Source organism: Rubripirellula amarantea, assembly GCF_007859865.1.
In the GTDB taxonomy this organism is placed as follows: Bacteria; Planctomycetota; Planctomycetia; order Pirellulales; family Pirellulaceae; genus Rubripirellula; species Rubripirellula amarantea.
In genome coordinates, this window is record NZ_SJPI01000004.1 from 173,015 (window position 1) to 253,869 (window position 80,855).

General features: G+C 53.2%; 55 protein-coding genes and 1 pseudogene (1 of these 56 cut by a window edge). 31 read left to right on the forward strand and 25 right to left on the reverse strand.

Going from position 1 to position 80,855, the window contains the following annotated elements; translation table 11 throughout:
- On the forward strand, positions 1-826 hold the 3' portion of the coding sequence (locus tag Pla22_RS24565) for a DUF4832 domain-containing protein (protein ID WP_165440819.1). It extends 554 nt beyond the left edge of the window; 826 of the gene's 1,380 nt are visible here — the last part of the coding sequence; its start codon lies beyond the left edge, outside the window; its stop codon occupies positions 824-826.
- 261 nt (positions 827-1,087) lie between these two features.
- On the opposite strand, the gene Pla22_RS24570 is transcribed toward Pla22_RS24565, so the two are convergent.
- A complete protein-coding gene (locus Pla22_RS24570; RefSeq protein WP_146517544.1) occupies positions 1,088-2,140 on the reverse strand; it encodes a hypothetical protein in 1,053 nt (350 codons plus the stop codon).
- A gap of 292 nt (positions 2,141-2,432) precedes the next feature.
- Here Pla22_RS24570 and Pla22_RS24575 point away from each other — a divergent pair, with 292 nt between their 5' ends.
- Positions 2,433-4,514 carry an ATP-dependent DNA helicase gene (locus Pla22_RS24575; RefSeq protein WP_390620304.1) on the forward strand — a complete coding sequence of 694 codons (2,082 nt, stop codon included), beginning with the start codon at positions 2,433-2,435 and terminating at the stop codon, positions 4,512-4,514.
- A gap of 33 nt (positions 4,515-4,547) precedes the next feature.
- On the opposite strand, the gene Pla22_RS24580 is transcribed toward Pla22_RS24575, so the two are convergent.
- Positions 4,548-5,954 carry a DUF1501 domain-containing protein gene (locus Pla22_RS24580; protein ID WP_146517545.1) on the reverse strand — a complete coding sequence of 469 codons (1,407 nt, stop codon included), beginning with the start codon at positions 5,952-5,954 and terminating at the stop codon, positions 4,548-4,550.
- A gap of 2 nt (positions 5,955-5,956) precedes the next feature.
- Positions 5,957-8,650: a PSD1 and planctomycete cytochrome C domain-containing protein gene (locus Pla22_RS24585; protein ID WP_242632320.1), complete on the reverse strand. Its 2,694-nt coding sequence runs from the start codon at positions 8,648-8,650 to the stop codon at positions 5,957-5,959.
- Between the two features lie 331 nt (positions 8,651-8,981).
- On the opposite strand from Pla22_RS24585, the gene Pla22_RS24590 reads away from it, so the two are divergent.
- Complete coding sequence (locus tag Pla22_RS24590) at positions 8,982-9,767, forward strand: CpsB/CapC family capsule biosynthesis tyrosine phosphatase (RefSeq protein ID WP_146517546.1); 786 nt, start codon at positions 8,982-8,984, stop codon at positions 9,765-9,767.
- A gap of 131 nt (positions 9,768-9,898) precedes the next feature.
- Here the strand turns inward: Pla22_RS24590 and Pla22_RS24595 are convergent, their stop codons facing one another.
- From Pla22_RS24595 to Pla22_RS24605, 3 genes are all read right to left on the reverse strand, one after another.
- A complete protein-coding gene (locus Pla22_RS24595; RefSeq protein WP_146517547.1) occupies positions 9,899-11,014 on the reverse strand; it encodes a ferrochelatase in 1,116 nt (371 codons plus the stop codon).
- 296 nt (positions 11,015-11,310) lie between these two features.
- Positions 11,311-12,867 (reverse strand): prenyltransferase/squalene oxidase repeat-containing protein, encoded by a 1,557-nt coding sequence (locus tag Pla22_RS24600; RefSeq protein ID WP_242632321.1) that lies wholly within the window; start codon positions 12,865-12,867, stop codon positions 11,311-11,313.
- A gap of 185 nt (positions 12,868-13,052) precedes the next feature.
- Positions 13,053-13,679, reverse strand: a complete 627-nt coding sequence (locus Pla22_RS24605; RefSeq protein ID WP_242632322.1) for a hypothetical protein — start codon at positions 13,677-13,679, stop codon at positions 13,053-13,055.
- 121 nt (positions 13,680-13,800) lie between these two features.
- Between Pla22_RS24605 and aroB the strand changes: the two genes are divergently transcribed.
- The 6 genes from aroB (at position 13,801) to Pla22_RS24635 (ending at position 20,241) form a co-directional block, all read left to right on the forward strand.
- On the forward strand, positions 13,801-14,910 hold the full coding sequence (aroB, locus tag Pla22_RS24610) for a 3-dehydroquinate synthase (protein WP_146517548.1): 1,110 nt from the start codon (positions 13,801-13,803) through the stop codon (positions 14,908-14,910).
- 56 nt (positions 14,911-14,966) lie between these two features.
- Complete coding sequence (locus Pla22_RS24615; RefSeq protein WP_146517549.1) at positions 14,967-16,100, forward strand: M24 family metallopeptidase; 1,134 nt, start codon at positions 14,967-14,969, stop codon at positions 16,098-16,100.
- A gap of 118 nt (positions 16,101-16,218) precedes the next feature.
- Positions 16,219-16,695 carry an acetyl-CoA carboxylase biotin carboxyl carrier protein gene (gene accB, locus Pla22_RS24620; protein ID WP_146517550.1) on the forward strand — a complete coding sequence of 159 codons (477 nt, stop codon included), beginning with the start codon at positions 16,219-16,221 and terminating at the stop codon, positions 16,693-16,695.
- A 3-nt stretch (positions 16,696-16,698) separates the two neighbouring features.
- Positions 16,699-18,042, forward strand: a complete 1,344-nt coding sequence (accC, locus tag Pla22_RS24625; RefSeq protein ID WP_146517551.1) for an acetyl-CoA carboxylase biotin carboxylase subunit — start codon at positions 16,699-16,701, stop codon at positions 18,040-18,042.
- 24 nt (positions 18,043-18,066) lie between these two features.
- Complete coding sequence (locus Pla22_RS24630; protein ID WP_146517552.1) at positions 18,067-18,741, forward strand: hypothetical protein; 675 nt, start codon at positions 18,067-18,069, stop codon at positions 18,739-18,741.
- A gap of 264 nt (positions 18,742-19,005) precedes the next feature.
- Positions 19,006-20,241, forward strand: coding sequence for an NAD(P)/FAD-dependent oxidoreductase (locus tag Pla22_RS24635; RefSeq protein ID WP_146517553.1), 1,236 nt, complete (start codon positions 19,006-19,008; stop codon positions 20,239-20,241).
- 258 nt (positions 20,242-20,499) lie between these two features.
- On the opposite strand, the gene Pla22_RS24640 is transcribed toward Pla22_RS24635, so the two are convergent.
- The 5 genes from Pla22_RS24640 to Pla22_RS24660 all read right to left on the reverse strand — a co-directional run bounded on the left by Pla22_RS24640 (position 20,500) and on the right by Pla22_RS24660 (position 29,512).
- On the reverse strand, positions 20,500-21,921 hold the full coding sequence (locus Pla22_RS24640; protein WP_146517554.1) for a DUF1501 domain-containing protein: 1,422 nt from the start codon (positions 21,919-21,921) through the stop codon (positions 20,500-20,502).
- Positions 21,922-21,923: 2 nt separating this feature from the next.
- Positions 21,924-24,881 (reverse strand): PSD1 and planctomycete cytochrome C domain-containing protein, encoded by a 2,958-nt coding sequence (locus Pla22_RS24645; RefSeq protein ID WP_146517555.1) that lies wholly within the window; start codon positions 24,879-24,881, stop codon positions 21,924-21,926.
- A gap of 120 nt (positions 24,882-25,001) precedes the next feature.
- Positions 25,002-26,939, reverse strand: coding sequence for a sulfatase-like hydrolase/transferase (locus Pla22_RS24650; protein WP_146517556.1), 1,938 nt, complete (start codon positions 26,937-26,939; stop codon positions 25,002-25,004).
- Positions 26,940-27,005: 66 nt separating this feature from the next.
- Positions 27,006-29,159 (reverse strand): glucans biosynthesis glucosyltransferase MdoH, encoded by a 2,154-nt coding sequence (gene mdoH / locus Pla22_RS24655; protein WP_146517557.1) that lies wholly within the window; start codon positions 29,157-29,159, stop codon positions 27,006-27,008.
- Between the two features lie 8 nt (positions 29,160-29,167).
- Positions 29,168-29,512, reverse strand: coding sequence for a hypothetical protein (locus tag Pla22_RS24660; RefSeq protein WP_146517558.1), 345 nt, complete (start codon positions 29,510-29,512; stop codon positions 29,168-29,170).
- Between the two features lie 627 nt (positions 29,513-30,139).
- Between Pla22_RS24660 and Pla22_RS24665 the strand changes: the two genes are divergently transcribed.
- From Pla22_RS24665 to Pla22_RS24685, 5 genes are all read left to right on the forward strand, one after another.
- Positions 30,140-31,363 (forward strand): glucoamylase family protein, encoded by a 1,224-nt coding sequence (locus tag Pla22_RS24665; RefSeq protein ID WP_242632323.1) that lies wholly within the window; start codon positions 30,140-30,142, stop codon positions 31,361-31,363.
- 247 nt (positions 31,364-31,610) lie between these two features.
- Complete coding sequence (locus Pla22_RS24670; RefSeq protein WP_146517560.1) at positions 31,611-34,052, forward strand: GumC family protein; 2,442 nt, start codon at positions 31,611-31,613, stop codon at positions 34,050-34,052.
- Positions 34,053-34,195: 143 nt separating this feature from the next.
- The gene (locus tag Pla22_RS24675) at positions 34,196-36,913 is read left to right on the forward strand and encodes an O-antigen ligase family protein (protein ID WP_146517561.1); all 2,718 of its coding nucleotides are present in this window, start codon (positions 34,196-34,198) and stop codon (positions 36,911-36,913) included.
- Positions 36,914-36,948: 35 nt separating this feature from the next.
- Positions 36,949-38,103: a glycosyltransferase gene (locus Pla22_RS24680; RefSeq protein ID WP_146517562.1), complete on the forward strand. Its 1,155-nt coding sequence runs from the start codon at positions 36,949-36,951 to the stop codon at positions 38,101-38,103.
- Entirely contained in the window at positions 38,100-39,236 is a 1,137-nt protein-coding gene (locus Pla22_RS24685; RefSeq protein ID WP_146517563.1) for a glycosyltransferase family 4 protein, read from the forward strand. The genes Pla22_RS24680 and Pla22_RS24685 overlap by 4 nt, the downstream gene beginning before the upstream one ends.
- Before the next feature lie 5 nt (positions 39,237-39,241).
- Here the strand turns inward: Pla22_RS24685 and Pla22_RS24690 are convergent, their stop codons facing one another.
- On the reverse strand, positions 39,242-40,366 hold the full coding sequence (locus Pla22_RS24690) for a glycosyltransferase family 4 protein (RefSeq protein ID WP_146517564.1): 1,125 nt from the start codon (positions 40,364-40,366) through the stop codon (positions 39,242-39,244).
- A 273-nt stretch (positions 40,367-40,639) separates the two neighbouring features.
- On the opposite strand from Pla22_RS24690, the gene Pla22_RS24695 reads away from it, so the two are divergent.
- The 3 genes from Pla22_RS24695 (at position 40,640) to Pla22_RS24705 (ending at position 43,979) form a co-directional block, all read left to right on the forward strand.
- Positions 40,640-41,476 (forward strand): class I SAM-dependent methyltransferase, encoded by an 837-nt coding sequence (locus Pla22_RS24695; RefSeq protein ID WP_146517565.1) that lies wholly within the window; start codon positions 40,640-40,642, stop codon positions 41,474-41,476.
- Positions 41,477-41,725: 249 nt separating this feature from the next.
- Positions 41,726-43,027, forward strand: coding sequence for an MATE family efflux transporter (locus tag Pla22_RS24700; RefSeq protein WP_146517566.1), 1,302 nt, complete (start codon positions 41,726-41,728; stop codon positions 43,025-43,027).
- A gap of 13 nt (positions 43,028-43,040) precedes the next feature.
- Positions 43,041-43,979 carry a sulfotransferase domain-containing protein gene (locus Pla22_RS24705; RefSeq protein ID WP_146517567.1) on the forward strand — a complete coding sequence of 313 codons (939 nt, stop codon included), beginning with the start codon at positions 43,041-43,043 and terminating at the stop codon, positions 43,977-43,979.
- Here the strand turns inward: Pla22_RS24705 and Pla22_RS24710 are convergent.
- The 4 genes from Pla22_RS24710 to Pla22_RS24725 all read right to left on the reverse strand — a co-directional run bounded on the left by Pla22_RS24710 (position 43,960) and on the right by Pla22_RS24725 (position 47,359).
- Positions 43,960-45,234, reverse strand: coding sequence for a hypothetical protein (locus tag Pla22_RS24710; RefSeq protein ID WP_146517568.1), 1,275 nt, complete (start codon positions 45,232-45,234; stop codon positions 43,960-43,962). The genes Pla22_RS24705 and Pla22_RS24710 overlap by 20 nt on opposite strands.
- A 214-nt stretch (positions 45,235-45,448) precedes the next feature.
- Positions 45,449-46,222 (reverse strand): FkbM family methyltransferase, encoded by a 774-nt coding sequence (locus tag Pla22_RS24715; RefSeq protein WP_146517569.1) that lies wholly within the window; start codon positions 46,220-46,222, stop codon positions 45,449-45,451.
- 143 nt (positions 46,223-46,365) lie between these two features.
- On the reverse strand, positions 46,366-46,623 hold the full coding sequence (locus Pla22_RS24720; protein WP_146517570.1) for a DUF4404 family protein: 258 nt from the start codon (positions 46,621-46,623) through the stop codon (positions 46,366-46,368).
- Positions 46,624-47,035: 412 nt separating this feature from the next.
- Positions 47,036-47,359, reverse strand: a complete 324-nt coding sequence (locus Pla22_RS24725; RefSeq protein WP_146517571.1) for a hypothetical protein — start codon at positions 47,357-47,359, stop codon at positions 47,036-47,038.
- Between the two features lie 117 nt (positions 47,360-47,476).
- Between Pla22_RS24725 and Pla22_RS24730 the strand changes: the two genes are divergently transcribed.
- From Pla22_RS24730 to Pla22_RS24760, 7 genes are all read left to right on the forward strand, one after another.
- Positions 47,477-48,250, forward strand: a complete 774-nt coding sequence (locus tag Pla22_RS24730; RefSeq protein ID WP_146517572.1) for a PIG-L deacetylase family protein — start codon at positions 47,477-47,479, stop codon at positions 48,248-48,250.
- Between the two features lie 471 nt (positions 48,251-48,721).
- On the forward strand, positions 48,722-50,209 hold the full coding sequence (locus tag Pla22_RS24735; protein ID WP_390620305.1) for an ammonium transporter: 1,488 nt from the start codon (positions 48,722-48,724) through the stop codon (positions 50,207-50,209).
- A 151-nt stretch (positions 50,210-50,360) separates the two neighbouring features.
- Positions 50,361-51,248 carry a glycoside hydrolase family 18 protein gene (locus tag Pla22_RS24740; RefSeq protein ID WP_146517574.1) on the forward strand — a complete coding sequence of 296 codons (888 nt, stop codon included), beginning with the start codon at positions 50,361-50,363 and terminating at the stop codon, positions 51,246-51,248.
- Positions 51,249-51,501: 253 nt separating this feature from the next.
- Positions 51,502-52,575, forward strand: a complete 1,074-nt coding sequence (locus Pla22_RS24745) for a KpsF/GutQ family sugar-phosphate isomerase (protein WP_242632325.1) — start codon at positions 51,502-51,504, stop codon at positions 52,573-52,575.
- 57 nt (positions 52,576-52,632) lie between these two features.
- Positions 52,633-53,148, forward strand: a complete 516-nt coding sequence (locus Pla22_RS24750; protein WP_315854262.1) for a KdsC family phosphatase — start codon at positions 52,633-52,635, stop codon at positions 53,146-53,148.
- A 42-nt stretch (positions 53,149-53,190) separates the two neighbouring features.
- Positions 53,191-56,223 carry a hypothetical protein gene (locus tag Pla22_RS24755; RefSeq protein WP_146517577.1) on the forward strand — a complete coding sequence of 1,011 codons (3,033 nt, stop codon included), beginning with the start codon at positions 53,191-53,193 and terminating at the stop codon, positions 56,221-56,223.
- A 167-nt stretch (positions 56,224-56,390) separates the two neighbouring features.
- Positions 56,391-57,077: a response regulator transcription factor gene (locus Pla22_RS24760; RefSeq protein ID WP_146517578.1), complete on the forward strand. Its 687-nt coding sequence runs from the start codon at positions 56,391-56,393 to the stop codon at positions 57,075-57,077.
- A 71-nt stretch (positions 57,078-57,148) separates the two neighbouring features.
- Here Pla22_RS24760 and Pla22_RS24765 read toward each other — a convergent pair whose 3' ends face one another.
- From Pla22_RS24765 to Pla22_RS24780, 4 genes are all read right to left on the reverse strand, one after another.
- A complete protein-coding gene (locus Pla22_RS24765; protein WP_146517579.1) occupies positions 57,149-58,018 on the reverse strand; it encodes an alpha/beta hydrolase in 870 nt (289 codons plus the stop codon).
- Positions 58,019-58,108: 90 nt separating this feature from the next.
- Positions 58,109-60,166 carry a M3 family metallopeptidase gene (locus Pla22_RS24770; protein ID WP_242632327.1) on the reverse strand — a complete coding sequence of 686 codons (2,058 nt, stop codon included), beginning with the start codon at positions 60,164-60,166 and terminating at the stop codon, positions 58,109-58,111.
- Positions 60,167-60,374: 208 nt separating this feature from the next.
- Positions 60,375-60,821: a hypothetical protein gene (locus Pla22_RS24775; RefSeq protein ID WP_146517580.1), complete on the reverse strand. Its 447-nt coding sequence runs from the start codon at positions 60,819-60,821 to the stop codon at positions 60,375-60,377.
- Positions 60,818-62,221, reverse strand: coding sequence for a TIGR01777 family oxidoreductase (locus tag Pla22_RS24780; RefSeq protein WP_146517581.1), 1,404 nt, complete (start codon positions 62,219-62,221; stop codon positions 60,818-60,820). The genes Pla22_RS24775 and Pla22_RS24780 overlap by 4 nt, the downstream gene beginning before the upstream one ends.
- Before the next feature lie 128 nt (positions 62,222-62,349).
- Here Pla22_RS24780 and Pla22_RS24785 point away from each other — a divergent pair, with 128 nt between their 5' ends.
- The 7 genes from Pla22_RS24785 to Pla22_RS24815 all read left to right on the forward strand — a co-directional run bounded on the left by Pla22_RS24785 (position 62,350) and on the right by Pla22_RS24815 (position 74,244).
- Positions 62,350-63,081, forward strand: a complete 732-nt coding sequence (locus tag Pla22_RS24785) for a carboxylesterase family protein (RefSeq protein ID WP_207310479.1) — start codon at positions 62,350-62,352, stop codon at positions 63,079-63,081.
- A gap of 68 nt (positions 63,082-63,149) precedes the next feature.
- Positions 63,150-64,166, forward strand: coding sequence for an AAA family ATPase (locus Pla22_RS24790; RefSeq protein WP_146517582.1), 1,017 nt, complete (start codon positions 63,150-63,152; stop codon positions 64,164-64,166).
- Positions 64,167-64,168: 2 nt separating this feature from the next.
- The gene (locus Pla22_RS24795) at positions 64,169-65,155 is read left to right on the forward strand and encodes a DUF58 domain-containing protein (RefSeq protein WP_146517583.1); all 987 of its coding nucleotides are present in this window, start codon (positions 64,169-64,171) and stop codon (positions 65,153-65,155) included.
- Complete coding sequence (locus tag Pla22_RS24800) at positions 65,152-67,182, forward strand: BatA domain-containing protein (RefSeq protein ID WP_146517584.1); 2,031 nt, start codon at positions 65,152-65,154, stop codon at positions 67,180-67,182. The genes Pla22_RS24795 and Pla22_RS24800 overlap by 4 nt, the downstream gene beginning before the upstream one ends.
- Positions 67,179-70,784, forward strand: coding sequence for a proline-rich domain-containing protein (locus Pla22_RS24805; protein WP_146517585.1), 3,606 nt, complete (start codon positions 67,179-67,181; stop codon positions 70,782-70,784). Before Pla22_RS24800 ends, Pla22_RS24805 begins: the two co-directional genes overlap by 4 nt.
- On the forward strand, positions 70,781-73,168 hold the full coding sequence (locus tag Pla22_RS24810; protein WP_146517586.1) for a hypothetical protein: 2,388 nt from the start codon (positions 70,781-70,783) through the stop codon (positions 73,166-73,168). Before Pla22_RS24805 ends, Pla22_RS24810 begins: the two co-directional genes overlap by 4 nt.
- Positions 73,165-74,244, forward strand: a complete 1,080-nt coding sequence (locus tag Pla22_RS24815; RefSeq protein WP_146517587.1) for a hypothetical protein — start codon at positions 73,165-73,167, stop codon at positions 74,242-74,244. Before Pla22_RS24810 ends, Pla22_RS24815 begins: the two co-directional genes overlap by 4 nt.
- A 40-nt stretch (positions 74,245-74,284) precedes the next feature.
- Here Pla22_RS24815 and Pla22_RS24820 read toward each other — a convergent pair whose 3' ends face one another.
- From Pla22_RS24820 to Pla22_RS25440, 5 genes and pseudogenes are all read right to left on the reverse strand, one after another.
- Entirely contained in the window at positions 74,285-74,899 is a 615-nt protein-coding gene (locus Pla22_RS24820; RefSeq protein ID WP_146517588.1) for a hypothetical protein, read from the reverse strand.
- Entirely contained in the window at positions 74,896-75,150 is a 255-nt protein-coding gene (locus Pla22_RS24825; protein ID WP_146517589.1) for an RNA 2'-phosphotransferase, read from the reverse strand. Before Pla22_RS24825 ends, Pla22_RS24820 begins: the two co-directional genes overlap by 4 nt.
- 48 nt (positions 75,151-75,198) lie before the next feature.
- Positions 75,199-76,431: an HD domain-containing phosphohydrolase gene (locus Pla22_RS24830; RefSeq protein ID WP_146517590.1), complete on the reverse strand. Its 1,233-nt coding sequence runs from the start codon at positions 76,429-76,431 to the stop codon at positions 75,199-75,201.
- 192 nt (positions 76,432-76,623) lie between these two features.
- Positions 76,624-79,458, reverse strand: coding sequence for a sensor histidine kinase (locus tag Pla22_RS24835; RefSeq protein ID WP_146517591.1), 2,835 nt, complete (start codon positions 79,456-79,458; stop codon positions 76,624-76,626).
- A pseudogene (locus tag Pla22_RS25440) lies at positions 79,455-80,855 on the reverse strand (hypothetical protein); the annotation flags it as partial. The pseudogene Pla22_RS25440 and the gene Pla22_RS24835, both read right to left, overlap by 4 nt.

Sequence of the window (80,855 nt, forward strand, 5' to 3'; positions counted from 1 at the left end):
CAACGATCTGTGGGCTAGCAAAACGACCCAAGAAGTTGTTTTGGATGCCTACGAAAAAGCTTTCCAGCAAACACCGGTGTTGTTGCGTTACCCGGCGGGCCCCGACCATGGTTATCAAGCCAACAACGCTTCCCGACCGTTTGGCTATCATGATGATTCGTTTGCTTGGGCAACCTTAGACACCGGTAAACCTCAAGACAATTGGTACTACATGCCAGCCCTGATTGCTGCGGGCGAGTCAGCGAGGAACAAATGGCAAACCCAACCCATTGGCGGTGAAATTCGACCTGAAGTTTGGGGCAAGGTCTTTGATGAACCAACTCAGTGGGTGCCAGGGACGCAAGATTTCCATGAATGTGTCACGCAAACCCATGCAACTTGGTTGATGGACACAGGAATGTTTCGCGAAGTGCCCTCGCCGGAGAGACGACGGCGAGCTGAAGATGAAGTTCGACGCATGGGGTATGACTTCTATGTTCGCCAGGCAAATTTTGAACCGTCTGGATCGGCATTCAAGATGACCCTAGAACTGGTTAACCAAGGCGTCGCACCGTTCTACATGAACTGGCCGACCGAAGTTGCGATGGTTCAGGACGGCAAGATCGTTCACCAGAGCGTTGCCGAAAACCTTTCCATGAAAGGACGTTTACCGGGCCAACATACTCTCGTCGAAAACGTCGACACGAATGAATTACGGGGCAAACATACCGTCCTAATTCGAGTTGCCAATCCGCTTGCCAATGGCAAATCGCTGGGGTTTGCCAACGCCAATCAAGACACCACGCAAGCAGGCTGGCTCACGCTAGGCGAAGTCGAACTGAACTAGCTTGGTGTTGAACTCGTTAGATTCTGAACTGGCTCGTTGCTGAACTGGCTCGTTGCTGAACTGGCTCGTTGCTGAACTGGCTCGTTGCTGAACTGGCTCGTTGCTGAACTGGCTCGTTGCTGAACTGGCTCGACGCTGAACCGGCTCGATTCTGAACTGGCCACATCAATTAGCAAAGACGTTGCTCGACTGCCCCTCGTCCACCGACGACTCGCGTCTTTCGATTCACGTCTTTCGACTCACGTGACTTTGTCAGTCTTTCTACATTCTTGGCGGTGATTGATACGAAGGTAACATTGGAACCGCTACCGGTTGGTTCGTCATCATCAAATATCCGACGGTAAACAACATCCAGCTCATTGGGATCGTGATGAACAAGCCGACGTAGCACATCATCAAGCCCGCGACCGCCAATGCCGTCCCAAGCACCAAGAGCAACAGCGATGTTACTTTGTTCCGCATCGTGATCGAGTATGACAAACCAACCGCTTCAGTAAACGTCGTTCGGTTCTCTGCTGTGACCATGATGAACGACCAAAACAGCCACGTTCCCAAAAGGACTAAAACAACCACCATTAATCCGATAACGATAGCCAAGATCGGGAACAGACCATCGTTCCCTGCGGCCGCTGCAACGCCGTAGGCACCTCCAAACATAATCGCTGCGATCAACCCAATGACCGCTAGGAAAGCAATCACACCGACAATGTAGCGAACAAACGCCATCACTGGCGGAAAGATGTATGACAGAGGTGACGGTTGGTTCCGTGCCGCTGCTAAGCAAACTCGGGTGCAACCAAAGCTAAAGTATTGACTCACCAACTGGGTCAATACCGAGAGAATCATTATCAGCACCGCACCCGCGTTCTTGTTGCCGCCGGCAACGATCGATCCTAACACTTGCACGATGGTACTAGCTATTATTCCGCCAATCGTCACCAGCGCGAAAGCACCGATGACAGGCCCCATCCTTTCTTTGAAGATCGGCCATCCCGCTGACCACACCTCGTCAAATGACACATCGCGCACGTTCATCGCGGCAGGTTCCGCTGTGTAAGTGCTATTAGATGGTTGGTAAGGATTAACATTGTGCTGGGTCGCCGAACCCATGGGATTGGCATACGGATTAGCTGCCGGGTCCGACGGGCTGCCCGAACCTGAACCGGAACCCGAACCTGAACCCGAGACCACGTTGGGTCCGGTCGCCTCGAACACCGACTGGCAAGCGGGACACCTCGCTTGTTTACCGATCGCGTTATAGGGCAACTCAAGCATGCGATTGCAGGACGGACAGGTTTGCTGAAAGGTGTTCACGTGAAGTCTTTTCAGGAATGAGAACGACGTGTGCGGCAATACGACTCGGCATCGCTCACCAATCGAGCAACGCACCGGTACCATGGGCATGATGGATGCGAAGCCGATGGAAGAAACTGGCAAATCGTAACACGTTGCGTGCCTCAGTGACCATGTGATCCACCCTTGCGCATGATGTGCCAGCAATTTATAACGTCTCTTGAATGGATTGACCTTTGCAATACCACGGCGCATGGCCGGCAATCAAGTGGACTGCTATGGTGAATGAACATTCGCCCACTCACAGCAGACCATGGAACAAGCCTCAGTGCCTGACGATTTAAGTGTCGATTCGATCCTCGGCAAAGACGGGCGGATCGCTGCGCGGCTGAAAGGCTACGAAGTCCGCGAGCAACAACTCGAAATGGCTCGCAAGGTTGCTGAAGCGTTGGCAACTGACCAGCATCTGATTGCCGAAGCTGGCACTGGAACCGGCAAGAGCTTTGCCTATCTTGTTCCCGCCATTTTGCACGCTACCGAAAACCAAGCCTGCCTCGGTGACGCTAGCGAAAGCAATGAAATCACCGAGAAGGATGAAGACGGCGAAGAAAAGCCGCGGCAACGTCGGGTGCTGATTTCGACCCACACCATCGCACTTCAAGAACAATTGGTTTCCAAAGACGTCCCACTGCTCAACAGCGTCATCCCTCGCGAATTTTCAGCAGTCCTGGTCAAAGGCCGATCGAACTACGTTTCGTTGCGTCGGCTTGATCGCGCCATCGCGAAGTCGACGTCGCTGATGACTTCCGACGAACAACACTCACAATTGCGGACCATCAAATCATGGTCGGGCGATACTGCCGACGGGTCCAAGTCGACGCTTCCGATGCGACCCGATCCCGTTGTCTGGGACGAAGTCGCAAGCGACACGAGCAATTGCTTGCGGCGTGCATGCAAGCACTTTCAACAATGCTACTACTTTCGTGCGCGCCGAAGAGTTCAAAACGCGCAAATCATGATCGTTAATCATGCGATGTTCTTCAGCGATCTGGCGTTGCGCCGACAAGGGGTATCGCTATTGCCCGACTACGACGCGGTTATTCTTGACGAATGCCACACGATCGAGGCTGTTGCTGGCGACCACTTGGGAATCCGTCTGACGAGCGGCCAATTCGACTACCTGTTCAATCGCCTCTACAACGATGTCACCCAAAAAGGGTTGCTCGTCGATAAGAATCTGACAACCCTTCAACAAATGGTCGACCGCTGTCGCTATGCCGCATCTTCTCTGTTTGCTGATCTATTGGATTGGTGGGAACAATCCAATACTCGCAACGGCCGAGTCAACAACCCTGATATCGTCAACAATGAACTCAGCGAAATCATGGAGCAACTCGCCGCTGGACTTCGCAAACAAGCCGATGCTCAAAAATCAGAATCCGACAAGAAGGATTTCGAATCAGCACATGACCGAACGCTCTCGCTTGCCGGTGGCCTGCGTTCATGGGTTCGTCAGGAAATCGAACACTCGGTCTATTGGATGGAACGAACCGGGTCCCGTCGTGGTATGGATCGGGTTAGTTTGTTCGCGTCGCCGATCAATGTTGGCGAAACGTTGCGTAAGGAACTCTATCAAAGCAAAACTATTCGCAGTGTCGTGATGACCAGCGCGACGCTGGCAACAGCCGATGACAACTTCAAGTTCTTTCGTTCACGGATTGGCTTAACGGGTGGCTTATCGGTGCGTGTGGGAAGTCCCTTCAACTACCAAGAACAGGCCAAATTGGTGGTGGTAAAGGACTTGCCCGATCCGTCGAAAGAGCGATCGGCATTTGAACAAGCGATTCCCGAACAAATCAAGCGATTCGTGGGGCATACCGATGGGCATGCTTTTGTCTTGTTCACCAGCTACGGGTTGCTCAAATCGTGTGCGGAAGCAATCACGTCCTGGTGCATCGATCGTGAAATGACATTGTACTCGCAGGCGGGCTCTCAATCGCGAACGCAATTGCTCGATGCATTTCGCCGCAGCAAACGAGGTGTGCTATTTGGAACGGATAGTTTTTGGCAAGGTGTTGACGTTCCCGGTGATGCGTTGACCAACGTTGTAATCACCAAACTACCCTTCGCAGTCCCCGATCACCCACTTCTGGAGGCACGTCTTGAAGCGATCAAAGCCGGTGGCGGAAACCCATTCTCGCAGTACCAATTGCCGGAAGCCGTAATTAAATTTCGCCAAGGATTTGGTCGTCTGATTCGCACCCGCGACGACAAGGGAATGGTGGTCGTGCTCGACCCACGAATTCACTCGAAACCTTACGGACGCTTGTTCATCGAATCGCTGCCTGAAATGAAGGTGCACTACGTTTCCGCCAAACGACGCAAACCGAACTGATCCGTTGACGAACTTTTCGGGCCGCAATCACGATCATGCGAGAACTTCATCGACGACGCGCCCGTGCACGTCCGTCAGCCGAAAGTCTCGACCGGCATAGCGGTAAGTAAGCCGTTTGTGATCGTAGCCCATCAACCGCATGATCGTTGCATGAAGGTCGTGGACGTGAACTCGGTTCTCGACTGCCTTAAATCCAATCTCGTCGGTCGCACCTATCGCTTGCCCACCCTTCACACCACCGCCAGCTAACCACGTGGTGAAGCCGTAGTGATTGTGGTCGCGTCCGTTCATCTTGCCTTGATTGCTACCTTCCTTTGGCATTTCAACAACCGGAGTTCTGCCAAACTCACCACCCCATATGACCAAAGTTTCGTCAAGCAGGCCCAATCGTTTCAAATCGGCTAGCAATGCCCCGATAGCCTGATCAACTCCCTTGGCGACTCGCCGGTGCCCGGATTCTAAATCATCGTGGTTATCCCAAGGCTGGCCGGCGCCCGTGTAGAGCTGAACAAATCGCACGCCACGTTCAACTAACCGACGAGCGATTAAGGCCTGTCTAGCAAACGGCCCTTTTCCATAGGCTTTCAAAACATCTTTCGTTTCACGATCGACATCAAACGCCTCGGATGCATCGCCTTGCATACGATAGGCAAGTTCAAACGATTCGATTCGAGATTCCAGCCGTGCATCGTTTCGAGCATTCGCATGGGCAGCGTTGAGTTCCTTTAGAAGGTCTAGCTGGCCGCGTTGGTCTTCAGCAGCCACCGAGTTCCCGCGAATGTGATCAATCAACTGTTCAATCTTCGTACCACTAGAGTCCACGTAGGTGGCCTGGTACTTACCCGGAAGAAACGCGTTTTGCCAGTTTTGCGACTCTTTGATCGGATAACCATTGGGACACATGGCGACGAATGCCGGCAGGTTTTCGTTCTCGCTACCTAACCCATAAGTCAGCCACGAACCCATGCTAGGTCTGACCAACCGCGACTCGCCCGTGTTCATCAACATCAACGAAGGTTCGTGGTTGGGAACATCGGCGTGCATGCTGCGAATCACGCACAAGTCGTCCGCGTGAGCCGCGGTGTGTTCAAACAGCTCACTAATCGGTAAACCCGACTCACCCCGATTCTTAAACTCAAAGGGCGACTTCATCACGGTACCGGTCGGTCGTTCGGTCTTCAGTTCGGGACCGGGTGCAGTCTTGCCGTCGAACTTAGCAAGTGCCGGTTTGGGGTCGAACGAATCGACGTGACTCGGTCCACCGTTCATGAATAGATGAATGACATACTTGGCCTTCGCAGGGTAATGCGGTGCCACTTCCCCGCGATGTTGAGTCGCGGCAGAGTCTTCTCCGCGAGCGATCATGTCCGCTAACGCGACACCGCCCAGACCGGCGCCGCACTGATGCAATAGTTGTCGACGTGTGAGAGGAATATTCATTGTTAGTCCACAAATGCAAATTCGTTACTGATGATCAAGACCTGAGCAAGCTGAGAAAGTCGATCAAGAGGCTCAGTCGATGGCGGATCAAGGGAACCGCTGAAGTGCTTGACCGAGTTTGTTTCGATCGTCGTTTTGTCGTCGCGAGTCAATCTTAGATTGCCGCGGAAGAAGAACGAGTCAAATGAATCGGTCTTTCCGCAGGCTGCCAGAACATCGACCGTCTCGCCCTTCTTGATCCTTGCCACGTACGGTCCAAAGGGACGGTTGCTGCTCTTTTCCACACTGTGGTGATATTCTTTGCCACCGATCAAGATCGTAATTGCTACTCCGTCACCCTCTTCGGCCCGGTGTCCCATTTGACCAGCAATCCGAAGGTTCCCGTCATCGGGTGCAGTAAACCGTCGCACGGTTGCTAACGTGGGATCGCGGGGACTGTGTCCGTTTTCATTGGCGACGAATGAAAACCCAAGATCGCCATCGACCGGAAACTCGTCTTGAGGTTGCCAACGGTCGCCTTTGAAAACGCCGAAGGGTCGAAACTCACTTACGAGCGATTGGCCGTCAGCGCGAGCGAGCCTTGCGGTGCCGTAGGTCCACAAGAACTGCGGATCGATGTCGTTCTCGAGAGGACGCGGCTCTTGCTGCAAAAAGTTAACGGCCGATGACTGCTCTGACTCATTCGGCGTTCTTCCGAGCACCTGTTGGAACATGCTCACCGCTAGCTTGTCGAGATTACTTTCGTTTCCCCCGACAACCGACGCTCTGACTCGATTAGCGGTTCGTTTGGCTAACTCGGCGACTTGCGGACTGTTCAGCAGAAACAAACCTTGTTGAGGAACTGTCGTGAAATACCGTCCGGGCGAGTGAGCATTTGGGTCGGGGAAGTCGAACGTGCGAAACAGCGACGGTAGATTTTGGCGGTCGATCAGCGCGTAAACCGTTCGTCTCGCCACTGGGCTGGGCAACGATATTTCAACCGGTTCGCCGCCAAGCTGGCGGTCAAGCGAATCCGACACGCATAACATGCTGTCTCGCAGTGATTCGAGATCCCGACGACGACGATTGGCTCGCGATAAACATTCGTTATTTGGGTCCTTGGCCAAGTTGTCAGACGTAACCGATGAACTTTGCTGGTAGACACGCATCGACACAATTCGTCGGACCAAACGCTTGATACTAAAGTCGCGAGCAAAGTCCGTAGCCAAGTCATCAAGCACCTGCGGGACTTTCGGCTGCTGCGTGCGAAAGCCAAAATCACTTGGCGAATCGACAAGTGGCCTGCCTATGAGATGCGTCCAGACGCGGTTGACCATCACGCGAGCAAAGAGCGGATTGTCTGCGCGGGTGATGCGATCAGCAAGTTCTTTTCGGCCGCTGCCATCGTGAAACCTTGGTTCGTCAGGTTTGCGAAGTGCTGTTAGAAATTGGCGAGGTGCTATTGGGCCGCGATTGCCCAGTTGACCGCGAAGAAATACCGGACGGTCACCTGTCTTTTCTCGGTCGACCATCATCAACGGGCTCGGCCCTGATTCAGGCTGCTCGCTACTTTGCAAAACCCCGAACAAGGCGTAGTAGTCCGTTGTCGGAATCGGATCGAATTTGTGGTCATGACATCGAGCGCACGTGACCGTCATCCCTAGCAAACCCCGCGTGATAACGTCGATCTGGTCATCCGTGCGATCGAGTCCATTCAGAAACTTTCGCCCGAGCGTCAAAAAACCCATCGCATCCAGGTTGCCCTGTTCGTTGTTGGGATCCGTTCGATCACCGGTGAGTTGATGCCGGACCATTTCGTCATAGGGCATGTCTTGTCCGATAGCTCGGATGACCCAGTCACGATAGCGGTGACTGCCGGGGTACCGACGCTCCTTACCAGCAGTGGCGTAACCTATCGTGTCAGCATAGCGAGCCACATCAAGCCAATGGCGTCCAAAACGTTCGCCAAACTCGGGCGCTGCAAGCAACTGATCCACCAACCGCGTGAACTTGTCGGGTCGCGTCGATTCACAATAGTCTTGAACGTCCTCGGCCGTCGGGGGTAAGCCAGACAAATCAAAGTACAAACGCCGAATCAATGTCGAATCATCAGCACGCTCGTTGATGGATACACCCTCTGCGACGGAAACCTCTGACGCCAAATCGTCGACAATGTCACGAGAATCGTCTGCTAGTTGTTTCGCCGCGTGAGCTGCCTGGGGCGGAATGAAGGCCCAATGAGTTTGTGGATCTCGTTCAAGCGGCGAAGCCATTTCTTCTTGGGATTCTTGACTCTCGTGCCTCGGATCGGGAGCTCCCATTTCAATCCATTGCCGAAGGATCGCGATCATCTCGTCATCGAGTTTGCCGTCGGGTGGCATCTGCATCTCTGATTCATACGAGACGACTTCCATGATCAGGCTCTGATCTGGATGACCAGCGACCAACGCGGTGCCACCAAGACCACCTTTTGCGATTGCCTCGGCGGTATCAAGCCTCAACCCACCACTCGCTTCGTCGAATTCGCGACTATGGCATTCGTAACAATGATCGTTCAAAAGCGGACGAACTTTCGATTCAAAGAACGTCAACTGGTTGTCTGGGATCGCATCAGCGGCGTGCCCATCGAGAGCTTGGCAGCAGACGAGTGTCATCAGAGTTGCCAACACAACGCCAATTCGATCTAGCGCATAGGAGCAAATCGCACAAGAATTCATTGCGATAGGGCGGGGGAAGGGGAGGCGGGCACGAGGTAAGTCGCGGCGTGCCGGAAGTGCCCATCGTTCAATGTTTAGGCATTCTCGCGCACGGCTGCTTCAAATTATAGCTACTTTCCGAGTCCCAAGAGAATGTCCAAAACGCTACGGGGCGACAAAGTCAGGGCAAAAGAAGGTTTCTATGTCCAATATGCTGCCTCAAGAGCCTTTTCATGCCCATCTGTTGGCCACTTGATCAGTTTCAAATCTGGTTGGCCCACTGTTTGCAAACGCTTGAATTTCACTGAGACAGATTTCAGTCAGGTGAGTTATACGTACGGAGCAATTCAAGATGGGTCTCTGGTGGAACACAACAGCGTTGCCAAGTGAAGTCGTCGAAGTCGCCTCTTCCTTGATCGTTCATTCGCATCGGGGAGGAATCGATTGGCCTCGAACTTTAGCGCGAGCCACACAGAAACATGCCCAAGGAATTAGGGCGGCCGTCGTAACGACGAATCTCGACCATGGCAACACCACGCCCCGTCAATTTGATCAACTCAGAACCTTACTACGCGAAAATCAACTCGATATCGAAGTTGAACTCGCCATTGAACTCAACTTACGCACGGACCTCTTTGATCGCATCGCAAGAGCTTCAATGCTGGCCGGCCCTTTGAATCGCCGATTTGCATTCCTTCGTGTATCGCCGACGAACTTCATGCCTATCGCACCGGTCGTCGAAACACTCAAGCGAATGGGTTTGCAAACCGTGCTCATCTCGCCAGAACGTTGCTCGTGGCTGCGAAGTCAACCTGATGAATGGGAACGATTTAAACGCGCGAAGACTCGAATTCGCATTTCGACCTCAAGCCTGTCCTACGATGCGGCCGATCCAGGTTGCGATCGTTTCACCAAAAAATTATTGCGTTGCGGACAAGTTCATTGCGTTGGCTTCGACCAATCAAACCAATCGAGCGCAAGCGATTGGCCAGAGGACCAAATGCAATCCGCTTCGGATGTTGGAAAGAAATTAAGACGACTGGTCGGACCCAGCCGTGCGAGAGCCATCCTGACGGACAACGCACAAATATTCATGGACGGCACGCGATCAACCGCCAGCGTTCTACAGTCGGCTTAGCGGCTAATTTGAGAATCGGTTGAAGACTGGTAGAGCAAACAACAACACAGAACAAAACACCGCCGGTCGGTCAGAAATGGCCGGCCGGCCTCGGACACCACTTGTGCGATGGTCTGGTTGGTCCGCCCCCCTTACGAACGATTCGTACCGGGGCGACCGCCAGACGCATGACCACTAGCAGCCGACGGACGCGATGCGTCGGGTCTTGACGGTTGAGTCGCACCAGGACGTCGCGGCGTATAGGTGCAACAGTCGGCGGGACAAACGTCGTGCCAAGCACCGAGTGATCCCAAGGCGGGTCGCTCGCTTGTTTTCCCCAATCGTTCCTCGACCAGTTGGCGGATCATCTTTACGAACGGCGAAGACGTTCCCGCTGTTGCCGCCCGTTGCATCGGCACGCCGAGTTTCTTGCACAACGTCGCCGCCTCATCATCCAAGTCATACACGACTTCCATGTGATCGCTGACGAAGCCAATCGGTACGATCAGCAATTTTTTCAGTTGTCCAGCTTCATGCAACGATTCTATTTCGTCACAGATATCCGGCTCCAACCATGGCTGCGTCGGCGGGCCGCTACGACTTTGATAAACCAGCTTCCAATCGGGTAACTCACACGACTGAGCGATCAAACGACACGATTCGTTCAATTGCTTGACATAGTCGCAGTGGTCGGCCATCGACATGGGGATGCTGTGCGCGGTAAAGCGAACGGTAACCTCTTCGCTGCCCGTATCGAACTGAGCCATTGAGTCCCGGACGGATTCTGACATCGCCTCGATAAAGCCCGGGTGATTGAAACCCATACGAACCTTCTCGACGATCGGTGCTCCCTCACCCACCTCTTCCTGGGCCGCCATGATGTTCTCACGGTATTGTCGGCACCCGCTGTAACAACTGAACATGCTGGTGAAGAACGCAAGCGAACGTTTGCATCCATCGTCGCGCATCTGACGCAGCGTATCCGCGAACATCGGATGCCAATTCCGGTTGCCCCAATACACCGGAATTTCTAAACCAGCCGACGCAAACTCGGTTTTGATGGCGTCTAGCAGTTGCCGATTCTGCTCGTTGATAGGGCTAACGCCATCGTAGTGTCGGTAGTGCTCGACCACTTCCAACATCCGCTCGCGAGGGACATTCTTGCCACGAAGCACGTTTTCGAGAAACGGAATCACGTCATCCATTCCCTCTGGCCCTCCAAAGGAAACGAGCAAAAAAGAGTCATAAGGGGGAAGGTTGTCAGACATGAGCAACTGCGTAACGGATCTTGAATGAAGTGAGTTTCAAGATTCTAGCAAGCTGGCAATCAAATGTCAGTTCGCTCGCCAGTGCGGCATGACACCGAAACTCGGATCGCCCAGTTGCGAGGTTTCCGAGTCTCGATTCCCCAGTTTTGATTCCCCAGTTTTGATTCCCCAGTTTTGATTCCCCAGTTTTGAATGCCCAGTCTTGAATGCCCAGCATTGCAAGCTCAGCTTTGATTCCCCCGTTTCGATGTTCGATCAGGCCATCCAGAACAATCAAATGCGGACTACTCAGGGCACTACAGCGGGAAGTCTTCGTCGGAGGCTGAATTGCTGTAGAGCGGCATGTGACGGTAGTAGACTTCCAAAATCATCGTCGCGAACGACGTTTGCAACAGCCGGCCGCCGGATTCCATGCCATGGACCTTACTATCGATGTACCAACTCCCTTTTGAACCGGAGTCTTGCGACTGGATTCCGACAAGCCAATCACGCAGTTCTACGTTGTACTTTTCCCATTTTTCGCCACCGTACTGACGCAGAACTTGAGCCGCGTAGTAGTTGTAATACAGATCATCTTTCTTCACGCCCGCATTGGCGAGGTTGCTGACACCTTCAACGATCCCAGGATGAGTCTTGTCCCAGCCGGTATACATGCGACAAAGCAGTCCGATGGCGGTAGTACCTTGACGAAACGCGGTTGCCGGTTTGTCGTAACCATAGAACGCACCGTTGTTGGATCCGACTTTGTCCAAGAACATCACTGACCCCTGGATCGTGATCGGCGGAACTGAAAGGTGTCCCATGTAGCCGCTCTTGAGTGCCATCACCTGCCATCCAAAGACCGACGTGTCGCCACCGTTGGGGTCCTGGACTCGGTAACGCCATCCTCCATCACGACATTGAGCGTAGGCAATGAAGTTAAGCGATGCTTGTGCCGGTCCAAGCAGTTCAGGATCAGCGGTCATTGCGTACGCTTCGCAAAGGGTGATCGAAGCGAGCCCATGAGAGTACATATTGCCGCCCGGATCCATCAAATCCAAGACTGGCATCCCGTTCTTCATTCCTGCCTTGCCATTCTGGACAAGGAACCGCAGCCCACGCAGTACGACTTCACGGTAATCGCCTTGCACATGAGTCTGGCCGGCTCCCATGAATGGCAGCAGTGCCATCGAAGTTGCTGCGTTATACGCCTTGGCAAAATTAGGTTCACCGGGGTTACCGCAAGCGCCTCGACACACTTGGCTATGAGCAAACGTCCAAGCTCCGTTGGGCATCTGATGCCGCGAGAACCATTTTAACGCCTCGGTCACCGCCGCTTCACTGGATTCGTTGCCGCCGTACTCACGCAGCAACTTTTTCTTCATGTCTTCGCTGCGACCACCCAAGGGCTGAATTGTCGCCTGGGACAGGGTTTGCAGACTTGAAGTGGCCGATGAAATCTCAGCCGCCATCTGAGACATATCGAGGGCGACTTCGGAGATTTCCATGGGAGCCATTTCAGTCGGCTCGACCATTTCCATCGGCTCATCAAAATCAGTCATCGGTTCAGAGACTTCTTCCATCTCCGCGACTTCACCTGGATCAATCTGCTCGATCGTGAATTCTTCGATCTCAGGACCTTCTTCCGTCGTAGCCGAGGCTGTCAACACATTAACGATCTTGGTGGGGTCCGCCACCGTGACCAAGCCAAGGATCAACAGAATCATCACGTGCACGAGCGTACTAACCAACCACGCCGGCATCGCCTTTAAGAAACCACCGCGCCGCACTGGCTGGTCTAGTTCCTCTTCCATCTCAGTCGAGCTCTCGGGCAGCACGGTGTTGGAACGATTTGCATCCGGCACGTTGGACATAAGCTCTCTAAAGGCAAGATCGAGGCGACGGCAAAGATCGGCGTAGGGCCTGGATAAGATGAGGTGATACGACTACACCGCAGTATAGCCTAAACGCTTCAATCCCGTGGTCGTACTCAGGCGTCTCGAATGGGCGTATCGAATGTTCGTCGCGACCGTTTTTAAACCGAATTTCCGCGATACGATCAGTCTCGCAAATCGTATCGTTTTTCTTCGACATTCACGACGGTGGCGATATAGTTTCGCAGCTTCGGCTGGACCCACTCGGTCAATTGGACTCGCTTGGAACCATCACTCGGCCCTACCCACCCGCTTTGCAAGTTAAGATCCAACTGAATCGTTTCAATGCGATTTGCCGTGGGGTCGGTCAATCGTAACTGAACGCACGAGGGGGCCTTTAGCTTGAAGAGGGGCTCGTCGACATCAGCAGTTGCCTGTTCGCCGCATGACGATTCTACGCTTGCCGTTTCGACCGTCTCCCAATCAAAACTACGCTCATCAAGCAGCGCGTGACGAAGGTGGCCCAGCCCCGGAGTCGCGGTCAGTTCCACGGTTCGAAACGTCTCGGCACCCAGCGGTAGCAACTCAATCCGCTCTGCCAATTGGAGTCCTGTGATCGTATCAACACCCCAAAATTCGGTCGTTTTCTGAAGCTTGGTCTTACGTACATAGATACTTCCGGCTGCTCCCAGCATCCCTACGGCAACAACGGCGACACCGATCCAAATGCCCCGCCTAGTAATTTTTGCACGAGGATCGTTGTACTTGTCTGCGTGCAAATCGGATGTGGTATCGCTCAAGGCATCGGTCATGGATTAAAGTTTTGTGGATGAAGGGGAGTCATCGGACGCGATCGGATATCACACATGTTAGCGATGCCGCATAGACATCCCACCCGTTCAGTCCTGCCAACCACTCAGATTTGCCAGTTCTATGCCGTCATCTCTCCAGCCTGCATCGATTACCCATGTTTCTTTGGGCGATCGAAGCTACGACATTCACGTGACCAGCGGCGCGGCCGGTGATTTCGCCGAACGAGTGACCCGCGCCGTCCCCGACCTGACTCATGCGGTAATTGTTAGCGACGAAGCAGTGCTGTCTGACTGGGCGGCTCCCCTTGCTAAGGACATAGCCGACCGAGGCATCCGCGTCAGTTCGCTCTCCATTCCATCCGGCGAATCAAGCAAATCAATCGCTCAGTTTGATCGGCTGATGCAGTGGATGCTGTCTGAAAATTGTGACCGCCGCAGTGTGTTAATCGCGGTCGGCGGAGGAGTGATTGGTGACCTAGCCGGATTCGCAGCCGCCTCGTTCACCCGTGGGATTCGGTTCGTGCAAGTTCCTACGACTTTGTTGGCGATGGTCGACAGCAGCGTGGGTGGCAAAACGGGTATCAACTTGCCCGGTGCCAAGAACATGGTGGGTGCGTTCTGGCAACCTTCGCTCGTGCTCGCCGATACCGATGTACTCGGAACACTCCCCGAGCGAAGCTTTCTGAGCGGACTTGCGGAAGTCGTGAAGTACGGTGTTATTGACGATGCTCCATTCTTTGGTTGGCTTGAGGCCAATGCAACGAAGCTTGTTGCTCGAGACCAAGATGCGCTTCGCCACGCGATCAGTGCAAGCTGTCAATCCAAGGCCAGTGTTGTTGGTGCCGACGAACGAGAGACGAGTGGTCGTCGAGCGATTTTGAACTACGGGCACACGTTTGCGCATGCCATTGAAGCGACTGCGGGCTACGGCACACTGCTGCATGGAGAAGCGGTTTCAATCGGCATGCAAATGGCGGCACGTTTGGCAATCGCTTTGAAGCTTTGTGATGCCGGCTTGCTCGATCGACAAACACGATTGCTTGAAGCATGTCAGTTGCCCGTAACGCTGGCGAGCGCAGATGTCGATGCGATGCTTCCCGTCATGATGAAAGACAAAAAAGTTGCGCACGGCAAATTGAGATTCGTTTTGCCCACCAAGATTGGCCACGTCAAATTGGTTGACGAAGTTGACGAATCTTTGGTGAGGGACGCCATTCATAACTGCGCTTAGTCGATCTTTTCATTTTCGTGCGTGTACGCGACAACTCTTTTGATTGATACACCATCATGAACTCCACGCTCCCCGCATCGTTTCCCACACCGGCTGACTTGTACAGCAATCGTCGCCAACGATTGATCGAGAAAATGGTTACTGGCGGTCTTGGGGATGCAGCTCTCGTGACGAGCGTTGCCAACGTTCGATACTTAACCGGCTTTACGGGCGACAGCAGTTACTTGCTTTTGACACCTGACCACGCGGTGATTTTGAGCGACGGCCGCTATCAAGTTCAATTGGCAAATGAGTGCCCCGGCGTTCCGGTCGCGATTCGCCCACCCAGCCAAAAGATGAACGACTTAGTGCAGGAGATTATCGGCACAACGATGCCGGAACGACTGATCTTGGAAGCAGATCAGGTGACGTTTTCTCAATTTCATTCGCTCGAAAAAACGCTCAGCTCAACCTCGCTGGTCCCGCTCGATAACTTCGTCACGCCGCTTCGTGAGATCAAAGACGCGTACGAAATTTCGATCACTCGCCGAGCTGTCGAAATCGGCGAAGCCGCGTTTTTGGAAGTCATCCCGACGCTGACGCCGCAGACGACTGAACGTGAAATCGCTTGGAAGCTCGAAGCGGCCATGCGTACGCGGGGTGCCGAGGGAGTAAGCTTCGAGATCATCGCGGCGGCCGGCGAAACCGGTGCGCTGCCCCATTATCGTCCCGCTGATCGAGAAATCGGAGACGAGGCGACGCTTCTTATCGATTGGGGGGCGAAATTCTTGGGCTACGCCAGCGATCACACTCGCACCCTGCATCGCGAGCACGCTTCGGACCGTTTTCGTGACTGCTACCGGGCCGTCTTAGAGGCTCAACTTGCTGCGATTGACGCTCTACGGCCGGGAATCAAAGGCAGCGAGGTTGATTCGGTAGCTCGAAAAATCCTCGTAAAACATGGCCTCGGCGACGCTTTTTCGCATTCGCTGGGGCATGGAATCGGGCTTCATATCCATGAAGGCCCCCGATTAGCGGCAGTGGCCGAGGATGTGTTGGCTGAGGGGATGATCGTAACGGTTGAACCCGGCGTATACTTTCAAGCCGATTTCGGAATCCGTATCGAAGATGACGTTTTGATCACCCCCAATGGCTGCGAGGTTCTGGGCAAGCTGCCAAAGGGACTCGATGATTGTCGTTTGATGCTGTAAAACGGGCGTCGACGTGGGCAAACGGTCCTGCGAAAGTACCGGCCTCGGCTGGTCGCCAGTCCGGTTCTGCCGGTGATTGTTTTCCCTCATTTCTTTTACATCTGACGACGAGTCCAGCATGAGCAAGGGCGGTAAGCCAAAGGATGTGTTCGACGTTGAACGCATTCGCGAGATCATCGAGTTAATGGAACAGCACGATCTTTCGGAAGTCGACCTGCAACAGGGCGATGAGAAGATCAAGATTGGGCGCGGCCAAACCGCCCCAGTTTACGCCCCTGCTGCGGCTCCTGTTGCTGCAGCGGCACCCTCGCCAGCAGCACCGGCTGCACCGGCCGCGGATGCTCACGCGGGCACCATCACCATCAATGCGCCGATGGTTGGCACGTTCTATTCCAAAGCCAATCCAGAATCCCCCGCCTTTGTGAAGGTCGGTGATCACGTCGGTCCGGATACGGTGGTCTGCATCGTCGAGGCGATGAAGGTCTTCAACGAAATTCCTGCTGAATGCAGTGGCAAAATCGTAGAGATCTTGGTCAATGACCAGCAGGCCGTTGATTTCGGTAAGCCAATGTTCCGCGTTCAACCGGACAAATAATTCGTGTTTGAAAAAATCTTGATCGCCAACCGTGGCGAAATTGCGCTGCGCATCATCCGCGCCGCACGCGAAATGGGAATCAAATCGGTTGCGGTCTACAGCCAGGCCGACGCCGAGTCGATGCACGTCAAACTGGCCGATGAAGCTTACTGCGTCGGTTCGGCTCGTTCGGGTGATTCCTATCTTCGCATTGACCAAATCATCGCAGCCGCTGAAGTGTCGGGCGCTGATGCGGTTCATCCCGGCTATGGGTTCCTCGCCGAGAATTCCCACTTCAACGAAGTGTGCCGCGAGAGCGGCTTTGAATTTATCGGGCCAAGCCCACAGGCGATGGAAAAACTTGGTGACAAGAATACCGCCCGTAGCATGGCGATCGCTAACAATGTTCCCGTGGTTCCCGGCAGTGACGGATTGATTGAAAGCCCCGAGGCCGCGATCAAGACCGCCAAAGAAATCGGCTACCCCGTGCTGATCAAAGCAACCGCGGGCGGCGGTGGCAAAGGGATGCGCGTTGCCGAGGACGAAAAATCGCTTGCTGTTGCGATCAACCAAGCTCGCACCGAAGCCGAAGCCGCGTTCGGTAACGGTGGTGTTTACCTTGAACGATACATTGGACGCCCGCGTCACATTGAAGTTCAGGTGATCGCTGATAACCACGGCAACGTGTGCCATTTGATGGAACGTGACTGCAGCGTTCAACGGCGTCACCAAAAACTCATCGAAGAGGCGCCGAGCCCGAACCTTCCCGAAGAACGGCGTCGTGAAATTTGCGAAGCTGCCGTGCGAATGATTCGTGGTGCGGACTACTCCAACGCAGGCACCGTCGAGTTTATCGTTGACCAGAACGACGACTTTTACTTCATCGAGGTCAACGCGCGGATCCAGGTGGAACACCCCGTTTCGGAAATGATCACCGGCATCGACTTGATCAAGGAACAAATACGAGTCGCCGCAGGCGAGCCGTTGTCGTTCACTCAAGATCAAGTGAAGTGCGAAGGCCACGCAATCGAGTGTCGCATCAACGCTGAAAATCCTGACAAGAATTTTCAACCCAGTGCGGGCAAGATCACTCAAATGTTTGCCCCCGGTGGTTTGGGCGTTCGCTTTGACTCGCATGTCTACGGCGGATACACCGTGCCACCGTACTACGATTCAATGATTGGCAAGTTGATTGTTCATTGCCGAACGCGAGACGATGCGATCGCAACAATGCGACGAGCGCTCTTTGAACTGCAAGTCGAGGGAATCCACACGACGGCGTCGTTCCACGACAAGGTGCTCCAGCATCCAGAATTTGTATCGGGCAAGCACGACACGAAGTTCGTCGAACGTGAATTCCTGAGCTAAACCAACCTACCGCCCTAACCCACTGTGCCTCTGCTTTTTTCCATCGAACCGTTCACCTTCGTTCTGGCTTTGTTGCCGTTGGTTGGGTACCTGTTCGTTTTGGGGCTGATTCGGTTTTCGCGGCGGGCTTTGGTGACGACGGGATCGCGCGACGTTGCCGCACTCGCGGTGGCCGTCTGTGGATTTGTGGCCGCCGGGCCAGCCGAATTGCTGTTTCCTACCACCGCGGCAACGGTGTTCGGGCCCATGGTTTGGCTGGCGCTGATCGCGTTCTATAGCCTGTCCGTTTCGTTGATCGCGTTAACGGTTACGCCAAAGTTAGTCGTCTACGGACGGACTCCCGAAGAAACGTTCGACGCATTGCTGCGGGCGTGTTTGAAAATTGACGCTGGATCGACAGGCGATGCGAATCGTCTGCAAGTCTTTTTGCCTTCACTTGATGTTCGCTTACGCATCGATGGCATTCGTGGTCTCGATTATTGCCGCGTGCTGACCTTCGAACCCGTCCAATCGGTAAAGTTTTGGTCCGCGATGTTGGCTAACTTGCGAGGCGAGTTGCAGACCGGCCAAGATGCTATTCCTCGTCGCGGATTAGCGATGCTGGTCACTTCGTTCGCGATCGCGGGAATCCTCGCTTGGTATGGCTTGAACAATCAAACGCTCGTTGTTGACGGATTTCGCGACTGGCTGTGGCGGTGATTACCTACCGAAATCAATTTACAGCCATGTTGGCCTAAGCCTTCAACATTCCGCGCCGTTGTTTTACCGCTCAGAATCCCACCTCCAAAATGCCACCGTCAGGCGTTCACCGCGCAGGATCCTACGACCAGGTGTATCCCACCGGGGACGTTGCCATTAATCGTTTCCCACACAGGGGTTATCGCGAGTCTATAATTGCGGTAACAAAACCACGCGGTCAACGTTTCAGATTTCTCCCGAGTAGTTGTGAAACCCAATTCAATGATGAAAAGCTCGTATGACGTTGTAGTTGTAGGTGGTGGCCCCGCCGGAGCCTCGGCCGCCGCCATTGTTGCCCAAGGTGGTCTCAGCACATTGCTGATCGAGCGCGATGCGATGCCAAGATTCCACGTTGGCGAATCGCTAATGCCGGAAACCTACTGGCCTCTGCAGCGACTTGGTCTGAACGATCGAGTTCGTACATCAGGTTGGCAGGCGAAGAAGAGCGTTCAGTTCGTTACTCATAATGGTAAGGAATCAGAACCGTTCTTCTTTAGGCAGCACGACAACCGCGAATGCAGCACCACTTGGCAGGTCGAACGAAGCGAATTCGACAAAATGATCTTCGATCGTGCTGCTGAACTGGGGGCCGACGCGTTTGACCGAACTCGTCTGTTGGATGTCCACTTCGATGATAGCGGTGCCGCCACGGGTGTCAGTGTTCGTGATGCTAATGGAGAAGTCCACGAGATTGAATCGAAAGTCGTTATCGATGGAACCGGCCAGCAATCCTTTATCGCCAACAAGCTTGGCGTGAAAGAAATCAATCCTGACCTTAAGAAAGCTGCCATCTGGACCTACTACCAAGGCGCTGTTCGCGGCGAAGGAGACAACGAAGGGGCTACGATTATTCTGCAGACCGAAGGCAAGAACTCTTGGTTCTGGTTCATCCCGCTTTCCAGAGGCATCACGAGCATCGGGTGCGTGGGTGACAATGACTACATGCTGAAGGGTCGAGGTAAGCCAGAGCAAGTCTATGCGGAAGAGTTAGCCCGTTGTCCAGGATTGCAAAGCAGACTTGCCAACGCGACCCAACTAGGTGAACTCAAGACAACCAAAGAGTTCTCGTACATGGCAAAGAAAACCGCGGGCGATGGCTGGGTTCTCGTAGGCGATGCGTTTGGATTTATCGACCCGGTTTATTCTTCTGGCGTCTACTTCGCGCTGGAAATGGGTGTGCGAGCCGGGGATGCCGTGATCGAAGGGTTCAAGAAAAATGACCTTTCGGCTGACCAACTTGGATGCTGGACTGAATCTTTCCGCGAAGGAGCGAATTGGGTACGCAAGTTGGTTCACGCGTTCTACAACAAAGAATTCAGCATTGGTCGCTTCATGAAAGAACACCCCGAGCACCGAGGCAACGTGACGGATCTGCTCATCGGACGAGTGTTCCATGAAGAGGCCGGCAAGATGTTCATGGACATGGAAGCGTCAATCGCACGCGGAAAAGCCGCGGTCTAAACCGCCACTCGCAATCCGCTTGGACATCTATTGAGCCAGTCCTGCTGGGTGCGGCACAACTCATCTCATGCCTAGGTCTTCGACCCACCCAGCGATCTAGGCATAACCAGCACACGGCGTGTAGAGAACTCTGGTTATAGAAACCGCTAGTCGTACGCGCTGAGTGAGGGCGACACAGGCCAGAGTCTCAATGGAAAGGTAGATTTCCAATTTAACCGCGAGCAAACTAAAAGCGAGCACGGCTTTCATACGCGTTGGCTACGACAGGATTGCCTTAACAACATTGCCATGCACATCGGTGAGGCGGTAATCGCGGCCACCATATCGGTAGGTCAATCGCTCATGATCAAGGCCCATCAGGTGCAGAATCGTTGCGTGAAAGTCGTGAACATGGACTTTGTCCTCCGCCACCGTTGCCCCGATCTCATCAGTCGAACCATACGTCATCCCACCTTTAACTCCTGCTCCAGCGAGCCAAGACGAGAAGCACGCACTGTGGTGTCCGCGTCCCTTCGTTCCATCGACTCCAGGCGTTCGACCGAACTCTGTTGTCCAAACGACCAGGGTATCTTCCAGCATCCCGCGAGCTTTTAAGTCCACCAACAAACCCGCGAGTGGCTGATCGATGTTCTTGGCATGATAGGCGTGTTCGGCCATATCAGCGTGCTGATCCCAATTCTTGCTGCTGCTTCCATCGACCAATTCGATGAAGCGGACACCGCGTTCGGCCAATCGACGCGCCACAAGACACTGCCAACCGAACCCTTCGTTCTGGCCTCGTTTGAGTCCATAGAGAGCAAGGGTACGATCATCTTCTTGGTTAACGTCAAAGGCCTCTGGTGCTCCGGTTTGCATGTGGAATGCTGTTTCGAAGCTTCGGACCCGAGCCGACAGATCCGAATCTGCAACGCGGGAATCGAGGTGGCGATTATTCATTACATCGGCGAGCGAAAGTTCTAATTCCTGCAGCCCCTTGGCATGACCTCTGGGTTTCAAGTTCGCGATCGGCTCGGCTCCGCCGACAACGCGAACACCTTGGTGATAGGCCGGCAAAAAATCATTGTTGAAAATTTGCGTTCCTGCGTACGGCATCTGCGGTGCCAACGCGATAAAGGAAGGCAAGTCTTGATTTTCAGTACCAAGTCCGTAGCTCACCCAGGACCCGATGCTGGGACGCGAAAAAAAGAACGATCCGGTATGCATTCCCAAGGTAGCGTTGTAGTGCTCATTGTCGTTGCCGTTCATCGAGCGAATCAAGCATACGTCGTCCATCTGGTCGCGTAGGTAAGGAAACAAGTCGCTGACCATGGTCCCGCATTGGCCGCCAGGTTTGAAATCCCACAACGGCCGCAACAATACTCGTTGCTGATTAGACAGGCCGCCTCCCGTTCCCGTTTTCTTCCCGTCCGCTTTGAACAGTTCAGGTTTGGGATCGAAGGCATCCATGTGCGAGACACCGCCGTTTGAAAACACGAAGATGACGCGTTTCGCTTTGGCCGCAAAATGAGGTTCACGCGGAGCAAGCGGATCACCGGCGTCCTTCTTCGGCCCCGAATCGGTCTGACCGGCGTGCAGCATTTCCGACAGCAACGCTGGCATCATCAAAGATCCGCCGACGAACGACCGCAACATTTCGCGGCGTGCCAACGGCGAACCGCTTTGTCTTGTGAACTTAGTCATAATTAATCCAGATAAACAAATTCGTTCAGTCGGAACAACGCTCGCACCCATGCTGACCAAGCTTCCAATTCAGCAGCGTCGATCGAAACATTCTCGGCCAACAATAATTCCTCAGCTCGTTCCATGAACGACGCCGCATCGCTTCGATCTTCAACCGTCGCTTGGCGTGAAAAATTCAACTCGATGGCTTGGTTGACACGTTGATCAAATTCGGATGACTCGCGAATCAAACGCTGCGCTACGAGGCCAGCTTGTTCGTGAACAAACGGATCGTTCAGAAAATACAAAGCCTGCAGCGGCGTGGTGGTCGATGTTCGAGCCGCCGTGCTAGCCGACGGATCCGCTCCATCAAAAATGGCCAAGAATGGATGTCGCTGAATCCGCTGAGTCATCAAGTAAACGCTTCGATGACGAGAAGGATAAACTTCCTTGAACGGATTGTGCTGCGTGAATTTCCAGTCGTTCTTTGGTGGAAACGGGTGCTCACCTGCAGGCGACGAATCTAAGTTTCCTCCCAACACCAACAACGTGTCACGGATCGCTTCGGCTTCTAGTCGTCGACGGGGATAACCCGCTAAATACTCATTCGATGGATCTTCCGAGACGGCCTTTGCGTCTCGAACGCTCGATTGCTGGTAGGTACGTGAAAGCATGATCCGCCGGTGCATTGACTTAATTGACCAACCGTCATTGCGAAATTCGGTAGCCAAGTAATCAAGCAAGTCGGGGTGCGTCGCCGGCTTTCCCTGTTTTCCAAAATCATTCGGTGTCGGAACAATCCCACGACCAAAATGATATTGCCACAATCGGTTCGCCATCACACGAGCTGGCAAAGGGTTCTCAGCCGACAAAATCCATTCCGCAAGTTCGGCTCGACCACTGGATTCGAAACCTTCGGGAAGCTCGCCGCCACCCATAACGGCCGGGAAATGCCTCGGAACAAGGTCGCCTATATTCGCTGGGTCGCCTTTGATTTGAACAGCAACGTCGGTGATCGTATGGGAATCAACCACCGCATACGCTAGTTCGGTCTGCGGTTGGGTTGCTTCATGTGACTTCAAACGAGCTTCCGAGTCGGAAAGTTTCTTCTTTAGCTCTTCCTTCTCGTCGTCTGACGCTTTCTTCAGTGATTCCTTCAGGTCCTTGACTGTTTTGTTAAGTCGGTTGCGTTGATTGGACCACTCGGCGAGTTCAGCTTCGCTTCTTTCGCGTTGCTTTTGCTTCACAAGCGGGACAAAGTCACGTTGCCTTTGGTCGAGCTCAATCCCCGGCCAAGGATACCGAGTGCTATTGAAGACGCCGTACAACCCGTAGTAGTCCTTCGTAGTGATCGGGTCAAACTTGTGGTCGTGACATCGAGCACAAGCGATCGTCATGCCAAGAAAAGCGCGTCCCACATTGTCAATCGTGTCTTCGATTGTCAAATGAGTTGGATAGTCGTCCACTCGCGAACCAAATCGACGCGATCCAGCGATGTAGCCGGTAGCAATGATTCGACGAAAGTATTGCTGCTCGGAATCACTTGAGCGCAGATCGCCTGCAAGTTGATCGCGAACAAACTCGTCATAGGGTACATCGTTATTAAAGGCATCAATCACCCAATCGCGATAGCGATGTGCTTCGGGAATTGGGAAGTCCGAGTTGTCACCCGCCGTGTCTGCGTAGCGAACGACGTCTAGCCAATGGCGCCCCCAACGTTCGCCGTACTGGGGCGATTCAAGCAGACGATCAACGAGTTTGGCGAAAGCGTAGTCAGATTCATCAGCCAAGAACGCAGCGGTTTCGTCCGGAGTTGGTGGGAGTCCGGTCAAGTCGTAGGTTGCTCTTCGGATCAACGCGCGTCTATCAGAATCCTTCGATGGAGTGAGCCCTCGTTCTTCGAGCTTTGCGAGCACGAAGCGATCGATGTCGTTGATCGGCCAAGCGGCATCTTTGATTTCCGGAAGAACAGGCGATTGAATGGGACGAAACGACCAAAACTTTTTCGCTTCGGTCAGATCAATCTTCTTGCCTTCGTGTTTCGTGACTGACGACCGGGGATCGGGCGCCCCGATCGCAACCCACTTCTCAAAATCCGCGATCTCAGCATCCGAGAGTTTTTCGTCCGGTGGCATTTGCAGATCATCATCATCGAAGCGAATAGCACGAATCAGCAAACTGTTGTCGAGATCACCCGGAACAACCGCTGCACCGCTGATTCCCACTTCGCGAATCTTCGCGCGAGAGTCGACCAACAAATCACCTTCTAGCGAATCCGCATCGGCGCTATGACAGGAGTAACACTTTTCGACAAGCACAGGTCGAATTCGCTTCTCAAAGAAAGCAAGCTCTTGTTCGCTGATAGCGGATTCGATGCCATCATGACGCCCCTTCCAAAGTTCGACGCCGGAGAAATTTGCAGCACCGCCTTGGCTTGTAATGATGATGCGGTCGTTTTTCGATCGAGTGTACCAAGGTCCTAAACGTTTCCAGTGTCCCGCTGCACCGCTGTTGTACTGAGATTCGACCAAACGGTTGTTCACGATGATTGAAAACTTCTCGGCGATGTTGTCTTCCCAGACGTAAAGAAAGACGGTGTACTCGCCTTCTGGAATCTCAGTCAGCTCCACCTGATTGCCCCCCCACCGACTACTGTGAATCATGGCTGCTCGCGCTTCATCCGTCGCCGGCACCAAAGCGATCCCGGGGCTCGCAAAGGAGTTGTCTTTGCAGACGTATTGATTGGACTGCTTGCCCTGCCAATCATGTCCGTCGATCGTAACCGGCGGACCGTTTAGATTAAGTCCACGAAAAAATTGGGGAACGGCGTCGCCCGCGTGCAAGTATGGTCCAGCGAACAGGACGCACAAACAACTTGAGATCGCTGCGATACAAAATGTTGACAACCTAAACGCAGCAGTGGGGCGTCTAGAAGCAACGCTGCGGAATGCAGCGGTGAAGCTGTGATTGAAGTTCGTCATGGTCGCGTCATTCTAACCCAGCCATCACGGATGATTGCTAGATCACAGCAAGAATTTTACGCCGATAGTTTGCCAGAACGCCAACACGACACGCTTACTCGACTCGTCTACTCGACAAATCTACTCAACGGGCAGGTAAAGAATCCCTAGTGACTCGATCAAGGAAGTTCCCGACGATTCTACGATCGTTCCGCAAAACCCTTTGAAGGTTGGCTGGGGATCGCCTTTACGATAAGGGAAATCACCATACATCACTTGAAAAGGGCTTTCGTCACTGGCGTTTCCCCATGCTGGTACCGACTTGCCGTTGTCAACGGTAAAGCCAAGTTGGTTAACAATCGTTCCCGCAGCTCCATGGATACCAGCGATCTGTTGTCGGTGCATTTGATCTAGTAGCGGCATCCAGCGTGCGTTCGGATCGCCAGCAATGACAGTCCGCCGCGACTCATCACGGTTGTCACTTCCGATGACGTCGAATCGCAAAGCCGAAACCGATGCCGGTGATGTTCGAGTGAGGCCGACTGCGATGGCGGAGAGCTTTTCTCCGTCCTTCAATAAAACGGTGAACGGCTTACCTTCCGAACCTTTGGCTCGCCCGACCATGTCAGTCATCTGCAAGTCGCGCTCGCCAGGTTGACTGGCGTGCAGTGGCGGTAGTTCGGAAGCGGCGATTTCCACTTGCGGTGGAATGAACTCACCTGAACTAGGCGACTCACTGATTAGTGGCAAGGTGTCGCCTTGTTCGGATTGCAACTGACGCATCCTCGCCATCAATTCTGCTACGCGTGATGACTGAGTTGGGTCATCGGACAGATCATTCAACTCAGCAGGATCATCCGCCAAATTGAAAAGCTGATTACGGTTGATCTTCGGGTAACGGATCAATTTCCAATTACCCATCCGAATCGCTCGTTGAGTTTGAGTGTAGCTAAGCAGCACCGCATCCCGCGGTCCCTTGGTGTCACTCGTTAACATCGGCGCAAAGCTTCGACCGTCTAGCCCCTCGGGCACGTCGACGCCGGTCAACTCGCACAATGTCGGAAACATATCCATCAAGTAGACGGGGTCTGGGGCCACGCCGTGCCGCACTCCGGGACCGGCAATGACCATGGGTGCCTTATAGCCGTCCTCGTAGACATTTTGCTTGCCCATCAAGCCGTGACTACCCATGCCGAGACCATGATCGGAAGTGAACACGATCAAGGTATCATCGAGTTGACCTCGCGATTCTAAATCAGCAAGTAACCGACCAATGTGCGAGTCGATCGTGGTGATCGTGGCATAGTAATCGTGAAGCTGATCTCGAAGCACTTGGTTCGTTCGCGGCCACACTGCTGTCCACTCATCGCGACCGATCACTGAACCATTGTCAAATGGATGGCTATCCTTCACATTCTCAGGTAGCGAAATTTCCTGCGCATCATACATGGCAAGTGCTTCGGGACTCGCTGCACGCGGATCATGAGGCGTCGCAAAGGCAAGGTACATCAGCCAAGGCGATTCTGGTTTGTTTCGCGTAGTCAGGAACGAAATGGCGTCGTCGACCACCTTGCGTCCTGCTTCCATCGACCAACGATCGGCAAAGTCGTCAAGATAATGTGTGTGGGCGAACTGTTTATGAATGAGCTGAGCGGTGTTGCCCTGTTTGCCGTGGTGATACGTTTCATACCCAGCAGCATTAAAAACCGCGGGCAACGTGTTCGCGATTGCCGGAGCGTTGTTTTCCGGCCGACTACCATCGGTTGGATTCGACCAACGAAAGTAGGTTCGTCCCGAGAGCAACATGTTTCGGCTCGGTCGGCATACCGCTCCCATGTTCGCTCCCAAACAGTAGGCCGAGGATACATGGCAACCACGCTCAGCCAACTTGTCCAAGTTTGGTGTGATGATCGAGTCATTGCCAAGCGCGGCGATCGTATCCGCTCGTTGGTCGTCGGTAAACAAGATCAGCACGTTGGGCTTACCACTAGGTTTTCGTTCCTCAGCAGCCAAGCCGCTGCCAACGATAACGAATAGGAAAGCCAGGGAAACGATAGTTCGGTGAGTTGAATTAAGCATGGGCGGGCTGTAGGTATAGGTTCGAGGAAGGCTCGATTATACACACTACGCCGACGCGAACTTGCCCTATCGAGCGCCCGCAAGCTGAGCTTCAATATGAAGCGTTTCCAAAGTTGCTGCATCTTTCAGGAGCGGGCCAACAAGCTTGTCGGGAATCCCCTTCGTGCCACTGGCGGCAAAGGCGGCCTCGATTGCTTTGGATTGGCTCGTCGGCAACGGAACATCACAACCGTTTTCCGCTTGGATGTTCCGGTGCAAAAGGTACAGCTTGGGTGAACGAATGACAGCGTCTAGCAGAGACGAGAAGCCCGCGAACTCGCTGACCGGTTCGTCTCGTAAGATTGAGTGTTGAGCTTTCACAACCTCTGGCTGAACAAAGTCCTCAGGAATCGCCAACAATCCTGCTCGGGCAAGCATTCCACCTACTGAACCGCTTCCCATCGCCACCGCGATTGGCACTGCTAACACAAGGCCAACTAAGAAGGGGCTAAACCACAACAAAAGCGTCGGTTGCAAATAGTAAAGGAACGTGGTGATGGCAGCGCCCAAGACCATCATCCCAGCGAAGTCGACAATGGCTTCGATCCATCGGACGCCACGTTCATCTCGTTGCTGAGCCGACCAACGCACGTTCGTTCCCGCCAGCGTCGAAACGACGAACTGGGTGTGGTAGATGGCCATGATTGGTGACAGCAGAATCGACGTCAACATTTCGATCATTCCACTGAACCAAAGCTTCAACGTTCCGCCAAATAGCCGACGTCGTTGGGAGTCGAGCGAGATCGTGACCAAACTCATGACCTTGGGCAACAATAACATCGTCATCGACGTTACAAACAACACCAACGCAATATGCGTGGCTCTCTCAGACAGCACGATCCCGCCTTCACCGGTTGAGGCTTCACCGGTTGAGGACCATCCTTCCCATAGCAATGCGACGATGCACAAGCCGGTCATTAGTAGCCAAAGAGGCGATGCAGCGTAGGCGAGGATCCCCGAGGTGAAATGAAAACGGCTGAGCGGATTGATAGACTCGTTCACGATCAAACGGCTGTGCTGCAGATTTCCCTGACACCAACGTTGGTCACGTTTCGCGTAGTCCGTTAGGGTCGTCGGGCACTCTTCAAAGCTTCCCCCAAGGTCCGATGCGATATCTACCTTGTAACCAGCACGAAGCATCAAGGCCGCTTCTACAAAGTCATGGCTCAGAATTTCGCCACCCAGTGGTGCACGGCCCGGAAGCTTGGGGAGCTCGCAATGATCCATAAATGGTTGCACACGGATGATCGCGTTATGCCCCCAATAGTTTCCTTCGCTACCAGCCCACTTCGCAAAGCCTCGAACAAAGAGGTTGCCGTAGGCCGATGCCGCGAACTGTTGTAATCGTGCAAACAACGAAAGTCGGCCGATGGGAACTGGCGGCACCTGCAAAATGCCAAGCTTGGGATCGCTCCTCATTCGAGTGACCATCTCGATCATCGTGTCCGCCGACATCAACGAGTCCGCATCTAAGACGATCATGAACGGGTACTGCGAACCCCATCGCTTGCAAAAGTCAGCGATGTTTCCTGACTTGCGTGCTTCGTTATTGGGTCGATGGCGATAGAAAATACGACTGCCGTTCAACGTTTGATCGTTCGGCGTTTGCTCGTTCGGCGTCTGCTCGTTCGGTGTCTGCTGTTTCGGCGTCTGCTGTTTCGGCGAACAACGGGACCACTCGATCTCTTCGGCAAGCCAGATCTCGGAGTTAGTGGTATCGCTGAGTACAAAGAAATCGAACTGATGACCCACACCCATTCGGTCCAGGCAATCCATCATCGCACGGACTCCCGCGAACACTCGCCGCGGAGATTCGTTGTACACCGGCATCAACACCGCCGTTCGCGAGCCTTCGCCGGAGTCATCACCACGGCCTTGCGTCGCATGTTCAGTTGCTTCGGTCGACTTGGCTGGTCGCTTTAGTAAGTCGACAAATCCAAGAGTGGCCAAACAAAGCGAAAACGTGATCCAACCAAACAGCAAAGCGAACAATGGAATGGCGGCTAACTCAAGGAGGTGTAGACCTCGTCCTTGGAGTGCTTCGATGAAGTACCACGTCGCTATTGCCGTTGATATCAGCGTGAGTGTCACCACAGCCAACTGCACGGTCCGTTGCCGGACCTTCGCTGGCTGAAAATTAGTTTGGAGTGAGTCGCGCGTGACAGCAGTCGTTTCAGACATAGGTGTTTCTAGCGACCCAATCGCAACCACCGGGCGGTGCGGATAGGCATTGCGGGCCCCATGGGCCGGTGCGTTTCCGACGGCACCACACGACACTCGGATCCGTTTCGCGACGATGCTTCGCCAATTGCGATCGCGATTGCGCGTCGACAAAGCTGATCGGTCGTAGCGTCTTGGCTACGTCTGTGAAAACTGTCGATAGCTAGCGCAGCGATTCGCTGGCTGGCCGACTCAGCCGATGCTGATTCGTGCCCTGCGGCGACAAGATAATTGCGAGCGGCGTCGACTAGGTTGGCTACATCAGTGACGCGTTGTGTGCCAACTTCGTGCTGACGAAACGTGTTCGTGGACATCAGAAAATCCATTCGTTGAAAAGAAGAAAAGGCTGTCGAAAAGTGTTGAAACGCTTCACGCGTCTCCGATGGATCCCAGCAAGATACAAACGGCGTGCCAATTAAATCAATCGAGTCGTGGCACATTTTGCCTCAACCTTAAAACCATTTTCGCTGGAAAACACTGCCTTTTCAGCACTTGGTTTCTAACGGCGAGCAATCAGACCTTGAAGATAAGATATTGGAAGAAATGCGGTTACAAGGTACAATGGAGTAGACTTTGCGGGCGATAGATTAGAGACATGTGGTAGCCGGGAATGGCGGCCAGTTTTTAATCCTTCGTTCCTGGGTTCTCGCCGAGCGGCGGTTCTTGCTCTGTAACGCGTCAAAGTGACTGTTCTTCGGGCACCGGACTGACACTCCGCCTACACCACCCATGTGACTCGAAATCATGGCCATCCATGTGACTCGAAGTCATCGCGTGGTTCCTACCTGCCTATCGACGGAATGACATCCGTCTTTTTCCCGCCTTTTTAATTTGGTGTTGCCATGAAGCGACGCGAATTTCTAGCTGCCGGTGCCTCTCTACCGTGCATCAGCTCCGTATTGCGCAGCCCTTCGGCTCATGCTAGTTCTTGGGGAAACACAATGACCGAAAGTGACGCCGCATTTTTGATTGATATGCAAATGCGGAATTATCGCTTCATGGTGGAGGCTGCCCATCCGGAAACCGGCTTCGTCTCGGACCGAGCGGCAAGCGATGGAAGTTGGTTTAGCGACCACGCTTCTTCGGCAGCATGTGGATTCGCTTTGACGAGTCATTGTGTTGCAACGGAAGCGGGATGGATCGCCCGGGAGCAGGGCGCCTCGCACGTTCGTCGCTTGCTTGATTCGTTGCTGAACCTGGCGGAGCACGAACGGGGCTTTCTCTACCACTTCTTTGACCGGGGTAGCGGTATGCGACGCGAACGAAGCGAAGCGTCATCGATCGACACCGCATTGTTAATTGCTGGGTCAATTTGCGCTGCCACCACGTTCGCCGACGACGATGAGATCACCGATCTTGCCAATAAGCTGTACCGGCGAGTGGAGTGGTCGTGGATGCTGGGGTCCAACAATCTGCTCCACATGGGTTGGTTGCCCGAGACTGGCATGATTCCCCATCAATGGGACTCCTACAGCGAACTAATCATCTTGGTGCTACTCGCCATTGGTGCACCCAGGCACGCAATCCCTGGTGAATGTTGGCAGGCTTGGCGACGCGAACCAGTGCTCAGTTACGAAGGCGAAGGCTTCTTGCATTACCCTCCGTTGTTTGTGCATCAATACCCGATGGCGTATTTTGATTTCCGTGCCGTGCGGTCACCAAGCGGGCGAAGTTATTGGGACAACGCGGTGCGAGCTCACAAGGCCCAGATTGCGTTCTTACGAGAACTCGGTGTTCGTTATCCAACTCAACTTTCGCACTACGGAGACGATCTTTGGGGTCTGACCAGCAGCGATAGCATCGATGGATATCGGGACTGGGGCGGACCATACCAAGCTGGCCGTTTTGAACCCGATCGTGGAATCGACGGTAGCATCGTGCCTAGCGCCGCGGCAGGCGGATTGGCGATCGTGCCCGAGCAGGCCCTGCACACGCTTCGCGAACAGCAATCGCGTTTTGGTGAACGGGTATATGGGCGATACGGCTTCATCAACGTCTACAACCCCGTCAACAACTGGGTTGGCCGCGACGTGATCGGCATCGACACGGGTATCTCGTTGATCATGGCCGAGAACTTGCGTAGTGGTGGTGTATGGAACGCGTTCATGAAACACGAAGCACCCCAGCGAGCTCTGGAATTGGCTGGTTTCACGAAGGCGTCCTGAGCGAATACATCAGGCCTGAGCCGTTTCTAAGCACGGTAGCGACGTCTTGTCGTTACCAGCGTCAAGACGCAAAGATCGCTAGCGTTAATATGTAACGATCACTGCGACGATCGGAGTTGTTGCGGTCGTTCTTGTTCCACGCATTGAATCTGTAGTGCGATGGGGGTTTTCGATGGGACGGTGGTACGTGTTGTCCCGATTCTGCTAGAGAAGTGCATCTCCAACTAGTAGATAAGTAAGAAGCAGCATGACAGAGTCGACCAAATCGTTTAGCTTTGCCAGTGGCGAAATCGACCCTCTAGGCATGATTCGTCGTCGTTGGCGACTGTTGGTATTCGGTGTATTCGTTGGGATCGCTCTATCGGCCCTGTATTACACGACGGCTACTCAGCAGTACCAATCCAGCATTGAAGTGTTGGTGGGGCAGCGGTCAAGCGAGATGACCAGCCGCGGAACTATCAATGGCAACAGCGGTAGCGGCGAATCGATTCGCGATGACCAGTTGGCAACGCACATGCGTTTATTCATCGCAAGAAAGGTGCTTACACAAGCGATCGAGCTGGGCGATCTGACTCAGTACCCATCATTCGCGGAAATCCGCCAATCCGGTGGCTCGTACGTCGATCACATTCTGGACAGCATCGAAGTCGAGCGAGGTGGTGACGGAAATGCTCAAAACGCGATGGTGCTGCGGGTAACTTACCGCGCCAACGATCCCGAAGAAGCCGCAATGGTTTTGTCGTCGATCTACAACAGCTACAAGACCTACATCGACTCGCAAGACCAAGACAAAAGCAAGCTTGCCGTGGAGTTGATCGACGCAGCACGAGAAACTCACGAAAAGGAACTTCGTGATGCAGACGAAGATTACCGAAACTATGTCGCGTCCGTCCCAGTGCTGCTTGAAGGGGACAAGGTTCGCGACATCCACAAGGAACGTTTGGCTGACATCGAAAAAGAATTGAACGACGTTCGCTCAGGTCTCGCTGAATCTAAATCTCGATTGGAAGTGATCGAATCGACGCTAGAACGAAACGGTGGAACCACCGGCGACATGGGGCACTTGGCGTTGCTAAGCCAAAAAGAGGTGGAACGTTTGAAGTTCTTCCTCGACATGGCACGAGGCGGTGCTCAATCGGAAGCATTCCAGGCTGCTCAACCTATGCGAGCGGAAGTTGCCAAAGCGCAATACAACCGCCTCCTTGATTTGATTCAAAAAGAGAAGGCACTCAGCGATACGTTTGGTCCCGAGCATCCGCTGGTTGAAGCAGCACGCGAAGAGACGATGATCACGCGACAGTTCATCGATGCCAATCGACCTGAGAACACCGCTCGAGAACAGAAAGACATGGATCCCGCCGAAATGGTGATGACCTACGTCATGTTGCTCAAGAATGACATTTCGGAATTTGAAATGCGAAAGGCAGTCTTGCTGAGTGAGTCTCAGAAAGAAATGTTGCTGGCGAAGGAAGTCGAAGCGGACTTCATGAAAGCTGGTGCACTCCGCGCGATCCGTTCACGTGCCCAATCACGCTACGATCAAGTGATTGAACGACTACAAGAACTCGAACTCTCTCGTTCTTACGCAGGCTTTAGCACCGATCTTCTTGCAAGTGCGGAAGTTCCCATGAATCCAGTTTGGCCTCGCCTCTCGATCGTTCTTGCGATTGGTTTGGTCAATGGTGCCATTCTTGGTTTGATCCTAGTGGTCGCAGCAGAGACGCTTGATTCAACCTTCAGCAGTGTGGAAGAGCTCGAAGGTACAACCGGAGCCGCCGTCATCGCTCACGTACCGCGGATGGCGTTGCGAGATCTGCGAAAGGCAGCAAACGTTAAGTCCATGCTTGATCCATCGCTGATGACTTTTCATTCGCCACGATCTCCGGAAGCAGAAATCTTTCGGGTAGGACGTACGTCAATGATGATTGCCAACCGCAAAGGCAGCGTTCAAACCATCATGGTAACGAGCCCTCAACCTGGGGACGGAAAATCAACCACAATCTCCAACATGGCCATCTCGTTTGCCCAGACCGGTAAGAAGGTGCTGCTGATTGACGCCGACATGCGTCGGCCGGTGATTGCCAAACTGTTTGGTATCGATCAAGAACCGGGTCTTTCGGACTACTTGGAACGAAGAATTCCATTCGAAGGAGCGGTAACAAGAACTGAGGTAGCGAACCTGGACATCGTTCCCAATGGAGGTCCCACCGCCGAACCGGCTGAGCTTTTGGAATCAGTCCAACTGACGCGACTGCTGCAAGAGGCCTGTGCCAAATACGACCTCGTCCTCATTGACGCACCGCCAGTACTGGCCGTCGCGGACCCTGCGATCATCGCGCCAATGGTTGATTCGGTCTTGTTAACCGTACGAGTGATCAAGAACGGACGTAGCATTGTTGAGGACGCCGTACGAGTGCTTCATGACATTCAAGTAGAACCGACGGCAGTCATCGTTAACGGCGTCGACAAGAATGCGCTACGTTCTTACCAGTACGGTGGCTACGGCCAAAACAAGTACGGATACGTTGGTCGCTACCATCATCAGTACGGATCCAAGCCAGTCACGAAAGACGACTCTAACACGACAACGCTTGAGGATACTTGGGAAAACCGCCTGAGGCACTCGGATGATTTGGGCAGCCGGCTCCATCACAATATCGATCGACTCAACGAGATCGTGAAGAATTAGTGATAGACACGAAGCTTGACGTTGTTCGCAACCAGGGAATCAAGCGAGTTTGATTTCCGATGCAATTGCGTCACTGACACGTCACCACCATCGCCTCCAAATCGTGCTTGATCTAACAGTTTGTTCGCGCAGGAACGGATTCCATGCAAAACAGAACCGCTGAACGCGTGATTCGCGTTGCTGGCCAAGCCCTAATCATCACTGGATTGATTTACGCGATCTGGAGTATCGGTGGCGTCACGACGCGGGCGAAGTACGACATGGCAGTGGGTTCGTCCATTGCGATGGGCCTCGCCACGGTCCTAGTGTTTCTTAACCGCAACCGTCGCGTCGTTCCACTACTGATCCCAAGTTTGGGTTGCCTTTTCATTGCCTATTCCGGAATGCAGGCACTCGATCAGTCATTGATTTTCGGTGACAGCAAGGGAGTCTCCCAAGCCAGCTACGCCAGTGATGTGATCGATACACTCGAAGCCGGGGTCGCGGCTAAGTCACACCAGCTCTCTTCAAGTGCCGGCACTTGGGGATCCCTTCAGCAGCCAAACTCGGGCAAAGTCCAAGTCGCTTCTTCAACCCAGAGCATCATCCCGCAAGAAACACTCGCCGCGATGGTGCCACTTTGCTCAGCCGTCGCAGTAATGTTTTGCGTCGCTGTGTTTTTTGAGACTGAACGATCTCGACAATGCTTGGCGGCTGTTGTCGTCGCCAACGCGATTGCATTAGTGTTGTGGGGTTTCGTCCAGCGGTCGGGTAACGATGCCTACATACTTCCAGGTGTTCCGCACACAGTACGGTCGATTCCCTTCGCGAGCTTCGTGTATAAAAACGCTGGTGCCGCTTGCTTGGTGCCAGCCCTGGCCATTCTTGTTGGCTATCTATTCTTTCGAGAATCACGTCGCAGCAGTCAAAACAGCCAATCGTCGCGATTGGATCGCAGCCGGGATGGTTACGGTGGCAACGACGTGTTCGAAATCTCAAATCTGATCAAGGTTTCTATCTTGATCCTGCTAGTCGCAGGTTTGGCAATCTCGCTGTGCCGAGGAGCCTGGCTCTCGTTTGCCGCTGCTTCCATCGTTGCGATTGCCTACCATCAACGAAAGCTGCCTTCCAAAGGACAACTCATCACAGCGTCGATAGGTTTGGTCGCAGTGGTCGCATTGGTTTGGGTTGGTGGTGCGAAGCGGTCGACGAGCGATCGCATGGATGACTTGGCATTTGATCCCGTGGTTCATAACTCACGTTTCGAGCGGTGGCCTGATGGCTGGCGAGCTGCGATGGAACACTTCCCGATGGGTGCCGGGTACGGAACCTACGGCTATGCAGCACTCGAAACCCAACGTGACGCTCAAGCGAGTTGGTACACACACGCGCACAACCAATATCTGGAAACCTTCGTTGAGTCTGGCTTGATCGGCACCGCAGTCCTAGTTGCGGCATTGATTAGCCTAGTGACTCTGTGCATCCGTTTGCAGAAACGAGAACACGAATCTTCGACGCGGCGATGGGGAATGATCTCATTGGTTGTCGTGATCAGTGCAGTGATACAAAGCGTTGTCGATTTCGTCATCATCATCCCAGCAAACTTTTATCTTTACGCTGCAATCGTGGGAGTGGTGCTTGCATGTGCAACGAAACCACTGGACTTGCAACAGACCAAAGAGCGGCGTGGTTTTTTCAAGACCTTCGGGCATACCATTGCGGCCAGCTTTGTATTTGTGGCCGTCATTTTGTCGGCTAGGTTCGCTAGCCAACAACAGTTCGCTGAGCTGGCACTCGACGCCACGAAAGTATCCAAAGTAAGCGGGCCGGCGTCAGAATCTGAAATCGTTCAAGCGATCGCAATCATTGATGCAGCAATAGAGCGTCAACCCGCCAAGTCTGAACTCTACCGCCGTCGCTCCCATTGGCACTTAATCGCCGCACGCTCTGCGATATGCGATTTAGCTCAACAGTCTGGAATGGACTTACCGTGGGATGCCACTCATCCTGAACGTCTATTCGTGTTATTGCAAACTCTTAGCGAGGAAGAACGCGATGGTCTGCTCGAAGAGCTATGGGTCGATGAGCGGTTCAGGCATTCGATTGTCAATACGACTCGAGACCTTATCAATGCCTTAGAGCTCTCACCTCGCATTCCCGGGTATCACATCAGTGCGGCTCATCTTGCCCCCGTGCTTGATGTCCCCACCGCCCCGATGGTTGTCGCGTTGTCGCCGCTTGCGAATAACGACTGTGACCTGCTATTTGAAGGTGGTCTCATCTCCTTTCTTTCCGATGACACGGATACCGCCGTTAGCTACTGGCAACGATCGCTAGCGTTTTACGACAAGCACGCTGACACCATTTTCCGTCATGCCCTCGATACCATTGCACCGGAAATCATTGCTGAAAAGTTAATTCCGAAAAGCCGGATGTTCACCGTGCTAAGACTACTTAACGTTGACCAGCCCGATCAGTCAGATGACCAGCCCCGTAGTGAATGGAATCAAGAATTGCCAAACGACATTGGTGATCGGTTGACCGCAGCATTGCAGCGACGAACCGACATCAGCGATTCGTCGCGTTTCGCTTGGACTGGTAGCATCTATAGCCACCTGGGGAACCGAGATTTAGCGGTTGAGGCTTGGTCTCAGGCAGTCCGCATTGATCGCCGGAACACCAGCTATCGGTACCAGTACGCCGTTGAGCTACGGAAGATTGGACAATACCAAGAAGCGATCAACCAAGCATCCCTTGGCGCAGCAATGGCCGATGATGATGCCCAATTCCAAACTCTTATACGACAATTGCGTCGAGACATTAGTCCCAAAAGCCATGTAAGGTCAGTGTCGCTCGCGACGCCGAAACGATCCTCACGCTAATCGTCGTTCCTTCTCGTTTATCCATAGTAAAGCCCATGAAGATTGCCCTCGCCCACCACTGGATCATGAGCTACCGCGGTGGCGAACGAGTCCTAGAGCAGATCGCCGAATTATGTCCGGGATCCGATGTATATGTGCTGACTCACGATCGGACGATCGATGTCCCCGGAGTCCGTGATCGTAAGATCCACACAAGTTTGCTGAAGCACATCCCAAGAATTGATCAGTTCTACAAACACCTATTGCCCATGCATCCGCACGCGATTCGGCGAATGCAAGTGCCCAGCGATGTAGATCTACTCATCTCGTCGGATGCGTCTTTGATCAAAGGCATTCCACTCGGCCCCCAAACCAAGCACGTTTGTTACTGCCATTCGCCACCGCGATATTTGTGGGAACTAGGCTCCGACTACAAGCGAGCATCACGCTTGACCAGCCTCGCGTTGGATCGCTTTTCCGATGGCTTGCGAAAGTTCGACTTTGAGTCAGCACAAAACGTAGACCACTTCATTGCGAATTCTATTTTCGTTTCCGATCGAATTCGGAACTATTACAACCGCGATTCAACCGTCGTTTATCCACCCGTTGATACGATGGCTTTCGACGCAACAAAAGCGAGAGAGGACTTCGACCTCGTGTTATCAGAGCTAGCGCCTTACAAGCGGATCGACGTTGCGGTAGAGGCATATACCAAACTGGGACGACGTTTGGTCGTTATCGGCGACGGATCGGAGCGGAAACACTTGGAATCAATCGCGGGTCCGACCATCGAGTTCAAAGGACGGCAACCTTTCGATGTGGTTCGCAAACATTTCGAAACCTGCCGAGCATTTGTTTTTCCTGGCATTGAAGATTTTGGAATCACTCCGGTGGAAGCTCAAGCTTCGGGAGCCCCGGTCGTGGCCTTTCGGGCCGGAGGAGCGCTAGAAACCGTAATCGAGAACGAAACGGGCTTGTTCTTTGAACAACAAACCGCCGACGCAATGATCGCAGCAATCGAAATGCTCGAAACGGTATCGTTTGATCCCGCGCGAACCCGTCAACAGGCAGAACGCTTCTCGTTCGATGAGTTTAGACGTCAATTCTTGCAGACACTTGCAAACTGGGGATACCAATTGCCTTCGTACCAGAATTTGTTTCCGTCAATCGGCATGGTGTCGGGCAACTTCCATAGCACTGTTCCGATATGAAAAAGGTGCTGATACTCGAAGACAGTCGCAAGGTTGGGTTTGGTGGAGGTCAAAAAGGATCACTAGAAGTGATATCGTCCTTGGTCGATCACTTCGAGGTTACGGCTACCGACTCCCTTCCCGATTCCATTTTCGCAACGCGATCACGCGAACTGTTGGGCAAACCGGTGTACCGCCTTCGATCGTTTGGATCTGATGTAGGAGGCAACAAGGGCAGTTTCCGTATTGGCTTTCTCGAACTAGTAATGTATCCGTTCTTAACAGCTTGGAACGTAATCGGGCTGTTTGGTTTGATTCGTCGTGAAGGCATGAACTCGCGTAACGCGATTCTGTATGCGCCGCTGAAAAAGACGCTAGTCCCCGCCTGGGTGTTATCCCTGGTCACCCGGATCCCGTTTGTCTACCACGCAAGAACTGTCGACGATCCGACGAGCGTGTACTTCAAGATCCTTAAGTTCATTCTTAAGCGAGCTCGTTCTATTCTTTGCGTTTCGCAAGCTGTGGCGAGTAACTTAGAAATGCCGCAGTGCCAAGTTTTGTACAATGCCGTGCAGACTCAGGAAGGCGCAACCGCCAAGCGTGTGCCCGCCTTACTGCCTTCCAGCGATAAACCAAAATTTGTTGTCGCTGCCTTCGCCAGTCTTCTTCACTGGAAAGGTCTTGAATATCTCATTCGTGCTGCGCGATTAGTACGCAACCCCGAGGACGTAGAGGTCCGAATTTATGGTAAAGGGCCACTAGAAAACGAACTCAGGGAACTCTGCTCTAGCAACTGCAAGATGCTAGGTTTTGCTGAAAACGTCAACGAAATTTTGGCAAGCGAAGTTCATGTGGTGTGTACTCCCTCAATTTTCGAGGAAGCATTCGGTCGCGTCCCGATGGAAGGGAACAGTTTTGGAATTCCTGCGATCGTCACCAACATCGGGGCTCAGGCAGAAATAACCATCGACGCAGTGACGGGATATCACGTCCCGCCCAAGGATGCTCAAGCAATCGCCGAAGCCATCGACCACATGCTTGCTAACCCAGATCACTATCACCTGTTGAGCCAACAAGCCATCGAGCATAGCAAGTCATTCGATCTCGCGGCGCACCGTCTTCGCGTCAGATCGATTTTCGAGTCCATCAACTAAGTGGTTCACGCAACCTTATACGATCGTAGCGTTTGGTTGGCGACCTGCTCCCACGTATAGTTTTCCAAGACATGTTCACGACCAGCGTTTGCCAGTTCGCTTCTCTTGGAATCGTTTCCTAGCAATTCGATGATCGCATCGGCCAAGTCGTCGGGTGCCCCTGGTGGAACCAATTTCCCCCACTGCTCACCCTTGAATAGTTGGCTCAAACCGCCGACGTCCGACGCAACAACACACTTGCCACAGCCCATCGCTTCTAGCGCCGATAAGCTAACTGCTTCCATGAATGAGGGCATGACAACAAGGTCGGCCATGTTGTAGTGTCGCGGCATGTATTGATTTTCAACTCCGTCGAGAAAGTTGATACGGTCGACGTAACTGTGTGTCGAAGCCAGTTCTTCGATTCGCCCGCGCTCTTCTGGAAACCCACCGCCGGTAATAACCGCTCGTGCGTTTGGATGTGCCGCCAAGATTTTTGGCATCGCTTGCGCTAATACAAAGACGCCATTCTTGGGAGCCAACCTACGCGGTACCAAAAGAACTTGATCCGTTTCCGCAATGCCCAATTCGGCACGCAGTCCGTCGGCGTGCTGGGGATAGAAGCGACTGGGGTCGTACCCGTTGGGAATATATGTCGTTGTGCATGCGAGCAGCTTGTCAGTTTCCTCGGCAAGTTCTTGACTAGGGGCAAGAAAATGATCTGCGTGATTGAGCGAAAAGCGGTAGTACGACCGATAAGCTCGGCTACTCTTCCGCATCAGAAAAGTAGAACTGTGGTTGGTAAAGACTTTGGGGCAGTCAAACGGCAAGTACTTAATGGCAAGACCGGCCCGTAAGTCGTGCCAGTGAATCACATCAATGGACAACCGATCATGTTCCTGCAGAATCAACCGTCGTAGCTTCATGCAGTAGGGAATGATACGAGTTTTGGGCGACAACGATTCAAAGCTGGATCGAACGACACGAATGCCTTCATAGTCTTCAATTCCCTCCGCTCGGTCCTCAACGACTTGATTGATGACCGTCACATTGATGCCTGAGCGAACGAAGCACCTGGCGATTTCATAGACATGTTGTGACATCCCTCCGATGTTCGGAAGAAAGTCTTCTGTGACAATACAGATATGCATGGAAGGATGGGGAGTCAGGGATCGGCTGGACCAGAAGGATCGGTCTGAATTCAGCTATACTCTGCGGAAAGATTCGAGCCAAAGTCAAGATCAAGACCGGCTTGAACCAGCGAGACCGAAGAAAGGATCGCCATCAAGGACATATTCTCGTTTGTCAGCATTTTTGCTATCCACTGTCTCGGAAACCGCCTGAATTGACGAGAAAGTGCGGTTTACGCCCCCAGGCCGACCAAGTCCAACCACCTTTGCTAGATTCTCAAGCCAGGAAATTTCATGACCTCTCCTTCTTTCCAGATGCGGAATGGTGTTCCGACTTCATCTGAATACCAAGAGCTGATAGGTTCGCCCGACTTTCAGCAAATGGAGAAGTTTTCAGATCAGTTTGTGTCGGCAAACGCCGAAACGCTTCGTCCGTACATGAAAAAATGGATCACGGACCCTTTGCATCAATGGAGTCGACAATGGGAATACCCGTTCGTTTACTCAAGAATCGAACCTGCCAATGGCTCGGAAAAGCTTCGCATTCTCGATGCAGGTTCTGGTGCAACCTTCTTCCCGTTCTATTTGCAGCAGCAGAACCCGTCAGCCGAAGTCGCTTGCTGTGACTATGATAAAACGCTATCGCCGCTGTACGATTCGATCAACAAAACGCAAAACGCAAACATCAAGTTTTCCGTCGCTGATTTGCGTCAGCTCCCTTTCGAAGATGAGTCCGTCGACACGGTTTACTGCGTATCGGTACTCGAACACACCGACGCCTACGAAACAATTATCAACGAGTTTCGCCGGGTCGTTCGCCCCGGTGGACGAATCGTCATTACCTTCGATATCTCGCTCGACGGAAAGCACGATATTCCTGAAGCAAAAGCCGAGCAACTGCTATCGTTGATCATTAAGGGGAATGAAGAATCCGATGCATTCCCCACGGTTCAATCGCAACTCCAGCAACCGTCGATCGTTTCCACTGATTGGTTTGCGGAATCTCAGGCGGATTTGCTGCCGTGGTCGAGACCAGGATTGCTTCAACATGCAAAGTCACTGATCAAGTCGGGACAACTTCGTAAGTGGCCCAACAGCCTGACGTTCTATTGCTTGAGCGTCGAAAAGTAGGGATCTTCCCGACCAAACTAGAAGACCACCATTCGTCATTGGCCCAGTCGCCGCACTACGCAGCCGCAATACGCTATGCCAACCGCCGTGGCGAACGCCCGGTCGACTATACGCGGTGCAAACGGATGATATATCTACTCAGTGCAGGCTGGGTAGATTGCGAGCCTATGAGGATTTCGCCTGGTGTCATAGGTGAAGCAAAGCATTTGGGATAAACAAACAAAGCGTTTCCTCACCGATCGGAAATTTGTGGGTACGAATCGAAAACTACTTCTCGGCTCAGCGATCAGTGTTTTTGTCCGACTGGTTGGTGGACTCTCTGCGTTTCTACTGAGCCTGTTTTTGGCTCGCTATTTGGGTGCCACCGAGTCTGGCGTCTTCTTCTTTGCGCTGTCGTTGGTGATGGTTTTGTCGGTCTCTGCACGGATCGGGACGGACTTGACCGTGCTGCGGTTCACGAGCATCCAATTCGGCAACGGTGATGTAGTTGGCACGCTGGACACACTTCGACGCTGCCTGATTTTGGCTGGCACCGCCTCGACATTTGTTGCAGTGGCTCTCTATTTCGTGTCGGGAACGATAGAAACCTACACCGAACTTTCGTCAAATCTGTCCGAGACTCTTCGCGCAATGAGCCCGGGGTTGATAGGGCTTTCGATGCTTTCGCTGATTGCTATGGGGCTTCAAGGCATGCGGAAGATCGTCTTCTCGGTATTCGTACTAAACATTGCACTAAACGCATTTGTGATCTTGGGCGTTGCCGTTCGGAACGCTGCCAGTCCGGTCACGGTAGGGTACATATTTAGTATCGGAACGATGCTGACAGCAGCGTTGGGCTGGTACCTTCTACCCGCTGCAACGTCACGAGTTGAACCTGAGGTTGATTCGAACGAGCGACTCGAAGCTTCGAATCTCGAAATTGGAAATCAACAGATACTTAACAGTTGCATTCCCCTCTGGGGTGTCGACGTGCTCAGCCAATTGAGTCGCTGGTCTGCACAATTGATTTCCGGTTTCTGGATCGCATCAAATGAACTATCGCAGTTAGCTACCGCTCAACGAACGGCACTGCTTATTGGCTTTATCTTGGCGGCAGTGAACACGGTCTTGGCTCCTAAGTTTGCGTCGTTTTTTCATTCCGGCCAAAGCGATCAACTAGCAAGACTCTCAAAGAAGTCATGCCAATTGCTCGCTTTGATTTCGCTACCATTGTTTCTAGCGATGATGATCTTCCCGAGCCAAATCATGGGCCTGTTTGGCTCGGACTTTCGTGGGGGAGCGGGAGCGTTACAGATCTTAGCGATTGCTCAATTTGTTAATGTCTGCACTGGTTCGGTAGGCTATCTGTTGTCGATGACCGGTCACGAACGGGACCTGCGGCGAGCAACTTTGATCGGCTCGGTCGTTGCAATCGTAGTCTCGTTGATCTTGATTCCTCGACTAGGACTGATAGGCGCAGCCATCGCCACTGCGATTGCAAGTATCCTGCAGAACCTTCTGCTGACAGTTTCCGTCAAGCAACGCCTCGGCTTTTGGCTAGTCTCACCATAGAACGAATTGATTGATGATCGAAAATAACGGCATGCAGAATACGGCAGCAGCGGAGGTACACGTCGACTGCTTTCTAATTGGCGTTCCCAAAGCGGGAACGACGTGGCTAGCCGGCGCATTGCAGCATCACCCAGAAGTATGTTTCAGCGAGCCCAAAGAAGTCGACGAACTTTCAGACCACCGTGGAACATTTAATCGCCTGCCAAGGCCCGTTGACTGGAACCGCTACCGCCAAGCATTCGGCGACCGACCAGGGCTTCGAATCGACGGCAGCATTCACGCCTTCAGCGACCCTGATGCGCCTCGCAAGTTCTCTCATTGGTACCCCAATGCAAAATTCATCCTATGCATTCGGCAACCGGTGGACCGAGCGGTAAGCCATTGGAATATGATCAGAGCTGGCACGCACCTTGAACCCAACGGTGTCGATTGGTCTGACTTCGCCATAGCCTGGCGCGACGGAAGGCTACACGGCGACAGCCTGTACGGCCGGTGCTTTTCGCGGTGGCTGCAGTTTTACGACACCAACAGGTTTCTGATTGCAAAATCCGAGAACATGAAACACTCGCCTACCGAGGTGCTTTCACAAGTTCACGAATTCCTTGGTGTATCGGACCACGATTACAGCGAAAAAGCGTTGGAGCTCAAACATCAATCGTCGGATCTGAAATCGCTTAACCCGGTCGGTAGATCAATTCGAAATGCTATTCCGCGGAATCTTCGCACAAGCTTCAAACGCGTCATGCCGTGGTTGTCCTACATGCCACATCGTTTCCCACTGTTTGCGGCTCCCGCGAACACTCTGAACTGCACCGACTACCACCACGGGATTTGCGCAACCGAGGTCCTTCCTGACATGGAGCAATTCGAATCGCTGTCGGGAATCGACATGACGCAGTGGATCGAAGAGACTCGCCAGGCGGCCGCTAGAATCAAACGTCTGCGGTCTTAGCAACCACGGTTGAGCCTGACTCGCGTGATGCGTTTTCTTGCCAATTGATGGATGCAAACCAAGCAGAGAAAAACAATAGCACGGGAAAGGTTTGATAGTACAAATTGACGTCATTGACCTGCCATTGCATCACAACGGCCAACATCATCGCAGTGAAAATGCCGCTGGCGAAGTCACCACGAAGCGCGCTGCGAACCGTAGGCCAGGCCAACACTCCATAGAGAGCAAAGAACAGTGCGCTCCCCAACAAGCCGTAGGTGGCTAAGTGGAAGACAAAAAAGTTTTCCACGGGATGCCCGAGCACAAACTCCGGCGCGCGGTAACCCATACCGAAAATCGCATACGTCGGACTGTCGAACGTTTGCTCGATCCCCGCGATCCAGTGCGCGACTCTACCTGATGACAATTGGTTCAGGTTCCCATCCATATTGGCTCGTTCGATTTCTACGTCCAAAATTGGGTACTCAGTAACCGAAAGCAACAGAACCAACATCGCCCCCAGCAGGACAAAGCCACGCATCGCAAACCTAGACTTTGCCGCCGAGTGGTTCACCCCAAGCACACTGAACGCAAAAAAGACAAGCGTATTTAGCACCGAAACCCGGACGAGAGATTCGTGGTAGATAAACGCCAAGTAAACGGGAAGCACACACCACAGTCCGATCCAAAACAGACGCTTGCGACCTGCCATGGCTAGGCCAGCCAACAGGATTTGGATACCAACAGTCGCGTTGAATGCGAATGCTCCTGTCTCACCCTGCAAGCCTCCCAAACGGTGAAACAATTCTCCACCATCGCGTTGGAAAGTCTGGTGAGCGTCGAACGCTGTGCTTCCAAAGTGGTAGAGCGTGGCGATGATAAGCGTGACAGCAACTGCTAACGTCCCGAATACGATCAAGCATCGCGTCAGCCACTTACGATCAAGCGGCATCGCCGCGACCAAAAACAATGGCACGTGAATGGAAAACAGTCGCCCAAGCTGAGGTGTATCGAGCAGATAGAGATGACGATTGTCGTCAAGCAACATCCGAAGCGACATCACGGTCACAGCAAACCCTACTGCCAACAGACTTACCAACGCGATGCGCTTGGCGTAGCCGCGGTAACGGCACATCAACAACACCACAGGGAGCGCTAGCAATGCAAGAAAGTCAGTGGACTTCGCTTGTTCGGGCGCGTACGGGACCTTGACCATGACCTGCGGTACGCAAGCCACAATCATGGCAATGATTACGGCGAATAGACGAGCGTTCAACGGAGCATCCTGCTAGAGATCACTTATCCTCAATGAAACTGCCACACCTAGTCGAAAGCTTCGCGCCAAGGCCGACCGAAACACAAAGGACCGTGAGGTCAACCAACAGCGACTTAGCCCGATACCGATTCTTAGACCAACATCTGTGACGCGTCGCCACAAGGTCCATCGGTTACGGTACGAAAAAGCTCACTGGAGGCTTTAATGAGGATTCCTATTTTTCGAGTTTGTTGAACATTCGGTAAATCGAACCACGTTGGTTCTGACGAAATTCGCTAGGAAAGATCGGCGTTACTGGGGCGGGCTCCATGTACTCAAAGTAAATACGACCGATCTTATCGAGGTACTTCGGATCAATCGCCGACACCGTATCCACTTCAAGCCCTTCGATGTCAAGCTTGAGAATGTCGACGTGAGTTTCTTTTGAAAGCACATCCGCCAAAACATCATTGATGGTTATCGTTTCCACTTCGATGTAGTTTCCGGTGCTAACGCCCAAACCTCCGTAGCGTCCGGTCGGTTCGGTGCCAAACTGTAGCCGACCTGATTCGTACGAAACCGCGTTCTCGTAAAGCGTGTACCGATCTTTGTAAGACGCTAAGTTCGATTCAAGTTTCGGAACGTTTGCGGGGTCGGGTTCGTACAGGTAACAACGAACGTGATCGTTGCGTGTCAGGAAATAAAGACCACTGATTCCGATGTTCGAACCAATGTCGACGACAACATTGATTGAAGAATCCGCATCATAATCCTTGCGACAGAAAATTTCGTTGACCGTCAGCATATCTGCAGGGCAGTGCAGCATTGGATTCACCCGCCCCTGCGGCGTCGCCAAACCTGGCTGATAGGGATACTCACCTTGCTTGGTGATGTACCGCTTAAAATTTGCCCAAAACTGATCGTAGACCCGAGACATATTCCACAACGCGAGGTAGTGCTCGTGGTGAGTCAGCGCTTTTAGGATGCGATCAGGACTTCGTGCAAACACTCGCTTCGCCAGTTATGTCGGGGGCACTATGAGATAGGTCCCGGAGCTTAGCGAAGCCAAAAATATAAATGAAGATCAATCTGGATAGTGACCAAAAGCACATCGGCCAGTCGATTCACCCGTCGATTCACCCGAGTACGCGCCTAAATTCCCATCTGCGAGAGCATGTCGGCGATGCGGCCCAGATTTTCGGTTAGGGCGGGATGGGAGGCTTTGAATTCTTCAGTTGCTTCTTGCAATCGCTCGGCAAGGGATTGCGAATTGACCTCGCTGCGATCAAGGCTCGTCTGAATCTCGGTGACGGCAGCTTCCAATCGGGCTCGTTCTTCTACGTCGAGCTCCTGTACATCTTGCAAATGCTTATGAAGCTGAGCGAGGGCGTTTTCGAGTTCTTGTCGCATGGGCGGAAAGGTTCGTTTGAGGAATCGCGAGGGGCGCACCACAGCAACCCAAAATTGGTAGCAATGATGCCTGAATCGGCACCAGCACCCTATTCATTGTATGCCAGGCTACACGATTGCAGCAGAGGTCCGATATCACAGAGAGAACCGAATCTCGCACGACTAAATCATATCGAGCGAAAAATCCGCAGCGGCCAATCGCTTGCGGCAAAATTAGGCGGCGGCAAACTGGGAAGCAGCCAAACTGGGCAGCAGCCAGTCGCCATCAAACAGTCGCCAGTGAACAGTCACCAGCAAACAGTGCCTCTTCGAGATCCCGCAAGAAAGGGAGCACCTAGCGACCAGGCAAACGAAAGTAAGCCTCGCGACCCCATTTCCGCTGCGACGCTTGGCCGGGCAAACTTAGTCTCGATTAGCCCTCCATCACCGCGTCTTTGATCGCCGCGACCATCGCGGAGCGGGACGCCACCCGACCTTCGATCCGGCTCATGTCCACCCCCAAAACGCCAGCCAGCTTGATGGCCAAGTCCACATCGCGAATGCCGTGAAAATGATTGGTCGGACGCTCCTGGAAATAGATCGTATCGCGGTCCCGATCGAAGCTTGATTCGAACGCATCGGCAAGTTCATCAATCCAAGCCTGTGGCACCCGTTGCTCTTGGCAATGATCTAGCGGCCAGATCGTTTCACCGGTGCATTGCGTCAACAGGGCGAGAGCTCGATCGCGGGCTATCAAGAGAACATTATTCCTAGCAAAGGGGAGTCACGCGAAGTGTCGCAACAGCCTACATTATTAGGCGTTGGATCCTCATTGATCAATCGACCCTCCCCACCATCCTCTTTCAACATCGCCATGCCTTCCTGCCTCGCCATTGCTGCCCACCCCGACGACATTGAATTCCTTTTTGCGGGTGCGATGCTGCACCTAGCCGATCGCGGCTGGGACCTTCACTACATGAACCTATGCGACGGATCTCGCGGCTCTACGACCATGAGCCAAGCCGAGTGCGCGGCAGTCCGATTGAAGGAAGCTCAAGCGGCCGCTGCTTTGATGGGTGCTAAGTTTTACGGACCAATTTTTTCTGACATGGAAGGTGAGTACAACACCGCAAATCTGAAGAAGGTCACGGCTGTTGTTCGAATGGCCAAGCCGTCCATCGTCTTGACTCATTCGCCGATTGACTACATGGAAGATCACGAAGTCGCCTGCCGCTTGGCCGTTAGCGCCGCGTTCTCGCATGGGATGCCCAATCTGGAAAGCGATCCACCCACGGATGTTTACATGGAACCAGTCACCGTTTACCACGCTCAACCGGTCCATAATCGAATCCCCACCGGTGAACTAGTTGTACCGCACTTCTACGTCGACACCACGTCGGTGATTGATCGAAAGATTGATACGCTGGCTTGTCACGCCAGTCAAAAACAATGGCTTGACGAAAGCCAAGGGATGGACAGTTACCTTGAAACCGGTCGCCAAGTTGGGCGCGATGTGGGCAAGATGAGCGGCAAGTTTGAGTACGCTGAGGGATGGCGACGTCGTGAGCACTGGGGCTTCTGCGGCGCGGATGACGATCCGCTTGCCAAGGCTCTCGCCGACGTCATCGACGACCAGCGCACCAAGTAGAAAACTCGTTCTGGCAAGCGACTTGTCATCGCGATGCGATTGTACTGGTTCGACTTAATTTCGGTTGGCTCGATGAATCGCAATTTCGCATCGCTATGAAACGGAAAACTCAAATCATGTTGCTTTCACCGAGCATCAATTGATGTGCCGTGCTTCGTCAACAAGACCGTGGCCAAAATACAGTGACCGGACCGGGCACCGTAAGCGCCGAAAAAACTAAGCGTTTCCCTGATGATGAACTCGGCAATGACGTGGGCAACCCGGTAAATGTTGTCTGTTTCGCGACAGTCGAGGGAAGCCGTTGTGGCCACAGGTGGTAGCAATTAGCGCCTTTGTTGATTATCTTTCCGCGGACAATTGATCAAGTTCGACCTGAACATTGAATTTTCCCAGGCGGGGGAAAGTACAGCTTGGGAGGACGTGCGTCGCTGTCGTTCCGAAGTCTTTTCTCAATATTTGAAGGTGGAAAAAATGTTGTTTTGGTCCGTTCGTCAATGCGCGAGGCCCCGATTATTTGGCTTGCTGCTTCTCGTTTCCCTTCTTAGCGTGACTCCACTTACTTCACACGCTCAGGAAGCTGAATCCGCATCCGCGGAATTGGTGACTAGTGCTCCTGATGCTGCCAAGGTCGCGACCGAAGATCCCGCCGGTTTGACCGACAGCCAAATCGCCAACGGCCCCTACGCTGCCCACAACGCGTGGATGCTTGTTTGTTGTGCATTGGTGCTGTTCATGACCGCCCCCGGATTAGCAATGTTCTACGGCGGTTTGGTTCGTCGTAAGAATGTCCTTAGCGTGATGATGCAGTGCGTGTTCTTGATGGGATTGATGACGGTCCTTTGGGGACTCTATGGCTACTCGCTCGCTTTTGGAGGCGACGGTGGCTGGATCGGCAATGCGGATCACTTGTTCATGAATGGCGTTCAACGGCAATGGAGCGACATCCTGAACGAGCCGATCACACCCATGTTTGGCGACATGACCATGCTCACCCACATGCTTTTCCAAGGCATGTTCTTCATTATCACCCCTGCTTTGATTTGCGGTGCTTTTGCTGAGCGGATGAAGTTTTCGTCCATGGTAGTATTCTCGGTATTCTGGGGCACGTTCATCTACTGTCCGCTATGCCATTGGGTTTGGGATGGTGGTCCACTGGCGTACGGTGCAGACGGCGCGTTCGCTGGCGGTGCGTTGGACTTCGCGGGCGGAACCGTGGTCCATATCAGCAGTGGTATCTCGGCGTTAGTCGCCGCCATCATGATCGGTCCCCGCATGGGCTTTATGAAGGAACCGATTCAACCGCACAACTTGACTTACACGGCGCTTGGTGCAGCGATGCTGTGGGTGGGATGGTTTGGCTTCAATGCCGGCAGTGAGTTGCTCTCCGATGGATTGACCAGCAGCGCGTTCGCTGTCACCCACTTTTCTGCTGCTGCAGGTGGCCTCGCTTGGGCGTTGACCGAGTGGGGTGCTCTTGGCAAACCAACGGTTCTGGGTGCCAGCAGTGGTGCGGTTGCTGGCTTGGTCTGCATCACACCAGCGGCCGGTTTCGTTCAACCAATGCCCGCAATCGTGATGGGATTGGCCGCAGGAATCGTCTGCTACATCGCCTGCAGTAAGCTGAAGATGATGCTTAAGTACGACGATGCGTTGGATGCATTTGGGGTCCACGGCGTGGGTGGAATCCTGGGCGCGCTATTGACCGGTGTCTTCGCCACTCGGGCGTGCTGGAACGTGGCCGACGGTAACAAGATTGGCCTGATCGAATCCGGTGGCGACTTCTCGCTAATGATCGGACAAGCAGTCGCGATACTGGTCACTTTGCTGTTCGCCGGCGTAGGCAGCTTTGTCCTGTTGAAGGTGATCGACATCCTGATGGGAATTCGGGTTGCCCCAGATCGCGAACAACGTGGCCTCGACGTCAGCGATCATGGTGAAGAAGGCTACATGATGGCGTAAACGACGCTGAAGCGATGACTACAATTCGCTACAATCCGGCACCCTGCTTTGGGGTGCCGGATTTTTTTGTGCCTCACTACGAAAAAGTAAAATTTTGCAAACGACCTCTGCCTCCAAGTCATCGTTCATTCGCTTCGCGCTTCCCCTCGTGATGCTGACGCTCGCTCTAACGACCGGAGTATCTCATGCGGACGATTCGAAGTTCGTCGTCGCTGGATATCTTCCGAGTTACCGACTCGACGATTGGCAGCCTACCAACGATCGGATCACCGACATCATCTACTTTGGACCGTCCGTTACCGAAGATGGTAGTCTTGATGTCTCGGGTTATTCCGACGCAGCACGGCAACGCTTGGCGGAAATACGCGAGAAAACCAACGCACGAATACTTGTCACCGTAGGCGGATGGGGAAAATCGAAGGGATTCGCGACGATGGCATCCAACGATGACAACCGGGCCGCTTTCGTCGAAACGTTGATGACATTTTTGCGAGATGAAGGTTTCGACGGCGTGGACTATGACTGGGAACATCCGGCCAATGCCAAGGAGCTTCACGGATACACTCAACTCGTCGTCGACACCAAGGCTGCCTTGCCCTACGGAAAGCTCGTCACGCTCGCGATGGCCCCCTGGAACCAATTGGAACCGGCACTGTTCAGCGCGATCGACCGCATTCACTTGATGTCCTATGACCACGGTTTCCCTCAAGCGACCTTGGACAAATCGGTGGCTGATGTGGACATGGTTCGCGGCATGGGCTGCCCCGCGTCCAAGATTGTGCTCGGAATTCCGTTCTATGGTCGAAACAAAGACCGGGCCGCGAAGACCTATGCTCAGCTTGCTCGAAGTCAGTCGGCGGGACCGAGCGTGAACATCATCGATGGGTTCGCAGCCAATGGGCCAGAGCTAGTCACTGCGAAAGTTCGCTTGGCAAAGACCGAAAAACTCGCTGGCGTGATGATCTGGGAAGTTGGGCAAGATACCCAAGGTGAGTCATCGCTAATGAACGCCATTTCCAAAGCGATTGCCGAGAAGTAAACGTTGCTTCAACGATACTGCTCCACCATCACTGCTTCGCAACCACTGCTTTGTGATCTGCTAGCGAAAAGCACTGGGCAGACACACACGGCGCATCGGTGAAGTCTAATGATGGCAAAGCAACGTGTGGCGACTCCATCGCGGGTTCTAGCAACCTAACGAACGCAATTTAACGAACCTTGCGACGCCCATGGGAAACTAGGTAGTCTCGCTATTCTTCGACGATGCTGTTCCTCGAGCAAGGATGCTCTCCATGGCCAACGCACTGCCTCAACCTCACACGACTGCTCCCGCGGTGCCGCAAACACTGATTGAGCGGCTATCGATGGTACGTGACATTGTGGCCCAGGAAGCTCGATCGCTGATGGAAACATCAAAGTCGCTGGGTGTCGATGCCGTCAAAGCCGCCGAAATGACGGCCCAATGTCATGGAAACGTCGTTATCACTGGCGTCGGCAAAGCCGGTTTGGTTGGCCAGAAACTAGTCGCCACTCTCGCCAGCACCGGCACTCCCGCTCATTTCCTTCACCCCACCGAAGCGATCCACGGTGATCTTGGACGCGTCGGAAAGGGCGACTTAGTTTGGGCATTGAGCAATTCAGGTCGCAGCAGCGAGGTGGTTCAGATTGCGTCGATCCTGCGTCGCCAAAGCAGCGGACTGATCGCATTTACCGCCTGCACGGACAATCCGTTGTCCGCCGCAGCAGACGTCACCGTATGTCTTGGAAAACATACCGAGGCATGCCCACACGGACTCGCCCCAACGACTAGCACGACCGTGATGATGGCGGTCGGCGATGCAGTTGCCATGTTGGTGAGTCGCTTACGTTCGTTCACCGCCCAGGACTTCGCGAAGTTCCATCCGGGAGGCGCTCTCGGACAAAAAATGGCACAAGTCGATCAAATCATGCGTCCGCTCGCACAATGCCGCGTTGCATCCCAAACCATTACCATTCGTGACGCAATGGTCTCAGCGTCGCAAGCTGGTCGACGCAGCGGAGCTGTGATGCTTGTCAACGATGACCTTCGGTTATCGGGAATCTTCACCGACAGCGACTTGGCTCGTCTACTTGAAGCGCGTGATGAAGCAGCCCTTGATGAGCCTATCGCAAATCGAATGACAACGTCCCCCACCACGGTCGCTAAAGGCATGTTATTGCAAGACGCAGTGGCCGTGATGTCGCAAAAACGAATTAGTGAGCTGCCAGTAGTGGACGCCCAAGGCAAACCCGTGGGACTGATCGACATCACCGACATCGTAACGTTGTCCGACAAATCCAATGGCACTCCGACAATTCCCATGACCAGCTCACCTGACGCTGTTTGATACCCACCAAGATTTATGTTGGCCACTTTACCCATGTGCCCTTTTCGGAAATAAATCGTGAAAGACGCTGATCTCGCTGAACCGATACGTTGCATCTTGTCCGATGTAGACGGAGTGATGACCGATGGGCGTATCATCTACGATTCCAGCGGTGTGGAAACCAAGCAATTCAATGTACGAGATGGCTTGGGTATCAAGCTGTGGATGAAAAGCGGATTCCGTTTTGGAATCTTGACCGCTCGAAACAGCCCAGTCGTACAACGGCGGGGCGAAGAACTTGGCATCGATTCAATCCAGCAGGGCTTCGAGCAAAAGTTGCCTGCCGCGATGGAAACTTGGCAATCTTGGGGAATCGCTCCCGCGGAAGTGTGCTACATCGGCGACGACCTTCCTGACTTGCCCGTCATGCGCCAAGTTGGACTCGCGGTGGCTCCCGTGGACGCATCCCTCGACGTACGAAACCAAGCTCAATGGGTGCTGCGTTCCAAGGGTGGCGAAGGGGCTGTACGAGAATTGGTCGATCGACTTCTGCGAGCCAAGAACCGATGGGAGGAGCATGTCCGCGTGAGCTAGTCGCTCGATCCAAAGCGACGATCAAACGCAGATGCAATCTCGATGGCTCGAATCATCAACTACTTCACCGCATTGATGTTCCTTTTGGGAACCGCGATTATCTACCAGAACACGTTTGTGCCATGGTTAGAACCCGTCGCTGCGCAGCCGGTCCCGGCCAGACCCGCCCAAGAACTTCGCGGTAACGATTCGCTGCGTGATTTATTTGCCGAAGACAGTTGGCAACGAGGATCTTGTAAGTGCCTGCAAACTTCCGAAGGCATGTTGCTGTTTGAAAAGTGGGAACAATCCGGCGGCGATCAATGGAAGTTATGGCCCGTCACCGTTGTTTTGGGACGTGGAATTAGCGCTAAGAAAGACGATCAACCGATCATCTTAGAAGCTGCTCAAGGTGCCGAAATCAAATTTACTTCATCGCTTGATGTGATGAGCGGCGGGGCACCACCGATCGACCGAGGTCGCATGATTGGTCCGGTTCATATCTATCGAGCGGACCCGCATAAACAAAATGCCGAAAGCGATCGTTCCATCGATCTGAGAACATCAAACGTCGGCATTGACCGAAAGAAGCTTTGGACCACCGATGCCATTGAGATGCAGTTCGGGCGAGCTCGAATGATTGGTCGTGACCTTACGATTCACTTGGCGGGTAACCCGATCTCTAACAGTTCCGGAAGTCCAGCTTCGATCCTTGATCGAATGGAATTGATTTATCTCGATGAATTGGTCATGCCGTTGGAAAAGAGCGACGCCACGGTGGAGATACAATGCAGCGGCCGGGTGGAGTACGACTTCGCAATTGACCATCTGATGATGCGTGATGAGGTGTCGTTGATTCACCGCTCGGCAACCGGCCAAGTGGACGACTTCCGATGTGATTCGATCGAATTGGGCCTCAACAATCCAACCGATTCAACCATCCTAAGGACCGGTCCGCTCGATTGGGTAAACCGCATTGTTGCGAAGGGCAATCCCGCCGCGGCAAACCTACCTAGCTTTGACGCCAGCATTACCGGTGACCAGATCGACGTCGATGTTTCGAGGGGACGAATTGAAGCCATCGGAAAACAAGGCATTCGCATTCGTCGCGGTGGCATTTCTGCGAGTCTTGCTAACTTGGTCTATCAATTCGATCCACGTGACCCGAAACGGATCGGAAACATTTTGGTCGACGGGCCTGGCATCGTTTCCATCGACGATCCTGAAGTTGCAGTCCGAAAAGCCCAATGGGCGGGCGCACTGGAAGTGAAACCAGAAAAGCTAAACGCCGACGACGCTACGAATGCGAATGTCAGCGTTTACGTTGAAGATGATGTTCAAGCTTGGCTTGTCGATGGCGGCGAATTTAGCGCCGACAACGTCGAGGGCATTCTTAAGTCAGTCGACTCGAAGGTTCCCGGTGAACGCCCATCACTGGCCCCTGAACAGTTCGACATCAAGGGCAACGTCCGTATCAACACCACCGCAATCGCCGCCGACACACAACGATTGCGGTTGTTTTTCGTCGACGACGAACGAGCGCCCGTGCCGCGCAAAGCCGCTCCGCCCGCCTCACCACTTCGGCAATGGGTGTCGCAGCCAACAACCAATAACCTCGTTGACCAACCGAGCAGTGCCGTCGCACCGGTTGCCCGCAGTCGTCCTGAGGTAAGCGGTGACATCATCATTGCACAGCTTCGTCGCACGACGACCGGCCTTAGCGCAAAGCAACTGAAGGTGGAAGGCAACGTACGAGTTTCGCACAAGATCGAAGCCAACGGACAAAATTTGGATACGGTGCTAACCGGTGAGTTGCTGCAGTTGCTTAATCACGGTGGTGAAGACGTGTTGCAACTGGGAAGTGGAATCGAGAGTCCAGCGCGGTTCGAAATTGGCGACGGTTTCTTTGTTGGACCCGAGATACAAATCCGACCTCGCGAGAACATCATTTGGATCAAGGACGCCGGAGAGTTCCAGTTACCTTCCAACGCTCTGCCCACCGGATTGGCTGGTCAAAACGGAAGCTCAAAAATTCAGTGGATCAAGCCTCCGTATTGTCGCTGGCAGGGCGAGATGCTGTTCGACGGTCGAAAGATTCAATTGACCGACGGAGTCGATATTTCCGCTGCGATTTTGAACGGGACTGAGCCATGGGAATTCAAGATGAGTGGCGAACGCCTGGAGGTCGACCTTTGGGACGACGTGAATCTGCAAGACATGGCTGCCGTTCGACAGGCTCGCGTGCAAGCGATCACGCTCCTAAAGTCAAATGAACACCCGGTGTTTGTCGAAGCGTTTCAACGGGCCGCGGACGGAGTGCTTGAAGCGAAGCATTTGCTTTATGCTCATTCGATCACCATGTCGCCTGGGATGACGGCACCCCAATTTGCGTTGCTGTCGCCCGAACAACGCGCCAATGCATCGGTGGGCAGTGGAAAGATTGTCGGTGAAGGGCCTGGGTGGTATCGCGCCTGGGTCCCCAGCCCGAGCGAAGGACCAATGCAACACGACCAAACGGCAACGATGGTCGATGACGCCGAACGACCACTCACCGGAATTCATTTGACGTACAACGACCAGATGACCGCTGACCTGACAACTCGGGCACTCACCTTTGAACGTGGCGTAAGAGTGGGATCGCGATCCGTCACTCATTGGGAAGATACGTTCAACGCAGCCGAGATGACGGCGTTGGGGGTGGGTGAGTCAACGCTTGATTGCGACCAACTTCGCGTGGCGATGGAGCCACCTTTGCCCGGACGACCGGCGATAGGCGTAGCCACCATCCCTTGGGAAATGCAGGCGATTAGCGGCGTCGTGTTCCGCACTCGAAGTGACAAGGGCTTGCTCGAGGGCACCGCCAGCCGAGCGGCCTATGCCGCTTCGAAAGACATGTTCACTGCCCAAGGAGCACCCTCGCGACCGGCGATTATCCGACGCAGCCTGCCCGATGGGACTCCACAGCTCGAAACCGCTGTCCGGTCCATGGTGATCCGACCTCGAACCATGACCATCGACAGCATGGAATTTGAACGAGGCTCCGTGGCCACCCCTACCCAGGGAATTTCCGCGAGCGGTGCTGCGAATCGCCGCTAGCACCCACCCTCGGGGTGAGCCAGTGGTCGATCTTGGCGATGGCACTCGCTATTATTCATGAAACCTTCACTGAAAACGAGGGCTCCCTGTGGGTGCGGAAATCTACTGAAACCATTAGAAACTGTGCGCACGGATACTTCGCTCACAATGGTCCCTTGAATTGATTCATGACTAAAACCAAAGTTCTGGTCGTTGAGGATTATCGTCCACTCGCCGAAACCCTTGAATACCAACTTCAACGGGCTGGCTATGATGTTCACCTTGCGGCCGACGGTCGCGAGGCCATTCACCAAGCCCGGCTCATTCTGCCAGACGTCGTGTTTCTCGATGTTGACCTGCCCGTCATCAATGGCGTTGATGTCTGTAAGCAGTTACGGTCGGATCCCTCCACCAAGGAAATGCTGATCTTGATGCTTAGCGCCCTCGGTGAAGAATCCGATCAAGTGGTCGGGTTCGCCGTAGGCGCCGATGACTATGTCGTCAAACCCGTGGAAAGCTACAAGGTGTTGCTTCAACGATTGAAGGCACTGCTACGTCGACGCGAGCCATCCATTGACGACGTGGATCAGTACACCCGCTACGGTGTAACGGTCGATCGCCGCCGTTTTGTCGCTACTCTGAACGGCGAACAACTCAAGCTAACCAAGAGTGAATTCCAACTTCTCGAAGCACTCATACGCCAACCTGGTCGTGCATTTGATCGCAACGAACTTGTCGGGGCCGCGCTCGGTGAAGACACACTTGTACTTGAACGAACGATTGATGTTCACATTCGCGCATTGCGAAAGAAGATGGGCGAGGCTGCTGATCTGATCGAAACCGTCCGTGGGATCGGCTATCGATTTCGCGAGTAAACAGCCCCAAGCATTCAATCGCTTTGGACAACGTCTCGGGCAACCTCTCAGACACCCAATCAGACACCTAGTCAGCGGTGCATCAAGTGTCGGTTGAAAAACTGAAGTGTCTGCTCGTTGGTGTGATCTTTCTCCACGCCACCCCAACCGTGGCCCTCGCCGATCAGCAATTCAACCCGGCCGTCAACGTTATGCTTTGACATCCTCTCCGCCATCAACACTGCTTGATTCACAGGTATCAGTGGGTCGTTGGTGCCTTGAAACAACAAGATGGGCGCGTCAGTAGAATCGACAAACGTGATCGGCGATGCCTGGCGATAACTTTCCGGCTTTTCTGCTAGGGATCCGCCAATAAAGTCGGCCAGCAACGGAACGCTAATGTCGGGAATGTTCGGTTGAGTAAAGTCAGTTGGGCCGAAGTATGAAACGACCGCTTGGACTTTGCTGGTTGGCTGATGGTCATCCTCCATCACACCGAGCAACATTGCTAAATGGGCACCGGCGGAAAATCCCATTGCTCCCAATCGACTTGCATCGATCCTGTAATCGTTCGCATGCTCTCGCAGAAACCTAACGGCGTTGCGGACATCATCGACCTGGGCCGGAAATCGATGCTCGGGACAAAACCGGTACGAAATCGTCGCCGCCACGTATCCGTGTTCCGCCAACCCACGAATATCATTCAGGTGCGAACGACGGTCTCCCTGACGCCACGCTCCACCATGAATCACAACGACGCACGGAAGCGGTTTGTCGGTATCGCTAGGCTTCGCCAAATCAAGCTTCAGTTCCACGTCGCCTGCCGTGGAATAGACGACGCCCTCTACCAATTCCACGGCCGCGGACGCTGACAACTTCACCGGCGCGGCTGCTGGATTTTCCGCGTTGACGTAGAGCGCTAATGAAGCCAGCACGGCGAACGTTGCGAATCTAAAAATCATCGAACTTCCTCGTATTAACGATTGCCCAAAGAGCAGACTTACCTCACCGCCGACCGGATTCTCACAGCAATCCCGTATCAAAGTCGGTTTCTACTCAACGGGGAAACCACGTTTTCGCAGCAGTGCTTTCGTGTCGACCGGGCGACCGCGAAACTTCTTGAATCCTTCGGCTGGATCAATCGTATCACCGACACTCATCACGTTATCGTGCAAGCTCTTGGCGACGTCGGGGTCGTAGAAACTACCGGCTTCCTCAAAACGCTCGGCCGCATCGGCGGTCAAAGCATCCGACCATAGGTAGCTGTAGTAACCGGCTGAGTACGAGTCGCTCGAAAAGATATGAGCGAACTGAGGCGTACGGTGACGCATGGGAATCTCGCGAGGCATTTCAAGTTCCGCCAACGTCGCTTTCTCAAACGCGTCCGGGTCAATTTGAACATCGCCAGCCAGATGCAACTTCATGTCCATCAAGGCACTAGCAAGGTACTCGGTTGTCGAGAAACCCTGGTTAAAGGTTGCCGCCTTGTTGATCTTATCAATCAATGCTTGAGGCATCGGTTCGCCTGTTTCGTAGTGGACGCAAAACTTCGACATTACTTCGGGCGTTTCGAGCCAATGTTCATTCAATTGCGAAGGAAACTCAACATAGTCGCGAGCCACGTTCGTCCCGGCTTGAGATCGATACTTGACCTTCGAATTGAGGCTATGCAATGCGTGTCCAAATTCATGGAACAACGTCACCGCATCGTCCCATGAAATCAATGTCGCTTCCCCTTCGCTGGCCTTCACGAAGTTTGAGTTGTTTGAAACGATCGGACGGATGGACTCATCCAAATTGGATTGTTCGCGATAGTCCGTCATCCAGGCGCCGCTGCGTTTGCCTTCACGCGCGTAGGGATCGAGGTACCACAAACCGACGAACTTGTCATCGGCATCGGTGACTTCCCAAATCGTGACATCCGGGTGAAAGACGGGCAATCCGCTGATCTGCTTGAACTGCATGCCGTAAAGCTTCCCCGCAGCCCACATCATGCCTTCGATAAGCTTGTCCATCTGCATGTACGGTTTCACGTCACCAAGATCCAGATCGTACTTTTCCTTTCGGACCAGTTCCGCGTAGTAGCGATAGTCCCATGGCTCGATCGTGATTCCGTTACCCTCGGCATCAGCAATCGCTTGCATGTCCGCAACCTCTTCACGAACACGCGCGAGGGCTTTCGGCCAAACCTTTAGCATCAAGTCCATTGCCGTTGCTGGATCTTTTGCCATGGTGGGCTCCATACGCCAATGAGCGTGGGTAGCGTAGCCGAGCAGTTTGGCGCGAGCGGCGCGAAGCTGCAAGATTTCGGCTATCAACGCGTTGTTGTCGTACTGGTCACCGTTGTCACCACGGTTGTAGTAATTGCGCCAAACCTTTTCACGCAGCCCACGATCTTTGGCATACGTCAAAAACGGGTCCATCGAAGATCGCGTGTTCGTAATCGCATACTTCCCACCCTCTTCGTCTCTCTCGATCGCCGCGTTCCGCATTGCTGACACGATGCTTTCGGGCAAACCAGCCAACTGTTCTTCATCGTTGACCCAAGTCACATATCCTTTTTCGTCTTCGAGAACATTCTGGCTGAACTGTGTGAACAGTCTCGCTAGTCGCGTATTCATTTGTGATAGCTTTGCTTTCTCGCTAACCGTCAATCGTGCGCCTTTGCGAACGAAGGTGTCGTACAGGTCCTTCGTCAAACGAGTTTGCGCAAGGTCCAAGGACCCATCGGACATCGCATCACTCTTCGCAATCGCTTGTATTCGTTCAAAGAGCGGTAAGTTTTGGTAAACGCGATCTTCGTGTTCCGAGAGTTTAGGCACCACTGCCTTTTCGATATCGGGTACCGAACCCACGTTTAGATTGGACGCATACACGAAGAAAACTGCTTCTAAACGTCTCAGCATTTCGCCGGTCCGTTCCAACGCCTCGATCGTATTTTCGAAGGTAGGACGTTCGGACTGAGTCGCGATCGCGTCGATCTCTTCTTCCGCCTCTGCGATTGCATAGTCGAAAGCAGGAACAAATTCTTCTAGACGAACTTGATTCCATGGTGGGACTCCTCCGTGGGGGCCGGTCCATGGCTGAAGCAGAGGTGATTGAGCAATCATGTCGGTGGATTTTTCTGGAGTAGAGTTCGTATCGGTTTCAATCGCCATACAGACGGACAGCAGGCTGCCAAACAGAATCGCCGCGACGGACGATAATCTTAAAGTGTTCACTTCGCGTATTCCTTGGGCTGATCGCAGAGTCGGACAGCCCAAGTTTATCGCCCCGGCAAAGCTCGTAACACGGGCAGCACCTCAGAAATGTGCTGGCCTAAGATCGGCCGAGCATTTTGGCCGCAAAGTAAGCAAGAAGGACTCCACGTGCAGTCCAAAGCATCGTTCGAATCCAATTGGTCGCTACCAACCCTCGGTACGCGGATTGATCAAACCCAAGCGACAACTTTCCGTGATAGGGAACTTGCAGAAACGCCGTTGAAAGCCAAATCAAGCCTACCGCGACTAGTCCCAAAATGGCTGCGGTCCGAGAAAATCCTGGGGGTGCTGCGACAACCAACGCGCAAGCAGTGCCTAACTCAACGAGCATCGGTAATGCCACAATGGGTGTGATCAAACGGCTATGATCTCTTTCATAATCAGCGAACCCTTCGGTACCAACTCGATCAAACAAGTTGTAGTGCACGATTTGAACCATCCAAATCAAACCGACCATGTACCAGGTGGACAATAGGTTTAACAAAAAGACCACGTGGCTGTTCATTTGTTGCGTTCCAACGATGGCAAACGAACACGTCCCAATCCATATTTCAAATAATCTGCTAAATCGGTAAAGCGGAATTGGTAGCCCGTTTCGGTCAAGACTTCTGGAATCACACGCGTACTCGCAAGCAACAAAGCGTCTGCCATTTCGCCTAGCGCCAACCGCAATCCAAATGCCGGTGCAGGGATAAGAGCAGGTCGATTGAGCACTTTGCCGAGCGTTTGGGCAAAGTCGCGATTGCGAATCGGATTTGGCGACACAAAGTTAACGGGTCCATTGACTTGATCGTTTGCCAACACGTGATGAATCCCGCCAAGCACGTCGTCGATCGCAATCCAACTCCACCACTGCTGGCCGTTTCCCAAAGCTCCACCGCAAAACTTCGCGGGCAACAATGTCTTTTGCAACGCTCCGCCTTGCGGCGAAAGAATGATGCCAAAACGTGTGTTCACGACTCGTATTCCAGCGTCGATCGCTGGCTGGCAGGCAGCTTCCCATTCCGCGGCAACGTCGGCAAGAAAATCATCACCCGTCGAAGAACTCTCAAGAAGCGTCTCGTCGCCGCGATCACCATAAATCCCGGTTGCGGAAGCACAAACTAGAACCTTCGGCTTCTTGTGCAGCGAAGCCAGACCCTCGCATAGCTGGCGAGTCTTGATGACTCGGCTATCTCGGATTTCTCGCTTGACCTCATCACTCCACCGTCCCGAGGCGATCGACTTACCGGCAAGGTGCACCACGGCATCGCATTGAGAAAGCTGTTGCAATTCATTCGAGTCCGACCAAACCGCTAAGTGATCGGGTCGAGGATCTGGACTGCGTACGAGATTCACAACTTCGTGACCGAGCAGAGTAAGCATCGACGACAAATTGCTACCGACCAATCCCGAGCTGCCCGAGATCGCAATTCGCATCGGGTCCATCGGAGTTTGACTAGCCATCGCGAGATCGTCCTTGGTAATGCGATGACGGTAAGCGAACATCGCCTCGATGGTATGACATGCCTTCCCCGAACCGAACAGGTTGCCCAACGCCCCCATCGGTAGCTCATAGGTAATTTCATCACGAAGTCGACATGATTGAGCCTCGTCGGCTACCTCGTGAAATTCGTGCCTGTGGTCCCAACGTTTGAATGGACCGGATAGTTGAGTGTCAGCAAAAAGACGCGGTGGATCGTACTGAACATGCTCGGCAACCCAACGAAGTGACACTCCCGCGACCTTCGTTTTCAACACCACTTGGCTGCCCACGTGAAGGCTTTGGTCGGAATGTTCGATCTTGACCGATTCCCAAGGTGGGACCAATCGCTGCAGTGCTCCCGGACGTTCGTGGTACGCGAAGGCCTGTTCCGGCGAAGCGGACAGTTTAGTCTCGGCGATGTACTGCTGAATTGAACTCATGACTCTTCCATGGTCGGCACATGTCAAGGGAACCCAAATCGGTTGGAAAGCAGCCTACCCCACCGGCCTGAAAGATGCAGCTACACTGATCGTTGACGCTCAGCATCCTCTTCAGGCGGAATCCATTCGTGGCACGATACTTTTTGCTTTTCTTTCTAGTGTTCGGTCCAGCTCATTCTATTAAATCACTCCTTTCAGCCAGCGAATTCGAGCATGCGACGTTCCAACGAACGGAAGGCGAAACCATGCAATATCTGCTGGCTCTGCCGGAGGCCTACGCAAGTAACACAAGCGAACGATTTCCGCTGCTTTTGTTTTTGCACGGCGGGGGCGAAAGTGGCTCGGACATTGAAAAGGTAAAAACCCACGGTCCGCCAAAGCAGATCGCGGCCGGAATGTCGCTTCCCTTTGTTTTGTTGGCTCCGCAAAACCCCCACGAATCGCAATTTTGGGACGATCAAACGCTGGCCGACCTGCTCGACTCGATTGAATCGGACTATCGCATCGATCCCGATCGAATCTACTTGAGCGGGATGAGTCGCGGAGGTTTTGGAGCGTGGCGTTTGGCAATCCAGAAACCGAACCGTTTCGCTGCCCTTGTGCCTATTTGTGGTGGCGGAGACGCACCCTACGCCAAAAAGATTAATCATCTTCCGACCTGGGTTTTTCATGGTGCCAAAGACCCTGTTATTCCCATTTCGGAATCTCAGCAGATGGTCGATGCGTTGGAAGCGGCTGGCGGGAACGTCATGTTCACGATCTATCCCGAAGCGGATCACGATTCTTGGACCGAAACCTATGACAATCCTCGGGTTTATCAATGGATGCTAGAACAAACTAGAAAAGTTGCTGCGCCGTGAAGTATGTGCAACTCGCTACAATGAAGTGACACCGCAATTCCAGCCCCCTCCACCAATCCCGCCTCGTTATGTCTATCGATTCGCTCGGCTCCCTATCCGTTGAAGATGAAGCGAGGATTGTTCAGCAAATCGCCGACGCTCGCTCTTCGATCACGCGTGAACTATCCAAGACCATTATTGGACAAGACGAAGTCATCGAGCAATTGTTACTCTGCTTATTCGCTGGCGGACACTGTCTAATTACAGGCGCTCCTGGCTTGGCGAAGACATTGCTGGTTCGAAGCGTCTCGGAAGTCTTTCACCTTAACTTCCAACGAATTCAGTTCACGCCGGACCTGATGCCCGCCGACATCACAGGCACTGAAATATTGGAGCAAGATTCCGGCGGACATCGCTCGTTGAAATTCGTGCCCGGCCCAATCTTTGCCAACGTTATTTTGGCCGATGAGATCAACCGCACCCCACCGAAAACTCAAGCTGCGTTGCTAGAAGCGATGCAGGAACACCAAGTGACCGCAGCCGGCAAGCGGTATCCGTTGCAAGAACCGTTTTTCGTTCTGGCCACTCAAAACCCTATCGAGATGGAAGGCACTTATCCGCTGCCGGAAGCCCAGCTTGATCGCTTTATGTTCAACGTCTTGATCGACTACCTGCCGCCTGAAGATGAGTTGTCAGTGGTGCTGCAGACTACGTCTCGGTCCCCTGAGAAAATTGTGCCGCTGTTTTCGGGCGAAGACGTCCAGAATTTTCACCAAGCGGTGCGTCGAGTTCCCATCGCTCGTGAGGTAGCCGAACATGCTGTAAAGCTCGCCAGTGCAACGCGCCCCGGACGCGAAGGGAGTGCCGATTGGATTAACCACTGGGTTTCTTGGGGCGCAGGTCTTCGGGCCGCTCAAACGCTGGTGTTGGGCGGTAAGGCACGAGCACTTTTGCGCGGCCAGTCTCACGTTACCTTTGACGACATTCGCACGCTCGCTCACCCCACTCTGCGACACCGGGTGCTGCTGAGCTACAAAGCGGAAGCCGAAGGCGTCACGATTGAAGATGTGATCGATCGACTACTGAAATCAATTCCTGCGGCCTGATCATGAGCGATGCATCGCCACCCCAAGCATCGATTGACCCGCACGCGTTGATGCGAATTGAACATCTTCATTTGCGTGCCAGGACAATCGTCGAAGGTTTCTTTGGTGGATTGCACCGCAGTCCGTTTCATGGTCAATCAGTCGAATTCAGTGAATACCGACCGTACTCGGTTGGTGACGACTTACGGTCGCTCGATTGGAAGTTGTTAGCCCGCAGCGATCGTCTATACGTCAAGAAGTTTGAAGACGAAACCACCCGCCGTTGCTACTTGGTTCTCGATCAAAGTAAATCCATGGGCTACGGATCGCTCGAATACTCGAAACTTGAGTACGCGCGAACTCTATCTGCGACCCTGGCCTACTTCCTAACTCGAACTCGCGACAACGTGGGATTGCTAACGTTCGACGATATGGCTCGCGATTTCGTGCCCGCGATCCAACGTCCTGGTCACCTGCGGCGATTGCTGGTGGCCCTATCACGGCAACCAAGTGGCGAGGGAACCGATCTCGACACACCTTTGTCACAAATCGCAGCCATTGTGCCCCGACGTGGATTGGTGGTGCTAATCTCCGATTTGCTCACTCCCGTCGGAACGCTAAAGAGTCATTTAGCATCACTGCGCAGTCGTGGCCACGAGGTGCTCATGATTCGTGTCCTCGATCCAAGTGAAAAAGAGCTTTCACTTCCCAAAGCAACCATGGTCACGGACGTTGAATCGGGTCGCCAGATTTACTTGGACCCTGAACAGGCGAGAGAGAAATACCGTGCCAAATTTCTCGCTCATCAACTCAAACTGCAACGAACTTGTGATGCAGTAGGCGTCGCGTTGCATACCGTCTCGACCGACCAGCCACTTACGGATGTCTTGTTTGAATTTGTTCGTGTATCCAATGCGCGGCAAACAAGCATCGCGAGAGGCGGCATGCTCGCGTCGCAGGTCGCAAAAGAAGTGCCAGATTCTCAAACCGTCACGGGGAACCGTTCATGAGCTTCCTCGCACCGCTCTACTTACTTGGTGGTTTGGCGATCGCATTGCCGATCTTGTTTCACCTCATCCGACGAACTCCTAAGAGTGATTTGACTTTTAGCTCGTTGATGTTTCTCGAAGAGACTCCGCCTAAGCTGACTCGTCGAAGCCGGCTTGATCACTTACCACTTCTCTTGCTTCGAATTCTTGCTCTCGCATTGCTCGCGATTGCCTTCGCGAGACCTTTGCTACGATCCGCTACTACTGTTCCCTTGGCCGGCGCCAGGGAACGAGTGGTTATCGTGATCGACACCAGCGCAAGCATGAAACGAAACAACCTTTGGTCACAAGCCACCGAGAAACTACGGTCGATTTTGAAGAAGGTCGATCCTCAAGACGAACTCGCCCTCATCGCATTTGATTCGCTAGCTCGACCGATCATCGGATTTGAAAGTGAGATGTCCACTACCGAGAAATGTGAATACGCGAATCTCATCATCGACGACAAAACCCTCAGCCCCTCATGGCATTCCACTGACCTATCACAGGCTCTTCAGTTAGCCGCGGATATTGCCAGCGAAGAAACAGCGGAGCGTTCTGTATCCACCACCACTCGTATTGTGTTGATCAGCGATCTGCAATCGGGATCTAACTCGAGTCAACTTCAGGGGTACGCATGGCCGGAAAACGTTGCTGTCGATGCCGTTGGTTTGTCGACGCCCGCGAGCGCAAACGCATCGGCTGAAATCCTGGTCAGCAATCGAGATCTCGAGCAAACCGACCAAAACGATGTGAGAGTCCGAGTTACCAACGCAAAAGAATCAGCCAAGTCTCAGTTCGCCGTCGCGTGGGACACTGCCAGCGGCAAAACTCGGAACGATTTGACAACTGCGATTGATGTTGATGCATTGAACAATGCAGTGCCAGTCCAGGTACTGCCGGGGCAAAGCCGCATCGTTCGTATGCCCATTGCTACACCGCCAGCGGAGTGCTTGATCCTAAGTGGCGACGATCACTCGTTCGACAATCGGTGGTACATCACCAAACCGAAACCGACCAATCAAGCCATCTGGTTCTACGGCAAGACATCCGATCGGCCTAAACAAGCACCGTACTTCTTCCTTAGCCAAGTACCATTAGGCGATTCCATTCACCAAATCAAAACCGAACTCGTTCAAACCTGGCCCGCAAGTGGGCCACCTAATGTGGCAGATGTCCCGGTGATCATCTTATCCGAGCCGCTCACCCTGGATTCGCCCGTCTGGCTTCAAGACTACATGACTGAGGGAGGCCGCATCATTGTGTTGCTCACCAAGCGAGATCAGCAGGAAGCGATGACGCAATCGGTCCGAACGATTTCAGGTGACGAGTCCTTCGATGTTCGTGAAGCTGAGTTGGATGAGTACGCCATGATGAGCGAGATTGACTTCTCCAGCCCGCTCTTTGCGCCCCTTGACGATCCCAAGTTCAACGACTTCACTAAGGTTCGCTTTTGGTCGACACGCGAGATCCACGAATTTGACGACCAATGGCACACGCTTGCTGCGTTCGACACTCAAGCACCCGCTATCCTCAGTCGAAAAATTGGCAAGGGATCGCTATTCTTATTAGCAAGTAGTTGGCACCCTGATGAGAGCCAACTCGCTCTATCGAGTAAGTTCGTTCCCATGATGAACGGACTTTTGCGTGCCCCGCGTGATTCGTCGTCGACTTCGAGCTTGTTTGTTGGCGATACGGGTGACCAATACACCGAACCCGGAGTCTACGAAAAAGAAGACGGGACATCAGTTGCCGTCAATCTTCACCCCAGTGAAAGCGACACGACGCCGTTAGAAGTCGACTGGCTGGATCGTCTTAACGTCCCCATTTGGGACACCAACGATTCGATCTCCGACGACACATCGCCAGACACTCCGGACGCGGCGCGTCAACTACGTGATCGCGAACTCGAATCTTCGCAATCCTTGTGGCGACTTCTCTTGATCGTCGCTTTAGGATTACTAGGCATCGAAACGATCTTAGCCAAAGTTCAAACGAGGCAAGCATGAGCAAAGCAAAGAAGATTCCCGCCTCGATGGACACTTCCACCAACGAAGCGCTCGGCCGACGCATCCGTCCCGTTACGTCGCGACTTCGCAAGATGAGGTTCTGGCGCACGTGGACGGTCGCTGCTCTTGCGCTAGCGGCCATTGGAATGTTGATACTGCAATTCGCTTCATTCACGCCGCAAACGTTTTACACCATTCTTGTTTTAGGAATCACTTTCTTCGCTATCACCTTGGTTTGGGCCGCCCGAAGCTATCGCGACGTCAAAGGCGTTGCCAGCCGAATAGAGAAAAGGTTCCCATCGCTTGACCAGCGGTTAATCACCGCCGTCGACCAACGTGGCGATGAACTTGGCTACCTACAGCAAAAGGTCATTCGCGAAGCAAGAGATCACTCGCGAGCCAACGCGTGGCCTGATGTTGTGTCCAAAGCAAAGCTGTTCTGGAGCCGCATGCTGGGGCTCGCGAGCACAGCGTTTCTGGGCTTGGTCTTGGCATCGCTCAGTGTATCCGAAGCCAAGATGCAGGCATCGGCGTCCATCGACCGAACCATTCCTCTCAACGGAGTTGAAATCTTACCCGGTAACACGGAAGTGGAACGTGGGTCCGCGGTAATTGTAACGGCGAGGTTTGGTCAAGACTTTGAACCAAGTTCGATTCCTACCGATGGTGAATTAGTTGGCAAGTCTAACGACGGATCAACGTTCTCTATTCCCATGCGACGAAACCTGGGCGATCCAGTACTTGCAGCCTTGCTCTCATCTGCCGAATCAACATTTGACTATCAAATCAAAACACCGATTTGGCAGAGTGACACTTACCATGTCGAAGTCTTCGATTACCCCGCCATGCTTCGAAGCGACGCAAGTCTTGACTATCCCAGCTATACCTCGCTGGAGGACAAAACGATTCAAGATACCGTTCGCGTTTCAGCGGTACGGGGAACGAAGGTCACGTGGGTGTGTCGGCTCAATAAGTCGGTCGAGTTGGCCGAGCTAGTTGAAGCGAAATCTCAAAACGTTGTCGTCATGGACATCGGTGATGATCAAACCGCGTCGGTAACCATGACTCTGGAATACAGCGGCACCTACGTGCTGCGGTTGGTCGACGACCTGGGACGCGAGAACAAGGTTGATTCACGACTGACGATGAAAGTTCTGGACAATGGCGTTCCTAAGATCGAGCTGATCGCCGGTGGTGATGCGAGCGTCTCTCCGCTGCAAGAGTTTCTTGTACGTGCAAAACTACAGGACGATTTTGGTTTGGTCGCAGCAGGGCTCTCTTACACTCTCGGATCTAACTCACCAGTCGACATCAGCTTTAAAAAGGATTTGGATTCCGATTCCAAGGATTTTCAGGTGGTGGAAACCACAATTGATTTAGAGAAACTTGAAGCACAAGAAGATCAATTGTTGACCTATCACTTGTGGGCTGATGACATTGGCCCCGAGGGTAGTCAGCGCCGAATTCAGGGCGATATCTACTTTGCCGATGTGCGTCCCTTTGAACAAATCTTTCGCAAGGGTGATCCGCCACCGGGCGGCGAATCCCCCCCGAGCCAAGGCGAACAACAGGCTGGCGAATTAGCTGAACTGCAGAAGGAAATCATTAGCGCAACTTGGAAACTCATCGGCCGAACATCTCGCGAGAAAGATTCACCGGAATTTGATGCCGACGTGCAAGTGGTCGCCCAATCACAATCCGACGCTCTTGATATGCTTGCCGAGTTGCAGCAAAAGCTTAACGACTCGCGCAGCAAAGAGATCGCAGAACAAATCGAGTCCGATATGACGGATGCCGTGTCTCGATTGACGGAAGCTGATCTGGCCGCTGCACAATCGTCGGAACAGGCGGCCTATGGTGGATTGTTGAAGTTGCGAAGTCGCGAATTCAATGTATCGCGTCAAAAGCAACAATCGCAGGGAAGTTCGTCGAAGAGTCGAAACAAACAGAAGCAACTCGATGAACTCGAGCTAGACCAGGACGAGAATCGCTACGAAACGCAAAGCCAAGCTCAGAAGTCGGCCGAACAAGAACAAGCGAAGGCAAACCGGCAAGTGATGAATCGGCTGAAAGAACTCAGTCGCCGTCAAACGGATCTCAATCGTGTTCTCGCCGAACTGCAGACAGCCATTCGAAAAGCCGAAACTGAAGAAGAACGCGAGGAGATCGAGCGAAGGTTGAAACGACTTCGTGAACAGCAAAAGGAAATGCTTCGCGACATGGACGAACTCGCAGAGCGAATGGAACAACAGTCACAGCAATCAGGCGACGAGAACGCTGATTCGCAAAAGGCTGAACTCCAGAAAGCCCGCGAAGATGTTCGCAAAGCAGGTGAAGCTATCGAAAACGAAGACCCCGGCTCGGCGCTCGCTTCGGGCGCAAAGGCCGGTGAACGACTCGAGCAGTTGCGCGACGAGATTCGCGAAGCGTCAGCAGGTCAGTTCGATGAAGGTCTGCGTCAAATGCAATCCGAAGCAGAGGAACTTCAAGAGCGCCAGGAGAAGATTGCCGAACAACTCGCTAACAATCAAGATAATGATCAACAGGCAGGTCTTCGAGCCGGTGACGAATCAGATGAGATTGCTGAAGAGATTGACCAGCAATCGAATCGGCTGAAACAACTGACCGATGACATGCAGGCGATGGTTGAGCAAGCGGAAGCAACCGAGCCACTACTTGCTGAAAAGCTCTACGATGGATTTAAGGCGGTTCAAAAACAAGAAGTCGAAACGCGACTGCAACAAGCTAAGCAGCTCAACGAACTGGGATTCGACCGTCAAGCTCGCGAGGCGGAATCAATGGCTAGGGAAGGAATCAATCAACTCAAGCAGGCGATTGATGATTCGGCAAAATCAGTCCTCGGCAGTTCCGAAAAAGCATTGCAAGAAGCCCTGGCGACATTGGAAAGACTCGAGGATCAAATTGCTGGACAGCAAAGTTCGGACTCAAATGACGGCGGGAATCAGCCGGCCGAGGCACAACAAGCCAGCAATACCGAACCCAACGATACCGAACCCAACGACACTCAACCGTCGAACTCTTCTCAGAACGGTCCGCCACAAGCAAGCCCGGAACAATCCAATTCGCAACAACCTGGTAATTCGGCGTCTCAGAACCCGCAATCCCAAACTTCGCAGCAGGGTTCACCGCGACAGGGTTCACAACCGGGGCAGCCTGGTTCCCAACCATCTTCACCAAACAACGATCAACGACCATCGGTGATCAATCAACTCGCAGCCAACAACGAATCGGGACCAGCGTCTCCGGTAACCGGTGACGGATTCCGGGAATTCAGTGACTCACTACGCGACGTCGAAGAGATGGTTGATCGTCCTGAACTAAAGTCTCGCGCCGCTCAAATACGAGATCGAACTCGCGAGATGCGAGTCGACTACCGCCGAAACAGCAAAGCGCCCTCTACCGACAAGATGGAAGAATTGATCGCAACGCCTTTAAGGGAACTTAGACGCGACGTTGCCGAAGAATTGATGCGTCGTTCGGCGGAACGAAATGCGATGGTCCCGATTGATCGTGATCCCGTTCCCAATCAATTCAATCGTTCTTTGGAAGTTTACTACAAGCGTTTGGGGATCAGCGAGTGATTCTCAGCGACATCATTCTTGGTGCACCTAATTGGCTCATAGGCGTTGTCATTGCTGCAGTTGCATTCGTGCTGGCAGCATCATGGTCGTACCTAACGACTCGCGGACTAGGGTTCGTCAAGACGGCGGCTTTGCTCCTAAAAGTTGTGGGAGTGCTATTGCTACTCGCTTGCCTTTTGGAACCCATGCAAAGGCAGACCCGGCCACGCCCCCAAGCGAACGTGATGGCGTTGCTGGTGGACGACAGCGAGTCAATGAACGCGACCTTTGCCGCGAACAAACCGACTCGTCATCAAGTCATGAGCCAGCAAGTCGCTAGTGATGAAGCCGACGTTCAACCTTGGCGCACCAAACTAGCTCAGATGTTCGATATCCGAGATTACGCTTTTGATTCTCAGGTCCGCAGTTTAGATGCGTCGAATGGCCTTACCGGCAAGGGGCGTTCTTCATCGCTAATCTCTTCGATCGATTCCGTGGCGTCGCGGTTGCAACATCGTTCGATGGCCGGTGTCATCCTTTGGACCGATGGCAATGCCACTGATCTGCCTTTGCAAACACGCGACTATGGCGAACTCGGCTTCCCGATCTTCCCGGTGATAGATGACCGTGTCGTTGAAATGCCCGACCTTCAAGTTGCCGACGTCAGTGTGGCTCAAACGAATTTCGAGACCTCGCCTACGACGGTGAGTGCTAATATCACGTCGACCGGTATTACAAGCCAATCTGTCGTGGTGAGTCTGATGAGCCAGGCTTCCAAATCAAAATTGATTCAGTCGCAGACCGTAACGGTGACCGATGGCAAACCCACGAACGTGACGCTTCGCTTTCGCCCCGAAAAACCAGGAGTGCAGTTCTATACCGTCTCTGTCGCTCCGAGGAATTCGGACGCCGAAGTCACCGTTGAGAACAACAAACGAACGGTCGTTGTGGACCGAGATCGCGGTCCCTATCGAGTTCTTTATGTCGCGGGCAGACCAAACTGGGATTTCAAGTTCATGCGTCGTGCCTTGGGTGCTGATCATGAAATTGAATTGGTGGGCCTGCTTCGCATTGCGGGTCGCCAGCCCAAGTTTAGCTTTCGTGGCGGAGCAAGCAGCGATACCAATCCGCTGTTCGCAGGCCTTGGCAAAGACGAAGAAGAGACAGCATCTCAGATCGACGAACCGGTGATGGTTCGACTAGGCGTCAAGGAATCGAGTGAATTGAGTTCCGGTTTTCCGCAAACAGACGAAGAGTTGTTCCTTTACGACGCACTTATTCTCGATGACCTTGAAGCGGACTTTTTCAACCAGGACCAAATGCTTCGAATAAAACGTTTCGTTGATCGTCGCGGTGGCGGACTGCTGATGATGGGCGGCCAGGAATCGTTTGACCGCAAGTCCATGCGAGGGACACCGTTGGGCGATTTATCACCGGTTTATCCGACTGATGGACTCAGTGCCACTGATCGGGCATTAGACGAAGATCAAGAATACACTTGGAACCTGTCTCGCGAAGGCTGGCTTTCGCCATGGTTGCGGCTTCGCGAGAATGAAGCCACCGAGCAGTCCCGATTGCAGACAATGCCCAAGTTTCGATCGGTCAATTTGGTCGGAAGTTTGAAGCCGGGAGCCCGCGCGATGGTGACACTGACATCGTCCGACGGCGAACCCGAAGCCGCTCTAGTGACGCAGCGATTCGGAGCCGGACGCACCGCGGCACTAACGTTGGGCGACCTTTGGCGATGGTCCATGCGTACTCCCGCCGCAATCGGCGGCACCAGTTCCGCTACGGACCTGCCACTCGAAGATTCATCTCGAGCTTGGCGACAACTGGTTCGATGGTTGGTCAATGAGGTACCACCTCGCGTGAGAATGGAGGTCATTCCGTCCCAATCGGCTCACCTTCCTACGCAAATCACCGCCATGATTCGCGACCCCGATTTCCAACCTCTAGATAATGCTCAACTGAGCCTTACGGTGACGACTCCGGAGGGCGAATCGATGGAAGTCAGCGCTGAAATGTCCGACCAGGAACCGGGAGTATATCAAGCTGAATTTTGGCACCAATCGACCGGCGGATACCTTGCAACCCTCACCGCTGAAAACGAGGATGGATCCTTCATTGGCAGCGACGAAGCGGGTTGGGCAGTCGACCAAGCCGCTAACGAATGGACAGACCTGAAAATCAACACAGACTTGCTAGAGGAAATTGCAATCGAGTCCGGTGGTCAACTGGTTCGAGTGTCCGAGCTCGATCGCTTTGTTGATGAACTCACCACACGAGATGTTCCTGTTACCGAAACCCACCTTGTTTCACTTTGGCACCAATCGTGGGTCATGCTAATTGCGATCGCATGCTTATGCGGCGAATGGATCATCCGACGTACGCGAGGATTGGCATGAGAATCGTTTGCCTAATTTTGATCAGCGTCCTGCTGGGTAGTGTGTCGATGGCCGATGAGGCGTCAGTCGATCAACCCGCAAAGGTAAAGTCCGCAGTGGTTAAGTCCGCCGACGTCATCGTTGCGGTGGGCGCTCCTGGAAAACCAGAGTACGAAAGCCTGTTTCGGGACTGGGCTACGAAGTGGAAGACCTTGGCCGAACAAACTGAAGTCTCTCTAACAACGATTGGGCTAGACGGTGAATCCAATAGCCAAACAGATAGCCAAACAGATAGCCAAACAGATAGCCAAACAGATAGCCAAACAGATAGCCAAACAGATAGCGAACTCGACGACAAGAACGACCGAGACCGACTACTCGCGTTGCTTCAACAGCAAGCACAAACCGATGACATTCCCTTGTGGATTATTTTCATCGGTCATGGGACCTTTGCCGAAGACATCGCAAATTTCAATCTGCGTGGCCCCGATTTGTCGGCAAAACAGCTCAACGAATCTATCGCGAACATTAATCGCCCGATCGTATTTGTAAACACGACTTCATCGAGTGGACCATTCATAGACCGATTGTCCGGTGAACGACGGGTCATCGTGACAGCGACCAAGAGTGGCGAAGAAGAGAACTTTGCGCGGTTTGCCGGACGGTTTTCCAACGCGATCCAATCGCTCGAATCGGACATCGACCATGATGACGAAGTTTCGGTACTCGAAGCCTTCCTGAAGGCTAGTAAGCAAGTCGGACAAGACTACGTAGCCAGCGATCAACTGGCGACGGAGCACGCCCTTATCGATGATAACGGTGATGCGAAAGGCACCCCAGCAACCATGTTCCGTGGCCACCGCGTCGATGGCGAAAGCCAGGACGGATCTGCCATTGACGGGTTACTCGCAAGCCAGATCACGATCTTCCGATCTGACAGTGCGGCAGCACCATTGTCTGCCGAGAAGATGAAACGACGCAGTGAATTGGAAAGCGAACACGAAGCGCTGCGTCAAAGACGTAGCGAATTGTCCGACGCGGAATACGATGCAGCGTTACTGCCCATCATGCTCGAGATCGCCGACCTTTATCAATAGTGGATCATTCGGTCGAAACCGGCAAGACGAACGTGTTGGGCTAAATCTTCCGGACTAGATTCATTCCTTCACGGCCACGGTAGGTCAACAACAACGATCCTTCGGAAGCATGATCATCAAAGACCGCTTCAAAAAAGTGGTGCTCGCCGGGCCATGGAAACGCGAAGAACAAATCGAAATCTTCGATCGCTAGCCCGATCTCCTCATAGACTTCGCCCTCGTCGGTGACGACATTTGCCACTTCAGCCGCCAAATCGGAAACCTTCGATGAATGTCGAGGCACGAAACTGTCGCAGTAAAACTTGGCATCAACATTTTTTGATTGAGCGATCTCGGTGGAAAGATCAACGAGTCGAGGCTCAATCTCGATTCCGACGGCTTCCATTCCCTGCAGTGCCGCGAGCATTGTGACGACACCGATTCCACAACCCCATTCGCAAAAACGGTTGCCAGCAACGAGGTGCTCTTGCTGCAACCAACGAAGAGCTTGAGCGACGAGATGGAAGTCACATGTTACGAAGTTCTCGATGATCGTTTGATCAGCCAACATGAATGCCTCGATCTGATCGTTCGAGAAATCCACCAGAGTTTCCGCATCACTACTTAACGGCAAGTCCTTGATGAGATCAGGAACCGCAATCGGCTGCAACGTCATGATTTGCTTGACACGGAATTGATTCGAATCCGATTGCCGTCATCGCTTAGCGAGAAAAGCTTCTTATCGTGTTCTTCAACCACGGCAAGGACCTGTTCGACCGATACGCTCTTACCCGAGGCGTTCGCTTTTTCGACAAGTTCGGTAACGACAAAATAGCCCTCGTCGTCAGGTTTAATACCGATCGAATGGGGCTCGTGACGCATGATGTACGTCAAGTACTTACTGATCCGGGTGAGTCGTTTGTTCATGAGGCAGAGTTTAACTAAAACACCGCCTTTGGGCACCCGCGTTCCAAATCACTCAGAGTCGGGATCTAGATACTCGTCGTGAATGGCCAAGATCTCATCAAAGCGCCTTAGAAAGGCGTCCAAGACATCAGCATCGAAATGACTGCCACGGCCTTCTTTCAAGATTTCCAGGCACTTTTCGATCGAAAACGCCTTCTTGTAGGGTCGCGCAGAACTGAGAGCATCAAAAACATCAGCCACGGCGACGATGCGACCTTCTAGCGGAATGTCGTCGCCCGAAATTCCAAGCGGATACCCCGAACCGTCCCATTTTTCGTGGTGCGATGCGGCAATGACCGAAGCGAGTTTCAAAACCGGTGAGTTTGTTGACCCCATGATCTGCATGCCGACTGACGCATGTGATTGCAAGCGGATCGACTCTTCTTCGGTGAGCGGATTGATGATCTTGCGACCAATCGTGCAATGAGAACGCATCAAGTCGAATTCTTGAGGATCAAGTTTTCCTGGTTTGTGCAAGATCGCATCAGGAATCCCAATCTTGCCAACGTCATGTAGCTGGGCGGCTTGTTCAAGCAAATCGAGATCATTGGCGTCGTACCCCAATTCGACCGCAATCACCCTTGAGTAGCGTCCAACGCGAGTGACGTGGTGGCCAGTATCATCGTCTCGGTACTCACCGGCGCGTGCCAAGCAGTGGATAGCTTCTTGGCGAGAAAGCACCAATTCCTGAGTCCGAATCATGACCTGCTTTTCAAGCTGCTCGGAATAGTCGGCCAAGTGATCTTGGTATGCCTTCACAGCGAGCACGTTCTGCACTCGCAACATCAATTCACTCGGATCAACTGGCTTCGCCAGGAAGTCGGACGCTCCCAAACGCAAGGCCTTTAGCTTTACATCAGGATCATTCGATGCCGTTAAGACGATCGCCGGAATCATCTTCAGGTCTTTCTTGGACCGCATCAGTTCAAGAATTTCTAGCCCCGAGATGTGAGGCATATTGATGTCGAGCAAAAGAATATCGGGTTTCTGAGTGGTGACTTTCTCAATCGCAGTTGAGGAATCAGTCGTGGTCAGAAAGTTCGTAAACCCTTCTTCTTCCAAATATGCCTTGACGATCTCGATGTTGATCATCTCATCGTCAACGATCATGATGCGCGCCGTTCGAGCGTGCTTGGTTTCACAGAATGCCGGGGCGGATCTTTCACCCAAACCACAAGTCAGCAGCGCTAACCCGTTTACGGCAGCGTCGGCAAGATCGGTGATGGAGTTGGTCTGAATCATTAAGTCTTGTCGCAATCGTCATTCGCCGGGAAAACTACATTCCTGTGAAAATTAGGACACCGACAGCATGGGTGTGCAATTCAACGAGTGAGTGTTCGCTAGGTTCTCGTTTGTTGGGTCAGTTGTTCGCTTCGTAACGGTCGTATCGCAAAAACCATAGTCAGCCGGCTTGGCGTATTGCCAAGCCCGTCACTAAACCTCCTCTATCGCGGGCATCTCAATACGAGATTTCAACCCGCGAAGTTCATTCACCAGTGTGGGGATTGAATCCAAATCGCCATCCCGAGCCATCATTTCCATGCGTGCGGCTGCTTCAGATATTGTCGCAAAGCCACAATTGCCGCTGGCACCCTTAATAGCGTGTGCGAGTTGTCGAAGAGATTCTTCGTCAGCGCGTTCAAGTGCATTGTCCATTGCGTCAAATCGGTTATCCAGATCGTTGACGAACCCAGATACGATCGCATGGAACTTCGCTTTATGAACGGGCAAAGTCGAGATGATCGGAGCGTCGTCGTTATCTTGGCTCGTCGAGTCCGGCAGAGACTGTGGCGGATCAGCAATCGGATACTCTCCATTTGCGTCCGGCAATTCAATGCGATCGACAACGCCTTTCAAACGATCAACAAATCGTGGGATCAGATTCCACTGCTCTTTCGACGCTGACTCGCGAAGTTCTGCAGCGACTTCCGAGAGCGGAAGAAGTCCACAATTCCCTGCGGCACCAGTCAATGAGTGAGCTAGCTCGGCGATCTTTTCAGCATCTTTTTGGTCAACGAGATCGCGAATTTCATCACACCGTTTTTCCAGCGTTCCGATGAACTGTTCGACGATCGTGCGGAAACGTTCTTTCTGAATTGGCAGGGTCGTTCGAACGGGACCTTGCTCGTCGCTTCTCGTCTTCGATACGGCTTCGATTGCCAATGGCTCGGGCTTCTTGGCGATGGCAACTTCGATTCCCGCAATCTCGGCAAGCGTCGTAATCAGCTTGTCGAAATCAATCGGCTTGGTCATGAAACCACTGCATCCGGCGTCACGACACTCTTGTTCGGATTGTTGCATCGCATGAGCCGTCAGGGCAACGATTGGCTTGGTATAGCCTTGCGATCGCAATGTTCGAGTCGCTGTGTATCCGTCCATGATGGGCATCTGCATGTCCATTAGGATCACATCGTATTCGGTTTCCGTCGCCAATTCGACTGCCTGCAAGCCGTTCTCGGCCGTGTCGTAGGCAGTCCCGGCCTCTTCGAGTATCAGGCTCATCAGTTGCCGGTTCTCTTCACCATCGTCCACCAACAACACTCTCATGTTTGGCAGGTTGATAGCGAGATGTTCTTCGTCGGCACCGCTGCTCGCTAGGTCTTCGTGAGTCGGAAGAATCAATTCAACGTCTTCGATATCGCCCGTATCAACGATCGCGGCAAACACGCTGCCTACACCCACTTCGCTGGTAACACCAACTCCACCACCCAAGGCTTCAGCGAAACTCTTACTGATTGACAGACCAAGTCCCGTCCCGCCGAACTTACGTGTCACGCTGGCGTCAGCCTGCGAGAACGGATCGAAAATCTTCGCCGCGGCTTCATCTGTCATACCGATACCGGTGTCGATAACTTGCAGCAAAATCTGAGGTCGCCCGGCTTCATGGATCAGTGAGGCTACGACGCGCACGCCGCCGTCTTCGGTGAACTTGATCGCGTTCCCAATCAAGTTGGTGAGAATTTGCCGAATTTTCGCGGGGTCGCTCTGGATGACCGCAGGAATCTCACCGGCAAACTCGTATTCCAGCGAGATCTCCTTTTCCTCGGCTCGGACACGCATCACCGTAACGACCTCTGCCATCACGCGATGAACTTCACATGGAATACATTCGACTTCTAAACGACCTGCTTCGATCTTCGAGATGTCCAGAATGTCATTGATCAGATTCAACAGGTGCGTACCACTGGAATGAATCGTATTGAGGTGTTGTTGCCGTTTCGCTTCGTCACGCACGATATTGCGACGCAGAACTTCGGTGAATCCGAGAACCGCATTCATCGGCGTGCGGATTTCGTGACTCATGTTGGCAAGGAACGCGCTCTTGGATTGGTTAGCCTCTTCAGCGGCCGTGCGTGCCTTGGCAAGTTCGAGTTTGTTTTCTTCCAATAGCGTGATGTTTTCGAATGTTACCATCACCCCCGATCCGAGAATCGGTGTGCTGTTGACGCTAAAGGTCATCTTTCGGTCGTCAACGATAAAGTGCAGCACTCGACCGCTGACCATCTCGCCGGTGCATTTTGATTCGTGCCAAGGGAGGTCGTCCGATTCTTTTTCTCGTATCCAATCCATCTTGGACGGACACTCGCCGACCATTTGGTCACCTTCACGCCCAACCGCTGCGGAGAACAAACGGTTGACCAAGATGATCCGATCACGATCGTCCATTAGCATGATGCCCACGGCCATACGATCGAAAACAGATCGCACGTGAGAAGGAACAGCGCCGTTAGGATCCAAGCTGTCGAGCGTCTTTTTCAAGAAGAACGAAAACTGAATTAAGCAGCCTGGAATCATGATAATAAGAAACCATGCAGGAGCCCAATAGTTAAGTCCCAAGAACCCGCCGGTTTCGACGAATGAGACTTCAAGAGTCCCGAACTGCTTGGACGACCGAAACACGGGAACGGTCATATAGCGAGTGTGGTCGCTCGACGAGGGATCCCAACTCTCTTTGTGGGGCCCCGCCGAGACTAACAGTTCGCCGGATTGCAGACGGAAACCAATGGAATCGATCTGTTCATCACGTGACACAATGGATTGAATTGTTAGTTCGAGGTCGCCGAAACGTTCGGACGACGCCATCGCGGTACCGCTGATTGCAAGCGTTTCACAAACCTTTGCTCTACCGTGCAGTACTTCACGCTGCTCGTTGGGAAAGAACCCAAAAGCGCTGGCAAAGAGTACCGTTCCGACCATCAATCCGACGAGGCCGCCGGAGATGCGCAAACGAATCGGTATGCGATTGTAAAGTTGCTTTATCGTTTTCATGATTGGTTTTGCGGCCCCCGTTTGGCAGCGTCAACATGGTCCATCTTGTCGAGGTCTTCACTTCTTCGTTTCATCAAATCTTCGAGCGATTCACCATCACCGTCGCCCGCACCTTGCATAATCAGCAGCGGGTCGATGGCACGCCAAGCCGGTAATTGTGCGAGCATTCCAGAGGCCAGGAACCCAGTTCTCAACCCCCACGCGACCACCCCCACGGTGAAGCTCGAAGCAGCAGCACCCGCGGCACCGACGACGATCAAGTCGCCATGAATTTGTGATTCAATGGTTCCCAATTGTTTGTCGAGTTCGTTCCACATTACGCCTGGCCGCGTCATCAACACATATTGAGCTTGCGATAATGTCAACGAAGTGTTGTTGATTCCGAATCGGCTAATGGCGTTTGACTCGGCATCGAAGCTTGATGTGTTTATGTTTGAACTAGAGCTAAAACTCATGTCGCCGTAAGACTCTTGCAGGATGGCGTTCACGCCCGATTCTGACACAAACTCTGAACTGCTTTTGGTCGAGTCACTCTGCACGCTCACGAGCAGCACATCCGTACTCGCTTCGGTTTCACTTCCTGATGGTTGAGCCGAACCTTGCGGGACACTTGCCTTGCCTTCTACATCTGCTGCGTCACCTTCGCCTTCATCGACATCATTGTTTGAATCGTCTTCGGATTCGGGTTCTGGCTCGTCCGGTTCGGTGGTTTCGTTGCCGGGTTCGTCAGCTCTGCCCGGGTCGGTTGGCGGGGTCACCGGAATGATGACGGGAGCTTCAACCGTAAGCGTAAAGTTTTGCGTATAGGACAACCCGCCTGCGTCCGTCGCGGTGACCTCAATCGTGACTGTGGGTTCGGACTGTGCGTCAATACGCTGACCCGCTTTCAGCTTTAGAAACCCTGCCACGACGGTGAATCGACTGTCGTTAACGGTAAACGTGTGAGTGTCTGCCAAGTCGACATCGCTAGCACTGACCGCACCTACGATCGCTCCGGATGCACTTCCTTGAATCGAGTTACCGCTGAGCTGAATTGCGTAGGGAGCGTCATTTCCATCATTGACGATGATGGAAAAGGTTTCGGTATATGCCAATCCAGCGCCTGACATATCCGTCGCAGTCACCTGCAGATTAATGGGTGAATCAAGATCGGAATCGAGCATGATGCCAGTCTTCAACTTGAGCGTATTACCGACGATCTCGAAACGACTGTCGCTGAGCCCCCATGCGAAAGCGTCTCCCGAATCCGGATCAGTCACGCTGACCGTTCCGATTATCGCGCCCGGATCATGTTCGTTAACACTTGAATTGCTCAACCCAAGATCAGTTGGAGCTTCGTTGATATCGTTGACCGTGATGTCGAACGATTGCGATTCGCTCAGGCCCGGAGTTCCCTG

What these genes read in the sequence shown, in the direction of transcription:
- Pla22_RS24665 (WP_242632323.1), top strand. Translation starts at nt 30,140, where the DNA reads ATGACCGAAAGTGACGCCGCATTTTTGATTGATATGCAAATGCGGAAT.
- Pla22_RS24780 (WP_146517581.1), bottom strand. Translation starts at nt 62,221, where the DNA reads ATGAGTTCAATTCAGCAGTACATCGCCGAGACTAAACTGTCCGCTTCG.
- aroB (WP_146517548.1), top strand. Translation starts at nt 13,801, where the DNA reads ATGCCGTCATCTCTCCAGCCTGCATCGATTACCCATGTTTCTTTGGGC.
- Pla22_RS24650 (WP_146517556.1), bottom strand. Translation starts at nt 26,939, where the DNA reads ATGCTTAATTCAACTCACCGAACTATCGTTTCCCTGGCTTTCCTATTC.
- Pla22_RS24690 (WP_146517564.1), bottom strand. Translation starts at nt 40,366, where the DNA reads ATGCATATCTGTATTGTCACAGAAGACTTTCTTCCGAACATCGGAGGG.
- Pla22_RS24815 (WP_146517587.1), top strand. Translation starts at nt 73,165, where the DNA reads ATGAGAATCGTTTGCCTAATTTTGATCAGCGTCCTGCTGGGTAGTGTG.
- Pla22_RS24575 (WP_390620304.1), top strand. Translation starts at nt 2,433, where the DNA reads ATGGAACAAGCCTCAGTGCCTGACGATTTAAGTGTCGATTCGATCCTC.
- Pla22_RS24680 (WP_146517562.1), top strand. Translation starts at nt 36,949, where the DNA reads ATGAAGATTGCCCTCGCCCACCACTGGATCATGAGCTACCGCGGTGGC.
- Pla22_RS24745 (WP_242632325.1), top strand. Translation starts at nt 51,502, where the DNA reads ATGGCCAACGCACTGCCTCAACCTCACACGACTGCTCCCGCGGTGCCG.
- Pla22_RS24685 (WP_146517563.1), top strand. Translation starts at nt 38,100, where the DNA reads ATGAAAAAGGTGCTGATACTCGAAGACAGTCGCAAGGTTGGGTTTGGT.
- Pla22_RS24605 (WP_242632322.1), bottom strand. Translation starts at nt 13,679, where the DNA reads ATGACCGATGCCTTGAGCGATACCACATCCGATTTGCACGCAGACAAG.
- mdoH (WP_146517557.1), bottom strand. Translation starts at nt 29,159, where the DNA reads ATGTCTGAAACGACTGCTGTCACGCGCGACTCACTCCAAACTAATTTT.
- Pla22_RS24755 (WP_146517577.1), top strand. Translation starts at nt 53,191, where the DNA reads ATGGCTCGAATCATCAACTACTTCACCGCATTGATGTTCCTTTTGGGA.
- Pla22_RS24800 (WP_146517584.1), top strand. Translation starts at nt 65,152, where the DNA reads ATGAGCTTCCTCGCACCGCTCTACTTACTTGGTGGTTTGGCGATCGCA.
- accB (WP_146517550.1), top strand. Translation starts at nt 16,219, where the DNA reads ATGAGCAAGGGCGGTAAGCCAAAGGATGTGTTCGACGTTGAACGCATT.
- Pla22_RS24770 (WP_242632327.1), bottom strand. Translation starts at nt 60,166, where the DNA reads ATGATTGCTCAATCACCTCTGCTTCAGCCATGGACCGGCCCCCACGGA.
- Pla22_RS24695 (WP_146517565.1), top strand. Translation starts at nt 40,640, where the DNA reads ATGACCTCTCCTTCTTTCCAGATGCGGAATGGTGTTCCGACTTCATCT.
- Pla22_RS24580 (WP_146517545.1), bottom strand. Translation starts at nt 5,954, where the DNA reads ATGAATATTCCTCTCACACGTCGACAACTATTGCATCAGTGCGGCGCC.
- Pla22_RS24670 (WP_146517560.1), top strand. Translation starts at nt 31,611, where the DNA reads ATGACAGAGTCGACCAAATCGTTTAGCTTTGCCAGTGGCGAAATCGAC.
- Pla22_RS24720 (WP_146517570.1), bottom strand. Translation starts at nt 46,623, where the DNA reads ATGCGACAAGAACTCGAAAACGCCCTCGCTCAGCTTCATAAGCATTTG.
- Pla22_RS24820 (WP_146517588.1), bottom strand. Translation starts at nt 74,899, where the DNA reads ATGACGTTGCAGCCGATTGCGGTTCCTGATCTCATCAAGGACTTGCCG.
- Pla22_RS24660 (WP_146517558.1), bottom strand. Translation starts at nt 29,512, where the DNA reads ATGTCCACGAACACGTTTCGTCAGCACGAAGTTGGCACACAACGCGTC.
- Pla22_RS24775 (WP_146517580.1), bottom strand. Translation starts at nt 60,821, where the DNA reads ATGAACAGCCACGTGGTCTTTTTGTTAAACCTATTGTCCACCTGGTAC.
- Pla22_RS24805 (WP_146517585.1), top strand. Translation starts at nt 67,179, where the DNA reads ATGAGCAAAGCAAAGAAGATTCCCGCCTCGATGGACACTTCCACCAAC.
- Pla22_RS24735 (WP_390620305.1), top strand. Translation starts at nt 48,722, where the DNA reads ATGTTGTTTTGGTCCGTTCGTCAATGCGCGAGGCCCCGATTATTTGGC.
- Pla22_RS24640 (WP_146517554.1), bottom strand. Translation starts at nt 21,921, where the DNA reads ATGACTAAGTTCACAAGACAAAGCGGTTCGCCGTTGGCACGCCGCGAA.
- Pla22_RS24590 (WP_146517546.1), top strand. Translation starts at nt 8,982, where the DNA reads ATGGGTCTCTGGTGGAACACAACAGCGTTGCCAAGTGAAGTCGTCGAA.
- Pla22_RS24740 (WP_146517574.1), top strand. Translation starts at nt 50,361, where the DNA reads ATGCTGACGCTCGCTCTAACGACCGGAGTATCTCATGCGGACGATTCG.
- Pla22_RS24585 (WP_242632320.1), bottom strand. Translation starts at nt 8,650, where the DNA reads ATGAATTCTTGTGCGATTTGCTCCTATGCGCTAGATCGAATTGGCGTT.
- Pla22_RS24615 (WP_146517549.1), top strand. Translation starts at nt 14,967, where the DNA reads ATGAACTCCACGCTCCCCGCATCGTTTCCCACACCGGCTGACTTGTAC.
- Pla22_RS24830 (WP_146517590.1), bottom strand. Translation starts at nt 76,431, where the DNA reads ATGATTCAGACCAACTCCATCACCGATCTTGCCGACGCTGCCGTAAAC.
- Pla22_RS24795 (WP_146517583.1), top strand. Translation starts at nt 64,169, where the DNA reads ATGAGCGATGCATCGCCACCCCAAGCATCGATTGACCCGCACGCGTTG.
- Pla22_RS24675 (WP_146517561.1), top strand. Translation starts at nt 34,196, where the DNA reads ATGCAAAACAGAACCGCTGAACGCGTGATTCGCGTTGCTGGCCAAGCC.
- Pla22_RS24595 (WP_146517547.1), bottom strand. Translation starts at nt 11,014, where the DNA reads ATGTCTGACAACCTTCCCCCTTATGACTCTTTTTTGCTCGTTTCCTTT.
- Pla22_RS24790 (WP_146517582.1), top strand. Translation starts at nt 63,150, where the DNA reads ATGTCTATCGATTCGCTCGGCTCCCTATCCGTTGAAGATGAAGCGAGG.
- Pla22_RS24635 (WP_146517553.1), top strand. Translation starts at nt 19,006, where the DNA reads ATGAAAAGCTCGTATGACGTTGTAGTTGTAGGTGGTGGCCCCGCCGGA.
- Pla22_RS24600 (WP_242632321.1), bottom strand. Translation starts at nt 12,867, where the DNA reads ATGTCCAACGTGCCGGATGCAAATCGTTCCAACACCGTGCTGCCCGAG.
- Pla22_RS24705 (WP_146517567.1), top strand. Translation starts at nt 43,041, where the DNA reads ATGATCGAAAATAACGGCATGCAGAATACGGCAGCAGCGGAGGTACAC.
- Pla22_RS24645 (WP_146517555.1), bottom strand. Translation starts at nt 24,881, where the DNA reads ATGACGAACTTCAATCACAGCTTCACCGCTGCATTCCGCAGCGTTGCT.
- Pla22_RS24765 (WP_146517579.1), bottom strand. Translation starts at nt 58,018, where the DNA reads ATGATTTTTAGATTCGCAACGTTCGCCGTGCTGGCTTCATTAGCGCTC.
- Pla22_RS24760 (WP_146517578.1), top strand. Translation starts at nt 56,391, where the DNA reads ATGACTAAAACCAAAGTTCTGGTCGTTGAGGATTATCGTCCACTCGCC.
- Pla22_RS24730 (WP_146517572.1), top strand. Translation starts at nt 47,477, where the DNA reads ATGCCTTCCTGCCTCGCCATTGCTGCCCACCCCGACGACATTGAATTC.
- Pla22_RS24825 (WP_146517589.1), bottom strand. Translation starts at nt 75,150, where the DNA reads ATGAACAAACGACTCACCCGGATCAGTAAGTACTTGACGTACATCATG.
- Pla22_RS24835 (WP_146517591.1), bottom strand. Translation starts at nt 79,458, where the DNA reads ATGAAAACGATAAAGCAACTTTACAATCGCATACCGATTCGTTTGCGC.